The organism is Ideonella alba (genome assembly GCF_018069875.1).
GTDB lineage: Bacteria > Pseudomonadota > Gammaproteobacteria > Burkholderiales > Burkholderiaceae_C > Ideonella > Ideonella alba.
In genome coordinates this window covers 109,144-219,298 of sequence record NZ_JAGQDF010000004.1, presented here as the reverse complement: position 1 = coordinate 219,298, position 110,155 = coordinate 109,144, and the positions used below count along the sequence as shown (strand labels likewise).

Genomic DNA, 110,155 nt, shown 5'->3' with positions numbered 1-110,155 from the left:
TCGGCGCGCTGCGCGCGAAGATCGCCGCCGGCCAGGCCGGTGTGATCGCCGAGATCAAGAAGGCCAGCCCCAGCAAGGGCGTGATGCGCGACCCCTTCGAGCCCGCCGACATCGCCGCCAGCTATGCCGCCCACGGCGCCGCCTGCCTGAGCGTGCTGACCGATGTGCAGTTCTTCCAGGGCAGCGCCGACTACCTGCGCGCCGCCCGCGTCGCCTGCGCGCTGCCGGTGCTGCGCAAGGACTTCATGGTCGATGACTACCAGGTGGTCGAGGCCCGCGCGATGGGTGCCGACTGCATCCTGCTGATCGCCGCCTGCCTGGACGACGCCCAGATGGCCGACCTGGAAGCCACCGCCCACGGCCTGGGCATGGCGGTACTGGTGGAGGTGCACGACGGCGCCGAACTGGACCGCGCACTGCGCCTGCGCACGCCGCTGGTGGGCATCAACAACCGCAACCTGCGCACCTTCGACGTGACCCTGGACACCACGCTGGGCCTGCTGCCGCGCGTGCCGGCCGACCGCCTGCTGGTGACCGAGTCGGGCATCCTGGGCCAGGCCGATGTGCAGCGCATGCGCGCCGCCCACGTGCACGCCTTCCTGGTCGGCGAGGCCTTCATGCGCCAGCCCGACCCGGGCGTGGCCCTGGCCACGCTGTTCGCGTGAGCGACTTGTTCGGCGGCGCCGGCTTGCGGCTGGAACAGCCGCTGGAGGCGCTGATTGCGGAAGTGGGCACTGACTGGCGAAGCGTTGTCGAGGCCTGGGTGGGCACGTCCGCCGGCCGCGGCCTGATCGCCCACGTCGACGCCCGCCGCACCGCCGGCGCGCTGATCTACCCCGCCCAGCCCTTCCGGGCGCTGGCGCTGACGCCGCTGGACGCGGTGCGGGCGGTGATCCTGGGCCAGGACCCGTACCACGGGCTGGGCCAGGCCGAAGGTCTGGCCTTCTCGGTGCCGCCGGGCCAGAAGATCCCGCCGAGCCTGCGCAACATCCACGCCGAGCTGCAGCGTGATCTGGGCCTGGTGCCGCCGCGCCACGGCCACCTGGGCGACTGGGCACGGCGCGGCGTGCTGCTGCTCAACACCAGCCTGACGGTCGAGGACGGCCAGCCGGCCAGTCATGCGAAGAAGGGCTGGGAGGCGCTGACCGATGCGCTGATCGAGGCGGTCGCCCGCCAGCCGCGCCGCATCGCCTTCCTGCTGTGGGGGGCACATGCGCAAGCCAAGGCGCCGCTGATCGAGGCCGCCGCGCCGGGCCGCCACCTGCTGCTGCAGGCCAACCACCCGTCGCCGCTGTCGGCCCGCCGCCCGCCGCTGCCCTTCCTGGGCTGCGGCCACTTCGGCGCCTGCCGCCAGGCGGGCATCGACGTCGACTGGCGGCTGGGCTGATCGCGCTGGCGCGCCGATTTGCGCACTGCACGAAAAAGCTGCTAAACTCTTGGGCTCGCTCCGGAGGGGTGCCCGAGTGGCTAAAGGGGGCAGACTGTAAATCTGTTGGCTTACGCCTACGCTGGTTCGAATCCAGCCTCCTCCACCAGAGCGAACCTGTCATGAGAGCACCAGCCGCAAGGCTGGTGCGGTGAGTGCGCCGGCCGCAAGGCTGGCGACAAGTTGCGAATGAGTGAACGAGTCCCGAGCGGGAGTAGTTCAATGGTAGAACCTTAGCCTTCCAAGCTAATGACGCGGGTTCGATTCCCGTCTCCCGCTCCAGTGAAGGACAGGGTTCGTTGGTGTGTGTCGAGTGAGTCGACACAGGCCTGAGGGGTGCCCCGGCAGCCCTCAATCCTGTGTCGATGCCCATGTGGCTCAGTGGTAGAGCACTCCCTTGGTAAGGGAGAGGTCGCGCGTTCGATCCGCGCCATGGGCACCACCTCTTTCTCGTTTTCATTGTTCTCGAACGCCCTCAGGGGCACCAGGAGCGCAAGATGGCAAAAGGCAAGTTTGAACGGACCAAGCCGCACGTGAACGTGGGCACGATTGGTCACGTGGACCATGGCAAGACGACGCTGACGGCGGCGATCACGACGATCCTGGCCAAGAAGTTCGGTGGCGAGGCCAAGGCCTACGACCAGATCGATGCGGCGCCGGAAGAGAAGGCACGCGGCATCACGATCAACACCGCGCACGTCGAGTACGAGACGGCCAACCGCCACTACGCGCACGTCGACTGCCCGGGCCACGCCGACTATGTGAAGAACATGATCACCGGCGCCGCCCAGATGGACGGCGCGATCCTGGTGTGCTCGGCCGCTGACGGCCCGATGCCCCAGACCCGCGAGCACATCCTGCTGGCGCGTCAGGTGGGCGTGCCCTACATCATCGTCTTCCTGAACAAGTGCGACATGGTCGACGACGCCGAGCTGCTCGAGCTGGTCGAGATGGAAGTGCGCGAGCTGCTCAGCAAGTACGACTTCCCCGGCGACGACACCCCGATCATCAAGGGCTCGGCCAAGCTGGCGATCGAAGGCGACACCGGTGACCTGGGCGAGCAGGCGATCTTCCGCCTGGCCGACGCGCTGGACAGCTACATCCCGACGCCCGAGCGCGCCGTGGACGGCACCTTCCTGATGCCGGTGGAAGACGTGTTCTCGATCTCGGGCCGCGGCACCGTGGTGACCGGTCGCGTCGAGCGCGGCATCATCAAGGTCGGCGAGGAAATCGAGATCGTCGGTATCAAGCCGACCCAGAAGACCACCTGCACCGGCGTGGAAATGTTCCGCAAGCTGCTGGACCAGGGCCAGGCGGGCGACAACGTGGGCATCCTGCTGCGCGGAACCAAGCGCGAGGAAGTCGAGCGCGGCCAGGTGCTGTGCAAGCCCGGCTCGATCAAGCCGCACACCCACTTCACCGCTGAGGTCTATGTCCTGAGCAAGGAAGAGGGCGGCCGCCACACCCCGTTCTTCAACAACTATCGCCCGCAGTTCTACTTCCGCACGACGGACGTGACCGGCGCGGTGGAGCTGCCGAAGGACAAGGAAATGGTCATGCCGGGCGACAACGTCAGCATCACCGTCAAGCTGATCGCCCCGATCGCGATGGAAGAAGGCCTGCGCTTCGCCATCCGTGAAGGCGGCCGCACCGTCGGCGCCGGCGTCGTGGCCAAGATCATCGAGTAAACCTTCCCGAAAAGGCCGCAGGGGTATAGCTCAATTGGCAGAGCGTCGGTCTCCAAAACCGAAGGTTGTAGGTTCGATTCCTACTGCCCCTGCCAACTGAACACGCTGCGCAGAACAGCGTGCCCGGTTGGTGGCTCCGCAAGGAGCCCAGCAGCCCGAAGCAGGCAGCCCGCAGGCCACCAGAGCCCGGCGGGCTTTCCTGCTGTTGGGCCGTCAGTCTCCTGACGGGCCGACAGACCACCCAAGCAGACCATGTCCACCTCTCCTCAAGTCGAAACTGTCTCCACCGGCGCTGACAAGGCCAAGCTGGCCGCAGCGGCGGTGCTGCTGATCGGCTCGGTCGCGGCCTTCTACCTGCTGAACCAGCAGAGCATGTGGCTGCGCGTGGTGGCCCTGCTGGTGGGCGTGGCCCTGGCGGTGGTCGTGTTCTTCACGTCCGAGAACGGCAAGCAGCTGATCGGCTTCGGCCGCGAGTCGGTGCGCGAGGTCAAGAAGGTCGTCTGGCCCACCCGCAAGGAAGCCGGCCAGATGACGCTGTACGTGTTCGCCTTCGTCGTCGTGATGGCCCTGTTCCTGTGGCTGACCGACAAGACGCTGGAGTGGGTGCTGTACGACCTGATCCTGGGCTGGAAGCGCTGAACGCGCACCCGGTCATCCAACAAGAGGCATCCGAATGAGCGAATCCGTCGCCCCCGACACCACCGCCAACGCACCGGCCAACGGCATGCGCTGGTACGTGGTGCATGCCTATTCGGGCATGGAGAAGGCCGTCGAGCGCAACATCCGCGAGCGCATCGAGCGCGCCGGCATGCAGGCCAAGTTCGGCCGCATCCTGGTGCCGACCGAGGAAGTGGTCGAGCTGAAGAACGGCAAGAAGTCGGTCACCGAGCGCCGCTTCTTCCCCGGCTACGTGCTGGTCGAGATGCTGATGGACGACGAGTCCTGGCACCTGGTCAAGCACACCAGCAAGGTCACCGGCTTCGTCGGCGGCGCGCGCAACCGCCCGGCCCCGATCTCCGAGGCCGAGGTGATGAAGATCGTCAACCAGATGCAGGAAGGCGTCGAGAAGCCGCGGCCCAAGGTCGAGTGGCAGGTCGGCGAGCTGGTCCGCGTCAAGGAAGGCCCGTTCACCGACTTCAACGGCGCCGTCGAGGAAGTCAACTACGAGAAGTCCAAGGTCCGCGTCTCGGTCACGATCTTCGGTCGTGCCACGCCAGTGGAGCTGGACTTCTCCCAGGTCGAAAAGGTCTGACGACCTGAGTCGTCAGACCTGTCGAGTCCGCCCCGCAGGGCGGGCTCAAAAGGTCAAGGCAGTCAGCAGCGTTCCCGACCCGGCGCCGCTGATGAAGTTCGAAACGGGTCGTGGACGAGGAGCCGAGGGGCTGATGCCCCGAAGCGTCTGAACTCGAAAAGGAGCCATTCATGGCAAAGAAGATCGTCGGCTTCATCAAGCTGCAGATCCCGGCCGGCAAGGCCAACCCCTCTCCGCCGGTCGGTCCGGCGCTGGGCCAGCGCGGCCTGAACATCATGGAGTTCTGCAAGGCGTTCAACGCCCAGACCCAGGGCATGGAGCCCGGTCTGATGCTGCCCGTGGTGATCACCGCCTTCGCTGACAAGTCCTTCACCTTCGTGCTGAAGTCGCCCCCGGCGACGGTGCTGATCAAGAAGGCGATCAAGCTGGACAAGGGCTCGGACAAGCCGCACCTGAACAAGGTGGGCAAGATCACCCGCGCCCAGCTGGAAGAGATCGCCAAGATGAAGCAGAAGGACCTGACGGCGGCCGACATGGACGCCGCGGTGAAGACGATTGCCGGTTCCGCCCGCTCGATGGGCGTGATCGTGGAGGGCGTGTGACATGGCAAAGCTGACCAAGAAGGCCAAGGCCCTGCAGGGCAAGGTCGACAGCCTGAAGCTGTACACCATCAATGACGCGCTGAGCCTGGTCAAGAGCTGCGCCACCGCCAAGTTCGATGAGTCGATCGACGTGGCCGTGCAGCTGGGCATCGACGCCAAGAAGTCGGACCAGGTCGTGCGTGGCGCCGTCGTGCTGCCCAACGGCACCGGCAAGACCAAGCGCGTGGCCGTGTTCGCCCAGGGCGCCAAGGCCGAGGAAGCCAAGGCCGCCGGCGCCGACGTGGTCGGCATGGAAGACCTGGCCGAGCGCGTCAAGGCGGGTGACATGCCCTTCGACGTGGTGATCGCCTCGCCCGACACGATGCGCATCGTCGGTACCCTGGGTCAGATCCTGGGCCCGCGCGGCCTGATGCCGAACCCGAAGGTCGGCACCGTGACCCCGGACGTCGCCACGGCGGTGAAGAACGCCAAGGCCGGTCAGGTCCAGTTCCGCGTCGACAAGGCCGGCATCATCCACGGCACGATCGGCCGTCGCTCGTTCGACGACGACAAGCTGGTGGGCAACCTGGCCGCGCTGCTGGAAGCCCTGAACAAGGCCAAGCCGGCCTCGTCCAAGGGTGTCTACCTGCGCAAGCTGGCCGTGTCCTCGACGATGGGCGTGGGTGCTCGCGTCGACATCAGCTCGGTGGCGATCAACACCGCCGCTGCCTGATCGAGGCATTGAATCCGGCCGGGCGGCCGTCTTGACGCCCGGTTGGTCATTGGTGGGCCGTGCCAGGAGCTTGCTCCGGGCGCGGGCCATCCAAGACCGCTGGTGACGGCACGCAGGTGCCGTCTTAATCGAACCCGAGGGTCCGCCCGAGGGGTCCACCAGCGCAGATGGCGTCCCCGCCGTGACGAAGGAAGTGAACCGTGATGGGCACCTCACTCGAAGCGGCAAGGTCGCTGAAACCCCGGTGCACCGGAGTCGCCCGTCAGGGTGGCGAAGGTGCGTGATGTGAGGAGTAGACCTTGAGTCTCAACCGCAACGAGAAGGCGGCCGTGATCGAGGAAGTGGCAGCGCAAGCCGCCAAGTCCCAGACCCTGGCGCTGGCCGAGTACCGTGGCCTCACCGTGGAAGCCCTGAACAAGCTGCGCGTCGATGCGCGTGCCAAGGGTGTGTATCTTCACGTGCTGAAGAACACCCTGGCCCGTCGCGCTGTCGCCGGCACCCCGTTCGAGGTGGCCGCGGAGAGCATGGCCGGTCCGCTGATCTACGGCTTTTCGGAAGATGCCGTCGCCGCGGCCAAAGTCATCGCCGACTTTGCCAAGGGCAACGACAAGCTGGTCATCAAGGCTGGTGCCTACGCTGGCAAGGCCCTGGACGCCGACGGCGTCAAGGCCCTGGCGTCGATCCCCAGCAAGGAAGTCCTGCTGGCCCAGATCGCTGGCCTGCTGATGTCGCCCGTGCAACGCATGGCCGGCGTCCTGGCTGCCCTGTCCGAGAAGCGTGGTGGCGGCGCTGAAGCGCCTGCCGAGGCCCCTGCGGCCTGATCCCGCTGCCTGTACCCATTCACTGATTCACTGATTTCAAGGAAACCATCATGGCTTTCGACAAAGACGCCTTCCTGACCGCCCTGGACAGCATGTCCGTCATGGAACTCAACGACCTGGTCAAGGCGATTGAAGAGAAGTTCGGCGTGTCCGCCGCCGCCATGGCCGCCCCGGCCGCCGGCGGTGCCGCTGGCGCTGGCGCCCCGGCCGCTGAAGAGAAGACCGAGTTCAACGTCGTGCTGACCGAAGCCGGCGCCAACAAGGTCTCGGTCATCAAGGCCGTGCGCGAACTGACCGGCCTGGGCCTGAAGGAAGCCAAGGACCTGGTCGACGGCGCCCCGAAGAACGTCAAGGAAGGCATTGCCAAGGCCGACGCCGAAGCCGCCGTCAAGAAGCTGGTGGAAGCCGGCGCCAAGGCCGAGCTGAAGTAATTCAGCCCCCTGGCCAGGAGGCTGGGAGCCCGCCAAGGGCTCCCGGCCTTTTGCGCTTACAGGGCGCACCGCGGCGGCCCCGGTCGCGGCGGTGCAAAACCCTGTTGAGAGCAGCTGGAAAATTCCCGAGTGATAATCGTGGGTTTTCCAAGTGTTCTCTGATCCGACTGCAGAGAACGGGTTTGGTCGGACTCCGGTGCAATGCCGGGGTTGTCCGCCAGCGGTTGGTAGTGGCCAACCACCAAGCTTTCAGGTCTCCCCGTGAGGGGATGAGCCTGGCCAGCCAGTCGCCGACGCAGCCCGTGCTACCGGCCGGCACGCGCTGTCGATACGGAGTCTTCCATGGCGCAAGCAACCCCCTACAGCTACACCGAGCGCAAGCGTATCCGCAAGAGCTTCGGCAAGCGCGAGAGCGTTCTCAACGTCCCCTACCTGCTGACGATGCAGCGGGAGTCCTACGTCGCCTTCCTGCAGAAGGACACCCCGCCGCAGCAGCGCAAGCCCGAAGGCTTGCAGGCCGCCTTCCTGTCCGCGTTCCCGATCGTGTCGCACAACGGGTTCGTGGAGATGAAGTTCATCGAATTCAACATCGCCAAGCCCACGTTCGACGTGCGCGAGTGCCAGCAGCGCGGCCTGACCTTTGCCGCCGCGGTGCGCGCCAAGCTGCAGATGATCATCTATGACCGCGAGGCGCATCCTGCCAAGGTGGTCAAGGAGATCAAGGAGCAGGAGGTCTACATGGGCGAGGTGCCCCTGATGACCGACTACGGCTCGTTCATCGTCAACGGCACCGAACGCGTCATCGTCAGCCAGCTGCACCGCTCGCCCGGCGTGTTCTTCGAGCACGACAAGGGCAAGACCCACAGCTCGGGCAAGCTGCTGTTCAGCGCCCGCATCATTCCCTACCGCGGCTCCTGGCTGGACTTCGAGTTCGACCCGAAGGACATCCTGTACTTCCGCGTCGACCGTCGCCGCAAGATGCCGGTCACGATCCTGCTCAAGGCCATCGGCCTGAACCCCGAGCAGATCCTGGCGCACTTCTTCAAGAACGACACCTTCCGCCTGATGGATGCGGGCGCGCAGATGGAGTTCGTGCCCGAGCGCCTGAAGGGCGAGGTGGCCCGCTTCGACATCACCGACAAGACCGGTGCGGTCATCGTCGAGAAGGACAAGCGCATCACCGCGCGCCACGTGCGCCAGCTCGAGCAGGGCGGCACCACCTTCATCTCGGTGCCGGAAGACTTCCTGGTGGGCCGCATCGTGGCCCGCAACATGGTCGACCCGGACACCGGCGAGATCATCGCCAAGGCCAACGACGAGCTGACCGAGTCGCTGCTCAAGAAGCTGCGCGCCGCCGGCATCAAGGACATCCAGTGCCTGTTCACCAATGAACTGGACCAGGGTGCCTACATCAGCCAGACCCTGGGTCTGGACGAGACCGCCGACCAGCTGGCCGCCCGCGTCGCGATCTACCGCATGATGCGCCCCGGCGAGCCGCCGACCGAGGACGCCGTCGAGGCCCTGTTCCAGCGCCTGTTCTACAGCGCCGACACGTATGACCTGTCGCGCGTGGGCCGCATGAAGTTCAACGCCCGCGTGGGCCGCGACGCCCCCGAAGGCCCGATGACGCTGTCCAACGAGGACATCCTGGACGTCGTCAAGATCCTGGTCGAACTGCGCAACGGCCGCGGCGAGGTCGATGACATCGACCACCTGGGCAACCGCCGCGTGCGCTGCGTGGGCGAACTGGCCGAGAACCAGTACCGCTCGGGCCTGGCCCGCATCGAGAAGGCCGTCAAGGAGCGTCTGGGCCAGGCCGAGACCGAGGCCCTGATGCCGCACGACCTGATCAACTCCAAGCCGATCTCCGCGGCGCTCAAGGAGTTCTTCGGAGCGTCGCAGCTGTCGCAGTTCATGGACCAGACCAACCCGCTGTCCGAGATCACGCACAAGCGTCGCGTCTCGGCCCTGGGCCCGGGCGGTCTGACCCGCGAGCGCGCCGGCTTCGAGGTGCGCGACGTGCACCCCACGCACTACGGCCGCGTCTGCCCGATCGAAACGCCGGAAGGCCCGAACATCGGCCTGATCAACTCGCTCGCGCTGTACGCCCAGCTCAACGAGTACGGCTTCCTCGAGACGCCGTACCGCCGCGTGGTCGACAGCAAGGTGACCGACCAGATCGACTACCTGTCGGCCATCGAGGAAGGCAAGTACGTCATCGCCCAGGCGAACGCCTCGCTGGGCGCCGACGGCACGCTGACCGACGAGCTGGTCTCGGCCCGTGAGAACGGCGAATCGGTGCTGACCTCGCCCGAGCGCATCCAGTACATGGACGTGGCGCCGACGCAGATCGTCTCGGTGGCGGCCTCGCTGGTGCCCTTCCTGGAGCACGACGACGCGAACCGCGCGCTGATGGGCGCCAACATGCAGCGCCAGGCCGTGCCGGTGCTGCGCCCCGAGAAGGCCCTGGTGGGCACCGGTGTCGAGCGCGTCGCCGCGGTCGACTCGGGCACCGTGGTCACGGCGCGCCGCGGCGGTGTGGTCGACTATGTCGACACCAACCGCGTGGTGATCCGCGTCAATGACGCGGAAGCCGTGGCGGGTGAAGTCGGCGTCGACATCTACAACCTGATCAAGTACCAGCGCTCGAACCAGAACACCAACATCCACCAGCGCGCCATCGTGCGCCGCGGTGACAAGGTGGCGGCGGGCGACGTGGTGGCCGACGGCGCGTCGACCGACCTGGGTGAACTGGCCCTGGGCCAGAACATGCTGGTCGCGTTCATGCCCTGGAACGGCTACAACTTCGAGGACTCGATCCTGATCAGCGAGCGCGTCGTCGCCGAAGACCGCTACACCTCGATCCACATCGAGGAACTGGTGGTCATGGCCCGCGACACCAAGCTGGGCGCCGAGGAAATCACCCGCGACATTCCCAACCTGTCCGAGCAGCAACTGGCGCGCCTGGACGAGTCGGGCATCGTCTACATCGGCGCCGAGGTCAACCCCGGCGACGTGCTGGTGGGCAAGGTCACCCCCAAGGGCGAGACCACGCTGACCCCGGAAGAGAAGCTGCTGCGCGCGATCTTCGGCGAGAAGGCCTCCGACGTGAAGGACACCTCGCTGCGCGTCGACCAGGGCACGCAGGGCACCGTCATCGACGTGCAGGTCTTCACCCGTGAAGGCATCCAGCGCGACAAGCGCGCCCAGCAGATCATCGACGATGAACTCAAGCGCTTCCGCCTGGACCTGAACGACCAGCTGCGCATCGTCGAGGCCGACGCCTTCGACCGGATCGAGAAGCTGCTGGTCGGCAGCGTGGCCAATGGCGGCCCGCAGCGCCTGGCCAAGGGCGCGTCGATCACCAAGGAGTACCTGGCCGGCATCGACAAGTACCACTGGTTCGACGTCCGTCCGGCCGAGGAGACCCTGGCCAACCAGCTCGAGTCGATCAAGAACTCGCTCGAGCAGACCCGCCACGGCTTCGACCTCGCCTTCGAGGAAAAGCGCAAGAAGCTGACCCAGGGCGACGAGCTGCCCGCCGGCGTGCTGAAGATGGTCAAGGTCTACCTGGCCGTCAAGCGCCGCCTGCAGCCTGGCGACAAGATGGCCGGCCGCCACGGCAACAAGGGTGTGGTGTCCAAGATCGTGCCGGTCGAGGACATGCCCTACATGGCCGACGGCACCCCCGCCGACATCGTTCTGAACCCGCTGGGCGTGCCCTCGCGGATGAACGTCGGCCAGGTGCTGGAAGTGCACCTGGGCTGGGCCGGCAAGGGCATCGGCCAGCGCATCGGCGACATGCTGCAGCGCGAGGCCGCGGTGGCCGAGCTGCGCCAGTTCATGGACGAGCTCTACAACCAGTCGGGCGGCAAGTCCGAGAACCTGGGCGAGTTCACCGACGCCGAGGTCATCGAGATGGCCCAGGAACTCAGCAAGGGTGTGCCCTTCGCGACGCCGGTCTTCGACGGCGCCAAGGAAGAGGAAATCCGCGCCATGCTGAAGCTGGCCTACCCGGAAGACATCGCCACCCGCAAGGGCCTGACCGACACCCGCACCCAGGCATGGCTGCATGACGGCCGCACCGGCGAGCGCTTCGAACGCCCGACCACCGTGGGGTACATGCACGTGCTGAAGCTGCACCACCTGGTCGACGACAAGATGCACGCCCGCTCCACCGGCCCGTACAGCCTGGTCACCCAGCAGCCGCTGGGCGGCAAGGCGCAGTTCGGCGGCCAGCGCTTCGGCGAAATGGAAGTCTGGGCGCTGGAAGCCTACGGCGCCGCCTACGTGCTGCAGGAAATGCTGACCGTCAAGTCGGACGACGTGAACGGCCGCACCAAGGTGTACGAGAACATCGTCAAGGGCGAGCACGCGATCGATGCCGGCATGCCGGAATCGTTCAACGTGCTGGTGAAGGAAATCCGCTCGCTGGGTATCGACATCGAGCTGGAGAAGAACTGATCGCCTGGGCGGCAGGCCCCGCGCCTGCCGCTGCAGTCATCCGTCCCCTTTTCCATCTCGATACCACATTAGGAGTTAAGCCATGAAAGGCTTGCTGGACCTCTTCAAGCAGTTCACCCCGGATGAACACTTCGACGCGATCAAGATCGGGCTGGCTTCGCCCGAGAAGATCCGTTCGTGGTCGTTCGGCGAGGTGAAGAAGCCCGAGACCATCAACTACCGCACCTTCAAGCCGGAGCGTGACGGCCTGTTCTGCGCCAAGATCTTCGGCCCGATCAAGGACTACGAGTGCCTGTGCGGCAAGTACAAGCGCCTGAAGCACCGCGGCGTGATCTGCGAGAAGTGCGGCGTTGAAGTCACCCAGACCAAGGTGCGCCGCGAGCGCATGGGCCACATCGACCTGGCCGCGCCCTGCGCCCACATCTGGTTCCTGAAGTCGCTGCCGTCGCGTCTGGGCCTGGTGCTCGACATGACGCTGCGCGACATCGAGCGCGTGCTGTACTTCGAAGCCTACGTCGTCGTCGACCCCGGCATGACCTCGCTGAAGAAGTTCAGCATCATGAGCGAGGACGAATACGAGGCCAAGCGTGCCGATCCCGCCTTCGGCGATGACTTCGAGGCCCTGATGGGCGCCGAGGGCATCCAGAAGCTGCTCGCCGAGATGGACCTCGACGTCGAGATCGACAAGCTGCGCAACGACATGACCGGCAGCGAGCTGAAGGTCAAGAAGAACTCCAAGCGCCTGAAGGTGATGGAGGCCTTCAAGAAGTCGGGCATCAAGCCGCACTGGATGGTGATGGACGTGCTGCCGGTGCTGCCGCCGGACCTGCGTCCGCTGGTGCCCCTGGATGGCGGCCGCTTCGCCACCTCGGACCTGAACGACCTCTACCGTCGCGTCATCAACCGCAACAACCGCCTGGCCCGTCTGCTCGAGCTCAAGGCCCCCGAGATCATCGTGCGCAACGAAAAGCGCATGCTGCAGGAGGCCGTCGATTCGCTGCTGGACAACGGCCGTCGCGGCAAGGCCATGACCGGCGCGAACAAGCGCGCGCTGAAGTCGCTGGCCGACATGATCAAGGGCAAGAGCGGCCGCTTCCGCCAGAACCTGCTGGGCAAGCGCGTCGACTACTCGGGCCGCTCGGTCATCACCGTGGGTCCGACGCTCAAGCTGCACCAGTGCGGCCTGCCCAAACTGATGGCGCTGGAGCTGTTCAAGCCCTTCATCTTCAGCCGGCTGGAGGCGATGGGCATCGCCACCACCATCAAGGCGGCGAAGAAGGAAGTGGAATCGGGCACGCCGGTGGTATGGGACATCCTTGAGGAAGTCATCAAGGAACACCCGGTCATGCTCAACCGCGCCCCGACGCTGCACCGCCTGGGCATCCAGGCCTTCGAGCCGGTGCTGATCGAGGGCAAGGCGATCCAGCTGCACCCGCTGGTCTGCGCGGCCTTCAACGCCGACTTCGACGGTGACCAGATGGCCGTCCACGTGCCGCTGTCGATCGAAGCGCAGATGGAAGCCCGCGCCCTGATGCTGGCCTCGAACAACGTGCTCTTCCCGGCCTCGGGCGAGCCGTCGATCGTGCCCTCGCAGGACGTGGTGCTGGGCCTGTACTACGCCACCCGCGAGCGCATCAACGGCAAGGGCGAAGGCATGGTCTTCTCCGACACCGTCGAGCTGCAGCGCGCGCTGGACAACGGTGCGGTCGAGATCACCTCGAAGATCTCGGTGCGCCTGGTCGAGTGGACCAAGGACGCCGATGGCGAGTTCCAGCCCGAGACCAAGCTGGTCGACACCACCGTCGGCCGTGCGCTGCTCTCCGAGATCCTGCCCAAGGGCCTGCCGTTCGCCAACATCAACAAGGCGCTCAAGAAGAAGGAAATCTCGCGCCTGATCAACGTTTCCTTCCGCAAGTGCGGCCTGAAGGAGACCGTGGTCTTCGCTGACAAGCTGCTGCAGTCGGGCTTCCGCCTGGCCACGCGCGCCGGCATCTCGATCGCCATCGACGACATGCTGGTGCCGCCGCAGAAGGCCGGCCTGATCGAGCGTGCCGAGAAGGAGGTCAAGGAGATCGAGCAGCAGTACGTCTCGGGCCTGGTCACCGCCGGTGAGCGCTACAACAAGGTCGTGGACATCTGGGGCAAGACCGGCGACGAGGTCGGCAAGGTCATGATGTCGCAGCTGTCCAAGCAGAAGGTCATCGACCGTCACGGCAAGGAAGTCGACCAGGAGTCGTTCAACTCGATCTACATGATGGCCGACTCGGGCGCGCGGGGTTCCGCCGCCCAGATCCGCCAGCTGGCCGGCATGCGGGGCCTGATGGCCAAGCCGGACGGCTCGATCATCGAGACGCCGATCACCGCGAACTTCCGCGAAGGCCTGAACGTTCTGCAGTACTTCATCTCCACCCACGGCGCCCGCAAGGGCCTGGCGGACACGGCGCTGAAGACCGCGAACTCCGGCTACCTGACCCGCCGCCTGGTGGACGTCACGCAGGATCTGGTGGTGGTCGAGGACGACTGCGGCACCGAGCACGGCTTCGCCATGCGCGCGCTGGTCGAGGGCGGTGAAGTCATCGAGTCGCTGCGCGACCGCATCCTGGGCCGCGTCACCGCGGTCGAGGTGACCCACCCCGAGACCCAGGAGATCCTGATCCCCGCCGGCACCATGCTGGACGAGGACAACCTGGACGTCATCGAGTCGGCCGGCGTCGACGAGGTCAAGGTCCGCACCCCGCTGACCTGCGGCACGCGCTTCGGCCTGTGCGCCAAGTGCTACGGCCGCGACCTGGGCCGCGGTGGCCTGGTGAACACCGGCGAAGCGGTGGGCGTGATCGCCGCGCAGTCGATCGGCGAGCCGGGCACGCAGCTGACGATGCGAACCTTCCACATCGGTGGTGCGGCGTCGCGTGCGGCGGTGGCCTCCAGCGTGGATGCCAAGTCGGACGGCTTCATCGGCTTCAACGCCACGATGCGCTACGTGACCAACGGCAAGGGCGAACTGGTGGTGATCTCGCGTTCCGGCGAGATCATCATCTCCGACCAGCACGGCCGCGAGCGCGAGCGCCACAAGGTGCCGTACGGCGCCACGCTGAACGTCAAGGCCGACCAGCAGATCAAGGCCGGCACCGTGCTGGCCAACTGGGACCCGCTGACCCGCCCGATCATCACCGAGTTCGCCGGCAAGGCGCGCTTCGAGAACGTCGAGGAAGGCGTCACCGTCGCCAAGCAGGTGGACGAGGTCACCGGCCTGTCGACGCTGGTGGTGATCGACCCGAAGCGCCGCGGCGCGGCCAAGGTCGTGCGTCCGCAGGTCAAGCTGCTCGACGCCGCCGGCCAGGAAGTCAAGATCCCCGGCACCGACCACTCGGTGACGATCGGCTTCCAGGTGGGCGCGCTGATCCAGATCCGCGACGGCCAGGACCTGGCGCCGGGTGAAGTGCTGGCGCGCATCCCGGTCGAAGGCCAGAAGACCCGTGACATCACCGGCGGTCTGCCGCGGGTGGCCGAGCTCTTCGAAGCCCGCTCGCCCAAGGACAAGGGCACGCTGGCCGAGATCACCGGCACGGTGTCCTTCGGCAAGGAGACCAAGGGCAAGGTGCGCCTGCAGATCACCGACCCGGACGGCAAGGTGTTCGAGGAGCTGGTGCCCAAGGAGAAGAACATCCTGGTGCACGAAGGCCAGGTGGTCAACCGCGGCGAGCTGATCGTCGACGGCGCGGCGGATCCGCAGGACATCCTGCGCCTGCTGGGCGTCGAGGAGCTGGCGCGCTACATCGTCGACGAGGTGCAGGACGTCTACCGTCTGCAGGGCGTGAAGATCAACGACAAGCACATCGAGGTGATCGTTCGCCAGATGCTGCGCCGCGTGCAGATCGTCAACCCGGGCGACTCGACCTACATCGCCGGCGAACAGGTGGAGCGCTCCGAGCTGCTCAACACCAACGAGAAGCTGCGCGCCGAGGACAAGCTGCCGGCCACCTACCAGGACGTGCTGCTGGGCATCACCAAGGCCTCGCTGTCGACCGACTCGTTCATCTCCGCGGCCTCCTTCCAGGAGACCACCCGCGTGCTGACCGAGGCGGCGATCATGGGCAAGCGCGACTCGCTGCGCGGCCTGAAGGAAAACGTCATCGTCGGCCGCCTGATCCCGGCCGGCACTGGCATGGCCTTCCACCAGGCCCGCAAGGCCAAGGAAGAGATGGACGAGACCGAGCGTCGCGCCATCGCGCTGCAGGAGGCCGAGGAACTGGCCGCCACGCAGCTGGCCGCGCTGGATGACGCGGGCGACGCACCGGCCGGCGAATAAGCCGCGGCGGCTGCCACCCCAGGAAGGGCGACCGAGAGGTCGCCCTTTTTTCGTTCAGCCGGCCGGTCGCCAGTCGTCCGGATGGACGATCTGCAGGCCGTGCAGCGCCAGCGCGCGGCGGCGCAGCTTCAGTACCGCCTTGTCGCGGCTGACCAGCCAGCGCGCGCCGCAGGCCAGCGCGAAGTCGATGAACTTCTGGTCGTCGCGGTCGGTGCAGCGCAGGCTCGGCAGCGGCGCCGGGGCGGGCAGCTCACCGGGCAGGGCCCGCACGTCCACCTGCGCCAGCACCGGCTGGCCCGACGGGGCCGCGGCCGGCAGCCGACCCCGGGCCAGCACGTGGGCCAGTTCGTCGCGCAGCGGCGCGGCGATCCGCCAGCGCCAGGCGCCGGCCTGCCGCCAGGCCTCCCAGGCGGTGCATCGCGGGTCGGCGAAGTGCAGCCAGTCGAGGATGCTCTGGGTGTCCAGCACGGCATCCAGGCTCTCTGAGCGAGAGTAGGTGTTCACATTGATGGCTCGCTGGGGTCGGGCGCCCAGGCGGCTTGCGTGCCGTGCCGGGGTCGACCTATAATGTTCGGCTTTTCGGCACATTCTGCCGCGCTTGGCGCTGCCTGGACAACCCGGTGGCGCCGTTGCCGTTTTGCGGCGCGCTGCGCAGGGCCCCAGGGCATTCGCCTGCGGGGCGACACCAGGGCCCGCAAGGCGCTGGACGCCAGCCGGAAGGAATTTTTCGTCGTAACTTCAAACGGGAACAAGTTACCCATGCCCACCATCAACCAGCTCGTGCGCCAAGGCCGTCAGGTCGAGGTCACGAAGTCCAAGTCGCCTGCGATGCAGAACTGCCCGCAGCGCCGCGGGGTTTGCACCCGCGTCTACACCACGACCCCGAAGAAGCCGAACTCGGCGCTGCGGAAGGTCGCCAAGGTGCGCCTGACCAACGGTTTCGAGGTCATCTCGTACATCGGCGGTGAAGGCCACAACCTGCAGGAACACAGCGTCGTGCTCGTGCGCGGCGGCCGTGTGAAGGATCTGCCGGGTGTGCGCTACCACATCGTGCGTGGCTCGCTGGACCTGCAAGGCGTCAAGGATCGCAAGCAGGCCCGCTCCAAGTACGGCGCCAAGCGTCCCAAGAAGGCCTGATCGGCCGTCTGACCCGTTCGTGTCACACCGGCCTGCCAGGCTGCTGATGTGATCCCAGTTGCGGCCCCACCCCGATACGGTGCGGTCGAGTAAGTGAAGGGCCCGAAACGCCTCGTGCAAGCGTGGTCCCTCCAGGTGAGCAGGTGGCTGCCACCCACTGAAGATGAAGGAAGAGTGAAATGCCTCGTCGTCGCGAAGTCCCCAAGCGCGAGATCCTGCCCGATCCGAAGTTCGGCTCGGTCGATCTGTCCAAGTTCATGAACGTCATCATGGAGTCCGGCAAGAAGGCCGTGGCTGAGCGCATCATCTATGGCGCCCTCGAGCAAGTCGAGAAGAAGGCCGCCAAGGATCCGCTGGAAGTGTTCATGACCGCGCTGAACAACGTGAAGCCCATGGTCGAAGTCAAGAGCCGCCGCGTCGGTGGTGCGAACTACCAAGTTCCCGTGGAAGTTCGTCCCATCCGCCGCATGGCCCTGGCGATGCGCTGGCTCAAGGAGTCGGCCCGCAAGCGTGGTGAGAAGTCGATGGCTGCCCGCCTGGCCAACGAGCTGCTGGAGGCCTCGGAAGGCCGCGGCGGCGCGATGAAGAAGCGCGACGAAGTGCACCGCATGGCCGAAGCCAACAAGGCCTTCTCGCACTTCCGCTTCTAAACCACCGTTCTTTGGCCGCTCAGGGTTAACGCTGACCCGGGCGGCCCTCGCCATTTCTGGCATTTGGAGTGACACATGGCTCGTCAGACCCCCATTGAGCGCTACCGCAACATCGGTATCTCCGCTCACATCGACGCCGGCAAGACCACCACCACCGAGCGCATCCTGTATTACACCGGTGTGAACCACAAGATCGGTGAAGTGCACGACGGTGCCGCGACCATGGACTGGATGGAGCAGGAGCAGGAGCGTGGCATCACGATCACCTCCGCCGCGACCACCTGCTTCTGGAAGGGCATGGACCTGAACTATCCGGAGCACCGCTTCAACATCATCGACACCCCGGGCCACGTCGACTTCACCATCGAGGTGGAGCGTTCGATGCGCGTGCTCGACGGCGCCTGCATGGTGTACTGCGCGGTGGGTGGCGTGCAGCCGCAGTCGGAAACCGTCTGGCGCCAGGCCAACAAGTACAAGGTGCCCCGCCTCGCGTTCGTCAACAAGATGGACCGCACCGGCGCCAACTTCTTCAAGGTCGTCGACCAGATGAAGACCCGCCTGAAGGCCAACCCCGTGCCCGTGGTGATCCCCATCGGCGCCGAGGAAAACTTCAAGGGCGTGGTCGACCTCATCAAGATGAAGGCGATCTTCTGGGATGAGGCCTCGCAGGGCATGAAGTTCTCGTACGAGGACATCCCCGCCGAGCTGGCCGAGCAGGCCAAGGAATGGCGCGAGAAGATGGTCGAGGCGGCTGCCGAAGCCACCGAAGAGCTGATGAACAAGTACCTCGAGACGGGCGACCTGACCGAGGAAGAGATCAAGGGCGCGATCCGTCAACGCACCATCGCCACCGAGATCCAGCCGATGCTGTGCGGCACCGCCTTCAAGAACAAGGGTGTGCAGCGCATGCTCGACGCGGTGATCGACTTCCTGCCTTCCCCGGTGGACATTCCCCCGGTCGGCGGCACCGACGAGGACGACCAGCCGGTCACCCGCAATGCCGACGACAAGGAGAAGTTCTCCGCGCTGGCCTTCAAGCTGATGACCGACCCGTTCGTCGGCCAGCTGACCTTCGTTCGCGTGTACTCGGGCGTGCTGACCTCCGGCTCGACCGTCTACAACCCGATCAAGGGCAAGAAGGAGCGCATCGGCCGGATCCTGCAGATGCACGCCAACCAGCGTGAGGAAATCAAGGAAATCCTGGCCGGTGACATCGCCGCCTGCGTGGGCCTGAAGGAAGTGACCACGGGCGAGACCCTGTGCGATCCGGATGCCGTGATCACGCTGGAAAAGATGGTCTTCCCCGAGCCGGTGATCTCGCAGGCCGTGGAACCGAAGACCAAGGCCGACCAGGAAAAGATGGGCATCGCGCTGGGCCGTCTGGCTGCCGAAGACCCCTCGTTCCGCGTCCGCACCGACGAGGAATCGGGCCAGACCATCATCTCGGGCATGGGCGAGCTGCACCTGGAAATCATCGTCGACCGCATGAAGCGCGAGTTCGGCGTGGAAGCCAACGTGGGCAAGCCGCAGGTCGCGTACCGCGAGACCATCCGCAAGTCGGCCACCGACGTCGAAGGCAAGTTCGTCCGCCAGTCGGGCGGCAAGGGCCAGTACGGTCACGTGGTGTTCACGATCGATCCTCAGGAAGCCGGCAAGGGCTTCGAGTTCGTCGACGCGATCAAGGGTGGCGTGGTGCCGCGCGAGTTCATCCCGGCGGTTGAGAAGGGCGTCATCGACACCCTGCCCAACGGCGTGCTGGCGGGCTTCCCGGTGGTCGACGTCAAGGTCACGCTGACCTTCGGCTCGTACCACGAAGTGGACTCGAACGAAAACGCGTTCAAGATGGCCGCGTCGATGGGCTTCAAGGAAGCCATGCGCCGCGCCAGCCCGGTGATCCTGGAGCCGATGATGGCCGTGGAAGTCGAGACCCCGGAAGACTACGCCGGCTCGGTGATGGGCGACCTGTCGTCCCGCCGCGGCATGGTCCAGGGCATGGACGACATGGTCGGCGGCGGCAAGATCATCAAGGCCGAGGTCCCGCTGTCCGAGATGTTCGGCTACTCGACCACGCTGCGCTCGATGTCGCAAGGCCGTGCCACGTACACGATGGAGTTCAAGCACTACAGCGAAGCTCCGAAGAACGTGGCCGACGCGATCATCACCGCGCGCTCGAAGTAACACCCACCCCCGGAGCGGCTGCCGCCGCTCCCCCTCAAGGGGGCGCAACCAGCGGCCCGGCAAAGCCGGTTCCGCGGTTGCCGCTGGATGGGTTGGGTCTCCTTTCAGGTCTTCAGCACCCCTCACGACGGGGTTGGCCTGCTGCCCGTGGCGGCCAGTGCTGGAGACGTTAAACCGACACGGGCGCTGCTCTTTACCTGGAGATCTGAGAAATGGCAAAAGGCAAGTTTGAACGGACCAAGCCGCACGTGAACGTGGGCACGATTGGTCACGTGGACCATGGCAAGACGACGCTGACGGCGGCGATCACGACGATCCTGGCCAAGAAGTTCGGTGGCGAGGCCAAGGCCTACGACCAGATCGATGCGGCGCCGGAAGAGAAGGCACGCGGCATCACGATCAACACCGCGCACGTCGAGTACGAGACGGCCAACCGCCACTACGCGCACGTCGACTGCCCGGGCCACGCCGACTATGTGAAGAACATGATCACCGGCGCCGCCCAGATGGACGGCGCGATCCTGGTGTGCTCGGCCGCTGACGGCCCGATGCCCCAGACCCGCGAGCACATCCTGCTGGCGCGTCAGGTGGGCGTGCCCTACATCATCGTCTTCCTGAACAAGTGCGACATGGTCGACGACGCCGAGCTGCTCGAGCTGGTCGAGATGGAAGTGCGCGAGCTGCTCAGCAAGTACGACTTCCCCGGCGACGACACCCCGATCATCAAGGGCTCGGCCAAGCTGGCGATCGAAGGCGACACCGGTGACCTGGGCGAGCAGGCGATCTTCCGCCTGGCCGACGCGCTGGACAGCTACATCCCGACGCCCGAGCGCGCCGTGGACGGCACCTTCCTGATGCCGGTGGAAGACGTGTTCTCGATCTCGGGCCGCGGCACCGTGGTGACCGGTCGCGTCGAGCGCGGCATCATCAAGGTCGGCGAGGAAATCGAGATCGTCGGTATCAAGCCGACCCAGAAGACCACCTGCACCGGCGTGGAAATGTTCCGCAAGCTGCTGGACCAGGGCCAGGCGGGCGACAACGTGGGCATCCTGCTGCGCGGAACCAAGCGCGAGGAAGTCGAGCGCGGCCAGGTGCTGTGCAAGCCCGGCTCGATCAAGCCGCACACCCACTTCACCGCTGAGGTCTATGTCCTGAGCAAGGAAGAGGGCGGCCGCCACACCCCGTTCTTCAACAACTATCGCCCGCAGTTCTACTTCCGCACGACGGACGTGACCGGCGCGGTGGAGCTGCCGAAGGACAAGGAAATGGTCATGCCGGGCGACAACGTCAGCATCACCGTCAAGCTGATCGCCCCGATCGCGATGGAAGAAGGCCTGCGCTTCGCCATCCGTGAAGGCGGCCGCACCGTCGGCGCCGGCGTCGTGGCCAAGATCATTGAATAAGGGGCGGACCATGTCCAAGCAAAAGATCCGCATCCGCCTCAAGGCCTTCGACTACAAGCTGATCGACCAATCGGCTCTGGAAATCGTCGACACCGCCAAGCGCACCGGCGCGATCGTCAAGGGCCCGGTGCCCCTGCCGACCCGCATGCAGCGTTTCGACATCCTGCGCTCGCCGCACGTCAACAAGACCAGCCGCGACCAGTTCGAGATCCGCACGCACCAGCGCCTGATGGACATCGTCGACCCGACCGACAAGACCGTCGATGCCCTGATGAAGCTCGACCTGCCGGCCGGTGTGGACGTGGAGATCAAGCTCCAGTGAGCCGCTGACCGGCGCCGGGCGCCCGCAGGCCTACTTGCGGGTTAGTCCGGGGCTGGTTATACTCGCCAGCTTTTGCGAAAGGCGGCCATTCGTGGTCGCCTTCGCGTCATCACTTTTCAGAACTGCGGTGCCGACAGGCGGCGTTGGAGTGAAGAGTCAGATGACACCGTCAGCCCGGCCAATCGTTGTCGGGGATGTGAAAACCCAGCTCCTTCAGTGGAGCGGAGAAGAACCATGAGTCTGAGCAACCGTCTCGGTTTGCTGGGCCGCAAGGTGGGCATGATGCGCGTGTTCACGGACGATGGCGACGCCATCCCCGTGACCGTGCTGGATGTGTCCAACAACCGCGTCACCCAGGTCAAGACCGTCGAGACCGACGGCTACAGCGCCCTCCAAGTGGCGTTCGGCACGCGCAAGGCATCGCGCGTGACCAAGCCGGAAGCCGGCCACCTCGCCAAGGCGGGTGTCGAAGCCGGTGAAGTCCTGAAGGAATTCCGCGTCGACGCCACCGTGGCCGCCGAATACAAGGCCGGTGCCACCGTGCCCGTCACGCTGTTCGCCGCCGGCCAGAAGGTCGACGTGCAGGGCACCTCGATCGGCAAGGGCTACGCCGGCACGATCAAGCGCCACAACTTCGGTTCGCAGCGCGCCTCGCACGGCAACAGCCGTTCGCACAATGTCCCGGGCTCCATCTCGATGGCGCAGGATCCGGGCCGTGTGTTCCCGGGCAAGAAGATGACCGGCCACATGGGCGACGAGACCGTCACCACCCAGAACCTGGACATCGTCCGCATCGATGAAGCCCGCCAGCTGCTGCTGGTGCGTGGCGCGGTGCCGGGCGCCAAGAACGGCTTCGTGACCGTGCGTCCCGCCGTCAAGGTCAAGGTCAAGAAGGGAGCCAACTGATGCAACTCGAGCTCCTGAACGAACAAGGGCAGGCCACCTCCAAGGTGGACGCGCCTGACACCGTGTTCGCCCGCGACTACAACGAAGCCCTGGTCCACCAGGTCGTGGTCGCCTACCAGGCGAACGCCCGTCAAGGCACCCGCAAGCAGCTGACCCGTCGCGAGGTTCACCACTCGACGAAGAAGCCGTTCCGTCAGAAGGGCACCGGCCGCGCTCGCGCCGGTATGACCTCGTCGCCGCTGTGGCGCGGGGGTGGTCGGATCTTCCCGAACACGCCGGACGAGAACTTCTCGCAGAAGGTCAACAAGAAGATGTACCGCGCCGCGATGGCCACCATCTTCTCGCAGCTGGCCCGTGACGGCCGCATCGCGGTGGTCGATTCGCTGACCATCGAGGCGCCCAAGACCAAGCTGCTGGCCTCCAAGTTCAAGGCCATGGGCCTGGACTCGGTGATGGTCATTTCCGACAACGTGGACGACAACCTGGCGCTGGCCTCGCGCAACCTGGCCAACGTGCTGGTGGTCGAGCCGCGCTACGCCGATCCGCTGTCGCTGGTCTTCTACAAGAAGGTGCTGGTGACCAAGGGCGCGATCGAACAGCTCAAGGAGATGTTCGCATGAGCACCAAGTTCAACGAGGGCCGTCTGGCCCAGGTGCTGGTCGCCCCGGTGATCTCCGAGAAGGCCACCTCGGTGGGCGAGAAGCACAACCAGGTGATGTTCAAGGTCCTGCGCGACGCCACCAAGCCCGAGATCAAGGCCGCAGTCGAACTGCTGTTCAAGGTCGAGGTCGAGGCGGTGAACGTCGTCAACGTCAAGGGCAAGGTCAAGCGCTTCGGTCGCTCGATCGGCCGTCGCGACCACGTCAAGAAGGCGTATGTCTCGCTGAAGGCCGGCCAGGAGCTCAACTTCTCCGGGGAGGCCGCGTAAATCATGGCAGTCGTCAAAGTCAAACCGACCTCGCCGGGCCGCCGCGCCGTCGTCAAGGTCGTTCACAAGCACCTGCACAAGGGCGCTCCTGAAGCGTCGCTGCTGGAGCCGCAGAAGCAGAAGTCGGGCCGCAACAACAACGGCCACATCACGATGCGCCACAAGGGTGGTGGTCACAAGCACCACTACCGCGTCGTCGACTTCAAGCGCAACAAGGACGGCATTCCGGCCAAGGTCGAGCGCATCGAGTACGACCCGAACCGCACCGCCCACATCGCGCTGGTCTGCTACGCCGATGGCGAGCGCCGCTACATCATCGCCCCGCGCGGTCTGGAAGTCGGTGCCACCATCCTGAGCGGTGCCGAGGCCCCGATCAAGGCTGGCAACACGCTGCCGATCCGCAACATCCCCGTGGGCTCGACCATCCACTGCGTCGAGATGCTGCCGGGCAAGGGCGCGCAGATCTGCCGCTCGGCCGGCACCTCGGTGACGCTGATGGCCCGCGAAGGCACCTACGCTCAGGTCCGCCTGCGCTCGGGTGAAGTGCGCAAGATCCACATCGACTGCCGCGCCACCATCGGTGAGGTCAGCAACGAAGAGCACAACCTGCGCCAGTACGGCAAGGCCGGTGCGATCCGTTGGCAGGGCATCCGCCCGACCGTGCGTGGTACCGCGATGAACCCGGTCGACCACCCGCACGGTGGTGGCGAAGGCCGCACCGGCGAAGGCCAGGTGCCGGTGTCGCCGTGGAACACCCTGACGAAGGGCTACCGCACTCGCAACAACAAGCGCACGCAGACCTTCATCGTCTCGCGTCGCAAGAAGTAAGGGCTGGACCATGGCACGTTCACTCAAGAAGGGTCCGTTCGTGGACCATCACCTGGTGGCCAAGGTCGACAAGGCCGTGACCACCAAGGACAAGAAGCCGATCAAGACCTGGTCGCGTCGCTCGACCATCCTGCCCGACTTCATCGGCCTGACCATTGCCGTGCACAACGGCAAGCAGCACGTTCCGGTGTATGTGACCGACCAGATGGTCGGCCACAAGCTGGGCGAGTTCGCGCTGACCCGCACGTTCAAGGGTCACCCCGCGGACAAGAAGGCCAAGAAGTAAAGGAACACGACGATGGAAACCAAAGCAATCGTCCGTGGCGTCCGCCTCTCCGTTGACAAGGGCCGCCTGGTGGCGGACATGGTCCGCGGCAAGAAGGTGGATCAAGCCCTGAACATCCTGACCTTCACCCAGAAGAAGGCCGCCGGCATCGTCAAGAAGGCGCTGGAAAGCGCCATCGCCAACGCCGAGCACAACGACGGCGCTGACATCGACGACCTGAAGGTCACCTCGATCTATGTCGAGCAGGGCGCCACGCTCAAGCGTTTCGCCGCGCGCGCCAAGGGTCGCGGCAACCGCATCAGCAAGCCGACCTGCCACATCTACGTGACCGTGGGGAACTGAGGAAGACCATGGGACAGAAAATCCACCCGACCGGCTTCCGCCTGCCCGTCACCCGTGCCTGGGCGTCGCGCTGGTACGCGAACAGCCGCAACTTCGCCGGCATGCTGGCCGAAGACCTGGATGTGCGCGAGTACCTCAAGGCCAAGCTGAAGAACGCCGCCGTCTCGCGCATCCTGATCGAGCGTCCTGCCAAGAACGCCCGCATCACGATCTACTCCGCCCGTCCGGGCGTGGTGATCGGCAAGAAGGGCGAGGACATCGAGAACCTGAAGGCCGAACTGACCAAGCGTCTGGGCGTGCCGGTGGCCGTGAACATCGAGGAAGTGCGCAAGCCTGAAGTCGATGCTCAGCTGATCGCCGACTCGATCACCCAGCAGCTGGAAAAGCGCATCATGTTTCGCCGCGCCATGAAGCGCGCGATGCAGAACGCGATGCGCCTGGGCGCCCAGGGCATCAAGATCATGTCCGCCGGCCGCCTGAACGGCATCGAAATCGCCCGTACCGAGTGGTACCGCGAAGGCCGCGTGCCCCTTCACACCCTGAAGGCCGACATCGACTATGGCTTCTCCGAAGCCAAGACGACCTACGGCGTGATCGGTGTGAAGGTGTGGGTCTACCGCGGTGACCGCCTGGCCAACGGCGAGGCGCCCACCATCAACACCCCGGCCGGTGCCGAGGACGACCGCCGCCCGCGCCGCAACGCCCGCCCGGGCGCCCCGGCCGGCCGTGGCCGCCCCGGTGACCGTGCTCCGCGCGCTGCCGCTGGCGACAAGCCGGCCGAGGCTGGCGCCGGTGCCGCCGCCACCCCCGGCGTGAAGCGCGTGCGCAAGACGCCCGCCGCCGGTGAAGGCAAAGGAGAATAAGCATGCTGCAACCCGCACGTCGCAAGTACCGCAAGGAGCAGAAGGGCCGTAACACTGGCGTCGCCACCCGTGGCGCCAGCGTGTCCTTCGGCGACTTTGGTCTGAAGGCCACCGAGCGTGGCCGCATCACCGCGCGCCAGATCGAGGCGGCACGTCGTGCCATCTCGCGTCACATCAAGCGCGGTGGCCGCATCTTCATCCGCATCTTCCCGGACAAGCCGATCTCGCAGAAGCCTGCCGAGGTCCGCATGGGTAACGGCAAGGGCAACCCGGAGTACTACGTGGCCGAGATCGTGCCCGGCAAGGTGCTCTACGAAGTCAACGGCGTCCCCGAGGCGCTGGCCCGTGAAGCCTTCACGCTGGCTGCCGCCAAGCTGCCGCTGCGCTGCACCTTCGTGGCGCGCCAGATCGGCGCCTGAGAAAAGGACAGCACATGAAAGCATCTGAACTGCGTACCAAGGACGTGGCCGCGCTCGAGAAGGAAGTCTCCGACCTCCTGAAGGCGCACTTCGGTCTGCGCATGCAAAAGGGCACGCAACAGCTGGGCAACACCGCCCAGCTGGGCAATGTCCGCCGTGACATCGCCCGTGCCAAGACCATCCTGGCCGAGAAGAAGAAGGGAGCCGCGAAGTGAGCGAAGCCCAAGCCACCACCAAGGTCCAGCGCACCCTGATCGGTCGCGTGGTCAGCGACAAGCGCGCCAAGACGGTCACCGTCCTGGTCGAACGTCGCGTCAAGCACCCGCTGTACGGCAAGATCGTCGGCGAGTCGCGCAAGTACCACGCGCATGACGAGAACGGCGAGTACAAGATGGGTGACACCGTCGAGATCTCCGAGTCGCGTCCGCTGTCCAAGACCAAGAACTGGGTCGTGACCCGCCTGGTCGAGAAGGCCCGCCTGGTCTGATCACCTGACCGTCCCGCAGGTGGGGTCTTCGCGGCCCCGCGCGTGACCGAAGCCGCTGCGCTGGAAGAATCCGGCCCAGCGGCTTTCTTCATTTCCCGGGCCTGGCCGTTCCCACAACAAGAAGGAGAGCTCCCCATGATCCAGGTTGGCGACAAGCTGCCCGGCGGCACGCTGTACGAGTTCATCGAGGTCGAGGGCAATGGCTGCAGCCTGGGCCCCAACGCCTTCGACATCGAGAAGGCCACCGCCGGCAAGACCATCGCGCTGTTCGCGCTGCCTGGCGCCTACACGCCCACCTGCTCGGCCAAGCATGTGCCCGGCTACGTGGAGCTGCACGACCAGCTCAAGGCGGCCGGTGTCGACGAGATCTGGTGCGTGTCGGTCAATGACGCTTTCGTGATGGGCGCCTGGGGCCGCGACCAGAAGACCGGCGGCAAGGTCCGCATGATGGCAGACGGCTCGGCCGATTTCGCCCGCGCCACCGGCCTGACGCTGGACCTCAGCGCCCGCGGCCTGGGTCTGCGCAGCAACCGCTACTCGGCCCTGGTCGTCGACGGCGTGGTGCGCACGCTCAATGTGGAAGGCCCTGGCCAGTTCGAGGTCAGCGACGCCGCCACCCTGCTGAAGCAGGCGCAGCAGCTGGCCCGCTGAAAAATCTCGCCCGGGGCTGTTGACACGGCCTCGGGAAAGCCAGCATAATAGACAGCTTCGCCGCAATGGCGTGGCCTTGCCGTTGTCGACTTCAAGCTCGACAAGGACGCAAGGGCGCGACGTGGCGGTTTTCTGCCCAATCGGTCGAGGGCGCCTTCGCAAGAGGTGCCCGGAGCCAGACGGGCCCAATACTGACCGCGACAGCCTACGCCAAGGGGGTGTGGGCGCCGCGGGAGCAAGTTGGGGACATTGACATGATCCAAATGCAATCGCGGCTCGACGTCGCGGACAACACGGGCGCGAAGTCCGTCATGTGCATCAAGGTGCTGGGCGGCTCCAAGCGTCGCTACGCCGGTATCGGCGACATCATCAAGGTGAGCATCAAGGAAGCTGCTCCCCGTGGCCGCGTCAAGAAGGGCGAGGTCTACAGCGCCGTCGTCGTGCGCACCGCCAAGGGTGTGCGCCGCCAGGATGGCTCGCTCGTCAAGTTCGACGGCAACGCCGCCGTCCTGCTGAACAACAAGCTGGAGCCGATCGGCACCCGCATCTTCGGCCCGGTGACGCGCGAACTGCGCTCCGAGCGCTTCATGAAGATCGTGTCGCTGGCGCCCGAGGTGCTGTAAGCGCTTCGCACCCACAAGAGGAAACGCGATGAACAAGATTCGCAAGGGCGACCAGGTCGTGGTCCTGACCGGCCGTGACAAGGGCAAGCGCGGCACCGTGTCGCTGCGCGTTGACGCCGACCATGTGGTCGTCGAGGGCGTCAACATGGTCAAGAAGCACGTCAAGCCGAACCCGCTCAAGGGCACCACCGGTGGCGTGATCGACAAGACCATGCCGATCCATCAATCCAACGTGGCGATCTGGAATGCCGCCGCCGGCAAGGCCGATCGCGTGGGCATCAAGACCCTGGCCGATGGCAAGCGCGTGCGCGTCTTCAAGTCCAGCGGCGAAGAGATCAAGGCTTAAGGCGGGGTATCCAGCATGAGTCAACAGCAACAAGCCGCCGTCATCGCCCGACTGCAGGCCTTCTACCAGGAAAAAGTCGTCCCCGACATGATGGCCAAGTTCGGCTACAAGTCGGTGATGGAAGTGCCGCGTCTGACCAAGATCACGCTCAACATGGGTGTGGGCGAGGCCGTGGCCGACAAGAAGGTCATGGACAACGCCGTCGGCGACCTGACCAAGATCGCCGGCCAGAAGCCCGTGGTCACCAAGAGCCGCAAGGCCATCGCGGGTTTCAAGATCCGTGACGGCGTGCCCATCGGCTGCATGGTCACCCTGCGCGGTGCCCGCATGTACGAATTCCTGGACCGCTTCGTCACCGTGGCCCTGCCGCGCGTGCGCGACTTCCGCGGCATCTCGGGTCGTTCGTTCGATGGCCGTGGCAACTACAACATCGGCGTCAAGGAACAGATCATCTTCCCGGAAATCGAGTACGACAAGATCGACGCGATCCGTGGCATGAACATCTCCTTCACGACCACCGCGAAGACCGACGACGAGTGCAAGGCGCTCCTCGCCGCCTTCCGCTTCCCGTTCAAGAACTGAGGTGACACGTGGCTAAGGTTTCCCTGATCCAGCGCGAAGAAAAGCGCGCCAAGCTTGTCGCCAAGTACGCGAAGAAGTACGCCGAGCTGAAGGCCATCATCGACAACGCCAAGAAGTCCGAGGAAGAGCGCTACGCCGCGCGCCTCGAGCTGCAGAAGCTGCCCCGCAACGCCAACCCGACCCGCCAGCGCGCCCGCTGCGAGCTGACCGGTCGTCCTCGCGGCACGTTCCGCAAGTTCGGTCTGGCCCGCTCCAAGATCCGCGATCTCGCCTTCAAGGGCGACATCCCCGGCGTGATCAAGGCCAGCTGGTAATCAAGGCGAGAAGGAGATAACACCATGAGCATGAGTGATCCCATCGCCGACATGCTGACCCGCATTCGCAATGCCCAGGCGGTCGAGAAGGCGTCGGTGACGATGCCCGCCTCGAAGCTGAAGGTGGCGATTGCCCAGGTCCTGAAGGATGAAGGCTACATCGACGCTTTCGCTGTCAAGAGCGAGAGCGGCAAGAGCGAGCTCGAGATCGGCCTGAAGTACTACGCCGGCCGTCCCGTGATCGAGCGCATCGAGCGCGTGAGCCGCCCCGGCCTGCGCATCTACCGTGGCCGCGATGCCATCCCCCAGGTCATGAACGGCCTGGGCGTGGCGATCGTCACGACCCCCAAGGGCGTGATGACCGATCGCAAGGCGCGCGCTGCCGGCGTCGGCGGCGAAGTGCTGTGCTACGTGGCCTAAGGGAGGAGTCGAGCAATGTCCCGCGTTGGAAAAATGCCGATCACCGTCCCGCAAGGCGTGGACGTCAAGATCGCTGCTGACCAGATCACCATCAAGGGCGCCCAGGGCACCCTGGTGCGCGCCGGCAACGGCCTGGTCACCGTGAAGCAGGAAGGCGCCGTGCTGTCGGTCGCTCCGGCCAACGATTCGGCCGAAGCGAACGCCATGAGCGGCACCATGCGTGCGCTGCTGGCCAACATGGTCAACGGCGTCAGCAAGGGCTTCGAGAAGAAGCTGAACCTGGTCGGCGTGGGCTTCCGTGCCCAGGCCCAGGGCCAGAAGCTGAACCTGCAGATCGGTTTCTCGCATCCGGTCGTCAAGGAAATGCCCGCCGGCATCACCGTGACCACCGCGACGCCCACCGAAATCGTCATCAAGGGTGCTGACCGCCAGGTGGTGGGCCAGCTCGCCGCCGAAGTGCGCGCCATCCGGCCGCCCGAGCCCTACAAGGGCAAGGGCATCCGCTATGCCGACGAGCGCGTGGTCATCAAAGAGACCAAGAAGAAGTAAGGAGCGACACCATGCTGAACAAGAAAGAGCAGCGCCTGCGTCGTTCGCGCCAGACCCGCGAGCGCATCGCCACGCAGGGCGTCGCGCGCCTGACCGTCTTCCGCTCGAATCTGCACATCTACGCCTCGGTCATCTCCGGCTGCGGCAGCAAGGTCCTGGCCTCGGCCTCGACCGCCGAGAAGGACGTGCGCACCGAACTGTCGGGCAAAGGTGGCAACACCGAAGCCGCGGCCCTGGTGGGCAAGCGCATCGCCGAGAAGGCCAAGGCCGCTGGCGTCGACAAGGTGGCTTTCGACCGTGCGGGCTTCGCCTACCACGGCCGTGTCAAGGCCCTGGCCGAAGCCGCTCGCGAAGCCGGCCTGCAGTTCTGATCTGCGCGAAAAGGAAACCTGAAAATGGCAAAGTTCACTCCCCGCGCCCAGACTGAAGGCAATGACGACGGCCTGAAGGAAAAGATGATCGCGGTCAACCGCGTCACCAAGGTCGTCAAGGGTGGTCGCACGCTGAGCTTCGCGGCGCTGACCGTGGTCGGCGACGGCGACGGCCGCGTCGGCATGGGCAAGGGCAAGGCCAAGGAAGTGCCGGTGTCGGTGCAGAAGGCCATGGATTCGGCCCGCCGCAACATGGTCAAGGTGCCGCTGAAGAACGGCACGATCCACCATGTGGTCAAGGGTCACCACGGTGCCGCCCGCGTGCTGATGATGCCCGCGCCGGCCGGTACCGGCATCATCGCCGGCGGCCCGATGCGCGCCGTCTTCGAAGTGCTGGGCATCACCGACATCGTCGCCAAGAGCCACGGCACCTCGAACGCCTACAACATGGTCCGTGCCACGCTCGACGCGCTGAAGAACGTGTCGACCCCGGCCGAGATCGCTGCCAAGCGCGGCAAGTCGGTTGAAGAGATCTTCAACTGATCAGCCCAGCAGGAGCCAACATGACTGACGCCAAGAAGACCCTCACGGTCAAGCTGGTCAAGAGCCCGATCGGCTGCAAGGAATCCCACCGCGCCACCGTGCGTGGCCTGGGCCTGGGCAAGCTCAACAGCCAGCGCACCCTGGAAGACACCCCGGCGGTTCGCGGCATGATCAACAAGATTTCCTACCTGGTCCAGGTGCTGTAAGCACCGCGCCTGATCGACAGGAAAAGCACCATGCAACTCAACACCATCCAGCCGGCCACCGGTTCCAAGCATGCCAAGCGCCGCGTCGGCCGTGGCATCGGCTCGGGCCTGGGCAAGACCGCCGGCCGTGGCCACAAGGGCCAGAAGTCCCGTGCGGGCGGCTACCACAAGGTCGGCTTCGAAGGCGGCCAGATGCCGCTGCAGCGTCGTCTGCCCAAGCGCGGCTTCAAGTCGGCCTCGCTGAAGTACAACGCCGAAATCACGCTCTCCGAGCTGCAAGCCCTGGGCGCTGCCGAGGTCGACGTGTCGACCCTGAAGGCGGCCGGCCTGGTGCCCCAGCTGGCGAAGAACGTCAAGGTCATCAAGTCGGGCGAGCTGAGCGCCAAGGTGTCCCTCAAGGGCATCGGTGCCACCGCCGGCGCGAAGGCCGCGATCGAAGCCGCCGGCGGCACGCTGGGCTGATCGGCACGCGCTGAAGGACACCCACGCTCGTGGCAACCTCTCCGACTCAGCTGGCCAAGACAGGCAAGTTCGGCGACCTCAATCGCCGGCTGGTCTTCCTCTTGCTGGCGCTGGTGGTGTACCGCATCGGGGCGCATATCCCCGTGCCGGGCATCAACCCGCAGCAGCTGCAGGCCCTCTTCGAGGGTCAGCAGGGCGGCATCCTGAACCTGTTCAACATGTTCTCGGGTGGCGCGATGTCGCGCTTCGCGGTCTTCGCGCTGGGGATCACGCCGTACATCTCGGCGTCGATCATCATGCAGCTGATGACCTACGTGGTGCCCAGCCTCGAGGCCCTGAAGAAGGAAGGCGAGTCCGGCCGTCGCAAGATCACCCAGTACACCCGCTACGGCACGCTGGGCCTGGCGATCTTTCAGTCGCTGGGCATCGCCTTGGCGCTGGAAGGCTCGGCCGGTCTGGTGCTGAACCCGGGCTTCGGCTTCCGCATGACCGCGGTGGTCAGCCTGGTAGCTGGCACGATGTTCCTGATGTGGCTGGGTGAGCAGATCACCGAGCGCGGTCTGGGCAACGGCATCTCGATCCTGATCTTCTCGGGCATCGCGGCCGGTCTGCCCAACGCCATCGGCGGCCTGTTCGAGCTGGTGCGCACCGGCGCGATGAGCATCATCGTGGCGCTGTTCGTGATCGCCCTGGTCGGCATCGTGACCTATGTGGTGGTGTTCGTCGAGCGGGGTCAGCGCAAGATCCTGGTCAACTACGCCAAGCGCCAGGTCGGCAACAAGGTGTATGGCGGCCAGTCCTCGCACCTGCCGCTGAAGCTGAACATGTCGGGCGTGATCCCGCCGATCTTCGCCTCGTCGATCATCCTGCTGCCCGCCACGGTGGTCGGCTGGTTCGCCACCGGCGACGACATGCGCTGGCTGAAGGACATCTCGGGCACGCTGCAGCCGGGTCAGCCGATCTACGTGATGCTGTACGCCGCGATGATCGTGTTCTTCTGCTTCTTCTACACGGCGCTGGTGTTCAACAGCCGCGAGACCGCCGACAACCTGAAGAAGAGCGGTGCGTTCATCCCGGGCATCCGGCCGGGCGAGCAGACTGCGCGCCACATCGACAAGATCCTGGCCCGCCTGACGCTGGCCGGTGCCGTGTACATCACGCTGGTCTGCCTGCTGCCGGAATTCCTGCAGCTCAAGTACAGCGTTCCGTTCTACTTCGGTGGCACGAGCCTGCTGATCATCGTGGTCGTCACGATGGACTTCTGGGCCCAGGTGCAGTCGTACGTGATGAGTCATCAGTACGAGTCGCTGCTGAAGAAGGCCAATTTCAAGGCGAGCTGAAGAGCCAGAGGTCCGCAACACAGCCCGTCAACGCATTTCCATGGCGAAAGACGACGTCATCCAGATGCAGGGGGAGATCCTCGAGAACCTGCCCAACGCCACCTTCCGCGTGAAGCTGGACAATGGGCACGTGGTCCTCGGACACATCTCCGGCAAGATGCGCATGCACTACATCCGCATCCTCCCCGGCGACAAGGTGACAGTCGAGCTGACGCCCTACGATTTGAGTCGCGCTCGGATCGTTTTCCGCGCAAAGTAAACGTTCAAGAGCGCTTGAACCCGTCAAGGAGAAGACGATGAAAGTCTCGGCATCGGTCAAGAAGATGTGCCGCAACTGCAAGATCATCCGGCGCAACGGCATCGTGCGCGTGATCTGCACCGACCCGCGTCACAAGCAGCGCCAGGGCTGATCCCCGGCGGCTGAGGAATCCAAGGAAGCACCATGGCACGTATTGCTGGTATCAACATTCCGCCGCAGAAGCACGCGGAAATCGGCCTGACCTACATCTTCGGTATCGGCCGCACGACCGCGCAGAAGATCTGCGAAGCGGTGGGCATCCCCTTCTCCAAGAAGATCAAGGACCTGACCGACGGCGACCTGGAGAAGATCCGGGAAGAGGTGGGCAAGCTGACCATCGAGGGCGACCTGCGTCGCGAGACCTCGATGAACATCAAGCGCCTGATGGACCTGGGCTGCTACCGCGGCTTCCGTCACCGCCGCGGCCTGCCGATGCGCGGCCAGCGCACCCGCACCAATGCCCGTACCCGCAAGGGCCCGCGCAAGGGTGCCGCCGCGCTGAAGAAGTAAGCCCTCCGTAGGAAGACCAAGACATGGCCAAGTCCCCTGCCAACAACGCGGCCCGCCGCGTGAGCAAGAAGATCCGCAAGAACGTCGCGGATGGCATCGCTCACGTGCACGCCTCGTTCAACAACACCATCATCACCATCACCGACCGCCAGGGCGGCGCCCTGTCGTGGGCCTCGTCGGGTGGCCAGGGCTTCAAGGGTTCGCGCAAGTCGACCCCGTTCGCTGCCCAGGTCGCTGCCGAGAACGCCGGCCGTGCCGCGCAGGAACAGGGCATCAAGAACCTGGACGTGCGCATCAAGGGCCCGGGCCCCGGTCGCGAGTCGTCGGTGCGTGCCCTGGCTTCGCTGGGCATCCGCATCAACTCGATCTCCGACGTCACGCCGGTTCCGCACAACGGCTGCCGTCCGCAGAAGCGCCGCCGCATCTAAGGCGCGCTGCAGGCCCCGGTTCGCCGCGGGCCTGCTACAATGAAGAGTTTTCCCGCATGCCGGCGATGGCGTTAGCCATGCGTCGGCCATTTTGACTCCAAGCCCACCGTCTGTCGCCCCGCGGGCCCCGTGCCCCGGCCACAGACTCGCGCATCGTCACGGCTCACCGCCGTGGCTCGGATGCGTCAGACCGACCAACGAAGGACAACACCGTGGCACGTTACCTCGGCCCCAAGGCCAAACTCTCCCGCCGTGAAGGCACCGACCTGTTCCTGAAGAGCGCCCGCCGCGCCATCAGCGACAAGGCCAAGTTCGAATCCAAGCCGGGCCAGCATGGCCGCACCTCCGGCGCCCGCACCTCCGACTTCGGTCTGCAGCTGCGCGAGAAGCAGAAGGTCAAGCGCATGTACGGCGTGCTCGAGCGCCAATTCCGCCGCTACTTCGCCGAAGCCGATCGCCGCAAGGGCTCGACCGGCGTGAACCTGCTGCAGCTGCTGGAATCGCGTCTGGACAACGTCGTCTACCGCATGGGCTTCGGCTCGACCCGCGCGGAAGCCCGCCAGCTGGTCTCGCACAAGGCCCTGACGGTCAACGGCATCGTCGTCAACATCCCGTCGTACCAGGTCAAGGCCGGTGACGTGATCGCCGTGCGCGAAAAGGCCAAGAAGCAGCTGCGCATCGCCGACTCGCTGAAGCTGGCCGAGTCGATCGGCCTGCCGGCCTGGGTGTCGGTGGACGCCACCAAGCTCGAGGGCACCTTCAAGAAGGCCCCCGACCGCGACGAATTCGGCGCCGAGATCAACGAGTCGCTGATCGTCGAACTGTATTCGCGCTGATGAATACCGGCCGCGGCGCGCCGTCCCGTTGCGGGGCAGCGCGTGGCGGCCACTGCCGCTGCGGTATGCCGGTTCCGCAGCGGTCGACATCGCTTCCGGCGTGGTCCGCCAGCCTTATCGGTGTAACGAGCCGAGGGTATTGAGAGGAACAGGACTTACATGCAAACCAATCTGCTGAAACCCAAAGCCATCGTTGCGGAGCCGCTGGGCGGCCACCGCGCCAAGGTCACGCTCGAGCCCTTCGAGCGCGGCTACGGTCACACGCTGGGCAACGCGCTGCGTCGCGTGCTGCTGTCGTCGATGGTGGGTTACGCACCGACCGAGGTCACCATCGCCGGCGTGCTCCACGAGTACTCCACGATCGACGGTGTCGCCGAGGACGTGGTGCACATCATGCTGAACCTCAAGGGCGTGGTCTTCCGTCTGCTCAACCGCGACGAAGTCACCCTGGTCCTGCGCAAGGAGGGCGAAGGCCCGGTCACCGCCAACGACATCCAGACGCCGCACGACGTCGAGATCGTCAACAAGAACCACGTCATCGCCAACCTGGCCCAGGGTGGCAAGCTCGACATGCAGATCAAGGTCGAGAAGGGCCGCGGCTACGTGCCGGGCAACCTGCGCCGCTTCGGCGACGAGCCGACCAAGTCGATCGGCCGCATCGTGCTGGACGCCTCCTTCTCGCCGGTCAAGCGCGTGAGCTACGCGGTCGAGAACGCCCGCGTCGAGCAGCGCACCGACCTCGACAAGCTGGTCATGGAGATCGAGACCAACGGCGCGATCTCGCCCGAGGAAGCCATCCGCGCCTCGGCCAAGATCCTGGTCGAGCAGCTGGCGGTCTTCGCCCAGCTGGATGCCGGCGCCGAGTTCGGCAGCCCGATCGCCACCGGTGACAAGCCGGCCGGCCCGATCGACCCGATCCTGCTGCGTCCGGTCGACGAGCTCGAGCTGACCGTGCGCTCGGCCAACTGCCTGAAGGCCGAGAACATCTACTACATCGGCGACCTGATCCAGCGCACCGAGACCGAGCTGCTCAAGACCCCGAACCTGGGCCGCAAGTCGCTCAACGAGATCAAGGAAGTGCTCGCCTCGCGCGGCCTGACCCTGGGCTCGCGCCTCGAGCACTGGCCGCCCCAGGGCCTGGACAAGCGCTGATCCATTGAACCCGCCGGCCGCTCCACCCGGGGCGCCGGCACAACACCACCAGCCTTCGGGCTGACGTGCACACCCCGGTACCTTGTCCGGCCGGGGTTCCATAACGAAAGGAAAGCACCATGCGCCACCGTAACGGCCTTCGCAAGCTGAACCGCACCTCCGAGCACCGCGCCGCGATGCTGCGCAACATGTCGGTCTCGCTGCTCACCCACGAAGCCATCAAGACCACCCTGCCCAAGGCCAAGGAACTGCGCCGCGTCGTCGAGCCGCTGATCACCCTGGCCAAGATCGACAGCGTGGCCAACCGCCGCCTGGCCTTCGCCCGCCTGCGCGACCGTGACGTCGTCACCAAGCTGTTCAACGACCTGGGCAAGCGCTACAACGCCCGTCCGGGCGGCTACACCCGCATCCTGAAGATGGGCTTCCGCGTCGGCGACAACGCGCCGATGGCCTTCGTCGAGCTGGTGGATCGCCCCGAAGTGGCCGAGGCCCCCGCCGAGGCCGCTGCCGAGTAATCCACGGCTGCCCCCGCGAACAAGGCCCGCCCCGTGCGGGCCTTTTTTCATGGGCCGGGAACCACCCGCCCCGAGCGCCCCTCAGAATCCGGACCATGCGCCTGTTCCGCCTCTTCACGCTGCTGCTGATCGCCCTGGGCGCGCTGCTGTCCGCTCGCGCGGCCGACTTCCTCGAGCCCGACCAGGCCTTCAAGCTGTCGGCCCAGGCCGCCGGACCCGATGCGGTGCAGCTGCGCTTCGACATCGCCGACGGCTACTACCTCTACCGCGAGCGCTTCAAGTTCGTCGCCGCCGATGGCGCCACGCTGGGCGAGCCCGAGCTGCCCAAGGGCAAGGTCAAGTTCGACGAGACCTTCCAGAAGGAGGTCGAGACCTACCGCGGCGCACTGACGGTGCGCCTGCCGGTGCGCGCAGCCAGCGGCCCCTTCGTGCTCGAGGTCACCTCCCAGGGCTGCGCCGACGCCGGCCTGTGCTACCCGCCCGATACCCGTCGCCTGCAGGTCTCACTGACCGGGTTCGGTGGCGATGGCAGCGCGCGCCTGCTGACCGACGAGGCCAGCGCCACGCCCGCAGCCAGCCCCGGCAGCCTGCTGGCCGGTGCCGCCACGCCACCGCCCCAGGCCACAGCGCCCGAGGCCCAGGGCGACACCGCGCGCATCGAGCGCGTGCTGCGCGACGGCAACTGGTGGACGACGGTGGGCGCCTTCTTCGTGATGGGCCTGCTGCTGGCCTTCACGCCCTGCGTGCTGCCGATGCTGCCCATCCTGTCGTCGGTGATCGCGGGCCAGGGGCAGGTCTCGCGCGGCCGCAGCTTCGGCCTGGCCGTGGCCTACTCGCTGGGCATGGCGATGGTCTACACCGCGCTGGGCGTGGCCGCCGGCCTGGCCGGCGAGGGCCTGGCCGCGGCGCTGCAAAAACCCTGGGTGCTGGCCAGCTTCGCCGCGCTGCTGGTGGCTTTCTCGCTGGCGATGTTCGACGTCTACGAGCTGCGCCTGCCCAGTGCGCTGCACAACCACCTGCACGGCGTGTCGGCGCAGCTGCCGGGCGGGCGCTTCGTCGGCGTGTTCCTGATGGGCGGCCTGTCGGCGCTGATCGTCAGCCCCTGTGTCAGCGCGCCACTGGCCGGGGCGCTGGTCTTCCTGAGCCAGAGCCGCGACGTGGTGCTGGCCGGCAGCGCGCTGTTTGCGCTGGCCTGCGGCATGAGCGTGCCGCTGCTGGCGCTGGGCGCCTCGGCGGGCGCCTGGCTGCCGCGCTCGGGTGCCTGGATGCACGCGGTCAAGCACTTCTTCGGCCTGCTGCTGCTGGCCACCGCGCTGTACATCGTGCAGCCGGTGCTGCCGGCCTGGGCGGTGCTGGCTGGCTGGGGCGCGCTACTGCTGGTCACCGGCTTCATGCTGCGCCCCTTCGACAACCATCCGCACAGCCACGCGCCGCGCGTGTGGGTGCAGCGTGCGGCCGGCATCGCGGCCTTGACGCTCGGCGTCTCGCAGCTGGTGGGGGCCGCTTCGGGCGGCCGTGATCCGCTGCAGCCGCTGGGCCACTTCACCGGCGGCGGCGCCGTCGCGGCCAGCACGCTGCCCTGGCAGCCGGTGCGCAGCGTGGCCGAACTCGACGCCGCGCTGGCCAGCGCCGGCCGGCCGGTGATGCTGGACTTCTATGCCGACTGGTGCGTCAGCTGCAAGGAGATGGAGCGCTTCACCTTCACCGATGCCGCGGTGCGCCAGCGCCTGGCCGGCGCGCTGCTGCTGAAGGCCGACGTCACCGCCAACAGCGCCGACGACCGCGCGCTGCTCAAGCGCTTCAACCTGTTCGGCCCGCCCGGCACCATCTTCTTCGACGCCCAGGGCCGCGAGATGAACGGCCTGCGCGTTGTCGGCTTCGAGGATGCGTCGCGTTTCAACGTCACGCTGCAGCGCGCCGGTCTCTGATCGCTTTTTGGCGCGCACCTGGACTGATCGCCACTTTCCGTGCTACACTGCTAGCTTCAGTCGCGGGGTGGAGCAGTCTGGTAGCTCGTTGGGCTCATAACCCAAAGGTCGCAGGTTCAAATCCTGCCCCCGCAACCACTGAACCCATGAATGAAGCCCGCCCCAAGCGGGCTTTGTCGTTTCTGGGCGCGGACCCGCCCGCGCCGCGCAGGTTCCGCCGTCCAGGGCGCCCATCCGGCGATTCATCGGGAGATTCCCGCGTTTGGTCGGCCGCCCGCCGCCAGCGCGCCCGACATGCGGCAGCATGCGCGCCATGCTGAACATCCGCGACCTCACCCACGTCTACCCCAACGGCACACGCGCGCTCGATGGGGTCTCGCTCGACATCCCGGCCGGCATGTTCGGCCTGCTCGGGCCCAACGGCGCCGGCAAGAGCAGCCTGATGCGCTGCCTGGCCACGCTGCAGATTCCCAGCCAGGGTCAGATCCGCTTCGGCGACATCGATGTGCTGGCCCGGCCCGAGGCGCTGCGCGCCACGCTGGGCTACCTGCCGCAGGATTTCGGCGTCTACCCGCGCGTGTCGGCCGAGGACCTGCTGGACCACCTGGCGGTGCTCAAGGGCGTGGCCGGCCGCGGTGAGCGGCGCGACACGGTCGAGTCGCTGCTGCGCCAGGTCAACCTGTGGGAGGCGCGCAAGAAGGCCGTGGCCGGCTACTCAGGGGGCATGCGCCAGCGCTTCGGCATTGCGCAGGCGCTGATCGGCCAGCCGCGGCTGATCATCGTCGACGAGCCCACCGCCGGCCTCGACCCCGAGGAGCGCAACCGCTTCAACAACCTGCTGGCCGAGATCGGCGAGCAGGTGGTGGTGATCCTGTCCACCCACATCGTTGACGACGTCACCGACCTGTGCCCGCGCACCGCCATCCTGGTGGGCGGGCGCATCGTCGAGAGCGGCACGCCGTCGGCGCTGATCGCGTCGCTGGCCGGCCGCATCTGGCAGGCCGACATCGACAAGGCCGAGCTGCCGGCGGCGCGTGAGCGCCACGCGGTGATCGCCACCCGGCTGCGCGCCGGGCGCACCGTGATCCGCGCGCTGGCCGAGCCGGGCGCGGGCGCGCCGGGCCCCGGCTTCGCGCCCGCCGAGCCCACGCTGGAAGACGTCTACTTCGCCACGCTGCACCGCCACCGCGCCAGCGTTGCCGCTGCCGCCGCGCAAGGAGCCTGAGATGGGCGGCTCCTTCTTCAGCGCGGTGGCGCGCTTCGAGTGGCGCTACCAGCTGCGCAGCCCGGTGCTCTGGGTCGGCTTCGCGCTGTTCTTCCTGCTGGCCTTCGGCGCCACCACGGTGGACCAGATCCAGATCGGCAGCAAGGGCAACGTCAACCTGAACTCGCCCTTCGCGATCGTGCAGACGCTGGCGGTGATGAGCCTGTTCGCGATCTTCGTGGTCGTGGCCATGGTGGCCGGCACGGTGCTGCGCGACGACGAGACCGGCTTCGCCCCCATCCTGCGCAGCACCCGGCTGGGCAAGGGCGCCTACCTGGGCGGTCGCTTCAGCGGCGCGCTGGCCGCGGCGCTGCTGGTGCTGGCCGCGGTGCCGCTGGGCATCGGCGTGGGCGCGCTGATGCCCTGGCTGGACCCCGAGAAGGTCGGCCCCTTCCGCCCGGGCGACTACCTCTGGGCGCTGTTCGTCTTCGCGCTGCCCACGCTGGTGATCATCGGCAGCGCCTTCTTCGCGCTGGCCACCAGCACCCGCTCGATGATGTGGTCCTATGTGGGGGCGGTGGCGCTGCTGGTGCTGTACTTCGTCTCGCGCGGGCTGCTGCGCAACATGGAGCGCGATGTGGTCTCGGCGCTGTCCGATCCCTTCGGCCTGTCGGCACTGAGCATCGCCACCAAGTACTGGACCGCGGCCGACCGCAACACGCGCCTGCCCGAGCTGTCGGGCCTGTTCCTGGCCAACCGGCTGCTCTGGCTGGGCCTGGGCAGCGCGCTGTTCGCCTGGACGGCCTGGCGCTTCCGCTTCGAGCAGCGCGCGGCCAAGGTCGCCGCGGTGGCGCCTGAAGCGCCCACCGCCACGCCAGCGGCCCCGCCGCGGTCCCTGCCGCCGCCACGCGCCGACGCCGCCACCCGCCGCGCCCAGTTCCTGGCCCTGGCGCGCTTCGACATGGCCTTCGTGTTCCGCAGCCCGGCCTTCTTCGTGCTGCTGTTCATCGGCGTGCTCAACGCCGGCGGTGGCGCTTGGTTCAGCAACGAGTGGTACGGCAGCGGCAGCTACCCGGTGACACGGCTGATGGTGGAAGCGCTGCAGGGCGCGTTCACGCTGATGCCCATCATCATCGCGATCTATTACGGCGGCGAGCTGGTCTGGCGCGACCGCGAGCGCCGCATGCACGAGATCGTCGACGCCACCGCCGCACCTGGCTGGGCCCACCTGCTGCCCAAGATCGCCGCGATCGCGCTGGTGCTGCTGGCCACCTCGCTGGTGGCCGCGCTGACCGGCATGGCGGTGCAACTGGCCAAGGGCTTCACGCAGCTGCAGCCGCTGTCCTACCTGTGGTGGTTCGTGCTGCCCACGGTGCTGCTGTCGCTGCAGCTGGCGGTGCTGTCGGTGTTCGTGCAGGTGCTGGTGCCGCAGAAGTACATCGGCTGGGGGCTGATGCTGCTGCAGGTGGTGGCGGCCATCGCGCTGGCCTCGGCCGGCTTCGAGCACAACCTCTACAACTACAGCGGCACGCCGCCGGTGCCCTTGTCGGACATGGGCGGCATGTCGCGCTTCTGGATCGGCATGGTCTGGTACCAGCTGTACTGGAGCGCCTGCGCATTGCTGCTGGCGGTGGGGGCCTACGCCTTCTGGCAGCGTGGCGCCGGCAGCACGCTGCGCCAGCGCTGGCCGCAGGCGCGCGCGCGCCTGCGCGGGCCGGCCGGCTGGCTGGGCACGGCCGCCGCGCTGGCCTGGGTGGGCCTGGGCGGCTGGATCTTCTGGAACACCAACATCCTCAACCGCTACCAGCCGCTGCCCGAGCAGGAGCGGATCCTGGCCGAGGCCGAGCGCGCCATGCTGCCGCTGGAGAAGCTGCCCCAGCCACGCATCACCGCGGTCACGCTGGACGTGCAGCTCTACCCGCGTGAGGCGCGCGCCGTCACCACTGGCCGCTACCGCCTCGAGAACCGCAGCGGCGGCCCGATCGCCGAGCTGATCGTCGCCTGGGCGCCGCGGCTGGTGATCGACCGCCTGGACATCCCCGGCGCCACCGTCAGCGCCGACCATCCGGACTGGGGCTTCCGGCGCTACCGCCTGGACACGCCGATGCAGCCGGGCGAGGTGCGCGAGCTGGGCTTTGCCACCACGCTGCAGGAGCGCGGCTTCGTCAATGGCGCGCCACTGACGCGCATCGTCGAGAACGGCAGCTTCGTCGACAACGGTGACATCGCGCCGGGCCTGGGCGTCTCGCGCGAGGGCTTCCTGAAGGACCGCGCCAAGCGCCGCAAGCAGGGCCTGCCGGCCGACCTGCGGCCCCCCACGCTGGAGGACGACTCGGCCCGCGCCTTCAACGGCCTGCGCGGCGACAGCGACTGGGTGCAGGCCGAGATCACGGTGGGCACCGACGCCGACCAGACCCCGATCGCCCCCGGCTACACCGTCAGCGATGTGACGAAGGACGGCCGCCGCACCGTGCGCTTCAGGACCGACGCGCCGATCAACCATTTCTTCAGCATCCAGTCGGCGCGCTACGCGGTGAAGACCGACCGGCTGGGCCCGATCGAGCTGGCCGTCTACCACCACCCGGGGCACGACTACAACGTGCCGCGCATGCTGGCGGCGATGAAGGCCTCGCTGCAGCTGTTCGGCCAGCAGTTCTCGCCCTACCAGTTCCGCCAGGCGCGCATCCTGGAGTTCCCCAGCTACGCCAACTTCGCGCAGAGCTTTGCCAACACCATTCCGTACAGCGAGAACATCGGCTTCCTGACCCGGCTGGACGACCCCGACAAGATCGACGTGGTGACCTACGTCACCGCGCACGAGATCGCCCACCAGTGGTGGGGACACCAGCTCTCGCCCAGCCCGCAGCAGGGCAACACGCTGCTGGTGGAGAGCTTCGCGCAGTACTCGGCACTGCTGGTGATGGAGCAGCTCTACGGCCCTGAGCAGATGCGCCGCTTCCTGAAGTACGAGCTCGACCGCTACCTGCGCTCGCGCGGCGGCGAGGTGGTCGAGGAGATGCCGCTGGCCCGGGTGGAGAACCAGCCCTACATCCACTACCAGAAGGGCTCGCTGGCGATGTGGTGGGCCAAGGAGGCGCTGGGCGTGGAGGTGGTCAACCGCACGCTGGCCAAGCTGCTGCAGCAGTACGCCTTCCAGCCCGCGCCCTACGCCAACAGCACCGACTTCCTGCGCCTGCTGCGCGCCGAGGCCGGCCTGGGCAACGCCGCCCACCAGGCCCTGATCACCGACCTCTTCGAGAAGATCACGCTGCTCGACCTGAAGGCCCGCGACGCCAGCGCCACCCGCCGCCCCGACGGCCGCTGGGACGTGCGCTTCACGGTGGAGGCGCGCAAGCTGTATGCCGACGGCAAGGGCGTCGAGACCGAGGCACCGCTGGACGAGGCCTGCGACATCGGCGCCTTCACCGTCGAGCCCGGCAAGACCGGCTACACCGCCCAGTCGGTGCTGGCGATGCAGCGCCAGCGCCTGACCAGCGGCAGCCAGCAGATCACGCTGACGGTGGCCAGCAAGCCGGCCTACGTGGGGGTCGATCCGTACAACAAGCGCATCGACCGCAACTCGGAGGACAACCTCAGCGCGGTGAAGGAGTAGGCCCGAGCAGGCGCAAGGACACCGGCGTGCCGGCCGCGGCCGACGGCGCCAGCCAGAGGTCGAACCAGCCGGGCTCCACGCGCGCGCGGCCCTGGGCATCGCGGTGCGCCAGGTCGTGGCGGCTCAGCGTGAAGGCCACGCTGGCGGCCTCGCCGGCGGCCAGCTCCACCGCCTGCACGCCGCGCAGTTCGCGCACCGGCCGCACCGGGCTGGCCACGCGCTGGTGGATGTAGAGCTGCACCACCTCGCGCATCGCGCGCGGCCCCAGGTTGCGCACCTGCACACGCACCTGGCAACGGCCGTCCCAGGCCAGGGTGTCGGTGTCCAGGCTCAGCGCCTCGTAGACGATCTCGCCGTAGCCCAGGCCGTGGCCGAAGGGGTAGAGCGCCTCGTTCGTCACCTCCAGGTAGCGCGACCTGAAGCGCGTCTCGTCGGCACGTTCCTGCGGCCGGCCGGTGTTGCGGTGGTTGTAGAAGTAGGGTTGCTGGCCCGAGGCCTGCGGAAAGCTCACCGGCAGGCGGCCTGAGGGCGCCTGCTGGCCCAGCAGCAGGTCGGCCAGCGCGTGGCCGGACTGCTGGCCCAGGTACCAGCCGGCCAGGATCGCGGGGGCCGCGCGCACCGCGCCGCTCAGGGCCAGCGCACGGCCATGCTGCAGCACCACCACCATCGGCGTGCCGGTGGCGGCCACCGCCTCGGCCAGTGCCTGCTGCACCGGCGGCAGACCGATGTCGGTGCGCGAGGCCGACTCGCCCGACAGCGCGTCGCTCTCGCCCACCGACAGGATCACCACGTCGGCCGCACGCGCCGCGGCCACGGCGGCCGCGATGCCACCGTCCAGCGCTGTCTCGATGCCGCAGCCCGGCACCACCTGCAGCGCGGCCGGGTCGGCCAGTGCGGCGCGCAGGCCGTCTTCCAGGCTCACACCCTGCGCCGGCTCGTTCCACAGGGCCCAGGGCCCCATCAGGTGCACACGGTCCTGCGCGAAGGGCCCGATCAGCGCGATGCGCTGTCCCTGCGCCGGCAGCGGCAGCAGACGCCCCTCGTTCTTCAGCAGCACCACCGAGCGGCGCGCCGCTTCGCGCGCCAGCGCCACCGTCTGCGGGCGGCGCAGCGCGCTGCGCTCGCGCGTAGGGTCGAGCGAGCGGTAGGGCCGCTCGAACAGACCCAGCGCCTGCTTCACCCGCAGCACCCGCCGCACCGAGCGGTCCAGCACCGCCATCGGCACCGCACCCTCGCGCACCAGCGCCGGCAGGTGGCGGTTGTAGAGCGCGCTGGCCATCGACATGTCGCAGCCGGCCAGGATGGCGCGCCGCGCCGCATCCTTGTCGTCGGCTGCCAGGCCATGGGTCACCAGTTCGACATCGGACGCGAAGTCCGACACCACCAGGCCACCGAAGCCCCACTGCTGGCGCAGCACCCCGGTCAGCAGGCCGTGGTGGGCGGTGGCGGGGATGCCGTTCAGGTCGTGGAAGGCCGTCATCACCGCCAGCGCGCCCGCCTCCAGGCCGGCGCGAAACGGCGGCAGGTGCACGTCATGCAGCGTGGCGTCGGACAGCTCCACGCTGTTGTAGTCCATGCCGCCGGCCACGGCGCCATAACCGGCGAAGTGCTTGACGGTGGCCAGCAGACTGTCGTCGTCGCGCAGCGAGCGGCCCTGGAAACCGCGCACCCGCGCCGCGGCCAGCTGCTGTCCCCACCAGGTGTCCTCGCCGGCGCCCTCGACGACGCGGCCCCAGCGCTGGTCGCGCGCCACGTCCACCATCGGCGCGAAGGTCCAGTGGATGCCCACGGCCGTGGCCTCTTCGGCGGCGGCGCGGGCGGTGCGCTCGGCCAGTGCGGTGTCGAAGGCCGCGGCCTCGCCCAACGGCACCGGGAAGACGGTGCGCAGGCCATGGATCACATCGGCCGCGAACAGCAGCGGAATGCCCAGCCGCGAGCGTTCCACCGCGATGCGTTGCAGCGCCCACCCGCTGGCCACGCCGATGCCGTTGAACAGGCCACCGACGCGCCCGGCGGCGATCTCGGCGCCGATGTCGGCCATCGCCCGCTCGACCTGCGCCGGGTTCGCGTTGACCGCATCCTCGCGCGCGTCGTCGAAGAACAGGCTCAGCTGGCCGGCTTTCTCCTCCAGCGTCATGCGGCGCAGCAGGCGCTCGATCGCGGCGTCGTCCTTCGCGGTGGGCCGCGCCGCGGCACTGCGCGCCGCCAGCAGCGCGGCCGCGGCCTGGAGAAAGCGGCGGCGCAGCGGCAGACGGGGTGGGCTCATGGGGACACGGCAGGCAGCAAAGGGGCGCGCCGACTGTAGCCCGCGCCCCCGCGGGCCCGGACCCGGGTCTGCCCCGACAATCCGGGCCGATGGATCGACGACTTCCCCTCGATGGCCGCGCCAGCGGCCTGATGCTGCTGCTGTGCCTGACCTGGGGCCTGCAGCAGATCTCGCTGAAGGCCGCGGCGCCGCTGGTCAGCCCGGCCACGATGATCGGCCTGCGCTCGGGCATCGCGCTGGGGCTGATCATGGCCCTGGGCGGCGGCTGGGCCGCGTGGCGGCAATCGGGCCTGACGCGCTGGCGCCCCGGGGTGCTGGCCGGCGCGCTGTTCGCCATCGAATACCTGATGGTGGCGCAGGCGCTGAAACTCACGCACGCCTCGCACGTGGTGGTGCTGCTCTACACCTCGCCGATCTTCGCGGCGGTGGGCCTGCACTGGCGGCTGCCGGCCGAGCGCCTGGTGCGGCGCCAGTGGCTGGGCATCGGCCTGGCCTTCGTGGGCATCGCGCTGGCCTTCCTGGGCCGCGCGCCGCAGGGTGCGATGCCCGAGGCCCCGGCGGTGCTGCTGGGCGACCTGCTGGCCCTGCTGGCCGGTGCCTCGTGGGGCGCGACGACGGTGTGCATCCGCTGCTCCAGCCTGTCCTCCGCCCCGCCGGCCGAGACCCTGATGTGGCAGCTGGGCCTGGCCTGTGCGCTGCTGTTGCCGGCGGCGCTGTTGCTGGGCGAGGCGCACTTCACGCCGGTGCCGCTGGCCTGGGCCCACCTGGCCTTCCAGAGCCTGGTGGTGTCCAGCGCCAGCTTCCTGGTCTGGTTCTGGCTGCTGCGCCACTACCAAGCGGCGCCGCTGGGCGCGTTCAGCTTTCTCACGCCGGTCTTTGGCGTGGTGCTGGGCCTCTTTCTGCTGGGCGAGCCGATCGAGGCGCGCTTCCTGGCCGGCAGCGTGCTGGTGCTGGGTGGCGTGTGGCTGGCCAGTCGGCGCTGATCGGCAGGACGCTCAGATCCGCGGCGTGATGCGGATCTGCGCCAGCGGCTTGAGCGCGCCGCTTTCCAGCGACAGGCCGCTGTCCGGGCCCAGCTGGGCCAGCTGGTTCAGCACGGCCATGAACTCGCCGGCCAGCGCGCGCTGCGGCGCGTCGTAGCGCAGGTCCTTCAGCAGCGGGGTCCACTCGCCCGAGGCCAGTGACGGCGCCAGCGCCGCGCTGCCCGGCTGCACCGTGCCCAGGAAGGTGCCCAGGCGCACCTGCTCGTGGTTGTGCCAGCCGGCGCCGCCCTCGGCACCGGCCGGGTGGAAGCGGTCGATCAGGCGCGCCGCGGCCATCGCGCCGGCGCCGGAGAGCGCCTCGATGTTCTTCGACGGCATGTCCAGGTTCAGACCGCCCTCGTCGGGGCGCTGGCTGATCTGCACGATGCGGTCGCGAAAGCCCGGATAGGGGAACTGGATCTCGTCGCGCCAGTTCTGCATGGTGTCGACAATCGAGGCCAGGAAGCCGACCAGCCCGCCCAGCGGCGCGGCATCGTTGGGCGCGTTCCAGAAGCGCTGGCTGCCGCCGCGGTTGTCCACCGGCAGGTAGACCCGCCCGCCCTCGTTGCCCGGCACCTGGTCATGGATCGGGTAGTCGGGGTGGGCGGTCTTGAGGTTGACCGCAAAGGTGGGGTGGCCGGGCAGCAGCGCGTCGAACAGGTGCAGCGGCATGTTGCTGCCGATGCCGCCGTCCGAGAACCAGATGCGCTTGGCCTGCAGCGGGTGGGCGGCGCGCTGCTCGGGCGTGGCGGCGGCGTCGATCGCCTGGCGGCACTGCGCATTGGTCTTCAGGCTCCAGTCGATCGCGTACAGCGGCACCGCCGAGAGCAGCACCGGAAAGCTCAGGCTCATGCGCACGGCCACCACCACCGGCCAGTCGGCGCGCCGTGGCAGCGGGCGCAGCGGCCGGCCCTCGGGGCCCAGCACGCGGCTGCCTTCGCGCAGTGGCTCGCTGCCATCGCCTTCGGGGTGGGCGCGCAGCGCCTCGTCCAGCGCCTGCATCACCGACGGCGGAAACAGCCGCGCCCACTCCACCGGGTCGTAGAAGAAGCGCGGTGTGCCGGGGCGCAGCGGAATGCCATAGACCATCTGCTGGCTCACCGCGCTGGTCATCACCTCGAGGTTGATGTCGCGCGGCAGCTCGGGGTCGTCATGGCCCCAGAGTTCACCGAAGCGCAGCGGCGGCCCGTCGGGCGCCTTGCCGGCCAGGGTGTTGAAGTAGCCGGTGAGCCAGTCGGTCAGCGCCGGCTGGTCCGGCGGCGTGTGTGCGTCGCCCTGGCCGCTGCACAGGCCGTAGCCATTGGCATGCAGCCCGGCCAGCAGGCCGCGGCCGAAGCGCCAGGTCACCAGCGCCACCACCGGCAGCATCCACAGCAGCGCCACCAGCCACACGGCCAGGCCGTGGCCCAGCGCGGCCGGCCAGTCGGTGGCAGGCGCCAGCAAGCGCAGGAAGACCGCCAGCGCGCCCACCGCCAGCGCGGCCACGCCGGCCGCGCGCAGTGCATGACCGTGCAGCAGCGCGCGACTGGCCAGCGCGGCCGCCAGAGCACAAATGGCCATGGCCGTGGCACCGCCGGTGGCCATCGCGGCGGTGGGCAGTGCCGGCGCCACCGCCAGCAGCAGCGGCCACAGCAGCACGCTGCCCAGGGCCAGCGCCAGCAGCGCCAGACCCGCCTGCATCTTCACCAGACTCCACAGCACCGCGCGGGCGGCGTCGCGCGGGCCGGCGTTGAGCGCGCCCACCATCACCGCGAAATGCCGGCGCAGCGCCGGCGCCGGCCGGAACAGCGTGAACAGCCGCGTGCGGCCCTCGGGCGTGATGGGCTCGCCCAGCTGCTGCGGCAGCTCGCCCAGGCGCTCGAAGGCCTGCGCATGGCCGTGGCGGCGGCCGTACTCCGCGGCGGCGCAGGCGCCGGCGGCAATCGCCCCGGCCGAGGTGCCGCCGATGTTCTTGAAGCGGTAGCGCGTGGCCAGCTCGGCCACCAGCCGCGGGTAGACCACGCCGCTGGTGATGCCGCCCTTCATCACGAGGTCGCAGTGCTCGTCCATCGCCGTCTCCCTGTGGTCTGACGGTGGATTCTGCGCGCCGCATGCGGCGCCCACATCCCCAGACTGTCAGGTCGGCATCGCCGGTCCTGGAAAACGCCGCCACTCGGGCAGGCGGGCGGCAGGCAGCAGCTCCTGCACCGCGCGCGTGGCCTGGTCGATCGCGCTGTGCGCATAGGCGTAGGCGCCAGCGTCGCTGTTGGCAATCGCCACCCGGCCCCAGCCGCGGCGCGCGGTCTCGCAGGGCAGCGGGCCGCGCGGCCAGTACGCGTCCCAGGGCCGCATGTACTCGTAGGCATAGCCGTGGGCCCAGCGGTTGACGGTGATGGCCTCGATGTCGCGCCCGCTGTCAAAGCCATGCGCGCCCAGTGCCTCGTCCAGCAGTGTGCGCACCTGACCCTCGATGAAGCTGAAGTCCCAGGCCAGCAGCTGCTTGCGGCCGGCTGCCGCCTGTTCGCGCGCCGACCCACCGCCGCCCGGCACCACCACCTTGCCCAGGTGCAGCAGGATCGGCTCATCCGGCGACGCGGGCGGGCGCTGACGGCCCAGCGCCACCGGAAAGTCCAGCGCCACATCGCCCCAGAAGCCATCGACCACGCGGATGCCCGACACCCCCGCGGCCTGGAACGCGCGCCAGTTCGACAGCAGCACATTGGTGTAGAGCAGCGGCACCTTGACCTGGTCGTCCAGCGCGCGGCGCTGGGCCGCCGGCAGCTCGTCGGTCAGCCGCGCGATCACGCGGTGCCAGCAGGCCAGCAGCACCTGGCGCGCCCGCACGCTGCGCAGCCGGCCCTGCGGGTCCAGGTAGCGCAGCTCCACGCGTTGCGCCGGGCCGGGCGGACCCCGGTGGCGCAGGCCCACCACGGTGTGGCGCAGGCCGATGCGCACCGGCTGGCCAGGCTCGTCCAGGCGCTCGCTCAGCAGCGGTGCATCAACCAGACCGTCCATGCCCTCGGCGCCGGGCAGCGCGGCGGGCAACAGCGCGCGCAACAGCGCCCGCACCACACCGGCATTGCCGTCGGGGAAGTGGTGGATGTAGTCGTCGGTGCTGAGCCTGAGCTGCCGGCCGCTGGGCGAGTTGGCGGCAAACGGCCGCTCGCCCAGGTCCAGCGACTGGAAGCCCGGCAGGCCGGCGGCCCAGGCGTCCAGCGCCGTGGTGGCGTCGATGCCCACGCCGAAGTAACCCTGCGTCGACACCTGGAACCAGCGCAGCGTCTCGTCGTCGGCGCCCCAGCCGCGGCGCAGGAACTGCGCGTAGGTCTGCCTCGCCAGCACGCCGGCACGTGCGGCCCGGGTGCGCAGGCCGGGCAGCGGATCGTGGCTCGAGGCCTCATCGAACAAGCGCGCCAGCACCCGCTGCGCGGTGGCGCCCAGCGGCGTGCGCGCCAGCCAGGCGGCCGGCGCTTCGTTCGCTGCGCGCAGCACGGTGCGCGCCTGGCCCCAGTCGGCGCGGCCGAAATGCACCGCATGACCGGTCAGCCCGTGGCGCTGGTGCCAGCGGTGGTCGAAGGCGCTGTTGAAGCGCTGCAGATCAATGCCCACGCCGCGCAGCAGCGCATGCACCGCAGGCGAGAACAGCGAGGGCGAGTCCAGCGACTGCGAGCCGCCGTAGCCGATCAGCGTGGCGCCGCTGCGGCTGGTGAAGCTGTTGCGGCGCGCATGACCGCCCAGCTCGCTGGCGGCCTCCAGCACGCGGATCGTCACCGGCCGCCCCGCGTGCTCGCGGAACCACCAGGCGCCCGCCAGGCCGCTGATGCCCGCGCCCACCACCAGCAGGTCGGGCTCGTCCTCGTCGCGCAGCGCGGCCTGGTCGTCCCATCGGTTGGGCTGGTCGCGCCAGGCGTGGGCGGTGGCGTTGTCGGCGTCGGTCTGGCCGGCCAGACCCTGGGCCTGGGCAGCACCGCCCAGCGCCGCCAGGGCAGCACCATGAACCAGATCGCGGCGGGTGATGGGGTGGGCGCCGTCCATGACAATGCACAGTCCGTGTTGGAAACCAGCCTGCATGCTGCCCGAGACCGTGCCACCGCCCCATCCCTTGTCCGATCCGTCGCCGCTGCTGGCGCGGCTGGACCAGGTGCTGGCCGATCGCGCCGCCTCGCCGTCGGCGCCGGGTTTCGCACTGTCCTGGCTGCAGCACGGCCGTGTGCTGCGCCGCCGCGTTCAGGGCTGCGCGCACCTGGAGTGGGACGCCCCGCTGACCGAACACACCCGCTGCTACCTGGCCTCCGAGGCCAAGCCCTGGGTCTCGGCGCTGGTCCTGCAGGCCGTGGCCGACGGCCAGCTGGACCTGATGGACGACCTGCGCGCCCACTTGCCCGCGCTGGCCGAGATGGACCATCCCATCCGTATCGGCCATGCGCTGCGCCACACCACCGGCCTGCCCGACTACCTGTCGCTGTGGCAGGCGCAACTGGCCCACCACGAGAACGATCTGGTGGATCAGGCGCAGGCACTGGCACTGATCGCCCGCAGCGGCGGCCTGCACTTCACGCCGGGCGAGCGCCACGAGTACAGCAACAGCAACTACGTGCTGTTGGCCGAGCGGCTGCAGCAGCTCAGCGGGCTCAGTCTGGCCGAGCTGGCGCAGCAGCGCTTCTTCGGCCCCTGGGGCATGCGCGACACCGGCTTCGAGCGCGATCCATGGCGCGTGCTGCCGCGCCGTGCGCGCAGCTATGCCCGCGACCCCGCCGGCGCCTGGCGCGACCAGCCAGTGCCGCTGGCCAGTTGGGGCGACGGCGGCCTGTGGTCCACACTGGCCGATCTGGAGCGCGCCGAGGCCGCCTGGCTGGCCGACTGGCAGGCGCGCGGCCCGCACAGCCTGCTGGCGCGCGCCATGGCCGACGACACCCGCTTTGCGCCACCCGGCCAGAGCTACCGCTTCGGCGTGGAGGTGCTGCCGCGAGGCGGACACGAGGTGGTCTTCCACGGTGGCGCCTACGCCGGCTTTCGCGCGCTGTGCCTGCGCCGCCCCGCCACCGGCGAGGCCCTGCTGGTGCTGAGTAACCGCGACGAGGATGCCGACACCTCGGCGCCCGACTGGATGAACCTGCTCTGGCCCTGAGCGCCGGAGCCCCGACAACTCACCTTGGAGCCGCGCATGCTGCCCTATCCCACCGCCGCCCGCGTCGATGCCATCGACCCCTTCCACGCGATGGCGCTGTTCCGCCGCGCCGACGCGCTGGCCGCCGAAGGCCGGCCGATCATCCAGATGAGCGTGGGCGAGCCCGACTTCACCGCGCCGCCCGCAGTGGTCGAGGCGCTGAACCGGGCGGTGGCCGAGGGCCGCACGCGCTACACCTCGTACAGCGGCATCACGCCGCTGCGCGAGGCCATCTCGGCGCACTACCGCCGCGTGCACGGCCTGGACGTGCCGGCCAGCCGCATCCTGGTCACCGCCGGTGCCTCGGGCGCGTTGCAGCTGGCCTGCGCGCTGCTGGTGGGCGTGGGCGACGAGGTGCTGATGCCCGACCCCACCTACCCCTGCAACCGCCACTTCGTCAGCGCCTTCGACGGCACGACACGGCTGATCCCCGCCGGTCCCGGGCAGCGCTTCCAACTCGATGGCGACGACGTGCGCGCCCACTGGGGCCCGCGCACCCGCGGCGTGATGCTGGCCTCGCCCTCCAACCCCACCGGCACCACCATCGCGCCCGAGGCGCTGCAGCGCGTGCTGGACGCGGTGCGCGAGCGGCGCGGTTTTCTGGTGTTTGACGAGATCTACAACCAGCTCACCTACGGCGGCCCCACGCCCAGGAGCGCGCTGGCGCTGGGCGACGACGTCATCGTCATCAACAGCTTCAGCAAGTACTTCTGCATGACCGGCTGGCGCCTGGGCTGGCTGGTGCTGCCCGAGGCGCTGGTGCCGCAGGCCGAGAAGCTGGCGATGAACCTGTTCATCTGCCCGCCGGCCACCGCGCAGTACGCCGCGCTGGGCTGCTTCGAGCCCGAGAGCCTGGCGATCTACGAGCAGCGCCGCCAGGCCTTCGCGCAGCGGCGCGACTACGTGGTGCCGGCGCTGCGCGCGATGGGCTTCGAGATCCCCACCGAGCCCGACGGCGCCTTCTACGTCTACGCCGATGTCTCGCGCTGGGGCCTGAGCGGCGAGGTCTTCGCCAACCGCCTGCTCGACGAGGCCGGCGTCTGCGTCGTGCCCGGCCTGGACTTCGGCGTGCACGAGCGCGACCGCTGGGTGCGTTTCACCTATGCCACCGGGATGGAGCGGCTGCAGGAGGCGATGCGGCGCATCGCCGCCTTCACCTCGGCGCTGCGCTGATCAGAATGCCACCCGCACGCCGGCCGCCACGCTGCGTCCCGGCAGCGGCGACAGCGCGCGCACCGTGGGGATGGCGCTGGCCGAGGTGGCCAGCGTGTTGCCCAGGTTGTTGATGCGGGCGAACACCACCGTGTCGTGGCCGGCCAGGCGGGTGGTCCAGCTGGCGCGCAGGTGGGCCAGGGTCCAGCCGGGGGTGGGCGTGTCGTTGGCGTCCACGCGGTCCTGGCGCGCGGCGTGCTGCACGTCCAGACGCAGGCCCCAGGGGCCGGTCTGCCAGTCGGCCGCCACGGACACGCGCCACGGCGCCAGGCGCGGCAGCGGCTCGCCGGTGTCGCTGCGCTCGCCGCGCACCAGGTCGGCCTGGGCTTCCAGCGTCAGTGTCTGGCCGGCCTGGGACCAGGCCTGCCAGCGGCCTTCAGCCTCCAGGCCGCGCAGTCGGGCGGGCACGCCAGTGAAGGCGTAGACCGGCACCACCTCGCCCTCGTCGGTGGTGAAGTCGGTGCCGGTGGCGGCCAGCGCGATGTAGTTGGCAAAGCGGCTGTGGAACACGCTCAGGCGCGCGCTGTGGGGGCCCTGCTGCCAGGCCAGGCCCAGGTCGAACTGCCGGCCGCTTTCCAGCGCCTGGTTCAGGTTGCCGCGCTCATAAGCCGCGGTGGCGGCGTGCACGCCATCGGCGTACAGCTCGTACGACGTGGGGGCACGCTGCGAGCGCGCCAGGCTGGCGGTGGCCTGCCAGCCGGCACCCAGACCCCAGCTGGCCGCCAGCGAGGCACTCAGCGGGTGAAAGTGCCGCTGCTGCGGCGCGCCAAAGCGCGGCGTGCCACCATTCGCATCGCCGTCGGAATCGACCTGCACCTGCTCGGCGCGCAGGCCGGCACTGACGCTGAGGTCCTTGCCCAGGCTCCAGCGCTGCAGGCCGAACAGCGCCAGCTGCTGCGTCAGTGTGCTGGGCACGAAGGCCTCCTCGCCCAGCGCCGAGAAGCGCGCGCGCTCCCACTGCAGGCCCCAGGCGCCGTCCAGCCGGCCGGCGCCCAGCGCGGTGCTGGCCTGCACCGCCTCGACGCGCGCGTCGCCGCCCTTCGTCGCGAAGGTGGTGCCCACGGCACCGCTGCCTTCCACCTCCTGGTGCTGGTAGTCGGTGAAGGCCGCCTGCGCGCGCACGGTGCTGATCGGGCCCGCCAGCGCGCGCCACTCACCGGCCAGCGCCAGCTTGTCGCGCTTCATGTGGATCGTCACATCGGGCTCGACGACCACGCCATAGTCGTTGCGGTAGGTGTCGATGCTGGCGCCGGCGTAGCCGTCGGCCCAGACCTTGGACAGGCCCAGCGCACCGCCTGTGGCGTCACTGGCCGAGTTGAGCACGCGGGTGCGGCTGTCGCCGTCCACCGTGAAGCGCGGCACCGCCAGGTCACTGGTGCGGCGGGCAAAGGCGTCGGCATGCCAGGCCAGGCCGTCGGCGCCGCCTTCGACCAGGCCTGACAGCGCGCGCTCCTGCGCCGCGCCGCCGCCGCGCAACTCCAGTGCGCCCGACAGCGGTGCCAGCGGCGACTTCGGGATGCGGTTGTCGATCGCATTGACCACGCCGCCCAGCGCGCTGCCGCCGTACAGCAGCGCGGCCGGGCCGCGCAGCACCTCGATGCGCTCGATCACCAGCGGGTCCAGCGGCACCGCATGGTCGAAGCTCAGGCTGGACGCATCCAGCGATGCCCCGGCGTTGCTGAGGATGCGGATGCGGTCGCCGTCCTGGCCGCGGATCACCGGCCGGCTGGCGTTGGGGCCGAAGCCGGTGGCGGCCACGCCGGGCAGGCCGTCCAGCGTCTCGCCCAGCGTGCTGCTGCGGCGCACGGCCAGGGCCTCGTCGCTGAGCACCGACGCCGGGGCGGCCGGGTCGGCCTGGCGCAGCGGGTTGCCGGTGACGACGATTTGTTGGGAGGGGGTGGCGGTGGTGGCGTCTTGGGCCCAGGCGGGCCCGGCCGCGACGCAGGCGGCAGCAATCAGGGTGAGGCGCATGAAGGACTCGAACGTTCGGCCAGCCCGCGAGCGGGCAGGGCCACAGCAATGGCACTGCCCAGGCCTGGCGGCCAGGGCAGCGGATGACGGTGGGAACGTTCAGCCCCGCGGGGGGGCGCGGGCGAGGAAGGCCGACGGGGTGTCGGCCGCGCGGCCTGCCGGGGCGGGCGTGTCAGGTGCCGCCGCTGGCAGCGGCGGCGATGCCAGCGCCAAGGGCGCGGCGGCCAGCGGTGTGGCCTGGGCCAGGTGGTCCAGCAGCTCGCAGGCCAGATCGCCGGCGCTGTGGCCCCAGTGCCCGTGGTGGCCGTTCGCGCCGTGGGCCGCGAAGTGAGCGGCCGAGGAGGCCGCTGTGCCAGCAGTCTGCTGCACCCCCGGCAGCGCATGCGCAATGCCGTGCCACAGGCCGATGCCCTGCAGACCCAGCAACGCCCCCAGCGCCAGCGCGGCGAGGCGCTGGTGCCACAGGCGGGTCCAGGACAGTCGGGTCATCGGCCGGAAGTGTGCCTGATCCGCGCGGAGGGTGCTGCGCTCAGCGGGCCGCGATCACGCCGCAGGCGATGCGCGCACCCGAGTTGCCTGTGGGCTGGGTGGTGTAGTCGTCGGGCATTGCGTGGACGATCACGCTGCGGCCGATGATGCTGGCGGGCCCGGCGGCGATGGTCGGGCCGTCCAGGTGGAAGTGCACGTCGGCCACGCCATTGGCATCGGCCTTCAGCGCCGGCATGTCACCGGCGTGGTGCGCCGCGCCCTGCGGGCCATGCGGCTGGCCGGTGGGGTTGAAGTGGCCCCCGGCGCTGGTGCCATCGGGCGCCGAGCAGTCGCCCTTCTCATGCAGGTGGAAGCCGTGCTCGGCATTAGGCTTCAGGCCGGTGATGCGGGCATGGGCCATCAGGTGGCCGCCCATCTCGTGGAACATCACCTGACCGGCGGTGGCGTTGCCGGCGGTGGGGGCCAGCGTGGCCACGGCGGCCGGGCCCGTGTGAGCCGGGCCGTGCATCGCGCAGCCGGGCAGGACAAGGGCTGCGGCAAGCAGGCTCAGGGTAGGCAGGATGGGCAGTCGCACGGTGGTCTCCAGGTGAGGGCTGAAGGCTGACTATAGGCGCCAGGGCGGGCCCGCGACCATCCGGCGGGCCCCTCGGCCCCGGCTGCTCAAGGGCGATCGCTGGGCGGGCACTCGCCCGCACGGGACGGATCCCGCCAGGGGATGACCATCAGATCGCCGCGCAGGTGGCGCACCACGGCCCCCTCGCAGCGGCTCTCCAGCACCTGAACCCGCTCGATGCGCTCGCCCCCACCGAAGGGGTAACGCACCGTGCGTTGCGGCGCCGTGGCCTGGTCCCAGTCACCGGCCAGCGACCGGAGCCCAGCCGTGACCGCCTGCACCAGCAGCTGCGCAGCGGTCTGGCGCAGGGCCTGGCCGTCGTTGTCCGTCCAGCCGGCGGGTACGCGCTCGGCGGCCAGCGGTGCTGCGGTGGCCCGCACCGCCGTGCGCGCCAGGACCTCGTCGGCGGCGGCACGCCGCAGCAGAAGATGGCTCTCCACACTGAGGCTGCGCAGGTCGCGGCTGAAGACATAGACGGGCGCCACCTCCACCTGCCAGGCGGGCTGTGGCGCCGCGCCAAGCAGGGGGGCGACCGCCGCGGACAGTGCGGTCGGTGACAGGGCCTCAAGCGCCGGCGCCAGCGGCTGCAGGGTCTGGTCCGCCTCGGCCAGCGCCTTGTCGCGCTGCGCCGACTTGCTGCTCTCCACCAGGGCGGCGTGGGTCAGCACAGCGGCCAGGAAGCCCGCCAGGCTGGGCGCCGGGTACATCATGGCGCCGCCGCCGGCGGCGCCCTGGTCGACGTTCAGTTCGCCATGGAACTCCAGGCGCTGCAGGTCCTTGGGCAACTGCAGCGTCCACTGGCCGGCAGCGACCGGCCAGCGCGCCGGCGTGGCCGGGTCGGGCGCCGCGGCCGCCGCAGTGGACAGCGTCGCCAGCACACCCACCGACACGCCCGCCAGCACGAGGCGCCAACGCCCCATGAGGAGGCTCGCCATGCTCAGCGCAGCGGGGTCAGCACCGCGTCCTTGGCCAACTCGATCGCCTGGTAGTACGCGTTGGTCAGGTCCGGGTAGGCAGGCGGCTGATCCCAATTGGCCGCCCCTTTGGCCACATCGATCGGCAGGTACCACTCGTACTCGTTGGTCTTCAGGTTGACCAGGTAGGCCGTACCCTTGACGACGGCGCGCGGCGCGTCGGTGGCGATGTAGGCGGCGTAGGGGCGCAGGAAGCCCAGCTGCTTGATCTCGACAACCAGCAGGCGATCGACCTGGTGCTGTGCGGCCAGGCCCCTGAAGTCCCGGCGGGCGCGGTTGGGGACGTCGCCGTCCAGCTTGGGCAGCTCCTCGGGCTGGATGGGGGCGACCAGCGTCACGGCCTGGCCACCACGCTTGCCGATGGCTTCGGTGGCGAGCTTGTGCAGCGCCGCGAGGTCCTCGGCGCCCAGGGTCTGGGCCTGGGTGGTGAGCTTGCTGTTGACGGCCGAGGCCGTGGCGATGCACAGCAGGCAGTCGGCGCCGGGGAAGAAGGTATCGGCCTTGGGCAGCGGCGCCATCACCACGCCGATGCGGGCGTCGGTGGCCTTGATCGCCGCGTCATTGAGCGGCACAGGCAATTGCGGTTTCGAGGCACAAGCAGACAGCAGGGCGGCGACCATCACGGCCGCCGCGGTCATCAAACGCGACATGGAACTCCCTGGAGGTGGGTCAATGGACAAGGCGCTGCTGCGTGTGGCGGCGCCCATGTGTATCCAGACTTTACCAAGCCGCGCCAGCGGCGGCATTGGTGCCCACCCGCAGGCGTCTGCGCGCGCTCAGGCCACTGCCGTCAGCCAATCGCGGGCGCTGGCCCAGAGTGCCGCATCGCCCTGCACCATGCCCGGCGCGCCGCCGGGGCCCCACAGGGGCGGCATCCAGCGCATGCCCATGAACTCGGCGCACAGCGCCAGGCTGTCGAACTGCGGCTGGGCCTTGGCGCGGTGGCCGCTGGTCGAGACGACCCAGAAGCGCTTGCCCGCCATGCGTGCCTTGAAGTCCAGCCCCGGCACGCGCAGCAGGCCGCTCCAGTGGTCCAGCGCCAGCTTCAGCGGCGCGGGGATGCTGAACCAGTAGACCGGGCTGACCGCGACCAGATCGGTGCAGTCCAGCAGGGAATCAGCCAGCGTCTTCAGGCCACCCTCCGGCGGTGGGTACTGGCCCACGGTGTGGCGCTGATCCACAAACGGTGGCAGCGCCAGGTCGGCCAGGCGCAGCCAGGTCTGGCGGGTGCCGGCGGGCAGCGCTTCGGCGGCGTGGCGCGCCAGCGCCTCGGTGTTGCCGATGTGGCCGGCCTCGCGGCTGCTGGCGACCAGGAACAGAAGGTGTCGATCCATCATGCGACGTGGGTGGCGAGGGTGACGGGGCCGCGCGGCGTGGCCAGCGTGGCTTCCAGCGCCGGGCCGGGCAGCGCGGCGCGGGTCAGCGGGCGAAGGCGCAGCACCTGGTGCGCCAGATCGGGCAGGCCGCGCACGGTCAGCGCTGTCAGGTCCAGCCCGCTGGGGGCGATGCGCGTGGCCGGGTGCGGCCCGGTCCACTGGATCAGCGTGGGCACCGCGCCGCCGGCCAGCGGGCGGCCGTCGTCGGCCACCACGATCTTCCAGCTGAGCGTGCCCTCGGGCGTCTCGCGGCTGGCCGACAGGATGGGTCCGGGCTGGAAGTGCGCGTTGATCAGGCCCCAGCGGTGCATGTCGACCATGCTGGAGCGGGCGACGAAACCGACCAGCTCGGGGCCCTGGGCCGCCAGGCGCGCCTGCAGCGCGGCATCGTCCAGACCGAACCAGCGCGCGCGGCCGGGCGCCGGTGCTTCGGGGTCGATCGCGATCAGCTCCAGGTACGTCTGGGGGTACACGCTGCCGGCCAGGCCGAGCAGTGCGTTGTGCGTGCCCATCAGCGCGTGGCGGCCGCCGGGCTGCGGCGTCACGCCCAGCGTGGCCTCGGCCCAGGCGGCGGCCTGCGCCAGCGTGGCGGCGGCGACCACCAGATGGTCGACTTCGGTGTGCTGCATGCGGCGATTGTGCCGCCGGGCCTCACCAGCGCCGGGAGAGTGCCGCGATCTGCGCCGGCCCGGTGCGGCAGCAGCCGCCGATCAGGCGCGCGCCGGCGGCGGCCCAGTCCATCGCCATCTCGTCGAATGGCCGGTGCGCGCACTCGGCCGAGGGCAGCCACTGCTTGGCCTGGGCGTCCCAGGTCTCGCCGGCGTTCGGGTAGGCCAGCAGCGGCTTGGCCGTGCGGGTGCGGGCGCGCGCCAGCAGCTCGGCCACGTGCTGCGGCGCGGTGCAGTTGATGCCCACCGCCACCACGCTGTCGACACCCTGCACCGCGGCCACCGCGTCCTCGATCGTGTCGCCCTCGCAGACGTGGCCGCCGTCGCGCGCGCTGAAGCTGATCCAGCCGCGCGTGCCCACCTCGTCCATCAGCTGCGCCAGCGCGCGCGCTTCGGCGATGCAGGGAATGGTCTCGCAGGCCAGCAGGTCGGCGCCGCTGGCGGCCAGCAGCTGCAGGCGCGGGCGGTGGAAGGCGATCAGCGCGGCCTCGTCCAGGCCGTAGTGGCCGCGGTACTCGGAGCCGTCGGCCAGCACCGCGCCGTAGGGGCCGACGGACGCGGCCACCAGCGGCGCGGGCCGGGCATCGTCGGCGGCCCGCTCGGCCATCGCCTGGTCGCGCGCCTCGGTGGCCAGGCGCACCGACAGGCGCATCAGCGCCGCCGCATCCTTGTGCGACAGCCCGCGCCGCGCGAAGCCCTCGAAGCTGGCCTGGTAGCTGGCGGTGGTGGCCACATCGGCCCCGGCGCGGAAGTAGTCCAGGTGCACCGCGCGGATCAGCTCGGGCTGCTCGATCAGCAGGCGCGCCGACCACAGCGCATCGCGCAGGTCGGCGCCGCGGCGCTCCAGCTCGGTGGCCAGCGCGCCGTCCAGCACCAGGTGGGGCCGGCGTGCCAGCCAGGCGGCGATGGGGTCGGGGCGCAGGGTCATCACTTCGGTCCGAACCAGCGGGTGTGGATCGCATCGTAGCGGCCATCGGCGCGGATCGCCCGCAGGCCGGCGTCCAGGCGTTCGCGCAGCGCGCTGTCGGCCGGGCGCAGCGCAAAGCCGTACTGCTCGGGCACGAAGGCCGGGTCGCTGACCGCGCGGAAGCGCGTGCCGCCGTTGTTCGCCACATAGTGGGCGATGACGCCGTTGTCGGCCACCACCGCGTCCAGGCCGCCGGACTCCAGCTCCTTGAGCGCCAGCGGCGTCGATTCAAAGCGGCGCAGCCTGGCGTTGGTCTTGCCCATCAGCTGGGACGCGGCCTCGTCCCCGGTGGTGCCGGTCTGCACACCCACGCGCAGGGTCTTCAGGTCGGCGAAGTGCGCCACCTTCGAGGCGCTGGGCACGGCGATCAACTGCACCGCGTCGAAGTAGGGCGCGCTGAAGGCCATGGTCTGGCGGCGCTCGTCGGTGATCGTGATCGCCGAGACCAGCACGTCGCGGTCGCCCTGCAGCAGGGTGTTGAACATGCCCTCCCAGGGCGTGTTGACGAAGCGCACGCGCAGGCCGGCGGCCTCGGCGGTGGCACGCAGCACGTCGATGTCGAAGCCGACGATCTGGCCCTTCTCGTCCTGGTACTCGAAGGGCGCGTAGACCGCGTCGGTGCCCACCACCAGCTCGCGCTCGGGTGCCGAAGCGGCCGAGGCGGGGGCCGGTGCGGCCGCGGTGGTGGCGGCCTCGCGCTGGCCGCAGGCGCCCAGCAGGGTGGCCAGGGCCAGGGCGGTGGTGGCGTGCAGCCAGGTGCGGCGCGTGGCAGGGAACAGCAGGGTCATGGGGGTCCTTGGGGTGAACGTTCAATCGGTGGCGCGCAGCGCCTGGTCCAGGTCGGCGATCAGGTCGGCCGGGTCTTCCAGGCCCACGCTCAGGCGGAACACGCCGTCGCCGGCAAAGCGGCGGTAGTCGGCCAGCGCGGCGCCCTGCAGCGGGTAGCTGCTGGCCAGCATCTCGTCGGTGCCCAGCCAGACCACCAGGCTGCGCTGGTGGCCCAGCGAGAAGGCGTAGTGCGCCACGCGCAGATGGCGCGCCAGGCGCCGGGCCACCTGCGGGCCGGGTGCGTGGACCTGGAAGGTGAGCACCGCGCCGAATCCCGGCATCTGGCGCTGCGCCAGCGCATGCTGCGGGTGGTCGGGCAGGCCGGGCCAGGTGACGGTGCGCACGGCCGGGTGGGTCTGCAGACAGCGCGCGATCTGGCCGGCCGACTCGGCGGCGCGGCGCAGCCGCACGTCCAGCGTGTCGATGCCGCGCAGGATCAGCCAGGCGTTGTGCGCCGACAGCGTGGCGCCCAGGTACACGCCGGCCCGCGCCCGCAGCCGGGCGATCAGCGCGCGTGGCCCGATCACCGCGCCGCCCAGCGCGTCGCCATGGCCGTTGATGAACTTGGTCAGTGAGTGCAGCACCAGGTCGGCACCGTGGGCCAGCGGACGGCTGAAGACCGGCGTGGCGAGGGTGGAGTCCACCGACAGCAGCGCCCCGTGCGCATGCGCGATGTCGGCCAGCGCGCGCAGGTCGGTCAGGCGCAGCAGCGGGTTGCAGGGCGTCTCGGCATGGACCAGCCGCGTCGTGGGCCGCATCGCGGCGCGCACGGCGTCCAGGTCCGACAGGTTGACGGCGCTGACCGCCACGCCAAAGTCGGGCAGCAGCGTGCGCACCAGCTCCTGCGCGCCGGCATAGCAGACGTCGCTGAGCAGCACATGGTCGCCCGCGCGCAGCAGGCCGAAACAGACGGCGGCCACCGCAGCCACGCCGGTGGCGGTGGCCAGCGCGTCCTCGGCGCCTTCCAGCGCGGCCAGGCGCTGCTCCAGCTGGCGCACCGTGGGGTTGCCCCAGCGGGCGTAGAGGTAGGGCAGCTGGGCCAGATCGTCCACACCCTGGGCCGAGAAGGCGGCCTCGCCCGGCGTGAACAGGTGGTTGACCGACATCGCGATGCCCGGCTGGATCGCGCCGGTGGCGGCGTCGGGCTGCAGGTGGGCGTGCAGCGCGGTGGTGGCCAGGCCCCAGGCGGGGTCGGCGGCGGGTCGGTCGGACATCGCGGCAGTGTCGGCGGCGCGTGCGCGGCGCGGCCGCAAAGCGAGGCCCACCCATGCGGTCTGGCCGCAGCAGGCCACCCGCGGACGCAGCTAGACTGCGCGCCGATGAGCCTGCCCGAGCTGGACGACTTCGACCGCCACCTGCTGACCCGCGTGCAGGCCGATGCGCACTGCAAGGCCGAGGCGCTGGCGGCCGAGATCGGCCTGTCGGCGTCGGCGGTTCAGCGGCGCCTGAAGCGGCTGCGCGAGCGCGGCGTGATCCAGGCCGAGGTGGCGGTGCTCGACCCCGCGGTGATGGGCCGCGGCCTGACGCTGATCGCCGGCCTGACGATTGGCCGCGACAACTACGCCGCGTTGCCGCGGCTGAAGGCCTGGCTGGCCGCCGAGCCGGCGGTGCAGCAGGCCTGGTACGTGACCGGCGAGGCCGACCTGGTGGCCGTGGTGCTGGCGTCCGACATGCCCACCTACGACGCGCTGTGCGCCCGCCTGATGGCCGAGGTGCCGCAGATCAGCCGCATCACCACCCAGGTGGTGATCGAGCCGCTCAAGCGCAGCTTGGCGCTGCCGATTGCCTGAGGGACGTCAGAGGCTGACCGTGCCGCTGATGCACGGCGCCACATCGCCGCCGATCCACACCGTGTCGCCGTCCTGTGCCACGTGCACGCGGCCGGCGCGGCCCAGCGCCAGGCCCTGCGAGGCCACGTAGCGCGCCGGCGCGCGGCCGCTGCCGATCAGCCACTGCGCCAGGCCGGCGTTGAGGCTGCCAGTGACCGGGTCCTCGGGCACGCCCAGGCCGGGCACGAAGGCCCGCACCTCGAAGGCGCATTCGGCACCCGCCGGGTAGGCGCCCACCACGCCCAGCTTCAGGCCGCGCATCGCGGCGAAGTCGGGTTGCAGGCGCAGCACGGCATCCGCGTCGGCCAGTTGCGCGGCGATCCAGCCGGGGCCGTTGTCGACCCACTCGACGGCGAGCAACTCGTCCATCCGCACGCGCAGGGCATCGGCCACCTGGGCGCAGGTGTCGACATCGGCCGGGCCGCTGCGCCGCAGCGGCGGCGCCGCAAACGCCAGCCGCGCGCCGTCGCGCCGCACGCGCACCAGGCCCACGCCGCATTCCTGCACCACCATCCCCGGGCGCTTGGCATCGCCACCGGCGGCCAGCCAGGCGTGGGCGCTGCCCAGCGTGGGGTGGCCGGCAAAGGGCAGCTCGCCGCCGGGGGTGAAGATGCGCACGCGGTAGTCGGCCTCGGCCTGGGTGGGCGCGAGCAGGAAGGTGGTTTCGCTCAGGTTGGTCCAGCGCGCGAAGGCGGCCATCTGCGCGTCGCTCAGGCCGTCGGCGTCGTGCACCACGGCCAGCGGGTTGCCGCGCAGCGGCACCGCGGTGAACACATCCAGCTGCGTGAAGCGGTGGATCACGGCGTGTCCTCCTGCAGTTCCTCGTTCAGGTGGCGGCGGATCACGCCGCCCAGCAGCGCCACCGCCTGACGGATCTCCTCGGGCCCCAGCGTGACGAAGGACAGGCGGATCGTGCGGCGGTCGGGCGCATGGGCGTAGAAGGCCTCGCCCGGCACATAGGCCACACCGGCATGGACTGCGCTGTCGAGCATGGCCATCGCGTGACAGCCGGCGGGCAGGCGCACCCAGAAGAACATGCCACCCTGCGGCGCGCTCCACTCGCTGCCGGCGGGCAGGTGCTCGGTGAGCGCGGCGGCCATGGCGTCGCGCTGGGCGCGGTAGCGGGCGCGGATGGTGGGGATGTGCTGGTCCAGGAAGCCGTCCTTGATCACCTGGTGCACCACGCGCTGGTTGAAGCCCGGCGTGTGCAGGTCGGCCGCCTGCTTGGCCTGCAGCAGCTTGGGGTGCAGCGCGGGCGGCGCCACCACATAGCCCAGGCGCAGACCCGGCGCCAGCACCTTGGAGAACGAGCCCAGGTAGACCGTGCCCTCGGCCCAGCGCGCGGCCAGCGGGCGCGCGGGCGGCGCGTCGAACCACAGGTCGCCGTAGGGGTTGTCTTCCACCAGCGGCACGCGCGCGGCCTGCGCCGCGGCCACCACCGCCTGACGGCGCGCCTCGGGCATCACCCGGCCCGAGGGGTTCTGGAAGTTGGGCAGCACGTAGAGGAAGCGACAGCCGGGTGCGTCGTGGCGCAGCGCCTCGATCGCGCCGGGCAGCGGGCCCTCGTGGTCGCTGGCCACGCTGGCGAAGATCGGCTCGAAAGGCGCAAAGGCCTGCAGCGCGCCCAGGTAGGTGGGCGTTTCCACCGCCACCGGCGCGCCGGCATCCACCAGCACCTTGGCCACCAGGTCCAGGCCCTGCTGCGAGCCGGTGGTGATCAGCACCTGCGCCGCGTTCACCTGCTGGCCTTGCGCGTTCAGCGTGGCCGCCACCCACTCGCGCAACGGGCCGTAGCCCTCGCTGGCGGCGTACTGCAGCGCTTCCTTCGGTGTGTCGGTCAGCACCTGGGCGCAGGCCTCGCGCATCGCCTCGATGGGAAAGGTCTCGGCCGAGGGCAGGCCGCCGGCCAGCGACAGCACGCCGGGCTGCTCGGTGACCTTGAGGATCTCGCGGATGATCGACGGGTTCAGGCGGTCGGCGCGGCGCGCCAGGGTCCAGATCGAGTTCATGCGGTCTCCTCTTGCAGCATCCAGTCCACCGCGGCCTGCGCATGCAGCGCGGTGGTGTCGAACAGGGGCACGGGCCAGCCGGGCACCGCCGGGTCCACCAGCAGCGAGATCTCGGTGCAGCCCAGGATCACGGCGTCGCAGCCGGACTCGGCCAGCGCACCGATGATGCGCGCGAACGTGGCGCGTGACGAGTCGTGCTGCACGCCGCGGCACAGCTCGTCGAAGATGATGCGGTGCACCTCGGCGCGGTCAGCTTCGGCCGGCACGGCCACGTCGATGCCGTAGCCCTCATTCAGGTGGCGCGCCAGGAAGCCGTCTTCCATCGTGAAGCGCGTGCCCAGCAGGCCGGCGCGGCGCACGCCCGCGGCGCGCAGCGCCTGGCCGGTGGCATCGCCAATGTGCAGCAGCGGCAGGCCGCTTTCGCGCACCACGGTGTCGGCCACCTTGTGCATGGTGTTGGTGGCGATCAGCAGCGCCTGCGCGCCCGCCGCGCGCAGCCCGGCGCCGGTGCGGCCCAGCAGCTCGCCCGCCTGCTGCCAGGCGCCGGCGCGCTGCAGCGCGGCCACCTCGGCAAAGTCCACGCTGGCCAGGCGCAGCGGCGCGCTGTGCAGCCCGCCGCGGCGCGCGGCCACGCCCTGGTTCATCAGGCGGTAGTACACCGCGGTCGATTCCCAGCTCATGCCGCCCAGCAGCCCCATCGTCCTCATCTCATCTCCCCACGGGCATGCGCTTGCCCACGAACACCACGGCGATCACCGCCACTGAAAACCCCAGCGTCGAGGGCTTGAGCGCCTCGCCCAGCACCGGCACCGCCAGCAGCAGCGACAGGAAGGGCTGGATCAGCTGCACCTGGCTCACCCGCAGCGCGCCACCCAGCGCCAGCCCGCGGTACCAGGCGAAGAAGCCCAACCACATCGAGAACAGCGTGACATAGGCGAAGGCGCCCCAGGACGCCGCCTGCACGCTGGCGAAGCTGGCCGGCGCGCTCCAGGCCGCGGCCGGCAGCGTCAGCGGCAGGCTCATCACCAGCACCCAGCTGATCACCTGCTCGGCCGGCATCTGCGCGGTCAGGCGTGCGCCCGCCACATAGCCGCCCGAGGCACACAGCATCGCCATCAGCAGCCAGCCGTCCGCCGCCACCAACGCGCCGCCGCCCTCAAAGGCGGCAAAGGCCAGCACCAGCGCGCAGCCCAGCACCGCACAGACCCAGAAGCCCAGCGACGCGCGCTGGCGCAGCGCCAGCGCGGCGATGGCCGCGGTGGCCAGCGGCAGCAGACCGGTGATGACGGCCGCATGCATCGACGGCACCTGCCGCAGCGCCAGCGCCAGCCCCAGCGGAAAGCCCAGCACCGTGCCCAGCGCGCTCACGCCCAGCAGGCCCCACTGTGCGCCGCGCGGCCGCGCCGCGCCCACTGCCCACAGGTAGACCACGCTCAGCAGCCCCGCGCCGGCCGCGCGGCCCGCGGTGACAAAGGCCGGCGGCAGCTGCGGCGCCTCCAGCGGGCCCACGGCCAGCCGCGTCATCGGCAGCGTCATCGCAAAGATCAGCACGCCCAGCGCGCCGATCATCAACCCCTTGTTGGCCGAGTTCATGCCGTCCTCGCCATCCACACAGCGGTGGCCAGCAGCAGCAGCGCCATCGTGCGGTTGAACCACAGCAGCCGCGCGCCGCGGGCCAGCCAGCCGCGCAGCAGGCCGCCCAGCAGCGCGTAGCTGGCGTTGCTGGCGAAGGCATAGGCCGCCATCACCGGCAGCACCACCGCCAGCCGGGCCCAGAAGCCTTCGGCCGCGCCGGGCGCCACCCAGCCGGCCACCACCATCAGCGCCGCCATCCAGGCCTTGATGTTGACGAACTGCAGCGCCACGCCCTGCCAGAAACCCACCTGCAGCCGCGCCGCGTCGGCCTCGCCCAGCTCTCCGCTGCGCCACAGCTTCCCCGCCAGCCACAGCAGATAGCCCAGCCCGGCCACGGTGATGGCGCCGCGCAGCGCCGGCCAGGCCTGGATCAGCGCGCCCAGGCCCAGCGCGCAGGCCAGCAGCATCAGGCACCAGCCCACCGGCACCGCCAGGCAGAAGCGCAGCGCCGCCGGCAGCCCGCGGTTCACCGCCAGCGCGGCCGACAGCATGGTGTTGGGCCCCGGCGTGAAGGCCATGGCCGTGACCACGCCCAGCAGGGCGATGAAGTCGGTCCAGGGCAGCGCGTCCATGCTGGACAGTGTAGGCAGCCTACCAATACAGTACCAGTACAGTTGTCCAGCGCACCCGCATGATCTGTATCGGTCGGCCGATCGCTACAGCGCGGGTTCTCCCTGATTCATCATGGCCGCCCGCGAGTTCGATCCCACCACCGCCCCGCCGCCCGCCAGCCCCGGCACCCTGGCCCGCCACGCCGGCCAGACCCTGGCCGAGCAGCTGGCCGCGCAGTTCACCGAGCGCATCCGCCAGCGCCTGCTGGCGCCTGGCGCGCGCCTGCCGTCGGTGCGTGAATGCGCGCGCCGCCACGGCGTCAGCCCGCACACCGTGGTGGCCGCCTATGACCAGCTGCTGGCCCAGGGCCTGGTGGAAGCGCGCCGCCAGCGCGGCTTCTTCGTGCGCGACGCCCAGCACCGCCCCGCCACACCCAGCAGCGCCCCCGCGCTGACGCCGCCGGTGGATGCCACCGCACTGATCCGCGGCATGTTCGCGGGTGCGGGCGACCGCCCTGCGCCCGGCCTGGGCACCCTGCCGCCCGACTGGCTGGACCTGCCGCTGCTGACCAGCACGCTGCGCCGCGTGCTGACCCAGGCCGACCCGGTGGCCGCGCTGCAGTACGGCCACCCGTCCGGTGATCCGCGACTGCGCCACGCGCTGGCGGTGCGCCTGGCCGACTTCGGCGTGCGCGCCGAGCCGCGCCAGATCATCACCGCCACCGGCGCCACGCATGCGCTGGACCTGATCTCGCGCACCCTGCTGCGCCCGGGCGACGCGGTGCTGGTGGATGAGCCCGCCTGGGCGGTGGAATACGCCCGCCTGACGCAGCTGGGCGTGCGGCTGCTGCCGGTGCCGCGCACACCCGACGGCCCCGACCTGGCGGTGATGGCCGCGCTGGTGCAGGCCCACCAGCCGCGCCTGTACGTGACCGTGTCGGTGCTGCACAACCCCACCGGCGGCTCGCTCAGCCTGGGCACCGCCCACCAGGTGCTGAAGCTGGCCGAGGCGCACGACTTCTGGGTGGTGGAAGACGACACCTACGCCCACCTGGCGCCGCCGCACCTGCCGCGCATGGCGGCGCTGGACGGCCTGCAGCGCACGCTCTATGTCTCAGGCTTCTCGAAGATCCTGTCGCCCGGCTGGCGCGTGGGTTTCCTGGCCGCACCGCAGACGCTGGTGGAGCGCCTGGTCGACACCAAGCTGCTGTCCACCCTCACCACGCCCGCGCTGCTGGAGCAGGCCATGGCGCTGTGCCTGGAGCAGGGCGCGCTGCGCCGCCATGCCGAGCGCGTGGTGCAGCGCCTGGACGGCGCCCGCCTGCGCACCGTGCAACTGGCCGAAGCCCACGGCTGCCGCTTCGTCACGCCACCCGCCGGCCTGTTCGGCTGGGTGGACACCGGCACCGACACCGAAGCCCTGGCCCAGGCCATGCACGACGACGGCTGGCTGCTCGCCCCCGGCCACCTGTTCCATGCCCGGCGGCAGCCGACCACGCTGATGCGCATCAACTTCGCGACCAGCCAGGATGCGGGGTTCTGGCGGGCGTATGCGAGGGTGCGGCAGCGGCGCTGATCAGCCGCCGCGGCGCAGACGGTAGGCGAGCTGGGCGCGGCTCAGGCCCAGCTGGCGCGCGGCGGCGCTGAGGTTGCCCTCGCAGCGCGCCACCGCCTCGGCCAAAAGCTGCCGCTCCACCGCCGCCAGGTCGATCGCGTCGGCCTGCGGTCCGGCGACGCGCTCGAACAGGCTGGCGGCCGGCTCGGCCGGCGCGGCCTCGGCCAGCGCGCCATGGGCGCCCAGCGACAGCAGCGTGCCCTCGCCCAGCTGCTCCTTGCGCAGCAGGTGCGGCAGGTCGATGACGCCGCCCTCGTCGGCACTGATCACGCCGCGCTCCACCATGTTCTGCAGCTCGCGGATGTTGCCCGGAAAGGCGTAACCCATCAGCGCGCGCACGGCGCGCGGCGCATAGCCGGCCAGCCGCCGGCCGTGCCGCTGCGCGTAGACATGCAGGAAATGGCTCAGCAGCAGCGGGATGTCCTCGCGCCGCTCGCGCAGCGGCGGCAGGTGGATCGGGTAGACCTCCAGCCGGTAGAACAGGTCCTCGCGGAAACGCCCGGCCTGCACCTCGGCGCGCAGGTCCACGTTGGTGGCCGCGACCACCCGCACATCCACCGGGATCGCGCGGGTGCCGCCCACGCGCTCGATCTCGCCCTGCTGCAGCGCCCGCAGCAGCTTGCCCTGGCTGACCAGGCTGAGCGTGCCGATCTCGTCGAGGAACAGCGTGCCGCCATCGGCGCGCTCGAAGCGCCCGGGGCGCGAGGCGCTGGCACCGGTGAACGCACCGCGGTCGACCCCGAACAGCTCCGACTCCACCAGCGCCTCGGGGATGGCGGCGCAGTTGATCGCCACGAAGGGCCGCTCGCGCCGCGGGCTGATGCGGTGCAGCGTCGAGGCGAACATCTCCTTGCCCACGCCGGACTCGCCGGTGAACAGCACCGTGGCCCGGGTGGGTGCCACCCGGCTGAGCATGTGGCAGGCGGCCTTGAAGGCCGAGGACACGCCCACCATCCCGTCGCCGCTGCCATCGGCCAGCGCGGTCGAACCCAGCACCGCGCGCGGCGCGCTGCCGTGCGAGCGGGTGGCCAGGAAGTCCTGCGCATTCAGGTAGCGCAGGTCCTCGCTCACATCGCCCCAGGCCTGCGCGGTCTTGCCGATCACGCGGCACAGCGAGGCGCCCATCGAGCGGCACTCGACCTCGCGGAACACCACCAGGCAGCCCATCATGCCGGTGACATAGCCCATTGCGTAGCCCAGCTGCATCCAGCAGGCCGGCTCGGTGCCCACGCCGTAGGCGCTGATGTGCTCGTCGTCCTCGGTCGAGTGGTGCCAGATGAACTCGCCGTGGTAGTGGCCGCGTTCGGGGTCGATCTCGAACTCCACGGGCTCGACCTTCACCACACCCTCCAGCGCGTGCAGGCGCGTGCCGGCCATGAACACGCTGGTCAGGTCGCCGTCGGGCCAGCGCTCGCGCACCAGCTGCGCGTCGCGCTCGCCCGACTGGTAGCCGGTGCGCGTGAGCAGCCCGCGCGCGCGCTCCAACCCCAGCGTGTCGATCAGCTCGCGCCGCAGCGTGCCCAGCGAGCGGGTGTGCATCAGCACCATGCGCTGGTCGTTCAGCCAGATCCGGCCGTCGCCGGGCGAGAAGAACAGGCACTCGGTGATGTCCGACAGCTGCGGCCGGTCCTGCACGGCGGCCGCGTCGCCGCGCCGCATCAGGGCGCCGGTGCGGCGCGAGACCTCGGCCAGGGACACGCGGGACGACGGGGGCTTGGGCATGCGGATTTCAGCAGGCAAAGGGCGCCAGTGTGGGCTTGACCTGATCAATACATCAAGCCCTGATCAGGGTTAATCCTGATCGCCGGATGTGCCGCGGAGCCCCGCCTGGGGGGCCGGGAAAGTCCGGAGTTCACCTCGGAAGCGCCGACACCCTGGCGCCCCCGCGCGGCGGCCAGGCATGCCGCAGGGCCTGCGGTTTGCAAAGCAGCACGGGCCGGTTGCCCGGCTGCATCCCCTTCCACCATCCAGGAGACCCGACCATGGGAGCCCCCGAGACCCTCAGCCTGTTCGACGCTGCCCCGGCCAGTGGCCACGTTTTCGACCGCGGCCAATGGCGCCCCGCGCGCGGCGGTGCACGCGCCGTGCACGAGCCCGCCACCGGCGCGGTCCTGACGCACGCCGGCATCGCCAATGCCGAGGACATGAACGAGGCGATCGGCCATGCCCACGCCGCCCAGCGCGACTGGGTCGCCACCGGGGCGCGTGAACGCGCCGCGGTGCTGCTGCGCGCGGCGCAGTGGCTGCAGGCGCACTTCGACGAGCTGGCCCTGCTGATCGCCCGCGAGACCGGCGGCATCGTGCCCAAGGGCCAGCACGAGGTGAAGGAGGCGATCCAGATCTGCCAGATCGCCGCCGGCCTGCCGATGCAGGCCCAGGGCCAGGTGCTGCCCTCGGTGCCGGGGCGGCTGTCGATCGCCCGGCGCGTGCCGCACGGCGTGGTGGGCGTGATCTCGCCGTTCAACTTCCCGCTGATCCTGGGCATCCGCTCGGTGGCCCCGGCGCTGGCGCTGGGCAACGCGGTGGTGCTCAAGCCTGATCCGCGCACCCCGCTGTCCGGCGGCGTGATCATGGCCGAGGCGTTCAAACACGCCGGGCTGCCCGACGGCCTGCTGCAGGTGCTGCCGGGCGACGCCGAGGCCGGCGAGGCCCTGGTGACGGACCCGCGCGTGCCGATGATCGCCTTCACCGGCTCGCCCGCGGTGGGGCGGCGCATCGGCGAGCTGGCCGGCCGGCACCTGAAGAAGGTCTCGCTGGAGCTGGGCGGGGCCAACAACCTGATCATCCTGGACGACGCCGACCTGGACGCCGCGGCCAGTGCCGCCGCCTTCGGGGCCTGGTTCCACCAGGGCCAGATCTGCATGGCCAGCAACCGCGTGCTGGTGCACGAGGCGGTGGCCGCCGGCATTCGCGAGCGCCTGGTGGGCAAGGCCCGGCACCTGCCGGTGGGCGACGGCGCCAGCGGCCAGGTGGCCCTGGGCCCGATGATCGACGCCCGCCAGCTGCAGCGCTTCGACAGCGTGGTGAAGGACAGCGTGGCGCAGGGCGCGACGCTGGAGGCCGGCGGCACCCACGAGGGCCTGTGCTACCGCCCGACCGTGCTGTCGGGCGTCCAGCCGGGCATGCGCGCCTTCGACGAGGAGCCCTTCGGCCCGGTGGTCAACCTGGTCAGCTTCGCCAGCGACGAGGAGGCCGTGGCCCTGGCCAACACCAGCCAGGGCGGCCTGGCGGCCGCGGTGATCGGCCGCGACGTGGCGCGGGCCATGGCGATTGGCGAGCAGCTCAACGCCGGCATGGTCCACATCAACGACCAGACGGTCAACGACGAGTGCACCAACCCCTTCGGCGGTCCAGGCCTGGGCGGCAACGGCAGCGCCGTGGGCGGCCCGGCGGACATTGACGAGTACACGCGCTGGCAGTGGCTCACCCTCAAGGCCGCACCGCCGGCCTTCCCCTTCTGACGATCAACCAGGAACACCCCATGAATCTGCAAGGCAAGACCCTCGTGGTCACCGGCTGCTGCTCGGGCATCGGCGCCGATGTCGCGAAACTGGCCCGCCAGGGCGGCGCGCGCGTCATCGGCCTGGACCGCCACGACCCGACGCTGACGCTGGACGGCTTTGTCAAGGTGGATCTGGGCGACCCGGCGGCCATCGACGCCGCCGTGGCCCAGCTGCCCGCGCACATCGACGCGCTGGCCAACATCGCCGGCGTGCCGGGCACCGCGCCGGCCGAGCTGGTCGCCCGCGTCAACTACCTGGGCCTGCGCCACCTGACGCAGGCGGTGCTGCCACGCATGGGCGAGGGCGGCTCGGTGGTCAACATCTCGTCCATCCTGGGCGCGGAGTGGCCGGCGCGGCTGGAACTGCACCGCGCGCTGGGCGCCACCCAGAGCTTTGCCGAAGGCGCGCACTGGCTGCGCGACCACCCGGTGGCGCAGGAGAGCTGCTACCAGTACTTCAAGGAGGCGTTGATCGTCTGGACCATCACGCAGTCGCAGAAGATCTTCCTCGAGCGCGGCGTGCGCATGAACTGCGTGGCGCCCGGCCCGGTGTTCACGCCCATCCTGGGCGACTTCGTGCAGATGCTGGGCCAGGAGCGCGTGCAGCAGGACGCCCACCGCATGAAGCGGCCGGCCTTCAGCGACGAGGTGGCGCCGGTGATCGCCTTCCTGTGCAGCGATGCCTCGCGCTGGGTCAGCGGCATCAACCTGCCGGTCGACGGCGGCCTCGCGTCGACCTACCTCTGATCCCACCCTGAGGATTCCGCCCGCCGCACCTTGCGGCGAGGCGGAGCCATGACCACGGAGACACACATGTTCAATGACATCCGACGCCTGGGCGTCGCCGCGCTGCTGTTCGCCACCGCGATCACCGCCCACGCCGAGCTGACCGTCGGCGTCAGCTTGTCGCTCACCGGCCCGCTGTCCTCGCTGGGCCTGCCGCAGAAGGCCTCGCTGGCGCTGTGGCCCGAGCGCATCGCCGGCGAGCCGGTCAGGCTGATCGTGCTCGACGACGCCTCCGATCCGGCGGCAGCGGTGCGCAACGCGCGCCGCTTCGTCACCGAGAACAAGGCCGACGTGATCCTGGGCTCCTCGGGCGTGCCCGGGGTGTTCTCGATCGCCACCGTGGCCGCCGAGTCGAAGACCGTGCAACTGGCCTTCGCCCCGGCGCCGCGGCCCGGCGGTGCCGACGACTGGACCTTTCCGCTGCCGCAGCCAGTGCCGCTGATGTCGCAGGCGCTGGCCGCCCGCATGGTGGCCGACAAGGTCAGGCGCGTGGCCTTCCTGGGCTGGGGCGAGGGCTACGGCGAGATGTGGCTGCAGGCCTTCACCGCCTCGGCCCGCCAGGCCGGGCTGGAGATCGTGGCCACCGAGCGCTTCGCGCCCACCGACACGGCGATCACCGCGCAGGCCCTGAAGGTGGTGGCCGCCCAGCCCGACGCCGTGCTGCTGGTGGCGGCGGGCTCGGCCGGTGCGATGCCGCAGATCAACCTGAAGGAGCGAGGCTGGCGAGGGCCGATCTACCACACGCACGGCTCGGGATCGCTCGACCTGGTGCGCGTGGGCGGCCAGGCCATGGACGGCGCGGTGCTGCCCGCCGGCCCGGTGCTGGTGGCCGAGCAACTCGACCCGGCCAGCCCGTTCCGCCCGGTGGCGATGGACTACGTGACCCGCTTCGAGAAGCTGCACGGCCCCGGCTCGCGCACGCAGTTCGGCGCCCATGCCTTCGACGCGCTGAAGGTGCTCGAACGCATCGTGCCGGTGGCCGCGCGGCGCGCTCAACCCGGCACGCCCGCGTTTCGCCAGGCCCTGCGTGACGCGCTGGAGAGCGAGAAGGAGATCGCCGTCTCGCACGGCGTCCTGAACTACACGCCCAGCGACCACCTCGGCTTCGACCGGCGCGGTGTGGTGATGCTGCGCATCGAGCAGGGCCGCTTCAAGCTGGAGGCCGGTGCACCGGCGAAGCCCTGAGCGGCCACCGGCCCGTCCGGCGAACCCAGTGAAAGAACGCCATGAACGATTTCCATGTGAACCTGGATGGCCTGAAGATCCGCTGCCGCGATGCCGGCGGCACGGGGCCCGCCGTGCTGCTGCTGCACGGCGTGGGCGGCTCGTTGGAGCTCTGGTCGGCGCAGTTCGCGGTGGCCCACCAGGATCTGCGCCTGCTGGCGGTGGACCTGCCCGGCCACGGCCTGTCCGACTTCAGCGCGCAGGCCGACTCGCCGCCGCGTTTCGCGCAGACCCTGTGGGCGCTGCTGGACGCGCTGGCCATCCACCAGGTCCACCTGGTGGGCAACTCCCTGGGCGGCGCCATCTGTCTGCAGATGCACCTGAGCCAGCCGGCACGCGTGCGCAGCATGCTGCTGGCGGCCAGCGCCAACCTGGGAACGGCCGCGCCGCTGCCGTTCAGGCTGATGACGCTGCCCGGCCTGGGCGAACTGATGGCGCGACCCGGTGAGACGGCGGTGACCCAGCAGGTCCAGGCCATCTTCGGGCCGGACTTCGTGGTCACGCCGGAACTGCGCGCACTCATCCGCCGCAACGTGATGCGCGCCGGCGCCCAGCGCGCCTTCCTGGACTGCGTGCGGCAGATGACCGGCCTGCGTGGCCAGCGTGTCGCCCTGATCGAGCAGGCCCAGGCCTCGCTGGCCATGAGCCGCGTGCCGACGCTGCTGCTGCACGGGCGCCAGGACGCCGTCATCCCGGTGGCGCATTCGCAGGACAGCTGCGCGCGCCATGCCCACCTGCAGCTGGACGTGATCGACCGCTGCGGTCACACGCCGCAGCTGGAGCAGCCCGAGCACTTCAACGCGCAGATGGGCGCGCTCATTCGACAAGGCTGCCTGAGCGAAGGGGCCTGAGCATCAGGCGCGCCCCGGGGGGCCGGGCCCGGCGCGCCGCCACGCCGAGCGTTCGCTGCACTCCGGCGCTGGTGGTGCGGGCTTGCAGCTGCTTCGGGCCGAGGCCCGCATAGGGAGCGCCCCACAGCGGCCTGCGGCCGCTGTGGGGCGATCACTGCCAACCGGAATCGCACTGCGTACGACCCGAGTCCGCCTGAAGCAGCCAACGGCGGATCAGGCGATCCGCCGTCGACCTGGGCCCCAGGCGCTCACGCCGCCGCGCTGGCCTTGCGCAGGACCGCGTACAGCTGGTCCTTCAGGTGCAGCTTCTCCTTCTTCAGCGCCTCGATCTCCTCATGCGTGCCCGGCTCGATGTGGGCTTCCATGTTCTTGATCTTCTGGTCCAGCGCGTTGTGCTGGTCGAACAGGTGCTGGAAGTGGTGGTCGGTGGTCTTGAGCTGGCTGATCAGGTCGCGGTACTCGGGAAACATGCAGGGCTCTCCTGGGTGTTCGAAGGGGGTCTGTCTTTGGCCCACCGCTGAAGGGGGCCGCCTGAAAACCACTCTACGCCGATGCCCGCGCGCGGCAAACCGCAGCGCTTAACCCAGATCAAGCGCCCGCTGCTTTGGCGGCCAGCGCGGCGCGCAGTTTCTTCAGACGTTCCTTGGGGTCCTCGCCGCTGCCGGCCTCGGAGAGCTTCATCTCGGCGATGAAGCGGCTGGGCACGCCTTGCACGGTGTCGCGGCCCTTCTTGCGCCGGCGCAGGGTGCTGACCACCAGCGTGCGCTGGGCGCGGGTGATGCCCACGTACATCAGGCGGCGCTCTTCTTCCAGGCGCTCGGGCGTCATGTCCTCGCCGTCGCTCTTGAAGGGCAGGATGCCTTCGTTCACGCCGGCCAGCATCACGTGCGGCCACTCCAGGCCCTTGCTGGCGTGCAGCGTGGTGAGGGTGACCTGGTCGGTCTCCTCGCCGCGCTCGGCCAGGCTGAGGATCACGCTGATCGTCTGCGCCACGTCCAGCACGCTCTGCTTCTCCGTCTCTTCGACGATGCCGCCCTCGTTGCGGATCTCGCCGCCGCAGCGCCGCGACACCCAGTCGACAAAGTCGATCACGTTGTTCCAGCGCGCCGCGGCCACCTTCTCGGAGTCCTCGTTGTCGTAGAGGTGCTGCTCATAGCCGATGTCGGTCAGCCAGCCCATCAGCAGCGCGCGGGCATCGTCATGGCCCACGGTGGTGCGGGCCTTGTATTCCAGCTCGTTCACGGCGCGGCCGAACTCATGCAGCGTGGCAATCGCCTTGGCGCCCAGCGCCGCGGCCAGGCTCTCGGCGAACAGGGCCTCGAACATGCTGACCTTCCACTGCGCCGAGAACTCGCCCAGCTTGCCCAGCGTGGTGTGGCCGATGCCGCGCTTGGGCGTGGTGGCGGCGCGCAGGAAGGCGGGGTCGTCGTCCTGGTTCACCAGCAGGCGCAGCCAGGCGCACAGGTCCTTGATCTCGGCCTTGTCGAAGAAGCTCTGGCCGCCGCTGACCTTGTAGGGAATCTGCGCCGCGCGCAGCTTGTGCTCCAGCACCTTGGACTGGAAGTTGGTGCGGTAGAGGATGGCGAAGTGGGCGAAGTCGGTGCCACCGCTGGCGCCCTGCGCGCGCAGGCCCTGGATGAAGGCCACGGCGCGCTCGGCCTCGTGCTCCTCGCCGTCGCACTCGATCACGCGCACCGGCTCGCCGTCGCCCAGGTCGGACCACAGCTTCTTCTCGAACAGCTTGGGGTTGCCGGCGATCACCGCGTTGGCGGCGCGCAGGATGGCACCGGTGGAGCGGTAGTTCTGCTCCAGCGGGATGACCTTGAGGTCGGGGAAGTCCTCGGGCAGGCGCTTGAGGTTTTCGATGGTGGCGCCGCGCCAGCCGTAGATGCTCTGGTCATCGTCGCCCACCGCGGTGAAGGGCACGCGGGCCGGGCTGTCGGCCGGGCCCACCAGGGCCTTGAGCAGCTCGTACTGCACGGCGTTGGTGTCCTGGTACTCGTCCACCAGCACATGGCCGAAGGCCTTCTGCCATTTGCTGCGGGCCTCCTCGCGCGTGGTCAGCAGCTTCAGCGGCAGGCCGATCAGGTCGTCGAAGTCCACCGCCTGGTAGGCGATCAGGCGCTCTTCGTACAGGCGCATCACCTTGGCGGCCAGCAGCTCTTCGTCATTACTGGCGGCGGCGAGTGCGGTGGTGCTGTTCAGGCCCTGGTTCTTCCACAGGCTAATGGTCCACTGCCACTGCCGGGCGATCTTGTTGTCGCTGCAGCTGCCGGCGTCGCGCAGCACGCCCAGCACGTCGTCGGCGTCCAGGATGCTGAACTGCGGCTTCAGGCCCAGCAGGCCGCCGTCCTCGCGCAGCAGGCGCACGCCCAGTGAGTGGAAGGTGCTGATCACCAGGTCCTTGGCGGCGCGCGGGCCCACCAGCGCGCGGGCGCGCTCGCGCATTTCCAGCGCGGCCTTGTTGGTGAAGGTGATGGCGGCGATGCGCCGCGCCGGCACATCGGCCTGCAAAAGGCGAGCAATCTTGTGGGTAATCACCCGGGTTTTCCCTGAGCCTGCGCCGGCCAGCACCAGGCACGGACCGGCCAGGTGATGCACCGCGGCCATCTGGGCGGCGTTCAGCGTGGCGGCGGGCGAGGAAGGGGCGGACATGCAGGCCTGTACGAGGGAAAAAGCGGGCCGCGGATCATAGCCAAGCCCACCCCGTACGGCGCGTCGAAGCTTGTCGCAACGCAACATTCAACACTGTCACCGCTGTGTCCGAGGTGTTTCGCGGTGCAACAAGCAGGTCAGTCGGCGGTCAGCATCGGCTCCCACACTGCGGCCCGAACAGGAGCCCCTGCGCCCCTGCCGATTCACCAACATAAGGAGTGAGACCCATGACGGATCCTGTCGTGGCCCGCATCCAGGCCAACCCGAAATACCGGGAACTCAAGAGCAAGCGCAACAGCTTCGGCTGGATGCTCGCCATCCTGATGCTGGTCGTGTATTACGGCTACATCGCGCTGATCGCGTTCAACAAGCCCTTCCTGGCGCAGCCGCTGGGTTCGGGCGTGACCACGCTGGGCATTCCGCTGGGCATGGGCGTGATCGTCTTCACCATCGTGATCACCGGCATCTACGTGCGCCGGGCCAACAGCGAGTTTGACGCGCTGACCAAGCAGATCCTCGAAGAGGAGGTGAAGTGATGCGCGCCCTCAAGCAACTCGCCGCTGTCGGCGCGCTGGCCGCTGTGGCCGGCACCGCGCTGGCCGCCGGTGGTGACCTGGGTCAGACGACCAAGCAGGCCACCAACTGGACCGCCATCGTGATGTTCGGCATCTTCGTGGCCGCCACGCTGTGGATCACCAAGTGGGCCGCCGCCAAGACCCGCTCCGCCGCCGACTTCTACACCGCCGGCGGTGGCATCACCGGCTTCCAGAACGGCCTGGCGATCGCCGGCGACTACATGTCGGCCGCGTCCTTCCTGGGCATTTCCGCCGCGGTGATGGCCTCGGGCTATGACGGTCTGATCTACTCCATCGGCTTCCTGGTCGGCTGGCCGGTCATCACCTTCCTGATGGCCGAGCGCCTGCGCAACCTGGGCAAGTTCACCTTCGCCGACGTGGCCGGCTACCGCTTCAAGCAGACCCCGATCCGCGCCTTCGCGGCCTCGGGCACGCTGGTCGTCGTGGCCTTCTACCTGATCGCGCAGATGGTGGGCGCGGGCTCGCTGATCAAGCTGCTGTTCGGCCTGGACTACTGGGTCGCGGTGGTGCTGGTCGGTGGCCTGATGATGATCTACGTGCTCTTCGGTGGCATGACCGCCACCACCTGGGTGCAGATCATCAAGGCCATCATGCTGCTGTGCGGCGTGACCTTCATGGCCTTCATGGTGATGTCGCAGTTCGGCTTCTCGCCGGAAGCGCTGTTCGCCAAGGGCGTGGAAGTGAAGACCGCGATCGCCGCCGCCGGCAAGAGCGCCGACATCGCCAAGTTCGCTGCGGCGGCCTCGGCGGCGTCGTCGCCAGAAGCGGCTGCCAGCGCGGCTGCCGCGCTGGCCAAGGCCGAAGCCATCGACCCCGCCAAGGTGGGCCTGTCGATCATGGGCCCGGGCGGCTTCATCAAGGACCCGATCTCGGCCATCAGCTTCGGCATGGCGCTGATGTTCGGTACCGCTGGCCTGCCGCACATCCTGATGCGCTTCTTCACGGTGCCTGACGCCAAGGAAGCCCGCAAGAGCGTGTTCTGGGCGACCACCTGGATCGGCTACTTCTACGTGCTGATCTTCATCATCGGCTTCGGCGCGATCACCCTGGTGCTGACCAATCCCGAGTACGCGGATGTGGCCAAGGGCACGATCAAGGCCGGCGGCGCCAACATGGCGGCCGTGCTGGTGGCCAAGGTGGTGGGCGGCGACGTGTTCTTCGGCTTCATCTCGGCGGTGGCCTTCGCGACCATCCTGGCGGTGGTGGCCGGCCTGACGCTGTCGGGTGCCTCGGCGGTCTCGCACGACCTGTACGCCACGGTGTTCAAGGCCGGCAAGGCCGACAGCGCGGCCGAGCTGCGTGTCTCGCGCATCACCACGCTGGCGCTGGGCGTCGTCGCGGTGGTCCTGGGCATCGCCTTCGAGAAGCAGAACATCGCCTTCATGGTGGCGCTGGCCTTCGCGATCGCCGCGTCGGCCAACTTCCCGGTGCTCTTCCTGAGCATGCTGTGGAAGGGCTGCACCACCAAGGGCGCGGTGATCGGTGGCTTCCTGGGCCTGATCTCGTCGGTCGGCCTGACGGTCGTCTCGCCCGCGGTGTGGGAAGCCACGCTGGGCTACCCGAAGGGCTCGGCCTGGTTCCAGTACAGCTCGCCCGCGCTGTTCTCGATGACCATCGGCTTCGTCGGCGTCTGGCTGTTCTCCATCCTGGACAACAGCGACCAGGCCAAGAAGGAGCGTGCCGACTTCGAAGCGCAGCAGGTGCGCTCGGAAACCGGCCTGGGTGCTTCCGGCGCCTCGGGCCACTGACCGACCCGGCAGGGGCGGGCTGCGGCCCGCTCCCCGACACGACAAGCCGGGCCCTTGCCCGGCTTCTTTCATGGAGCCGACTGTGATGAACGAGCCGTCGTCTGACACTGTCGCCGCGCCCACCACCGCGCCGGCCTTGTGGAACCCGCAGGCCGCCGCGTTGTGGAGCCTGCTGTTCTCGCCGGTCTTCGGCGCCTGGCTGCATGCGCTGAACTGGCGCGCGCTGGGCGATGCCGGCCGGCAGCGGCGCTCGGCCCGCTGGATGCTGGTGGGCCTGGCGATCGGCGTGTTCTACGTGGTGGTGCAACTGGCCTGGCAGGACGAGGTGATCGCCGGGCGCGTGAGCTCGGCCACCGGCCTGGCCTACCTGCTGGCCTGGTACCTGGGGCCGGGCCTGGAGCAGATCCGCCTGGTGCGCCAGCGCCACGGCGAGGCCTATGTCCGCCGCGCCTGGGGCCGGGTGCTGCTGATCGCGGTGGGCGTGTCCTTCGCCTACTTCGTGCTGGCTGGCGTGGTCGGGCTGCTGGCTGGCGTGGCGGGCATGGCCGGCGGCTGAGCCGGGCCGTACAGCCGCGAGGGCGTCAGCGTGTCCAGGTGCACCAGCAGGTCGGTGCCCCAGGCCAGCGGCCAGCCCACATCGGCGGCGGCCAGCTGCTCGGGCGCGACGCCGTCACCGAAAGCCAAGCGCCGCCACGGCTCCTGACGGAACGCCAGCGCCCAGCGCTCGCCGGGCAGCTCGCGCAGGTCGACCCAGAAGCTGTGCAGGCCGGTGCTGGCCAGCGCATGGCCCAGCGCGCCCGGGCCAGCGGTGATGCGCCAGACCTTGAACGCGCCGCGCAGGTCCACGCTGCCGTCGGCGGCCACGCCGTGGGCATGGAAGCTGGCGTGGCGGAAGCTGAAGTTCAGCGCCACATAGCCGTCGGCGCCCAGCCGGTCGCGCAGCACCCGGCCCACGGTGGGCGCGGCGGGCGAGAACATGTCGTAGCCGTTGGCGGCCACATGCGTGTCGTGGGCCCACAGCGCGGCGCGCTCGTTGCCGCGGCGCGCGCGCAGCAGGCGCTCGGCCATCGCGCTGTCGCGCCGCGAAAAGGCCTCGGGCGGCAGGTCCACCGGCGCGCCGGCGGTGCCCACATCGAACTCGAAGGTCTGCAGCGCCATGCGCAGCGACCAGGCGGCCTCCTGCGCCTCCTGGGCATCGGGCTGGCCGCGCAGCGCGTCTTCCAGTGAGGCGGCGGCGGCGCTCCAGCGCTGCCACTGCGCGCGCCGCGCCTGAGGGAACAGCACCGACACATGGGGCACGCGCTCGACCAGCAGCTCGGCCAGCGGTGCTTCCAGCGTGGCGGCGCGGGCTGCGTCCAGGCGGCGCAGCGCCTGCATTGCCGCCTGCGCGTCGCGGCCCGGGTCCTGCACGTCGATGCCCACCAGGCGCACGCCGGGCGCGTGCTCGCGGTTCCAGTCGCGCAGCCACAGCAGCAGCGCGCCCAGGGCCTCGCAGCGGTAGACGCTGAAGATGCCCGAGTCGCGCAGCGCGGCGGCCACGTCGGTCTCGGTGCTGTCGGGGTCGATGAAGCGCTGCAGGCGCAGGCCGACCGCGCGGTTGGCTTCCAGCGCGATCAGCCGCAGGCCGTGGCGCTCGACCAGCAGGCGCAGCAACTGTGCCTTCAGCGCCATGTCCTCCTGGCTGCCATGGGTGATCTCGCCCAGGCCGATGACCTCGGCCTCGGCCAGGCGGGCGGCCAGCGGCGCCAGGTCGGGGGCCGCGCCGGCGATCGGGTGGGCGGCGCGGCGGATCCAGGACACCGCCTGGCGGCCGTCGTCTAGACGGCGTTCGTCGATCGGCGCCAGGAAGCGGTCCAGCACCACCGCCTGGGCCGGCGCCAGACCGGGCCGGGCGGCCAGCAGCACGCCCAGCAGCAGGGCGCAGGAATGGCGACGTGCGCTCATGGCGCGCACTGTAGCCCGCGCCCGGTCTCTCCCCGATCCTGATGATTTCCTGATGTGCGCCGGCGCAACATCGGCCCGTCCTCCCACCGAAAGACCGCCGAATGATTGCCCGCTCCTTCCTGCCGCTGCCGCTGGGCAGCCTGACCACCACGCCCCGGCTGGTGCGGCCGCTGCGCCAGGCCCGCGTTGACGACCCCGCCCGCGCCTTCATGTCCGATCTGCTGACCGGCCCCTGCCTCACCGCCGACCACCTGGACGGCATCGACGCCACGCTGGCGCTGCTGCACGCCGCCCGGGTGCAGATGGCCTGGGTCAGCGGCATCGACGGCGAGCTGGTTGGCTACGTCACCCGCGACGATCTGCTGGGCGAGCGCCCGCTGCAGGCGGCGATGGCCGACGGCGTGCCGCACCAGGACCTGCGCCTGGAGCGGCTGATGACGCCGCTGTCGCAGTGGCAGGTCATTGATGCCCGGCAACTGGACAGCGCGCGCGTGGGCGACATCGTCGCCACGATGCACGCGCAGAGCCTGCGCTACCTGCCGGTGGTGCGCCGCAACGGCGACGGCGAGGTGCTGGTCGGCCTGTTCTCGGCGCGCCTGCTGGAGCAGGCCCTGGGCACGACGATCGCGCCCGACCTGCACGCCCGCAACGTGGCCGAGCTGGGCCGGCAGCTGGCCGCCTGAGGCCCGACGCCCCCGGCGCGTGCTCAGGGCGCCTGCAGCAGCGCCTTGAGCTTCAGGAAGGCCAGTGCCGCCATGATCGCGTCGTTCACCGCGTCGTGCGCGTGGCGCGTGGGCAGGTCCAGGTCGGCCATCATCGTCGCCAGGCGCAGGTCGATGCTGGCGCCGTGCTGGTAGGGCGGCAGCGTGCGCTGCTTCCAGTCGTAGTAGAGCGCCGAGATCTCGACCTGCGGCTGCGGCAGCCGCACGCCCAGCATCGGGAACAGCGCGCGGTTGATCAGCGCCGCGTCGAACTCCAGGTAATAGCCCACCAGCGGCCGCGGGCCGATGAAGCGCAGCAGCCGGTGCATGGCTTCGTCGATGTCCAGGCCGCCGGCCACGTCCTGTTCGCGCAGGCCGTGCACCTTGATCGCCTCGGCCGAGACCGCCTTGCTGGGCTTGACCAGCAGCTGCAGCTTCTCGCTGGTCATCACCCGGTTGCCGACGATGCGCACCGCACCGATCGAGATGATCTCGTCCTTGTTCGGGTTCAGCCCGGTGGTCTCGCAGTCCACCGACACCCACTCGTCGGGCGGCGGCTCGTCATACAGGAAGCGAAAGCGCTGGTCGCCCAGGTGATAGAGCATCCACTCGCGCTTGAGCTTCAGCCACGGCAAATTCCAGATCGTCGGCGTTTGCGGAAGCGCCTTGCTTGGTGCAGAACTCATGGAACCAGAGTGGCAATGCAGAGATGACCAAGCCGCTGGCGCGGATCCGGCTTCGCCGGTCCGCTGCCAGAGCCCCCTTGGGGGGCAGCGACCGGCAGGGAGCGTGGGGGCACCATGTCTGTCAGACCATATCGAGGCGGAAGCGCTGGTGCAGCATGGTGCGGAAGCGCTTGACCACGCCCAGCGCGTCCTTCAGCAGGTCGCGGTCCAGGCTGCTGAGCTGGTTCAGCGGGATGCCGCCGGCGCGCTCGCCGCGCTCCAGCGCGTCCAGGCCGGTCTTGAGCTTCAGGCCCATGAAGAAGTGCAGGCTGTCGACCAGGCTGGTGGCCAGGTCGGGCGGCAGGCGGCTGTCGGCGGCCAGCGCCTCGATGCGCGCCACGGTGCCGGTGGCCGGGATGCGGTGGGCCAGCGCCAGTGCGCGCACGCCGTGCACCAGCGGGAAGGTGCCGGCCTTCTTCAGGTCGAGCTGCTGGCCCTCGTCGCCCAGCGCCAGCAGACGGTTCCACCAGCCTTGGCCGGACTCGAAGGCGTTGATCGCGGCGGCGAAGCGGGCCATCAGCGCGTCGTTGTCGGTGACCAGCTTGAAGACCTCGGCGCGCACGTCCTCCAGCAGGTGGGCGTCGCCGCAGACCGCATGGGCGTCGATGAAGATGGCCAGCGCCATCAGGCTCTCGGGCGTGGGCATCACCAGCCAGCGGCGCACCGTCTGCGCGAACTCGGCCGCCGGGTGGCGCCATTCCGGGTTGCTGAGCATGATGCGGCCCGGACATTCGGGGTAGCCGAAGTCGGTCAGGGCATCTGAGAAGCGCTGGCAGATGTCCGCCAGGTCCGCAGGCGGCGCGTAGCCGTCGCGCAGGATCAGCGCGTTGTCCTGGTCGGTCTTCAGCAGCTGCTCGCCGCGGCCCTCGCTGCCCATCACGAACAGGCAGCTGTTGTCGACCAGCTCCTCCGGCGCGATCAGACGCCAGGCGCGCTCGAACAATTGCGCGTTGAGCTCCTGCACCACCCGCGCCACCAGCGCCACCGGCGTGCCGCCGCGGTAGAGCAGGCTGATCAGGCCGTTGATCTGGCCGGCGGCGGTCTTCAGGCCGTCCAGGTCGGTGGCTTCCAGGATCTGCCGCGTGATCAGGTAGCTGTGGTTGGACAGGAAACTCAGCAGGTCGAGCTGGTCGAGCGTGCCCAGGATGGTCTCGCTTCCCGATTCGGTGCGCGTGGCCACCACCACGCGGCGCACCTTGTGGCGGATCATTACCGCCTGGGCGTCGAACAGGTAGTCATCGGGTGACACGCTGACCAGCTTGAAGGTGGCCAGCTCGCGCACTGGCAGTTGGTCCAGCGGCGTGCCGTGCAGGATGGCGCGCTGCAGGCCGGTGGTGGTGAAGATGCCCAGGCGCGGCGGGTCGCTCAGCGTGTCGCGCACCAGCACGTGGTCGGTGCGGCTGTCGCTGAAGACGCGCACCACCGAGACGATGTCGGTGCCGGCGTCCACCGTCTGCACCGGCCGCACGCTGGCCTGGCCGACGCGGGCCATGCTGAGCGACTGCATCTCGTGCTGGCTGCCGCGCGCCGACAGCGCTGAGAGCTTCTTCGACAGGTCGGCGAACAGCAGCGCGCCGAAGGTGGCGTTGCGCGAGATCAGTTCGGCCACCGCCTGGCGCGCCAGCTGGTAGGCCAGCACCTCTTCCGCAGCCACGAAGCGGCTGGAGACCTTGCCGGCCACCAGCGCGCGGCCGTCAAAGCTGTCCTCGGGGCCGTAGCGGCCGACGAGCTCGTCGCCGTCGCGCTGCTCGACCGTGCCCTTGATCACGATGAACAGGTGGGTGGGCGCGGTGGCCGGGTCCAGCACCGTGTCGCCGGCGCGGAAGTAGGCGATGTCCAGGTGGTCACGCACGAGCTGCCGCTCGTCGTTGCCGAGGCAGTCGAAGGGCGAGATGCCGAAGTTGAAGGCGTTGGGCACAGGCGGCGGCGCGGCGGTGGCGGAGCCTTGATTGTGGTCAGCCCTGGCTGACACCAGCCTGTTGCAGCGCAAGGCGGCGTGCCGCCAGGCCGCTTGCGCCGTTCAGTGACAGATGCACGGCCACCTCAACCCAATGGCCGATGCGGCGCGCTGCCCGGCTTGGTAGGCTGCCTGCACCTCAACCCACCCCTGTTGTTCCATGTCCCTGCGCCACTGGCTGTCTGCCGCCGCCCTCGTCCTGTCTGCCCTGCCGGCGTCGGCAGCGGTCAACTGCCCCTCGCTGGCCACCGGCGACTACCGGGTGATCAATTTCCGCGAATCCGACCCCAACTGGCGCCACCACGTGCTGCACCTGGACGGCGACACGCTGACGGTGACGCTGTGGAACGGCGAAACCGCGACGCTCACCCCGCAGGCCGAGAGCTGCGCCTACATGACGCCCGACATGGAGCCGATGATGGTGTCGCGCAGTGGCGTGTTCATCATCCGCAGCCCGCTGGGCATGACCATCGGTCTGCCCGAGATGACGCTGCCGCGCAAGGCCCTTGCCGGCACCTACAACATGATCGGCGCCAGCATGGGCGACGACGGCCTGTTCCACACCGACAGCGGTCAGGTGCAGGTCGACAGCAAGGGCCAGCTGCGCCTGTCCACCTGCGGCGACGGCGGCATCGGGGCCTGCGGCGCCCCGGGCAGCGTGTTCGGCCAGCTGGTGGCCAACCCCGACGGCGGCTACGACCTGCAATTCACCGACGGCGGTGTCGACCGCGTCTTCACCTTCAAGAACAAGAACGGCGCGGTGCACGTGGTGGCCAGCCTGAACCAGCTGCATGTGCTGACCCCCGCGGTGGCGCGCTCGCTGCCGGCGGTGGGCAGCCGCGATGCCAACTGGAGCTTCTCGCAGTCGGCCGACGGCCAGCTCAGCGGGGTCAATTTCGAGCACCGCCGCGTGCTGTCGGCCGACGCCGCCACCCAGAGCTTCGTGCGCCGCGCCAACGAGAACTGCGTCAAGCAGACCATGCTCGTCAACCTGGGCCACGACGGCGTGGTCGGGCGCGCTGCAGGCAGTGGCAAGAACTGCTCGGGCCAGACCGTGAACTTCAATGCGGTCGCCGGCCTGCCCACCGGCCTGGGCCTGACGGTCTTCGGCTGGGAAAGCAGCGACCCGACGATGCCGCGCTACTTCGGCCTGGCGGTCGAGCAGCCCTGACGTCCCCCAGTGCTCACAGCCGCCGGTGCGCCAGCGCCGGCAGCTGCTGGCGCACACGCGTCTGAACAGCCGGGTCGGCCTCGGCGGCCACCACCGCCTCGCCCTCGTCCTGGCAGGCCAGCACCTGGCCCCAGGGGTCGATGAGCTGGCTGTGGCCCCAGGTGCGGCGACCGTTCTCGTGCCGGCCGCCCTGCGCGGGGGCCAGCACGAAGCACTGGTTTTCGACCGCGCGGGCGCGCAGCAGCAGGTCCCAGTGCGCCTGGCCGGTGGTGTGGGTGAAGGCCGCCGGCACCACCAGCAGGTCGCAGGGCGGCTGCATCAGCGCGCGGTACAGCTCGGGAAAGCGCAGGTCGTAGCAGACCGACAGGCCGATGCGCCAGCCCTCGGCCTCGAAGGCCACGGGGGTGTCCCCGGCCTCCAGCACGCGGGCTTCGTCGTAGCGCTCGCCGCCGTTGTCGAAGGCGAACAGGTGGATCTTGTCGTAGCGCGCCACGCGCTCGCCGGTCGGGTTCCAGGCGCAGCAGGCGTTGCGCACGCGGCCCGGCGTGGCCGCCTTGATCGGCAGCGTGCCACCGATGATCCACATCCCATGGCGGCGCGCCTGTGCCGCCAGGAAGTCCTGGATCGGACCGGCGCCGTCGTCCTCGGCGATGGCCAGCTTGTCCTCGTCGCGCCGGCCCATCAGGCAGAAGTACTCGGGCAGCGCGGCCAAGCGCACGCCCTGGGCGGCGGCCTGGGCCAGCAGCCGCCCGGCGGTGTCGAGGTTGCGGTCCACGTCGGGCGTGGAGACGGTCTGCAGCGCGGCGATCTTCATGACCGCAAGCATAGTCCTCAGCGCTGGGCGGTCGGGCCCGGGGCGGATGCGGCCGCCGCGCGCTCGATGGCCTCGACCTGCGGCTGGTCCCAGCTGCCGCGCACCCGGAACTCGCGCGTGCCGGCCTGCTGCAGCGGCTCGCGCAGCAGGTACTGGGCGATGAAGGTGCCCAGCGCGATCGCGGGGTTCACCGCCGCATAGGCCAGCGACGCGGCGCCGGCGTTGAGTTCGGGCACCACCAGCATGTGCAGGTCCTGGGTCTCGCGCCGCATGTCGGCGCTGCCCTCCACCAGCACCGCGGCCTGCAGGCCGCGCAGGCGCAGGTTGCTGGTGCGCGCCACGCCGTCGGCCAGGCGGATGTCGCCGCTGATGTCGTCGAAAGAGAAGCCCTCCTGGAAGATGTCGCGGAAGTCCAGGGTCAGCCGGCGCGGCAGCGACTGCAGGCTGAGGATGCCCAGCAGCCGGCCGGCGCCGGGCTCCACCTTCAGGATCTGGCCCTCGCCCAGCGCCAGCTTGAGCTCGCCGCTGAGCATCGCGCCGGGCGGCTCCATCGGGCCGCCGGGCCAGCCCAGGCGGCCGCTGATCTCGCCCTTGCCGCCCTTGAGCACGCGGCCCAGTCCCCATTGCTCGAGCAGCGCGCCGCTGTCGGCCAGCTGCAGCGTCAGGTCCAGCCGGGTGCCGGGCTGGGGCTGGGCGCTCCAGCGGCCCTGGGCCTGCAGCCGGGCCTCGGGCCGCTGGATCAGCAGGCGGTTGATCGGCCACTCGCGCGCGTCGGCGGCGGTGGCGGGACTGTCGAGCTCCAGGCGGCCCAGGCGCTTGCCCTTCCAGTCGAGTTCGTTCACCACCACGTCCAGGGCTGGCAGGCCGCCGGCGCTGCGCGCAGGCTCGGGGGCGGGGCCGGGTCGGGCCTCGGCCACGGGGCTGTCGGGCACCGACAGGCGTGTCAGCCGGGCGACGATCTGGCCACCCGGCAGCGCGGCCGTGCCGGCCCGCCATTCCAGCTGGCCCTGGGCCTGGTCGGACTGCAGGCGCGCCTGCCACAGGCCGTCGGCCGGGCGGCGGCTGCCCGACAGCTGCACCTGGCTGAGCGGCAGCGCCGCGTTGTGCAGCGCCTGCGCGCTGGCGCGCAGCTCGGTGGGCAGCAGCGCGGCGGCGGACCCGCCCACGCCCGCATCGCTCCCCTGGCCGCGGGCCCAGGCCCACCATTCGTCCAGGTCCACCCGGCCCAGCTTCAGGCTGGCCAGCACGCCGGCGGCGGGCAGGGCTGGCGCCGCTTCGCCGATGCCCAGGCTGCCGCGCAGCACGCGCGGGCTGTCGCCCACCCCCTCGCGCTGGTACTCGGCGTGCAGCACCGGGCCCAGGTCGACGCGCAGGGTCTCGCGCGGCGGGCCGCCGCGGTTGTCCAGCGGGCTCAGCTGCACGCGCAGCGGCCAGCTCTCGGCGGCCGGCTTGCGCAGCGGCGCCGGCAGCTCGATCGCCAGGCCGCTGAGCGGGCTGGTGAACAGCGCCTCGGTGCGCTCGCCGACGAAGCCCAGCTGCAGCTGGTAGGGCGTGCTGCCGCTGGCCAGCTGGCCCAGGCGGGCCAGCGCACCCAGCTCGCTGGCCTGGCGCAGGCCCTCGGCGCTGGCCTGGCCCTGCACCTTTACCTGCACGCGGCCGTCGGGCTGGCTGCTGGCCTCGAAGCGGGCCTCGCCGCCCAGCGCCTGGGCCTGGCCGCCGCTGACCGAGAAGCCGCTGTCGCTGAACTCGATGCGCGCGCGCGCCTGGCGCAGCAGCGGCAGGTCGCGCCGCAAGCGCACATCGTTGCCGCCCAGCACCACGCTGCCCTGGACGGTGGCGCGGCTGGCGTCGTCCAGCGGGATGTCCAGCGCCAGCTTCAGGTCGGCGGCGCCGCTGCCCACCGCCTGGCCCAGCGCGCCGCGGGTCCAGCCGGCCACGGGCGAGGCGTCGACGAAGCGCAGCGCATCGGTCAGCGGCCCGCGGCCGGCGCCTTCGATGCGCAGGCGCGGGTGCTCGATCAGGTCGTCGATGCGGCCATTGACATCGTGCAGCGCCACGCCCCACAGCCGGGCCTTGGCGCGGCGGATGGCCATCGAGCCGCGGTCGAAGACCAGCTCGCCCGCGACATCGGTGAAGGCCGGCCAGCCGGGGCCCGGGCCGACCAGCGCGGCCGGCGCGTAGTCCAGCACCGCCCGCTCGACCTGGGCGGCGACGTGGAAATCGCCGTCGCTGCGGCCGGCGAAGGGGAAGTCCCACAGGTCGCCGCGCACGCGGAAGCTGGCGCGCGGCACCACGCCCTCGCGCACCGCCGCCTCGACATAGCGCCGCGCCGACGCCGCCACGCCCAGCGGCAGGTAGCGCGCCACCGCGGCGGCGCGCGCCTGCATCAGCTGGCCGCTCAGCTCCAGCGTGCCCGGGTAGCGCTGGCCGCGGCCGGGCGCGCCGGCGGCACCGTCGCCGGTGCGCCAGCGCAGCTGCAGGTCGCCGCGCGCGTCGGCATTGGCGAAGCGGCCGTCCTGGACGCGCAGCTCGATCTGCGGCGGACCGCCCTGGCGCCGCGGCTGCACGCTCCAGACCAGCCGGGCGTCGAACTCGTCCAGCGCCAGCACCGGGTCCTCGAAGACGCCGGGCAGCAGCAGCGCGCCCTGGCGCAGGCTCAGCTGGGCCTGGCCGCCGCGCTCGTCGGCGTCCAGCTCCAGGCCCACACCGCGCCAGCCGGGGCGGCCGACGCCACCGGCCTCGGGCGAGGCGCGCGAGGCGATCGCCAGGTCCTGCAGCCGGGCCTTGACGCGGTAGTGCTCGGGCTGCTGCAGCGGGCCGCTCCAGCGCGCCTGCAGGCCCAGCACCTGGCCGCGCGGCTCCAGCTCGGCCAGGGTCTGCCGCCAGGCGGGGGCCAGCGGCAGGTGCTCGGCCAGCGTGGCCAGCGCGCCCAGGTCGAGCCGGTCGCCCTCGATCTCGCCGGCGCCGGGGGTGTCCAGGTCCAGGCTGGACAGCTCGGGCTGACCGACCTGGGGCCGCCAGTGCACGGCCAGGCGGCTGCGCGGCCAGTGCAGGCCGTCGGCGGTGTCGAAGCGCAGGCCGTCGACCGCCAGGCGCCAGCCGTCGTCGCGGCGGTCGAGCTGCAGCCGGGTCTCCAGCCGGGCCAGCGCCAGCGGCGCCCGGGCGGACTGCAGCGGGAACGAGGTGGCGCCCAGCGCCACGTCCAGCGTGGTGTGCTGCCACTGGCCCTGGCGCGCCTCCAGCCAGACGCGCCAGTGGCCCGAGCCGCCCTGCAGCGCCAGCGGCACGCGCAGGTCGGCCAGCACCACCGCGCCCTCGATCCGCGGCCCCTGGGCGTAGAGCGTGCCGCTCCAGCGCTTCCAGTCGCCGGCGCGGGCCAGCAGCGGCTGCTGGAAGCGCCCGCGCAGGCTGATCTGCTCGCCCCAGTGCGCCGGGGGCAGGGCGTCGATGCGCCACTGGTGCTCGCGCAGGCCATTGCGCAGCACCGCGCTGAGCTGCTCCAGCGCCAGCGGCGGGGTGCCGCGCTGCTCGTCGATCAGCAGCAGGCGGCCGCGCTGGATGACCACCTCGGGCTGCTCGAACAGCCAGTCGGCGGCCGCCTCGCCCTGCAGCGAGGGGGCGTCGTCCAGACCCTGGCCGGCCACGTGCCAGCGGCCCTGGGCGTCGCGCCGCACCACGGCCTCCGGCCCGTCCAGGTGCAGCTGGCTCAGGCGCAGCTGCCAGGTCAGCAGCGAGCCGGGCGACACCGCGGCCACCACCCGCGGCAGGCGCAGCGCGCGCTGGCCGCGGTCGTCCTGCAGCTCCACCTCGCGCAGCTCCAGCACCGGCACCCAGCTGTTGGACACCACCTGCAGCGCGCCGATGCGCACCGGCAGCCCCAGCGCCCGGCTGGCGGCCTGCTCGATCTGCGGCCGCCAGTCGCCGATGCGCGGCAATATCCCCCAGTGCAGAGTCAGCCACGCCAGCAGCAGCACGCTCCACAGCGCCAGCACGGCGTACAGTAGGACGCGCAGGCCACGGCCAAACCACCGCTTCCAGGCGGGGGCGCTGACATGCACACCAGAAGGCGACGGGACGGAGGGGGACGCTGACATCAACTCACCAGACCACTTCCAACCGCCCGGCGTACGCTGCCCAGACGCCCGGCGGACGCGCTGGCCTGCTCGTTTCAATCTAGCACAGACCCCATGACCGCCCGATGGGTTCCTTACAAGCTGTGACCCCCTTGCCGACGGCCGCCGCCGACCACAGCCGCTTCGTCCAGCGGGTGCGCCGCCGCTACGACACCGAACGGGCGCTGCTGCCGCCCGGCGTGCCCGATGTCGCCACCATCACCGCGCTGGTGCGGCGCCTGCAGGCCGATGGCCGGCCGCTGGCCTCGGCGCTGCGCGTGGCGCGCCAGCTGGTGATCGAGCGGCTGGTGGTGCTGGATGTGGAGCAGGCCGTGCCGCTGGACGACGTGGTGCTGCCGATGACCCATCTGGCCGAGGCCACGCTGGAGCTGGCCCTGGCCCAGGCACGGCTGGAGATGGACGAGCGCCACGGCGCGCCACTGGACGAGCAGGGCCGGGTGATCGACTTCTGGATCATCGGCATGGGCAAGCTGGGCGCGCGCGAGCTGAATGTCTCGTCCGACATCGACCTGATCTACGTGTATGAGGACGAAGGCGAGACCACCGGCCCGCTGAAGATCACCGCCCACGAGTACTTCGCGGGCGTCGCCAAGAAGCTCTACGCGCTGATCGGCGACGTCACCGAGGACGGCTTCGTCTTCCGCGTGGACCTGGCGCTGCGCCCCAATGGCAACTCCGGCCCGCCGGTGGTCAGCCTGGCGATGCTGGAGGAGTACTTCCTGGTGCAAGGGCGCGAGTGGGAGCGCTTTGCCTGGCTCAAGAGCCGCGTGGTGGCGCCGCGCGCCAGCGTGGCCAGCGGCCGCGCGCTGCCGCTGCGCCAGCTGGTCACGCCCTTCGTCTACCGGCGCTACCTGGACTACGGCGTCTTCGAGGGCCTGCGCCAGCTGCACCGCAAGATCCGCGACGAGGCCCAGCGCCGCGCCGCCGGCCGGCCCGAACGGGCCAACGACGTGAAGCTCTCGCGCGGCGGCATCCGCGAGATCGAGTTCATCGTCCAGCTGCTGCAGGTGGCGCGCGGCGGCCAGTTCCCCGAGATCCGCACCCGCTCCACCCGCAGCGCGCTGGCCCGGCTGGTGGCCGGTGGCCTGATGAAGGCCGACACCGCCGCCGCGCTGACCGAGGCCTACGTCTTCCTTCGCCGCGTCGAGCACCGCATCCAGTACCTCGACGACCAGCAGACCCACCTGCTGCCCACCGCCGACGCCGACCTGGGCTGGATCGCCGCCGGCATGCAGCTGCAGTGCAACGCCGACGCCTGCGAGCTGCTGGACCAGCTGGGCCAGGTGCGCGAGCTGGTGGCCACCGAGTTCGACGCGCTGCTCCACGATGGCCGCTCGCCCGATGCGCCGCGCCCCGGCGGCGGCGGCTGCCGCAGCTGCGGCGCGCCGCTGCCGATCGACAGCGAGCAGCTGCTGGAGAAACTGCCGCCGGCGCTGGCCGAGCGCGTGCAGGGCTTCGCCCGTGGTCCCAAGGTGCAGGCGATGCGCGACGAAGGCCGGCTGCGCCTGGGCGTGCTGGTGCGCCGCGCCGCGCAGTACGTGGCCGACGAGGGCTGCAGCCTGGACGCGGCGCTGCGCTTCGTCGACTGGCTCGAGCCACTGCTGCGCCGCGAAAGCTACCTGGCGCTGCTGCAGGAGCGCACCGAGGTGCACAAGCGCCTGCTGCGCCTGCTGGGCCTGGCGCGCTGGCCGATGCGCTTCCTGATGCGCCACCCGGGCGTGATCGACGAGCTGGCCGACGAGCGGCAGATCGCCGAGCGCTTCGAGCGCGACAGCTTCGTCGCCGACCTGGACGCCCGCCACGCCGCCTGGGTGCGCGCCGGCGAGGCCGACGAGGGCGAACTGCTGGATACGCTGCGCCGCGCCCACCACGCCGAGGTCTTCCGCACGCTGGTGCGCGACGTCGAGCAACGCATCACGGTGGAGCAGGTGGCCGATGACCTGTCGGCGCTGGCCGACGCGGTGCTCGACACCTCGGCCCGCTGGGCCTGGGCCCACCTGCGCCAGCGCCACCGCGAGACGCCGCAGTTCGCGGTCATCGCCTACGGCAAGCTCGGCGGGCTGGAGCTGGGCTATGGCAGCGACCTGGACCTGGTCTTCCTGTACGACGACGCCGACGAGGCCGACCCTGATCAGGCGCAGATGGTCTACGCCGCCTTCGTGCGCAAGCTGATCACCTGGCTCACACTGCAGACCGCGGCCGGCGAGCTGTTCGACATCGACACCGCGCTGCGCCCCAACGGCAACTCGGGCCTGCTGGTGACCTCGATCACCTCGTTCGAGAACTACCAGATCGGCCGCGGCAGCAATGCTGCCTGGACCTGGGAGCACCAGGCCATCACGCGGGCGCGCTTCGTCACCGGCCCGGCGGCGCTGGCCGAGCGCTTCGAGGCCACGCGGCGCGCGGTGATCGCCTCCGAGCGCGACAACAGCGCGCTGCGCCAGGAGGTGGTGACGATGCGCGAGAAGGTGCGCTCAGCCCACCCGGTGGCCGAGGGCCGCTTCGACGTCAAGCACAGCGACGGCGGCATGATGGACGCCGAGTTCGCGGTGCAGTACCTGGTGCTGCACCACGGCGCGGGCCAGCCCAGCCTGCTGGACAACGCCGGCAACATCGCGCTGCTGCAGCGCGCCGAGGCCGCCGGCCTGCTGCCCGCCGGCGTGGGCGTGGCGGCCGCCGATGCCTACCGCGAGCTGCGCCGCGCCCAGCACCGCGCCCGCCTGGACGAGCGGCCCACGCACTTCGATCCCACCGAACTGGCGCCGCAGCGCGCCGCGATCCAGGCGCTGTGGCAGGCCGTGTTCGGCGGGCCGGCGTGAACCGCTGGGCCTGGCCCGGCGTGGCCCTGGCGCTGGCCCTGCTGGCCGGCGCGCTGTGGGGGGCCGACCGTGCCCGCTGGGACTGGCAGCCGGCGCTGGCCGCGGCCCAGCCCTGGCGCGCCTTCACGGCGGCGGGCGTGCACTGGAGCCCGATGCACCTGGCGATGAACCTGGGCGCCACCGCGCTGCTGGCCTGGCTGGGCTGGCGCGCCGGGGCCGGCCCGCGCGAAGCCCTGGCCTGGGCGCTGGCCTGGCCGCTGACCCAGCTGGGGCTGCTGATGCAACCCACGCTGCTGCATTTCGGCGGCCTGTCGGGGGTGCTGCATGCCGGCGTGGCGGTGCTGATCTGGCGCCTGGTGCGCCACAGCCACCCGCGCGAGCGCGCGATCGGCCTGGCGCTGGCCGCCGGCCTGCTGCTCAAGCTGGCGCTGGAAGCGCCCTGGCGCGGCGCGACGCGGGCGGTCGAGGGTTGGGATTTTGCGCTGGCGCCCGGCGCGCATGCCAGTGGCGCACTGGCCGGCGCCGTGGCGGCGCTGCTGATCTGTGGATGGACACGACATGACTGACCGGCGCACCCAGCTGGACGCGTTCGCGGTGGTCTGCCTGGTGGGCTGCGCGGCGCTGTGGGGCTTGAACCAGGTGGCCAGCAAGGTGGCGGTGCGCGACATCCCGCCGCTGCTGCAGGCCGGTCTGCGCTCGGCCGGTGCGGCGCTGCTGCTGTGGGCCTGGGCGCGGCGCCAGCGCATCAGCCTGAACCCCTTCGACGGCACGCTGCGCGGCGGACTGCTGGCCGGGGTGTTGTTCGCCGCCGAGTTCGGCTGCATCTTCGTCGGGCTGCAGTACACCACCGCGTCGCGCATGGCGGTGTTCATCTACCTCTCGCCCTTCGTGGTGGCGCTGGGCATGCCGCTGGTGGCGCCGGCCGAACGCCTGCGCGGCGCGCAGCTGGCGGGGCTGGTGGCCGCCTTTGCCGGCGTGGTGTGGGCCTTTGCCGAGGGCTTCAGCGCCCCGGCCGCCGGGCCGCAGCAGTGGTGGGGCGACGCGCTGGGCGTGCTGGCCGCGCTGCTGTGGGGCAGCACCACGCTGGCGATCCGCGCCAGCCGCCTGTCCACCGCGCCGCCCGAGAAGACGCTGATGTACCAGCTGGCCGTCTCGGCCGTGCTGCTGCTGGCCGCCAGCACGGTGGCCGGCGAGGCCTGGCCACGCGCCGCGGCGCCCACCGCCTGGGGCCTGCTGGCCTTCCAGATCGTCATCGTCACCTTCGCCAGCTACCTGCTGTGGTTCTGGCTGGTGCGCCACTACCAGGCCACCCAGGTCACCGCCTTCACGCTGCTGACGCCGATCTTCGGCCTGCTCTTCGGCGCCTGGCTGCTGGCCGAGCCCTTGACCGCGCGGCTGCTGGTGGCGGTGGCGGCGGTGTCCACCGGCATCTGGCTGGTCAGCCGGCCGCGTCGCTGAGCTGCGCCGGCGCCGGGTTTGCCCTGTCACGCGGGCGGCAGGCGGGGGCCGGACAGCGCCCTAGACTGCGCGCTTCACTGCAAGGAGACCCCGATGATCACGCTGTGCGGCATGGCCCTGTCCAACTACTACAACAAGGTCAAGCTGGTGCTGCTGGAAAAGCGCATCGCCTTCGACGAGGAGTTCGTCGGCACCGGCTCGCGCGAGGCGGCGGTGCTGGCGGCCTCGCCGCTGGCCAAGATCCCCTACATCCGCACCGAGCACGGCACGCTGTGCGAGAGCGAGGTCATCGTCCAGTACCTGGAGGACAGCTACCCGCAGGTGCCGCTGCTGCCGCGCGATGCCTGGGAGCGCGCCAAGGTGCGTGAGCTGACCACCTTCGTCGACCTGCACCTGGAGCTGGTGGTGCGCGAGCTGTACCCGCAGGCCTTCTTCGGCGGCACCGTCAGCGAGGAGGTGCAGGCCAGCGTGCGCAAGCGCCTGACGCGCCACATCGCCGGTTTCGCCCAGCTGGCGAAGTTCAGCCCCTTCGTGGCCGGCGAGCAGTTCACCACCGCCGACTGTGCGGCCTACGTCAGCCTGCCGCTGGTGGGCATGGCCACCAAGGCGGTGCTGGGTGAGGACCTGCTGGTGGCCGCTGGGATCGATTGGAAGGGCTACGTGAAGTCGCTGGCCGACCGGCCCAGCGTGCAGCGCGTCAACGCCGACCGCAAGGCCTGCCAGGACGCACAGCTGGCGGCGATGCGCGCGCGCTGAGCCCGGACGCAGCTTTACACGCCATCACACACGGGCGCGGAACTTTTTTCAGCGCCCCTTGTCAGACACCGCGTGGGTTGGGTTGTGGCGCTCCCCGGAGCGCCCTCCCCGGTCTCGGGTCGTGGGGCCCGGGACCGTCTTCTTGGAGCCGCGCGGCCTCTCCCTCCGGGGAGATGAACGCCTGGGGTGCACTCTCCTCCTCCCTCTCGTTGGTGCCCCGGGTCGCTGCGCGGCTCATTTCTTTTTCAGGCCGCCGCCCACCGGCCCTCAACGTCCGAAGCGCTGACCCTCGCTGAGCGAGTCGGCCTGGAAGCGGCCTGAGCGGTCGACCAGCCAGACCTCGGTCCAGGTGTGACCATGCACCTGGCCGGGCACCGGCAGGCGCTCCAGCCGCCGGATCAGCCCCACCACCCACGGCCCCACCTCCTTGGCAGCCGCCGGCTCGCGCACCAGGCGCACCGCGCGGATCCGGCCGTCGTCGTCGATGTCGGTCTCGGTGATCGCGATCGCGTGCATCAGCGCCGGCAACTGGCCCTTGAAGACATGCGTCGGGAAGGCCTCGTAGACCATCCGCGCGGCGTCGCGCCGGTAACTGCGCTCGTCCGAGGCCCCGGACACCGGGGCGTCGGCGCGCGGCAGCGGCAGCGGCACATGGTTGAACTGGGCCCAGGCCGCGCCAGTGGACGCAAGCGGGACCAGGACGAGTGCGGCGCGGCAGACGGCGCGACGCAGGCAGGGCAGGGCGGCGGTCTTCATGCCCTGCTTTGTCGGCCAAAACCCGGCCGACCTGATGGAACCGGATGCAACAGGCGTGACGAAGCCGCCCGGAGCTGTCAGCGCATGTAGCCCTTGCGCCGGAAGTAGTACAGCGGCGCCGCCACCGAGGCCGCCATCAGCGCCAGCGCGAAGGGGTAGCCCCAGGGCTGGGCCAGCTCGGGCATGTGCTGGAAGTTCATGCCGTAGATGCTGGCGATCAGCGTGGGCGGCAGCAGCGCCACGCTGGCCACCGAGAAGATCTTGATGATCTTGTTCTGGTTGATGTTGATGAAGCCGACCGTGGCGTCCATCAGGAAGTTGATCTTGTCGAACAGGAAGGCGGTGTGGCTGTCGAGCGAGTCGATGTCGCGCAGGATCTGCCGCGCCTCCTCGAACTGTTCGGCGTTGAGCATGCGGCTGCGCATCATGAAGCTCACCGCGCGGCGGGTGTCCATCACGTTGCGGCGGATGCGGCCGTTCAGGTCCTCTTCCTTGGCGATCGCGGCCAGCGCCTCGCCGGCGGCGCGGTCGTCCACGTCCTGCTTGAGCACCCGCGCCGAGACCGACTCCAGCGCGTCGTAGATGCCTTCGAGCGCGTCGGCCGAGTACTCGGCGTCGGCGTCGTAGAGCTTGAGCAGCACGTCCTTGGCGTCCTCGATCAGCGCCGGGTTGCGCCGGGCGCGCAGGCGCAGCAGGCGGAACACCGGCAGGTCCTCCTCGTGCACCGAGAACAGGATGCCGTTGAACAGGATGAAGGCCACCCGCACGTTGCGCGGCGTGACGTCGTCGTCGATCAGGAAGTCCGAGCGGATGTGCAGCTCGCCGTTGTCCTCCTCGTAGAAACGGGCGGACTCTTCCAGGTCGTCGTCGACGATGTTGTTGGGGATCTGCAGGCCGAAGCGGCCGGCGATCCAGCCGATCTCCTCGGCGGTGGGGGCTTCCAGGTCGACCCACACCGGCTGGACCTGGGCCAGGTCGGCGGCGGAGTCGATCTCTTCCTGCAGCAGGCGGCCGCTGAGGCGGCCTTTATCCAGCGTGAAGACGTTGAGCATGGGGCATCCAGCTGTCACGGGGCTGCAGCAGGCAGCCCGGGTGCGGTTCGGGGCGGGGGAAGACCGTCCGGGTCCGCACGGGCGCTGGGCCCTCTAGCCTGGGTGCTAGGCGGAGCGGACGGTCACCGAGGGTGCGGTGTGTCCAAGCGCGTGGCTCCGGTCATCAAGATGCGCTGATTATGGTGCAAGTTCAGGCGCCCTCGGCGCCCAGCAGGCGTTCGATCGTCTCGATCAGCTGCAGCGGGCTGAAGGGCTTGATCAGGTACTCGTCGGCGCCGGCCTGCTCGCCGGCCTCGCGGTCCTTCTGCTGGCCGCGGGCGGTCAGCAGCACCACCTTGGAGCCGGCCATCTCGGGGTCGCTCTTGATGCGCTGGCAGACCTGCAGGCCGTCGATCTCGCCGGGCATCATCACGTCGAGCAGCAGGATGTCGGGCTTGATCGCCTGGGCCATGCGCAGGCCGAAGGAGCCGTCCGCCGCTTCGTGGATCTCGTAGTTCTCGAACTCGAGCGTCATGCGGATGAGTTTGCGGATGTCCGCCTGGTCCTCGACGATCAGCACTCGTTTCATCGCTCGTCTCCAATGGGGGCGCCGGTGCGGCGGCGGGCGCGTTCCTGCAGGGCCGCCAGGTCCTGGGCGAAGCGCGCGGCCTGCAGCTGCGCGCTGGATGCATCGGCGTGGAAGGGCGCGCCGGTGGGCAGCTCGACGATCAGGTCGCGGGTGTCATCGTCCTGCTCGATGCGCAGCTCGCCGCCGTGGGCCCGGGCGATGGCCTCGGCCAGGTCACGCGCCGGGCCGTCGTGGTCGGTGGTGAAGGCCCGCGTGCCCAGCAGCACGATCTGGGTGTGTGAGCCGACAGGACGGTGTTCCATCTCGATCGGACAGCCCGGGGCATTGACCATGGCCGATTCTATGCACTCGCTCAGCAGGCGCCGCAGCCAGCGGCCACTGCCGTAGAGCGCACCCAGCGCGCGCGGGTCGGCGTGCGGCCGGAACTGCGCCTGCACGCCCAGCAGCGCGGCCATCGGCGCCTGTTCCTGCCAGGCCTGCTGCAGCAGCGGCCAGGGCTCCAGGCGCTCGGTGGGCAAGGGTTGCAGTTCCTGCCGCAGGCGCAGCAGATCGGCGCGGGCGGTCAGCACCCGCAGGCCGGCGTCCAGCGCGGCGAGCTGCCGGGCCTGCCGCTGGGCGTCGGGGGTCAGCCGGGCCAGCTGCAGCTGGTGACGCAGCGAACCCAGCTGGCGGCCGAGGTCGGTGGCGTCCGCGTCCGCGGTGGGCAGGTCAAGAGTGGCGGTCATGGCGGGCGGCTGGCGTGGGCACGGCACCGGGTGGCAAACACGTCCCGGCCCCTGGCCTATCGGCCGCCGGCGCACCGACTTGAGGGCCTGCCGGGCAGGGCGCGCAGCGACAGTCCGATGCGGTGACAACTGACCAGTCTACCCGCCACTTTCGCGCGCCACCATCCTTGTCAAAGGCCCCCCCGGGGAGCACACTGGGTCGGACGCGGCGGCCTCATCCGCCGGCCGCGGGCCGCAGCCCCCGGGGCTGCGAAGCGCAACCTCCCGAGAAAGGACGCCCCGATGAATCTGACGATCAGCGGCCATCACCTTGAAGTGACCCCTGCGCTGCGTGAGTATGTGCTCACTAAGCTAGAGCGCGTCACGCGGCATTTCGACCAGGTGGTGGATGTGAGCGTGTTGCTCACGGTCGAGAAGAACAAGGAGAAGGAACGACGCCAGAAGGCCGAGGTCACTCTCCACGTCAAGGGCAGGGACATCTTCGTCGAGCAGTCGCACGAGGACCTCTACGCCGCGATCGACCAGCTGATGGACAAGCTCGACCGCCAGGTGGGTCGCCACAAGGACCGCATCCAGGACCACCACCACGCCTCGCCCAAGCGCCAGGAAGTGCCGGCGCCGTGACACCTGCCACGGCCTGAGTGGCTGAACAAGGAAGGCGGCCTGCGGGCCGCCTTGTCTTTTCCGGCGAATATCGGCAGGATGTTGCTGCAACGCAGCATCACCGGGTCAACCCAGCGCGCCGAGGGGCCGTTCAAGTTCCCATCATGAAGCGTCGATTCTTATAATCCGCAGCCTTTTGTCCGCCCACCGGCGCATGCGTCCGGTGCCCACGAACGCCTCCGACACCCGCCGCCATGAACCGCCTCGCCGCCATCCTGCCCGTTGCCAATGTGGCCGTGGGTGTGGACGCCACCAGCAAGAAGCGCGTGTTCGAGCACGCGGGCCTGCTGTTCGAGAACCAGCACGCGATCGCCCGCGCCACGGTGACCGACAACCTGTTCGCCCGCGAACGCCTGGGCTCCACCGGCCTGGGTCATGGCGTGGCGGTGCCGCATGGCCGCATCAAGGGCCTGAAGAATCCGCTGGCGGCGGTGCTGCGCGTGCAGCAGCCGATCGCCTTCGACGCCCCCGACGACGAGCCGGTCAGCCTGCTGATCTTCCTGCTGGTCCCCGAGGCGGCCACGCAGCGTCACCTGGAGATCCTCTCCGAGATCGCCGAGCTGCTGTCCGACCGCGACCTGCGCGAGAAGCTCAAGGCCGAGGCCGACCCGGCCGAGGTGCACCGCCTGATCGCCGGCTGGGAGCCGCTGAAGTCGGTCGCCTGACCCGGCAGCGCTCCGCGTGAAGCCGATCTCCATCAGCGCCGAGGCGCTCTTCGAGGAGCACCAGCCGGCGCTGAAATGGGAGTGGATCGCCGGCCACGCCCACCCGGAGCGCCGCTTCGATGAAGCCGCGGTGCGCGATGCGCGCTCGGCCGCCGACCTGGTCGGCTACCTGAACTACATCCACCCCTACCGGGTGCAGCTGGTCGGCCGCCGTGAGGTGGCCTACCTGTCTGAATCGGCGGCGGCGCCCGAGGTGCAGGAGCGCCGCATCCAGCGCATCGTCACGCTGGAGCCGCCGGTGATCATCGTCGCCGACGGCGAGCGCGCCCCCGACCGCCTGGTCGCGATGTGCGACCGCGCCGAGATCCCGCTGTTCACCACCCAGCATTCCGCCGGCCACGTGATCGACGTGGTGCGCGCCTACCTGAGCCAGCTGATGGCCGAGCGCACCACGCGCCACGGGGTCTTCATGGACATCCTGGGCGTGGGTGTGCTGCTGACCGGTGAATCGGGCCTGGGCAAGAGCGAACTGGGCCTGGAGCTGATCTCGCGCGGCCACGGCCTGGTGGCCGATGACGCCGTCGACATCTACCGCGTGGCGCAGAACACCCTGGAAGGCCGCTGCCCCGAGCTGCTGCTGAACCTGCTGGAAGTGCGCGGCATCGGCCTGCTCGACATCAAGGCCATCTTCGGCGAGACCGCGGTGCGCCGCAAGATGCGCGTCAAGCTGATCGTCCACCTGGTCCGCAAGGAAACCATGGACCGCGAGTTCGAGCGCCTGCCCTACGAACCCCTCTATGAAGAGGTGCTGGGCGTGCCGGTGCGCAAGGTGGTGATCGCGGTGGACGCCGGCCGCAACCTGGCGGTGCTGGTGGAGGCGGCGGTGCGCAACACCATCCTGCAGCTGCGCGGGATCGACACCTACCAGGAGTTCATTGCCCGCCACCAGGCGGCAATGGAGCAGAACCGGGATTCTTGACCGGGCGGTGCTCGCAGTGTTCGCGGGTGCACACGGCGTACAGCGACAGCGCGTGCTCCTGCAACTGGAAGCCGTTGCGCGCGGCGATGTCGCGCTGACGCGCCTCGATCTCGGGGTCGAAGAACTCCTCCACCCGGCCGCAGGTCATGCACACCAGATGGTCGTGGTGCTGGCCCTCGTTGAGCTCGAACACCGACTTGCCCGACTCGAAATGGCTGCGCGCCAGGATGCCCGCCTGCTCGAACTGCATCAGCACCCGGTAGACCGTGGCCAGGCCGATGTCGGACCCTTCGGCCAGCAGGGCCTTGAAGACGTCCTCGGCCGTCATGTGCCGCAGCGTCGAGGTCTGGAAGACTTCGAGGATGCGGATGCGCGGCAGCGTGGCCTTCAGGCCGCTGCTCTTGAGTTCGTCGGCGTGCGTCATGGCAGGGTGTGGAGCCGGGTGCGCACCCCGGTCGGGGGCGCACCGCTAGAATCACCCGATCATAGCCATCTCGGCGGCCACCGCGCAGCGGCGGCCCTGCGAAACCCTGCGACACGCGTCGCCTGCTCCGTCCTGCCGCATGCCGATCACCCACCTTCCCCGCGCCGCCGCCCGCCGCCTTCCCGTCCTGGCGCTCGTGCTGACGGCCACGCTGGCGAGCAGCGGCTGCGCCGTCGTCGACCAGTCCATGCACGCCGTGGCCGGTCTGCTGACGCCCTACCGCGCCGACATCCTGCAGGGCAACGTCGTCACGCGTGAACAGGCCCAGAACCTGAAGCCGGGCCTGAGCCGCGACCAGGTCCGCCAGCTGCTGGGCGCGCCGCTGCTGGCCGACCCCTTCCATGCGGACCGCTGGGACTACGTCTTCATGATCCGCCGCCAGGGCGTCGAGCCGCAGCGCCGCAACCTGGTGGTCTGGTTCGAGGGCGAGCGGGTCAGCAAGGTCGAAGGCGCCGACATGCCCAGCGAGTACGAATTCGTCGCCGCCATGTCCAAGGCGCCGCCCTCCGAAGGCAACCGCAAGCTGGCCCTGAACGACGACGAGCGCGCGGCCCTGCCGCCGCCGGCGCCGCGCGCGGCCGCGTCGTCCGTCTTCGCGCCGCAGGGCGCGGTGCGCAGCTACCCGCCGCTGGAGCCGCAATGACCGCGCCGCTGCGGGTGGCGGTGGCCGGCGCCTCCGGCCGCATGGGCCGCATGCTGATCGAGGCGGTGCAGGCCGCCGACGACTGCGTGCTGGCCGGCGCGCTGGACATGCCCGGCAGCCCGGCGCTGGGCCACGATGCTGCCGCCTGGCTGGGCCAGACCAGTGGCGTGCTGATCACGGCCGACCTGGACCAGGGCCTGGCCGACGCTGAGGTGCTGATCGACTTCACCCGCCCCGAAGGCACGCTGGCCCACCTGGCCGTCTGCCGCCGCCTGGGTGTGAAGCTGGTGATCGGCACCACCGGCTTCACGGAATCGCAGAAGGCCGAGATCGTCGCTGGCGCGCAGCACACCGCGGTGGTGATGGCGCCCAACATGAGCGTCGGCGTCAACGTCGTGATGCGCCTGCTGGACATGGCCGCGCGCGCGCTGAACCAGGGCTACGACATCGAGGTCATCGAGGCCCACCACCGCCACAAGGTCGACGCCCCCAGCGGCACCGCGCTGGCGATGGGCGAGGTGGTGGCCGCGGCGCTGGGCCGCGACCTGAAGGACTGCGCGGTCTACGGCCGCGAGGGCCACACCGGCGCGCGCGACCCGTCCACCATCGGCTTTGCCACGGTGCGCGGTGGCGACATCGTCGGCGACCACACCGTGCTGTTCGCCGGCATCGGCGAGCGCATCGAGATCAGCCACAAGTCCTCCAGCCGCGTCGGCTATGCCCAGGGCAGCCTGCGCGCGGCGCGCTTCCTGCGCGCCCACGCCAGCGGCCTGTTCGGCATGAACGAGGTGCTGGGTCTCTGATGGACGGCCTGGCCGGTTTCTGGGCGCAGAGCGACGCCATCGGGCGGACGGTGGCGGCGCTGCTGCTGCTGATGTCCATCGGCGCCTGGGTGGTCATCCTCTGGAAGGTCTGGGTGCTGCGCCGCGCCCGCCGTGGCCTGGTCGAGGGCATCGCTGCCTTCTGGGAGGCGCCGGACCTGGCCCAGGCGAGTGCGCGCGCCGCCGCGCTCGACCCTGAGGGCCTGCTGCGCCCGCTGATCGACGCTGCCGCCGCCAGCGCGCCGGCCGGCACGCTGCAGGACCGCGCCCAGCCGGGCGACCAGCTGACGCGCCGGCTGCGCGACGCACTGCACCGCGCGCTGGCCCACCTGCAGACCGGCCAGGTCTTTCTCGCCTCGGTGGGTTCCACCGCGCCCTTCATCGGCCTCTTTGGCACCGTCTGGGGCATCTACCACGCGCTGCTGGGCCTGGGCACCGGCGGCGCGATCAGCATCGAGCGCATCGCCGGCCCGGTCGGCGAGGCCCTGGTGATGACCGCCGCTGGCCTGGCGGTGGCGATTCCCGCGGTGCTGGCCTACAACCTGTTCGGCAAGTGGGTCGGCGCCTGCGAGGCCGAACTCGAAGGCTTCGCGCATGACCTGCGCGGGCTGGCCTTGGCGTCATGAGCTTCGGCCGGCTCGAGCGCACCTCGGCGCCCGCGCCGATGAGCGACATCAACATGACGCCGCTGATCGACGTCATGCTGGTGCTGCTGGTGATCTTCATGGTCACCGCGCCGCTGATGGCCAGCAGCCTGCGCCTGGACCTGCCGGCCACCGAGGGCGCCACGCCCAGCGACGCACCGCAGACGCTGATCGTGGCCCTCGACGCCGAGGGCCGGCTGTTCATCGCCGAGGAGCGCAGTGACCTTGCTGCGCTGGCCCAGCGCGCCGAGCGCACCGCCCGCGAGCATCCCCGCACCGAGGTGCAGCTGCGCGCCGACGCCCGCGTGCCCTACGGCCAGGTGGCCGAGGTGCTGGGCGTGCTGCAGACCGCCGGTCTGAGCCACATCGCCTTCGTCGCCCAGCCCAAGCCGGCGCCGAAGTAGGCGTGGCCTGGCGGCGTGCCCCGGTGCTGAGCCCGAGAGCTGAGCCCGGGGGCGACGGCGCCTCCTACAATCCGGGGATGAACGACAAGTACGCCCCCGCAGAGGTCGAGCGCGCCGCCCAGGCCCACTGGAACGCGGCCGATGCCTATCGCGTCACCGAGGACGCTTCCAAGGCCAAGTTCTATGCCTGCTCCATGCTGCCGTATCCCAGCGGCAAGCTGCACATGGGGCATGTGCGCAACTACACCATCAACGACATGCTCGCCCGCCAGCTGCGGATGAAGGGCATGAACGTGCTGATGCCCATGGGCTGGGACGCCTTTGGCCTGCCGGCCGAGAACGCGGCGATGAAGAACAAGGTGCCGCCGGCCGCCTGGACCTATTCCAACATCGCCCACATGAAGGGCCAGATGCAGGCCATGGGCCTGGCAATCGACTGGTCGCGCGAGGTGGCCACCTGTGATCCGGCCTACTACAAGTGGAACCAGTGGCTGTTCCTGAAGATGCTGGAGAAGGGCATTGCGGTGCGCCGCACCCAGGTCGTCAACTGGGACCCGGTGGACCAGACCGTGCTGGCCAACGAGCAGGTCATCGACGGCCGCGGCTGGCGCTCCGGCGCGCTGGTCGAGAAGCGCGAAATCCCCGGCTACTACCTGAACATCGTGCAGTACGCCGAAGAGCTGCTGTCGGCGGTGGCCAACCCCGAGGACCCGAACTACCTGTCGGGCTGGCCCGAGCGCGTGCGCCTGATGCAGGAGAACTGGATCGGCAAGAGCGCCGGCGTGCGCTTCGCGTTCCCGCACCAGATCCGCGGCGTCGACGGCGCGCTGATCCAGGATGGCCGGCTCTACGTGTTCACCACCCGCGCCGACACCATCATGGGCGTCACCTTCTGCGCGGTGGCGCCCGAGCACCCGCTGGCGGCGCATGCCGCCGCCGGCAACCCGGCCGTGGCCACCTTCATCGCCGAGTGCGCACAAGGTGGCACCACCGAGGCCGAACTCGCCACGCAGGAAAAGAAGGGCGTGCCCACCGGACTGACGGTCACCCACCCGCTGACCGGCGCCGAGGTGCCGGTCTGGGTGGGCAACTATGTGCTGATGAGCTACGGCGACGGTGCGGTGATGGGTGTGCCGGCGCACGATGAGCGCGACTTTGCCTTTGCGCTGAAGTACGGCATCGAGATCCGCCAGGTGATCGCCGCCGACGGCGAGACCTTCAGCGCCGCCGCCTGGGCCGACTGGTACGGTGACAAGCAGCGCGCGGTGTGCGTCAATTCCGGCGAGCTCGACGGCCTGTCGCACAAGGCGGCCGTCGACCGGGTCGCCGAGCTGCTGGCCGCGAAGGGCCTGGGCGAGAAGAAGACCACCTGGCGCCTGCGCGACTGGGGCATCAGCCGCCAGCGCTACTGGGGCACGCCGATCCCCATCATCCACTGCGAATCCTGTGGCGCCGTGCCGGTGCCCGAGAAAGACCTGCCGGTGGTGCTGCCCGAGGACCTGATCCCCGACGGCAGCGGCAACCCGCTGAACAAGTGCGAGGGCTTCCTGAACGTCGCCTGCCCTTGCTGCGGGAAACCGGCGCGGCGCGAGACGGACACGATGGACACCTTCATCGATTCGTCCTGGTACTACATGCGCTACTGCGACCCCACCAACGCCGACGCGATGGTGGCCGGCGGCACGCAGTACTGGATGGCCAATGGGGGCATGGACCAGTACATCGGCGGCATCGAGCACGCGATCCTGCACCTGCTGTACGCGCGCTTCTGGACCAAGGTGATGCGCGACATCGGCCTGGTCACCGTGGCCGAGCCCTTCAAGCGCCTGCTGACCCAGGGCATGGTGCTCAACCACATCTACAGCCGCCGCACCGAACAGGGCGGCATCGAGTACTTCTGGCCGCACGAGGTGGAGAACGTCTTCGACGCCAGCGGCAAGGCGGTGGTGGGCGCCAGGCTCAAGGCCGACGGCTCGCCGGTGGACTACGGCGGCATCGGCACGATGTCCAAGTCGAAGAACAACGGCGTCGACCCGCAGGAGCTGATCGACCGCTATGGCGCCGACACCGCGCGCCTGTTCGTGATGTTCGCCAGCCCGCCCGAGCAGACGCTGGAGTGGAACGACGCCGGTGTCGAGGGCGCGCACCGCTTCCTCAAGCGCGTCTGGGCCTTCGGCGCGAAGAACGCCGAGGCGCTGAAGGCCGCGGCCGATGGCGGCGCCGGGTTGCGCGCCGATGCGAAGGCGCTGCGCCGCGAGGTGCACCTGGTGCTCAAGCAGGTCAGCTACGACTACGAGCGCATGCAGTACAACACCGTCGTCTCCGGGGCGATGAAGCTGCTCAATGCGCTGGAAGCCTACAAGAGCGACGGCTCCGAGGGCGACGCGGCGGTGCTGCGCGAAGGCCTGTCGGTGCTGCTGCGCGCGCTCTACCCCGCCTGCCCGCACATCACCCACGCGCTGTGGGTGGAGCTGGGCTACGCGGCGCGCCTGGGCGATCTGCTCGATGCCCCCTGGCCGCAGGTCGACGAGACCGCGCTGGTGCAGGACGAGATCGAGCTGGTGCTGCAGATCGCCGGCAAGATGCGCGGTGCGGTGAAGGTACCGGCTGACGCCGACAAGGCGGCCATCGAGGCCGCGGCGCTGGCCAGCCCCGAGTTCGCCAAATTCAGCGAAGGCAAGCCGGCGAAGAAGGTCGTCGTCGTGCCGGGCCGTCTGGTCAACATCGTCGTCTGATGCAGCGCCGCGCCGGCCTGGTCCTGCTGGGCGCCAGCCTGCTGGCCGGCTGCGGCTTTGCGCTGCGCCAGCCCACCGAGGTGCCGTACGAGCGCATCGCGCTGGCGGGCTTCAAACCGCGCTCGCCGATGGCCGAGGCGCTGCGCCGTGAGCTGCCGGCCCGGGTGCGCATCGTCGAAGCCGCTGCGCAGGCCCAGGTGCAGGTGGTGGCCGACGAGGACGTGCTGCACCGCACCGTCGTGGCGTCCACCGCGGTGGGGCAGGTGCGCGAGTTCCGCCTTCGGGTGCGGCTGCGCTTTCACTTCGCGCGGCCGGACGGCGAGGCCCTGAGCGGCGTGACCGAGCTTGAGCAGATGCGCGACCTCAGCTATTCCGAGACCGCCGCGCTGGGCAAGGAGGTCGAGGAGGCCGAGCTGCTGCGCGAGATGCGCGCCGACATCGCCCGCCAGGTGGTGCGGCGCCTGGCGGCGCTGGGCCAGACCGGGCGCTGAATGCAGATCCGCGCCGACCAGCTGGCCACCGCGCTGCAGCGCCAGGGCCTCAAGCCGATCTACACGATCCACGGCGACGAGCCGCTGCTGGCCCAGGAAGCGGCCGACCTGCTGCGCGCCCGGGCGCGCGAGGAGGGCTATGCCGACCGCCAGGTCTTCGTCGTCAGCGGCGCCCACTTCGACTGGAGCAGCGTGCTGGGGGCGGCGCAGTCGATGGGCCTGTTCGCTGATCGCCAGCTGATCGAGATCCGCATCCCGTCCGGCAAGCCGGGCAAGGACGGTGGCGGCGCGCTGCAGCAGTACTGCGAGCAACTGGGCGAGGGCGTGCTGACCCTGGTGCACCTGCCGCGGCTGGATAAGCAGCAGCAGTCCAGCGCCTGGTTCTCGGCGCTGGACGGCGCCGGTGCCACCGTGCGCGTCGACCCGATCGAGCGTCACCAGCTGCCGGCCTGGATCGGCCGCCGCCTGGCCGCCCAGGGCCAGCCGGTGCCGCCGGGCGAGGAGGGCGAGCGCGCGCTGGCCTTCTTCGCCGACCGGGTCGAGGGCAACCTGCTGGCGGCCCACCAGGAACTGCAGAAGCTGGCCCTGCTGCACCCGCCGGGCGAGCTGGGCTTGGCGCAGATCGAGGCCGCGGTGCTGGACGTGGCACGCTACGACGCGCGCCAGTTCGTCGCCGCGGTACTGGGCGGCCAGGTGGGCCGGGCGCTGCGCATGCTCGACACCCTGAAGGCCGAGGGCGAGGCGCCGGTGCTGGTGCACTGGACCCTGGCCGAGGAACTGCGCGCGCTGCAGCGGGCACGCACCGCGCTCGACAGTGGCAAGCCGATGCCGGTGGCGCTGCGCGAGGCGCGGGTCTGGGGCGAGCGCGAGCGGCAGTTCGAGCGCCTGCTGCCGTTACTCGGGCGTGACTCGCTGGCCGCCCTGGTGACCGCCGCCAGCCAGTGTGACGGCCTGGTCAAGGGCCTGCGCCACCCCGGCTGGCCCACCGATCCCTGGGACGCCTTGCGCCGTTTGGCCTTGTCGGCATTGGAGATTTCGGCCCGTGGCGGGCGCCAGGGCGCGTCACCCGGCCGCCTGGCGCTGCATCTGTCCACCCCCTAAAGCGGGATACCCCTGGCCCTTGCATCGGCCAGGGGCGACGACAGAATGGGGTCGTCCGGTTGTTCGCGTCCGGCGACCCGATCCCTCCCCCATGCCCCACCCCGAACGACGTCAGCCGAAGCGCCTGCTGAACCGGTCCGTCCACCGCTCGCCTGCGGCGGCCCGGCCGGCCGTGGCGTCCGTCGCCGCCCGCGGCGCGGTGTCGCTGCGCCTGCTGCTGATGGTTGCGCTGGTGGCGGCGCTGCTGCTGCCGGTGGTGGTGCTGAGCTGGCTGGCGCCGCGACCGGCGGCCTCGCTGGAGCTGCTGCCGGTGCTGGCCTGGCAGGTGGGTGCGGTGCTGCTGGTGCTGACCGCGGTCTGGATGCTGGGCGTGCTGCGCCCGCTGATGCGCCTGCGGGCCGCCGCGATCGGCCTGGCCGACATGCGCGGCGAGGGCGTGCAGGTCTGCCGCCCCGGCTGGCGCCCGCTGGGCAGCGAGCTCGACCAGATCACCCGGCTGCTGCAGCAGGCCCAGGGCCGCATGGCCGGGCTGCTGGGCGAGCTGGAGGAGCGTCACCGCGAGATGCACCGCATGGCGATGTACGACGCCCTCACCGGCCTGCCCAACCGCCGGATGCTGCGCGAAATGTTCGACCGCGCGGCTGCCCAGGCGCGGCGCCAGAACCGCCCCATGGCGGTGCTGTTCATCGACCTGGACCACTTCAAGGAAGTCAACGACCGCCACGGCCACCCGGCCGGGGATGAGCTGCTGCAGACCATCGCCCGGCGCCTGCAGGACACGCTGCGCCGTGCCGATCTGATCGGCCGCTTGGCCGGCGACGAGTTCGTCGCGCTGCTGCAGGACGCCAGCGACCCGCAGCACCTGGCGCACACCACGCTGCGGGTGATCCACGCGGTGGAGCAGCCGGTGCCCCTGGACGGTGGCCGCATTCAGGGCGAGGTCTCGGCCAGCGTGGGCGTGGCCCGCTTCCCGGCCGACGGCGACGATTTCGACCAGCTGCTCGACCACGCCGACCAGGCGATGTACCAGGCCAAGATGCTGGGCCGGGGCCGCTTCGCGCTGTTCCA

At 70.0% G+C, this 110,155-nt stretch carries 109 protein-coding genes and 5 tRNA genes (2 of these 114 running past the window's edge); 82 read left to right on the top strand and 32 right to left on the bottom strand.

Annotation, left to right across the window (positions count from 1 at the left end; genetic code table 11):
• The 15 genes from trpC to rpoC form a co-directional block, all read left to right on the top strand.
• Positions 1-665: the 3' portion of an indole-3-glycerol phosphate synthase TrpC gene (gene trpC / locus KAK07_RS08470; RefSeq protein ID WP_210860195.1), read on the top strand. It extends 124 nt beyond the left edge of the window; only the last 665 of its 789 coding nucleotides appear in the window; its start codon lies beyond the left edge, outside the window; the stop codon is at positions 663-665.
• A 5-nt stretch (positions 666-670) separates the two neighbouring features.
• A complete protein-coding gene (locus KAK07_RS08465; protein WP_375141221.1) occupies positions 671-1,387 on the top strand; it encodes a uracil-DNA glycosylase in 717 nt (238 codons plus the stop codon).
• Positions 1,388-1,449: 62 nt separating this feature from the next.
• Positions 1,450-1,535 (top strand) — tRNA-Tyr (locus KAK07_RS08460).
• Between the two features lie 99 nt (positions 1,536-1,634).
• Positions 1,635-1,708, top strand: a tRNA-Gly gene (locus KAK07_RS08455).
• Positions 1,709-1,793: 85 nt separating this feature from the next.
• Positions 1,794-1,868, top strand: a tRNA-Thr gene (locus KAK07_RS08450).
• Positions 1,869-1,923: 55 nt separating this feature from the next.
• Entirely contained in the window at positions 1,924-3,114 is a 1,191-nt protein-coding gene (tuf, locus tag KAK07_RS08445) for an elongation factor Tu (protein WP_210860184.1), read from the top strand.
• A gap of 19 nt (positions 3,115-3,133) precedes the next feature.
• A tRNA-Trp gene (locus KAK07_RS08440) sits at positions 3,134-3,209 on the top strand.
• Positions 3,210-3,366: 157 nt separating this feature from the next.
• Entirely contained in the window at positions 3,367-3,753 is a 387-nt protein-coding gene (secE, locus tag KAK07_RS08435; RefSeq protein ID WP_210852885.1) for a preprotein translocase subunit SecE, read from the top strand.
• A gap of 34 nt (positions 3,754-3,787) precedes the next feature.
• The gene (gene nusG, locus KAK07_RS08430; protein WP_210852884.1) at positions 3,788-4,366 is read left to right on the top strand and encodes a transcription termination/antitermination protein NusG; all 579 of its coding nucleotides are present in this window, start codon (positions 3,788-3,790) and stop codon (positions 4,364-4,366) included.
• 170 nt (positions 4,367-4,536) lie between these two features.
• Entirely contained in the window at positions 4,537-4,968 is a 432-nt protein-coding gene (gene rplK / locus KAK07_RS08425) for a 50S ribosomal protein L11 (protein ID WP_210852883.1), read from the top strand.
• A 1-nt stretch (position 4,969) separates the two neighbouring features.
• Entirely contained in the window at positions 4,970-5,680 is a 711-nt protein-coding gene (gene rplA / locus KAK07_RS08420; protein ID WP_210860192.1) for a 50S ribosomal protein L1, read from the top strand.
• A gap of 299 nt (positions 5,681-5,979) precedes the next feature.
• A complete protein-coding gene (gene rplJ, locus KAK07_RS08415) occupies positions 5,980-6,501 on the top strand; it encodes a 50S ribosomal protein L10 (RefSeq protein ID WP_210852880.1) in 522 nt (173 codons plus the stop codon).
• A gap of 50 nt (positions 6,502-6,551) precedes the next feature.
• Positions 6,552-6,932: a 50S ribosomal protein L7/L12 gene (gene rplL, locus KAK07_RS08410; RefSeq protein WP_210860190.1), complete on the top strand. Its 381-nt coding sequence runs from the start codon at positions 6,552-6,554 to the stop codon at positions 6,930-6,932.
• A gap of 342 nt (positions 6,933-7,274) precedes the next feature.
• Entirely contained in the window at positions 7,275-11,396 is a 4,122-nt protein-coding gene (gene rpoB / locus KAK07_RS08405) for a DNA-directed RNA polymerase subunit beta (RefSeq protein WP_210860188.1), read from the top strand.
• Positions 11,397-11,478: 82 nt separating this feature from the next.
• Positions 11,479-15,705 carry a DNA-directed RNA polymerase subunit beta' gene (rpoC, locus tag KAK07_RS08400; protein WP_210852874.1) on the top strand — a complete coding sequence of 1,409 codons (4,227 nt, stop codon included), beginning with the start codon at positions 11,479-11,481 and terminating at the stop codon, positions 15,703-15,705.
• Between the two features lie 54 nt (positions 15,706-15,759).
• Here the strand turns inward: rpoC and KAK07_RS08395 are convergent, their stop codons facing one another.
• Entirely contained in the window at positions 15,760-16,209 is a 450-nt protein-coding gene (locus KAK07_RS08395; protein WP_210860186.1) for a PIN domain-containing protein, read from the bottom strand.
• Positions 16,210-16,464: 255 nt separating this feature from the next.
• Between KAK07_RS08395 and rpsL the strand changes: the two genes are divergently transcribed.
• The 38 genes from rpsL to KAK07_RS08205 all read left to right on the top strand — a co-directional run bounded on the left by rpsL (position 16,465) and on the right by KAK07_RS08205 (position 43,345).
• Positions 16,465-16,842 (top strand): 30S ribosomal protein S12, encoded by a 378-nt coding sequence (gene rpsL / locus KAK07_RS08390; RefSeq protein ID WP_210852871.1) that lies wholly within the window; start codon positions 16,465-16,467, stop codon positions 16,840-16,842.
• 179 nt (positions 16,843-17,021) lie between these two features.
• A complete protein-coding gene (gene rpsG / locus KAK07_RS08385; RefSeq protein ID WP_210801699.1) occupies positions 17,022-17,492 on the top strand; it encodes a 30S ribosomal protein S7 in 471 nt (156 codons plus the stop codon).
• 75 nt (positions 17,493-17,567) lie between these two features.
• A complete protein-coding gene (gene fusA, locus KAK07_RS08380; RefSeq protein WP_210852869.1) occupies positions 17,568-19,670 on the top strand; it encodes an elongation factor G in 2,103 nt (700 codons plus the stop codon).
• Positions 19,671-19,882: 212 nt separating this feature from the next.
• Complete coding sequence (tuf, locus tag KAK07_RS08375) at positions 19,883-21,073, top strand: elongation factor Tu (RefSeq protein WP_210860184.1); 1,191 nt, start codon at positions 19,883-19,885, stop codon at positions 21,071-21,073.
• Positions 21,074-21,083: 10 nt separating this feature from the next.
• Positions 21,084-21,395: a 30S ribosomal protein S10 gene (rpsJ, locus tag KAK07_RS08370; protein WP_210801696.1), complete on the top strand. Its 312-nt coding sequence runs from the start codon at positions 21,084-21,086 to the stop codon at positions 21,393-21,395.
• 234 nt (positions 21,396-21,629) lie between these two features.
• A complete protein-coding gene (gene rplC / locus KAK07_RS08365; RefSeq protein ID WP_210852849.1) occupies positions 21,630-22,301 on the top strand; it encodes a 50S ribosomal protein L3 in 672 nt (223 codons plus the stop codon).
• Positions 22,301-22,921, top strand: a complete 621-nt coding sequence (gene rplD, locus KAK07_RS08360; RefSeq protein WP_210852847.1) for a 50S ribosomal protein L4 — start codon at positions 22,301-22,303, stop codon at positions 22,919-22,921. The genes rplC and rplD overlap by 1 nt, the downstream gene beginning before the upstream one ends.
• Entirely contained in the window at positions 22,918-23,229 is a 312-nt protein-coding gene (rplW, locus tag KAK07_RS08355) for a 50S ribosomal protein L23 (protein WP_210801693.1), read from the top strand. The genes rplD and rplW overlap by 4 nt, the downstream gene beginning before the upstream one ends.
• Before the next feature lie 3 nt (positions 23,230-23,232).
• Complete coding sequence (gene rplB / locus KAK07_RS08350) at positions 23,233-24,057, top strand: 50S ribosomal protein L2 (RefSeq protein ID WP_210801692.1); 825 nt, start codon at positions 23,233-23,235, stop codon at positions 24,055-24,057.
• A 10-nt stretch (positions 24,058-24,067) separates the two neighbouring features.
• Positions 24,068-24,343, top strand: a complete 276-nt coding sequence (gene rpsS, locus KAK07_RS08345) for a 30S ribosomal protein S19 (protein WP_210801691.1) — start codon at positions 24,068-24,070, stop codon at positions 24,341-24,343.
• Between the two features lie 12 nt (positions 24,344-24,355).
• Positions 24,356-24,685 (top strand): 50S ribosomal protein L22, encoded by a 330-nt coding sequence (rplV, locus tag KAK07_RS08340; protein WP_210852845.1) that lies wholly within the window; start codon positions 24,356-24,358, stop codon positions 24,683-24,685.
• Between the two features lie 8 nt (positions 24,686-24,693).
• Complete coding sequence (rpsC, locus tag KAK07_RS08335; protein ID WP_210801689.1) at positions 24,694-25,548, top strand: 30S ribosomal protein S3; 855 nt, start codon at positions 24,694-24,696, stop codon at positions 25,546-25,548.
• Between the two features lie 2 nt (positions 25,549-25,550).
• Positions 25,551-25,967, top strand: a complete 417-nt coding sequence (gene rplP / locus KAK07_RS08330; protein WP_210852843.1) for a 50S ribosomal protein L16 — start codon at positions 25,551-25,553, stop codon at positions 25,965-25,967.
• A gap of 14 nt (positions 25,968-25,981) precedes the next feature.
• On the top strand, positions 25,982-26,182 hold the full coding sequence (gene rpmC, locus KAK07_RS08325) for a 50S ribosomal protein L29 (RefSeq protein ID WP_210801687.1): 201 nt from the start codon (positions 25,982-25,984) through the stop codon (positions 26,180-26,182).
• Entirely contained in the window at positions 26,179-26,454 is a 276-nt protein-coding gene (gene rpsQ, locus KAK07_RS08320) for a 30S ribosomal protein S17 (RefSeq protein WP_210801686.1), read from the top strand. The genes rpmC and rpsQ overlap by 4 nt, the downstream gene beginning before the upstream one ends.
• Positions 26,455-26,589: 135 nt before the next feature.
• Positions 26,590-27,105, top strand: coding sequence for a peroxiredoxin (locus KAK07_RS08315; RefSeq protein WP_210852841.1), 516 nt, complete (start codon positions 26,590-26,592; stop codon positions 27,103-27,105).
• Between the two features lie 254 nt (positions 27,106-27,359).
• A complete protein-coding gene (gene rplN, locus KAK07_RS08310) occupies positions 27,360-27,728 on the top strand; it encodes a 50S ribosomal protein L14 (protein WP_119156770.1) in 369 nt (122 codons plus the stop codon).
• Positions 27,729-27,756: 28 nt separating this feature from the next.
• Entirely contained in the window at positions 27,757-28,074 is a 318-nt protein-coding gene (rplX, locus tag KAK07_RS08305; protein ID WP_210852839.1) for a 50S ribosomal protein L24, read from the top strand.
• Positions 28,075-28,116: 42 nt separating this feature from the next.
• Complete coding sequence (gene rplE, locus KAK07_RS08300) at positions 28,117-28,656, top strand: 50S ribosomal protein L5 (RefSeq protein ID WP_210801722.1); 540 nt, start codon at positions 28,117-28,119, stop codon at positions 28,654-28,656.
• 8 nt (positions 28,657-28,664) lie between these two features.
• On the top strand, positions 28,665-28,970 hold the full coding sequence (gene rpsN / locus KAK07_RS08295; protein ID WP_210801683.1) for a 30S ribosomal protein S14: 306 nt from the start codon (positions 28,665-28,667) through the stop codon (positions 28,968-28,970).
• A 24-nt stretch (positions 28,971-28,994) separates the two neighbouring features.
• On the top strand, positions 28,995-29,390 hold the full coding sequence (gene rpsH / locus KAK07_RS08290; RefSeq protein ID WP_210852837.1) for a 30S ribosomal protein S8: 396 nt from the start codon (positions 28,995-28,997) through the stop codon (positions 29,388-29,390).
• Positions 29,391-29,405: 15 nt separating this feature from the next.
• On the top strand, positions 29,406-29,939 hold the full coding sequence (rplF, locus tag KAK07_RS08285) for a 50S ribosomal protein L6 (RefSeq protein ID WP_210852835.1): 534 nt from the start codon (positions 29,406-29,408) through the stop codon (positions 29,937-29,939).
• An 11-nt stretch (positions 29,940-29,950) separates the two neighbouring features.
• Positions 29,951-30,310 carry a 50S ribosomal protein L18 gene (gene rplR, locus KAK07_RS08280; protein ID WP_210852833.1) on the top strand — a complete coding sequence of 120 codons (360 nt, stop codon included), beginning with the start codon at positions 29,951-29,953 and terminating at the stop codon, positions 30,308-30,310.
• Between the two features lie 24 nt (positions 30,311-30,334).
• On the top strand, positions 30,335-30,853 hold the full coding sequence (rpsE, locus tag KAK07_RS08275) for a 30S ribosomal protein S5 (RefSeq protein ID WP_210852831.1): 519 nt from the start codon (positions 30,335-30,337) through the stop codon (positions 30,851-30,853).
• Positions 30,854-30,873: 20 nt separating this feature from the next.
• Positions 30,874-31,059 (top strand): 50S ribosomal protein L30, encoded by a 186-nt coding sequence (gene rpmD / locus KAK07_RS08270; RefSeq protein WP_210801678.1) that lies wholly within the window; start codon positions 30,874-30,876, stop codon positions 31,057-31,059.
• Positions 31,060-31,089: 30 nt separating this feature from the next.
• The gene (gene rplO, locus KAK07_RS08265) at positions 31,090-31,521 is read left to right on the top strand and encodes a 50S ribosomal protein L15 (RefSeq protein WP_210860182.1); all 432 of its coding nucleotides are present in this window, start codon (positions 31,090-31,092) and stop codon (positions 31,519-31,521) included.
• Between the two features lie 29 nt (positions 31,522-31,550).
• Positions 31,551-32,861, top strand: a complete 1,311-nt coding sequence (gene secY / locus KAK07_RS08260; RefSeq protein ID WP_210852828.1) for a preprotein translocase subunit SecY — start codon at positions 31,551-31,553, stop codon at positions 32,859-32,861.
• A 40-nt stretch (positions 32,862-32,901) separates the two neighbouring features.
• On the top strand, positions 32,902-33,120 hold the full coding sequence (infA, locus tag KAK07_RS08255; RefSeq protein WP_210801675.1) for a translation initiation factor IF-1: 219 nt from the start codon (positions 32,902-32,904) through the stop codon (positions 33,118-33,120).
• Positions 33,121-33,157: 37 nt separating this feature from the next.
• Positions 33,158-33,271 carry a 50S ribosomal protein L36 gene (rpmJ, locus tag KAK07_RS08250; protein ID WP_210852826.1) on the top strand — a complete coding sequence of 38 codons (114 nt, stop codon included), beginning with the start codon at positions 33,158-33,160 and terminating at the stop codon, positions 33,269-33,271.
• 32 nt (positions 33,272-33,303) lie between these two features.
• Positions 33,304-33,669 (top strand): 30S ribosomal protein S13, encoded by a 366-nt coding sequence (gene rpsM / locus KAK07_RS08245; protein WP_210801673.1) that lies wholly within the window; start codon positions 33,304-33,306, stop codon positions 33,667-33,669.
• A 23-nt stretch (positions 33,670-33,692) separates the two neighbouring features.
• Positions 33,693-34,097 carry a 30S ribosomal protein S11 gene (gene rpsK / locus KAK07_RS08240; RefSeq protein WP_210852824.1) on the top strand — a complete coding sequence of 135 codons (405 nt, stop codon included), beginning with the start codon at positions 33,693-33,695 and terminating at the stop codon, positions 34,095-34,097.
• Between the two features lie 212 nt (positions 34,098-34,309).
• Positions 34,310-34,933, top strand: a complete 624-nt coding sequence (rpsD, locus tag KAK07_RS08235; protein ID WP_210801671.1) for a 30S ribosomal protein S4 — start codon at positions 34,310-34,312, stop codon at positions 34,931-34,933.
• A gap of 159 nt (positions 34,934-35,092) precedes the next feature.
• Positions 35,093-36,085 (top strand): DNA-directed RNA polymerase subunit alpha, encoded by a 993-nt coding sequence (locus KAK07_RS08230; RefSeq protein WP_210852822.1) that lies wholly within the window; start codon positions 35,093-35,095, stop codon positions 36,083-36,085.
• A 119-nt stretch (positions 36,086-36,204) separates the two neighbouring features.
• The gene (gene rplQ, locus KAK07_RS08225) at positions 36,205-36,600 is read left to right on the top strand and encodes a 50S ribosomal protein L17 (RefSeq protein ID WP_210860180.1); all 396 of its coding nucleotides are present in this window, start codon (positions 36,205-36,207) and stop codon (positions 36,598-36,600) included.
• Between the two features lie 95 nt (positions 36,601-36,695).
• A complete protein-coding gene (gene dsbD / locus KAK07_RS08220) occupies positions 36,696-38,528 on the top strand; it encodes a protein-disulfide reductase DsbD (RefSeq protein WP_210860178.1) in 1,833 nt (610 codons plus the stop codon).
• 61 nt (positions 38,529-38,589) lie between these two features.
• A tRNA-Met gene (locus tag KAK07_RS08215) sits at positions 38,590-38,666 on the top strand.
• Positions 38,667-38,841: 175 nt separating this feature from the next.
• On the top strand, positions 38,842-39,753 hold the full coding sequence (locus KAK07_RS08210) for an ABC transporter ATP-binding protein (protein ID WP_210852803.1): 912 nt from the start codon (positions 38,842-38,844) through the stop codon (positions 39,751-39,753).
• Between the two features lies 1 nt (position 39,754).
• Positions 39,755-43,345, top strand: a complete 3,591-nt coding sequence (locus KAK07_RS08205; protein ID WP_210860176.1) for an ABC transporter permease/M1 family aminopeptidase — start codon at positions 39,755-39,757, stop codon at positions 43,343-43,345.
• Here the strand turns inward: KAK07_RS08205 and KAK07_RS08200 are convergent.
• Complete coding sequence (locus KAK07_RS08200; protein WP_210860175.1) at positions 43,326-45,611, bottom strand: glycoside hydrolase family 3 N-terminal domain-containing protein; 2,286 nt, start codon at positions 45,609-45,611, stop codon at positions 43,326-43,328. The genes KAK07_RS08205 and KAK07_RS08200 overlap by 20 nt on opposite strands.
• An 89-nt stretch (positions 45,612-45,700) precedes the next feature.
• Between KAK07_RS08200 and KAK07_RS08195 the strand changes: the two genes are divergently transcribed.
• Positions 45,701-46,594, top strand: a complete 894-nt coding sequence (locus KAK07_RS08195; RefSeq protein WP_210860173.1) for a DMT family transporter — start codon at positions 45,701-45,703, stop codon at positions 46,592-46,594.
• A 12-nt stretch (positions 46,595-46,606) separates the two neighbouring features.
• On the opposite strand, the gene KAK07_RS08190 is transcribed toward KAK07_RS08195, so the two are convergent.
• Together KAK07_RS08190 and KAK07_RS08185 are read right to left on the bottom strand one after the other, a co-directional pair.
• On the bottom strand, positions 46,607-48,682 hold the full coding sequence (locus KAK07_RS08190; RefSeq protein ID WP_210860171.1) for a patatin-like phospholipase family protein: 2,076 nt from the start codon (positions 48,680-48,682) through the stop codon (positions 46,607-46,609).
• 66 nt (positions 48,683-48,748) lie between these two features.
• Positions 48,749-50,647 carry an NAD(P)-binding protein gene (locus KAK07_RS08185; RefSeq protein WP_210860169.1) on the bottom strand — a complete coding sequence of 633 codons (1,899 nt, stop codon included), beginning with the start codon at positions 50,645-50,647 and terminating at the stop codon, positions 48,749-48,751.
• Positions 50,648-50,681: 34 nt separating this feature from the next.
• Here KAK07_RS08185 and KAK07_RS08180 point away from each other — a divergent pair, with 34 nt between their 5' ends.
• Both KAK07_RS08180 and KAK07_RS08175 read left to right on the top strand, forming a co-directional pair.
• Positions 50,682-51,740, top strand: a complete 1,059-nt coding sequence (locus tag KAK07_RS08180) for a serine hydrolase domain-containing protein (RefSeq protein ID WP_210860167.1) — start codon at positions 50,682-50,684, stop codon at positions 51,738-51,740.
• 36 nt (positions 51,741-51,776) lie between these two features.
• Positions 51,777-52,952: a pyridoxal phosphate-dependent aminotransferase gene (locus KAK07_RS08175; RefSeq protein WP_210860165.1), complete on the top strand. Its 1,176-nt coding sequence runs from the start codon at positions 51,777-51,779 to the stop codon at positions 52,950-52,952.
• On the opposite strand, the gene KAK07_RS08170 is transcribed toward KAK07_RS08175, so the two are convergent.
• The 10 genes from KAK07_RS08170 to KAK07_RS08125 all read right to left on the bottom strand — a co-directional run bounded on the left by KAK07_RS08170 (position 52,953) and on the right by KAK07_RS08125 (position 62,091).
• Entirely contained in the window at positions 52,953-54,962 is a 2,010-nt protein-coding gene (locus KAK07_RS08170; RefSeq protein ID WP_247664288.1) for a TonB-dependent receptor, read from the bottom strand.
• 99 nt (positions 54,963-55,061) lie between these two features.
• Positions 55,062-55,451 carry a hypothetical protein gene (locus KAK07_RS08165; protein WP_210860163.1) on the bottom strand — a complete coding sequence of 130 codons (390 nt, stop codon included), beginning with the start codon at positions 55,449-55,451 and terminating at the stop codon, positions 55,062-55,064.
• A gap of 40 nt (positions 55,452-55,491) precedes the next feature.
• Positions 55,492-56,025, bottom strand: coding sequence for a superoxide dismutase family protein (locus tag KAK07_RS08160; RefSeq protein WP_210860162.1), 534 nt, complete (start codon positions 56,023-56,025; stop codon positions 55,492-55,494).
• An 86-nt stretch (positions 56,026-56,111) separates the two neighbouring features.
• Entirely contained in the window at positions 56,112-56,984 is an 873-nt protein-coding gene (locus KAK07_RS08155) for a hypothetical protein (RefSeq protein ID WP_210860160.1), read from the bottom strand.
• Positions 56,985-57,001: 17 nt separating this feature from the next.
• A complete protein-coding gene (locus KAK07_RS08150; RefSeq protein WP_210860158.1) occupies positions 57,002-57,688 on the bottom strand; it encodes a hypothetical protein in 687 nt (228 codons plus the stop codon).
• Between the two features lie 126 nt (positions 57,689-57,814).
• Positions 57,815-58,372: a flavodoxin family protein gene (locus KAK07_RS08145; protein WP_247664287.1), complete on the bottom strand. Its 558-nt coding sequence runs from the start codon at positions 58,370-58,372 to the stop codon at positions 57,815-57,817.
• Positions 58,372-59,043 carry a VOC family protein gene (locus tag KAK07_RS08140; RefSeq protein ID WP_210860153.1) on the bottom strand — a complete coding sequence of 224 codons (672 nt, stop codon included), beginning with the start codon at positions 59,041-59,043 and terminating at the stop codon, positions 58,372-58,374. The genes KAK07_RS08145 and KAK07_RS08140 overlap by 1 nt, the downstream gene beginning before the upstream one ends.
• Positions 59,044-59,065: 22 nt before the next feature.
• Complete coding sequence (gene mmuM / locus KAK07_RS08135; protein WP_210860151.1) at positions 59,066-60,010, bottom strand: homocysteine S-methyltransferase; 945 nt, start codon at positions 60,008-60,010, stop codon at positions 59,066-59,068.
• Positions 60,010-60,837 (bottom strand): basic amino acid ABC transporter substrate-binding protein, encoded by an 828-nt coding sequence (locus KAK07_RS08130; protein ID WP_210860150.1) that lies wholly within the window; start codon positions 60,835-60,837, stop codon positions 60,010-60,012. The genes mmuM and KAK07_RS08130 overlap by 1 nt, the downstream gene beginning before the upstream one ends.
• A 21-nt stretch (positions 60,838-60,858) precedes the next feature.
• Positions 60,859-62,091 (bottom strand): trans-sulfuration enzyme family protein, encoded by a 1,233-nt coding sequence (locus tag KAK07_RS08125; protein WP_210860148.1) that lies wholly within the window; start codon positions 62,089-62,091, stop codon positions 60,859-60,861.
• Between the two features lie 105 nt (positions 62,092-62,196).
• On the opposite strand from KAK07_RS08125, the gene KAK07_RS08120 reads away from it, so the two are divergent.
• The gene (locus KAK07_RS08120) at positions 62,197-62,667 is read left to right on the top strand and encodes an Lrp/AsnC family transcriptional regulator (protein WP_210860146.1); all 471 of its coding nucleotides are present in this window, start codon (positions 62,197-62,199) and stop codon (positions 62,665-62,667) included.
• Positions 62,668-62,673: 6 nt separating this feature from the next.
• Here the strand turns inward: KAK07_RS08120 and KAK07_RS08115 are convergent, their stop codons facing one another.
• Genes KAK07_RS08115 through KAK07_RS08095 form a run of 5 tightly spaced genes read right to left on the bottom strand, consistent with a single transcriptional unit; the run spans position 62,674 to position 66,922 of the window.
• Positions 62,674-63,507 (bottom strand): PhzF family protein, encoded by an 834-nt coding sequence (locus KAK07_RS08115; protein WP_210860143.1) that lies wholly within the window; start codon positions 63,505-63,507, stop codon positions 62,674-62,676.
• Positions 63,504-64,715: an aminotransferase-like domain-containing protein gene (locus KAK07_RS08110; protein WP_210860142.1), complete on the bottom strand. Its 1,212-nt coding sequence runs from the start codon at positions 64,713-64,715 to the stop codon at positions 63,504-63,506. The genes KAK07_RS08115 and KAK07_RS08110 overlap by 4 nt, the downstream gene beginning before the upstream one ends.
• A complete protein-coding gene (locus tag KAK07_RS08105; RefSeq protein ID WP_210852767.1) occupies positions 64,712-65,422 on the bottom strand; it encodes an aspartate/glutamate racemase family protein in 711 nt (236 codons plus the stop codon). The genes KAK07_RS08110 and KAK07_RS08105 overlap by 4 nt, the downstream gene beginning before the upstream one ends.
• A gap of 1 nt (position 65,423) precedes the next feature.
• Entirely contained in the window at positions 65,424-66,308 is an 885-nt protein-coding gene (locus tag KAK07_RS08100; RefSeq protein WP_210852765.1) for a DMT family transporter, read from the bottom strand.
• A complete protein-coding gene (locus KAK07_RS08095) occupies positions 66,305-66,922 on the bottom strand; it encodes a LysE family translocator (RefSeq protein WP_375141219.1) in 618 nt (205 codons plus the stop codon). Before KAK07_RS08095 ends, KAK07_RS08100 begins: the two co-directional genes overlap by 4 nt.
• Positions 66,923-67,034: 112 nt before the next feature.
• Here KAK07_RS08095 and KAK07_RS08090 point away from each other — a divergent pair, with 112 nt between their 5' ends.
• On the top strand, positions 67,035-68,477 hold the full coding sequence (locus KAK07_RS08090; protein ID WP_210860140.1) for an aminotransferase-like domain-containing protein: 1,443 nt from the start codon (positions 67,035-67,037) through the stop codon (positions 68,475-68,477).
• Here the strand turns inward: KAK07_RS08090 and KAK07_RS08085 are convergent, their stop codons facing one another.
• A complete protein-coding gene (locus tag KAK07_RS08085) occupies positions 68,478-70,238 on the bottom strand; it encodes a sigma-54-dependent Fis family transcriptional regulator (protein WP_210860138.1) in 1,761 nt (586 codons plus the stop codon).
• A gap of 260 nt (positions 70,239-70,498) precedes the next feature.
• Between KAK07_RS08085 and KAK07_RS08080 the strand changes: the two genes are divergently transcribed.
• From KAK07_RS08080 to KAK07_RS08065, 4 genes are all read left to right on the top strand, one after another.
• A complete protein-coding gene (locus KAK07_RS08080) occupies positions 70,499-71,977 on the top strand; it encodes a benzaldehyde dehydrogenase (protein ID WP_210860136.1) in 1,479 nt (492 codons plus the stop codon).
• Positions 71,978-71,997: 20 nt separating this feature from the next.
• Positions 71,998-72,765, top strand: coding sequence for a coniferyl-alcohol dehydrogenase (locus KAK07_RS08075; protein WP_210860134.1), 768 nt, complete (start codon positions 71,998-72,000; stop codon positions 72,763-72,765).
• A 66-nt stretch (positions 72,766-72,831) separates the two neighbouring features.
• On the top strand, positions 72,832-73,989 hold the full coding sequence (locus KAK07_RS08070) for an ABC transporter substrate-binding protein (RefSeq protein WP_247664286.1): 1,158 nt from the start codon (positions 72,832-72,834) through the stop codon (positions 73,987-73,989).
• Between the two features lie 41 nt (positions 73,990-74,030).
• On the top strand, positions 74,031-74,879 hold the full coding sequence (locus KAK07_RS08065; RefSeq protein WP_210860130.1) for an alpha/beta fold hydrolase: 849 nt from the start codon (positions 74,031-74,033) through the stop codon (positions 74,877-74,879).
• Between the two features lie 248 nt (positions 74,880-75,127).
• Here the strand turns inward: KAK07_RS08065 and KAK07_RS08060 are convergent, their stop codons facing one another.
• On the bottom strand, positions 75,128-75,349 hold the full coding sequence (locus KAK07_RS08060; protein WP_210860128.1) for an HP1242/YdcH family protein: 222 nt from the start codon (positions 75,347-75,349) through the stop codon (positions 75,128-75,130).
• Positions 75,350-75,467: 118 nt separating this feature from the next.
• Positions 75,468-77,534: an ATP-dependent helicase gene (locus KAK07_RS08055; protein ID WP_247664285.1), complete on the bottom strand. Its 2,067-nt coding sequence runs from the start codon at positions 77,532-77,534 to the stop codon at positions 75,468-75,470.
• Between the two features lie 227 nt (positions 77,535-77,761).
• On the opposite strand from KAK07_RS08055, the gene KAK07_RS08050 reads away from it, so the two are divergent.
• The 3 genes from KAK07_RS08050 to KAK07_RS08040 all read left to right on the top strand — a co-directional run bounded on the left by KAK07_RS08050 (position 77,762) and on the right by KAK07_RS08040 (position 80,434).
• The gene (locus KAK07_RS08050; RefSeq protein ID WP_210860126.1) at positions 77,762-78,070 is read left to right on the top strand and encodes a DUF485 domain-containing protein; all 309 of its coding nucleotides are present in this window, start codon (positions 77,762-77,764) and stop codon (positions 78,068-78,070) included.
• On the top strand, positions 78,070-79,878 hold the full coding sequence (locus tag KAK07_RS08045; protein WP_210860124.1) for a cation acetate symporter: 1,809 nt from the start codon (positions 78,070-78,072) through the stop codon (positions 79,876-79,878). The genes KAK07_RS08050 and KAK07_RS08045 overlap by 1 nt, the downstream gene beginning before the upstream one ends.
• 85 nt (positions 79,879-79,963) lie before the next feature.
• Complete coding sequence (locus KAK07_RS08040; protein WP_210860122.1) at positions 79,964-80,434, top strand: hypothetical protein; 471 nt, start codon at positions 79,964-79,966, stop codon at positions 80,432-80,434.
• On the opposite strand, the gene KAK07_RS08035 is transcribed toward KAK07_RS08040, so the two are convergent.
• On the bottom strand, positions 80,371-81,822 hold the full coding sequence (locus KAK07_RS08035; RefSeq protein WP_210860118.1) for an erythromycin esterase family protein: 1,452 nt from the start codon (positions 81,820-81,822) through the stop codon (positions 80,371-80,373). The two genes, KAK07_RS08040 and KAK07_RS08035, sit on opposite strands and share 64 nt — an antisense overlap.
• Positions 81,823-81,923: 101 nt before the next feature.
• Between KAK07_RS08035 and KAK07_RS08030 the strand changes: the two genes are divergently transcribed.
• Positions 81,924-82,505 carry a CBS domain-containing protein gene (locus KAK07_RS08030; RefSeq protein WP_210860116.1) on the top strand — a complete coding sequence of 194 codons (582 nt, stop codon included), beginning with the start codon at positions 81,924-81,926 and terminating at the stop codon, positions 82,503-82,505.
• 23 nt (positions 82,506-82,528) lie between these two features.
• Here KAK07_RS08030 and KAK07_RS08025 read toward each other — a convergent pair whose 3' ends face one another.
• Entirely contained in the window at positions 82,529-83,158 is a 630-nt protein-coding gene (locus KAK07_RS08025; RefSeq protein WP_256441065.1) for a 3'-5' exonuclease, read from the bottom strand.
• 172 nt (positions 83,159-83,330) lie between these two features.
• A complete protein-coding gene (locus tag KAK07_RS08020) occupies positions 83,331-85,166 on the bottom strand; it encodes a DUF294 nucleotidyltransferase-like domain-containing protein (protein ID WP_210860115.1) in 1,836 nt (611 codons plus the stop codon).
• A 199-nt stretch (positions 85,167-85,365) separates the two neighbouring features.
• Between KAK07_RS08020 and KAK07_RS08015 the strand changes: the two genes are divergently transcribed.
• On the top strand, positions 85,366-86,376 hold the full coding sequence (locus KAK07_RS08015) for a hypothetical protein (RefSeq protein ID WP_210860114.1): 1,011 nt from the start codon (positions 85,366-85,368) through the stop codon (positions 86,374-86,376).
• A 13-nt stretch (positions 86,377-86,389) separates the two neighbouring features.
• Here the strand turns inward: KAK07_RS08015 and KAK07_RS08010 are convergent, their stop codons facing one another.
• Together KAK07_RS08010 and KAK07_RS08005 are read right to left on the bottom strand one after the other, a co-directional pair.
• Positions 86,390-87,190 carry a carbon-nitrogen hydrolase family protein gene (locus KAK07_RS08010; protein WP_210860110.1) on the bottom strand — a complete coding sequence of 267 codons (801 nt, stop codon included), beginning with the start codon at positions 87,188-87,190 and terminating at the stop codon, positions 86,390-86,392.
• Between the two features lie 17 nt (positions 87,191-87,207).
• Entirely contained in the window at positions 87,208-91,284 is a 4,077-nt protein-coding gene (locus KAK07_RS08005) for a YhdP family protein (RefSeq protein WP_256441064.1), read from the bottom strand.
• Between the two features lie 104 nt (positions 91,285-91,388).
• Between KAK07_RS08005 and glnE the strand changes: the two genes are divergently transcribed.
• The 4 genes from glnE (at position 91,389) to KAK07_RS07985 (ending at position 96,356) form a co-directional block, all read left to right on the top strand.
• Positions 91,389-94,142, top strand: coding sequence for a bifunctional [glutamate--ammonia ligase]-adenylyl-L-tyrosine phosphorylase/[glutamate--ammonia-ligase] adenylyltransferase (glnE, locus tag KAK07_RS08000; RefSeq protein WP_210852730.1), 2,754 nt, complete (start codon positions 91,389-91,391; stop codon positions 94,140-94,142).
• Positions 94,139-94,708 carry a rhomboid family intramembrane serine protease gene (locus KAK07_RS07995; protein ID WP_210860106.1) on the top strand — a complete coding sequence of 190 codons (570 nt, stop codon included), beginning with the start codon at positions 94,139-94,141 and terminating at the stop codon, positions 94,706-94,708. The genes glnE and KAK07_RS07995 overlap by 4 nt, the downstream gene beginning before the upstream one ends.
• Positions 94,701-95,600 carry a DMT family transporter gene (locus KAK07_RS07990; protein ID WP_210852726.1) on the top strand — a complete coding sequence of 300 codons (900 nt, stop codon included), beginning with the start codon at positions 94,701-94,703 and terminating at the stop codon, positions 95,598-95,600. Before KAK07_RS07995 ends, KAK07_RS07990 begins: the two co-directional genes overlap by 8 nt.
• A 93-nt stretch (positions 95,601-95,693) precedes the next feature.
• Positions 95,694-96,356, top strand: a complete 663-nt coding sequence (locus tag KAK07_RS07985) for a glutathione S-transferase (RefSeq protein ID WP_210860100.1) — start codon at positions 95,694-95,696, stop codon at positions 96,354-96,356.
• Positions 96,357-96,623: 267 nt separating this feature from the next.
• Here the strand turns inward: KAK07_RS07985 and KAK07_RS07980 are convergent, their stop codons facing one another.
• The 4 genes from KAK07_RS07980 to KAK07_RS07965 all read right to left on the bottom strand — a co-directional run bounded on the left by KAK07_RS07980 (position 96,624) and on the right by KAK07_RS07965 (position 99,457).
• Complete coding sequence (locus KAK07_RS07980; protein ID WP_210852723.1) at positions 96,624-97,112, bottom strand: hypothetical protein; 489 nt, start codon at positions 97,110-97,112, stop codon at positions 96,624-96,626.
• A gap of 77 nt (positions 97,113-97,189) precedes the next feature.
• On the bottom strand, positions 97,190-98,164 hold the full coding sequence (corA, locus tag KAK07_RS07975) for a magnesium/cobalt transporter CorA (RefSeq protein WP_210852721.1): 975 nt from the start codon (positions 98,162-98,164) through the stop codon (positions 97,190-97,192).
• Between the two features lie 190 nt (positions 98,165-98,354).
• Positions 98,355-98,732, bottom strand: a complete 378-nt coding sequence (locus KAK07_RS07970) for a response regulator transcription factor (protein ID WP_210860099.1) — start codon at positions 98,730-98,732, stop codon at positions 98,355-98,357.
• Complete coding sequence (locus tag KAK07_RS07965) at positions 98,729-99,457, bottom strand: ATP-binding protein (protein WP_210860098.1); 729 nt, start codon at positions 99,455-99,457, stop codon at positions 98,729-98,731. The genes KAK07_RS07970 and KAK07_RS07965 overlap by 4 nt, the downstream gene beginning before the upstream one ends.
• A 282-nt stretch (positions 99,458-99,739) precedes the next feature.
• On the opposite strand from KAK07_RS07965, the gene hpf reads away from it, so the two are divergent.
• From hpf to hprK, 3 genes are all read left to right on the top strand, one after another.
• Positions 99,740-100,081: a ribosome hibernation-promoting factor, HPF/YfiA family gene (gene hpf, locus KAK07_RS07960; RefSeq protein WP_210852716.1), complete on the top strand. Its 342-nt coding sequence runs from the start codon at positions 99,740-99,742 to the stop codon at positions 100,079-100,081.
• A gap of 233 nt (positions 100,082-100,314) precedes the next feature.
• The gene (locus KAK07_RS07955; protein ID WP_210852714.1) at positions 100,315-100,785 is read left to right on the top strand and encodes a PTS sugar transporter subunit IIA; all 471 of its coding nucleotides are present in this window, start codon (positions 100,315-100,317) and stop codon (positions 100,783-100,785) included.
• Between the two features lie 16 nt (positions 100,786-100,801).
• Entirely contained in the window at positions 100,802-101,764 is a 963-nt protein-coding gene (gene hprK, locus KAK07_RS07950) for an HPr(Ser) kinase/phosphatase (protein ID WP_210852712.1), read from the top strand.
• Here hprK and fur read toward each other — a convergent pair.
• A complete protein-coding gene (fur, locus tag KAK07_RS07945; RefSeq protein WP_210852709.1) occupies positions 101,718-102,188 on the bottom strand; it encodes a ferric iron uptake transcriptional regulator in 471 nt (156 codons plus the stop codon). The two genes, hprK and fur, sit on opposite strands and share 47 nt — an antisense overlap.
• A gap of 139 nt (positions 102,189-102,327) precedes the next feature.
• Between fur and KAK07_RS07940 the strand changes: the two genes are divergently transcribed.
• The 8 genes from KAK07_RS07940 to KAK07_RS25710 all read left to right on the top strand — a co-directional run.
• The gene (locus KAK07_RS07940) at positions 102,328-102,891 is read left to right on the top strand and encodes an outer membrane protein assembly factor BamE (protein ID WP_210860097.1); all 564 of its coding nucleotides are present in this window, start codon (positions 102,328-102,330) and stop codon (positions 102,889-102,891) included.
• Positions 102,888-103,694: a 4-hydroxy-tetrahydrodipicolinate reductase gene (gene dapB / locus KAK07_RS07935; RefSeq protein ID WP_210860096.1), complete on the top strand. Its 807-nt coding sequence runs from the start codon at positions 102,888-102,890 to the stop codon at positions 103,692-103,694. The genes KAK07_RS07940 and dapB overlap by 4 nt, the downstream gene beginning before the upstream one ends.
• Positions 103,694-104,338 carry a MotA/TolQ/ExbB proton channel family protein gene (locus KAK07_RS07930; RefSeq protein ID WP_210860095.1) on the top strand — a complete coding sequence of 215 codons (645 nt, stop codon included), beginning with the start codon at positions 103,694-103,696 and terminating at the stop codon, positions 104,336-104,338. The genes dapB and KAK07_RS07930 overlap by 1 nt, the downstream gene beginning before the upstream one ends.
• Positions 104,335-104,760 (top strand): ExbD/TolR family protein, encoded by a 426-nt coding sequence (locus KAK07_RS07925; RefSeq protein ID WP_210852696.1) that lies wholly within the window; start codon positions 104,335-104,337, stop codon positions 104,758-104,760. Before KAK07_RS07930 ends, KAK07_RS07925 begins: the two co-directional genes overlap by 4 nt.
• A gap of 77 nt (positions 104,761-104,837) precedes the next feature.
• On the top strand, positions 104,838-107,495 hold the full coding sequence (gene leuS / locus KAK07_RS07920; protein WP_210860094.1) for a leucine--tRNA ligase: 2,658 nt from the start codon (positions 104,838-104,840) through the stop codon (positions 107,493-107,495).
• Positions 107,495-107,986, top strand: a complete 492-nt coding sequence (locus tag KAK07_RS07915) for an LPS-assembly lipoprotein LptE (RefSeq protein WP_210852693.1) — start codon at positions 107,495-107,497, stop codon at positions 107,984-107,986. Before leuS ends, KAK07_RS07915 begins: the two co-directional genes overlap by 1 nt.
• Complete coding sequence (gene holA, locus KAK07_RS07910; RefSeq protein WP_210860086.1) at positions 107,987-109,087, top strand: DNA polymerase III subunit delta; 1,101 nt, start codon at positions 107,987-107,989, stop codon at positions 109,085-109,087.
• A gap of 91 nt (positions 109,088-109,178) precedes the next feature.
• On the top strand, positions 109,179-110,155 hold the 5' portion of the coding sequence (locus KAK07_RS25710; RefSeq protein ID WP_210860085.1) for a putative bifunctional diguanylate cyclase/phosphodiesterase. 889 nt of this gene lie beyond the right edge of the window; the window shows 977 of its 1,866 coding nt (coding positions 1-977); its start codon is at positions 109,179-109,181; the stop codon falls past the right edge of the window.

What these genes read in the sequence shown, in the direction of transcription:
- tuf (WP_210860184.1), top strand. Translation starts at nt 1,924, where the DNA reads ATGGCAAAAGGCAAGTTTGAACGGACCAAGCCGCACGTGAACGTGGGC.
- KAK07_RS08165 (WP_210860163.1), bottom strand. Translation starts at nt 55,451, where the DNA reads ATGACCCGACTGTCCTGGACCCGCCTGTGGCACCAGCGCCTCGCCGCG.
- rpsJ (WP_210801696.1), top strand. Translation starts at nt 21,084, where the DNA reads ATGTCCAAGCAAAAGATCCGCATCCGCCTCAAGGCCTTCGACTACAAG.
- infA (WP_210801675.1), top strand. Translation starts at nt 32,902, where the DNA reads ATGGCGAAAGACGACGTCATCCAGATGCAGGGGGAGATCCTCGAGAAC.
- KAK07_RS08175 (WP_210860165.1), top strand. Translation starts at nt 51,777, where the DNA reads ATGCTGCCCTATCCCACCGCCGCCCGCGTCGATGCCATCGACCCCTTC.
- KAK07_RS07925 (WP_210852696.1), top strand. Translation starts at nt 104,335, where the DNA reads ATGAGCTTCGGCCGGCTCGAGCGCACCTCGGCGCCCGCGCCGATGAGC.
- rplQ (WP_210860180.1), top strand. Translation starts at nt 36,205, where the DNA reads ATGCGCCACCGTAACGGCCTTCGCAAGCTGAACCGCACCTCCGAGCAC.
- KAK07_RS08145 (WP_247664287.1), bottom strand. Translation starts at nt 58,372, where the DNA reads ATGGATCGACACCTTCTGTTCCTGGTCGCCAGCAGCCGCGAGGCCGGC.
- rplF (WP_210852835.1), top strand. Translation starts at nt 29,406, where the DNA reads ATGTCCCGCGTTGGAAAAATGCCGATCACCGTCCCGCAAGGCGTGGAC.
- KAK07_RS08075 (WP_210860134.1), top strand. Translation starts at nt 71,998, where the DNA reads ATGAATCTGCAAGGCAAGACCCTCGTGGTCACCGGCTGCTGCTCGGGC.
- rpsH (WP_210852837.1), top strand. Translation starts at nt 28,995, where the DNA reads ATGAGCATGAGTGATCCCATCGCCGACATGCTGACCCGCATTCGCAAT.
- rplR (WP_210852833.1), top strand. Translation starts at nt 29,951, where the DNA reads ATGCTGAACAAGAAAGAGCAGCGCCTGCGTCGTTCGCGCCAGACCCGC.
- KAK07_RS08005 (WP_256441064.1), bottom strand. Translation starts at nt 91,284, where the DNA reads ATGTCAGCGTCCCCCTCCGTCCCGTCGCCTTCTGGTGTGCATGTCAGC.
- KAK07_RS08035 (WP_210860118.1), bottom strand. Translation starts at nt 81,822, where the DNA reads ATGAGCGCACGTCGCCATTCCTGCGCCCTGCTGCTGGGCGTGCTGCTG.
- KAK07_RS08195 (WP_210860173.1), top strand. Translation starts at nt 45,701, where the DNA reads ATGGATCGACGACTTCCCCTCGATGGCCGCGCCAGCGGCCTGATGCTG.
- nusG (WP_210852884.1), top strand. Translation starts at nt 3,788, where the DNA reads ATGAGCGAATCCGTCGCCCCCGACACCACCGCCAACGCACCGGCCAAC.
- KAK07_RS07990 (WP_210852726.1), top strand. Translation starts at nt 94,701, where the DNA reads ATGACTGACCGGCGCACCCAGCTGGACGCGTTCGCGGTGGTCTGCCTG.
- leuS (WP_210860094.1), top strand. Translation starts at nt 104,838, where the DNA reads ATGAACGACAAGTACGCCCCCGCAGAGGTCGAGCGCGCCGCCCAGGCC.
- KAK07_RS08085 (WP_210860138.1), bottom strand. Translation starts at nt 70,238, where the DNA reads ATGCCCAAGCCCCCGTCGTCCCGCGTGTCCCTGGCCGAGGTCTCGCGC.
- secE (WP_210852885.1), top strand. Translation starts at nt 3,367, where the DNA reads ATGTCCACCTCTCCTCAAGTCGAAACTGTCTCCACCGGCGCTGACAAG.
- glnE (WP_210852730.1), top strand. Translation starts at nt 91,389, where the DNA reads ATGGGTTCCTTACAAGCTGTGACCCCCTTGCCGACGGCCGCCGCCGAC.
- rplL (WP_210860190.1), top strand. Translation starts at nt 6,552, where the DNA reads ATGGCTTTCGACAAAGACGCCTTCCTGACCGCCCTGGACAGCATGTCC.
- rplP (WP_210852843.1), top strand. Translation starts at nt 25,551, where the DNA reads ATGCTGCAACCCGCACGTCGCAAGTACCGCAAGGAGCAGAAGGGCCGT.
- corA (WP_210852721.1), bottom strand. Translation starts at nt 98,164, where the DNA reads ATGCTCAACGTCTTCACGCTGGATAAAGGCCGCCTCAGCGGCCGCCTG.
- KAK07_RS07965 (WP_210860098.1), bottom strand. Translation starts at nt 99,457, where the DNA reads ATGACCGCCACTCTTGACCTGCCCACCGCGGACGCGGACGCCACCGAC.
- rplO (WP_210860182.1), top strand. Translation starts at nt 31,090, where the DNA reads ATGCAACTCAACACCATCCAGCCGGCCACCGGTTCCAAGCATGCCAAG.
- rpmJ (WP_210852826.1), top strand. Translation starts at nt 33,158, where the DNA reads ATGAAAGTCTCGGCATCGGTCAAGAAGATGTGCCGCAACTGCAAGATC.
- rpoB (WP_210860188.1), top strand. Translation starts at nt 7,275, where the DNA reads ATGGCGCAAGCAACCCCCTACAGCTACACCGAGCGCAAGCGTATCCGC.
- KAK07_RS08095 (WP_375141219.1), bottom strand. Translation starts at nt 66,922, where the DNA reads ATGGACGCGCTGCCCTGGACCGACTTCATCGCCCTGCTGGGCGTGGTC.
- KAK07_RS08170 (WP_247664288.1), bottom strand. Translation starts at nt 54,962, where the DNA reads ATGCGCCTCACCCTGATTGCTGCCGCCTGCGTCGCGGCCGGGCCCGCC.
- KAK07_RS07940 (WP_210860097.1), top strand. Translation starts at nt 102,328, where the DNA reads ATGCCGATCACCCACCTTCCCCGCGCCGCCGCCCGCCGCCTTCCCGTC.
- rpsE (WP_210852831.1), top strand. Translation starts at nt 30,335, where the DNA reads ATGGCAAAGTTCACTCCCCGCGCCCAGACTGAAGGCAATGACGACGGC.
- rplB (WP_210801692.1), top strand. Translation starts at nt 23,233, where the DNA reads ATGGCAGTCGTCAAAGTCAAACCGACCTCGCCGGGCCGCCGCGCCGTC.
- KAK07_RS08180 (WP_210860167.1), top strand. Translation starts at nt 50,682, where the DNA reads ATGCTGCCCGAGACCGTGCCACCGCCCCATCCCTTGTCCGATCCGTCG.
- tuf (WP_210860184.1), top strand. Translation starts at nt 19,883, where the DNA reads ATGGCAAAAGGCAAGTTTGAACGGACCAAGCCGCACGTGAACGTGGGC.
- KAK07_RS08120 (WP_210860146.1), top strand. Translation starts at nt 62,197, where the DNA reads ATGAGCCTGCCCGAGCTGGACGACTTCGACCGCCACCTGCTGACCCGC.
- rpsS (WP_210801691.1), top strand. Translation starts at nt 24,068, where the DNA reads ATGGCACGTTCACTCAAGAAGGGTCCGTTCGTGGACCATCACCTGGTG.
- holA (WP_210860086.1), top strand. Translation starts at nt 107,987, where the DNA reads ATGCAGATCCGCGCCGACCAGCTGGCCACCGCGCTGCAGCGCCAGGGC.
- fur (WP_210852709.1), bottom strand. Translation starts at nt 102,188, where the DNA reads ATGACGCACGCCGACGAACTCAAGAGCAGCGGCCTGAAGGCCACGCTG.
- rpsC (WP_210801689.1), top strand. Translation starts at nt 24,694, where the DNA reads ATGGGACAGAAAATCCACCCGACCGGCTTCCGCCTGCCCGTCACCCGT.
- KAK07_RS08185 (WP_210860169.1), bottom strand. Translation starts at nt 50,647, where the DNA reads ATGGACGGCGCCCACCCCATCACCCGCCGCGATCTGGTTCATGGTGCT.
- KAK07_RS08080 (WP_210860136.1), top strand. Translation starts at nt 70,499, where the DNA reads ATGGGAGCCCCCGAGACCCTCAGCCTGTTCGACGCTGCCCCGGCCAGT.
- KAK07_RS08070 (WP_247664286.1), top strand. Translation starts at nt 72,832, where the DNA reads ATGTTCAATGACATCCGACGCCTGGGCGTCGCCGCGCTGCTGTTCGCC.
- rplV (WP_210852845.1), top strand. Translation starts at nt 24,356, where the DNA reads ATGGAAACCAAAGCAATCGTCCGTGGCGTCCGCCTCTCCGTTGACAAG.
- KAK07_RS08130 (WP_210860150.1), bottom strand. Translation starts at nt 60,837, where the DNA reads ATGACCCTGCTGTTCCCTGCCACGCGCCGCACCTGGCTGCACGCCACC.
- rplX (WP_210852839.1), top strand. Translation starts at nt 27,757, where the DNA reads ATGAACAAGATTCGCAAGGGCGACCAGGTCGTGGTCCTGACCGGCCGT.
- rplK (WP_210852883.1), top strand. Translation starts at nt 4,537, where the DNA reads ATGGCAAAGAAGATCGTCGGCTTCATCAAGCTGCAGATCCCGGCCGGC.
- KAK07_RS07915 (WP_210852693.1), top strand. Translation starts at nt 107,495, where the DNA reads ATGCAGCGCCGCGCCGGCCTGGTCCTGCTGGGCGCCAGCCTGCTGGCC.
- hpf (WP_210852716.1), top strand. Translation starts at nt 99,740, where the DNA reads ATGAATCTGACGATCAGCGGCCATCACCTTGAAGTGACCCCTGCGCTG.
- KAK07_RS08015 (WP_210860114.1), top strand. Translation starts at nt 85,366, where the DNA reads ATGTCCCTGCGCCACTGGCTGTCTGCCGCCGCCCTCGTCCTGTCTGCC.
- dsbD (WP_210860178.1), top strand. Translation starts at nt 36,696, where the DNA reads ATGCGCCTGTTCCGCCTCTTCACGCTGCTGCTGATCGCCCTGGGCGCG.
- KAK07_RS08190 (WP_210860171.1), bottom strand. Translation starts at nt 48,682, where the DNA reads ATGGACGAGCACTGCGACCTCGTGATGAAGGGCGGCATCACCAGCGGC.
- rpsK (WP_210852824.1), top strand. Translation starts at nt 33,693, where the DNA reads ATGGCCAAGTCCCCTGCCAACAACGCGGCCCGCCGCGTGAGCAAGAAG.
- KAK07_RS07970 (WP_210860099.1), bottom strand. Translation starts at nt 98,732, where the DNA reads ATGAAACGAGTGCTGATCGTCGAGGACCAGGCGGACATCCGCAAACTC.
- rplA (WP_210860192.1), top strand. Translation starts at nt 4,970, where the DNA reads ATGGCAAAGCTGACCAAGAAGGCCAAGGCCCTGCAGGGCAAGGTCGAC.
- KAK07_RS08010 (WP_210860110.1), bottom strand. Translation starts at nt 87,190, where the DNA reads ATGAAGATCGCCGCGCTGCAGACCGTCTCCACGCCCGACGTGGACCGC.
- KAK07_RS07980 (WP_210852723.1), bottom strand. Translation starts at nt 97,112, where the DNA reads ATGAAGACCGCCGCCCTGCCCTGCCTGCGTCGCGCCGTCTGCCGCGCC.
- KAK07_RS08040 (WP_210860122.1), top strand. Translation starts at nt 79,964, where the DNA reads ATGAACGAGCCGTCGTCTGACACTGTCGCCGCGCCCACCACCGCGCCG.
- KAK07_RS08205 (WP_210860176.1), top strand. Translation starts at nt 39,755, where the DNA reads ATGGGCGGCTCCTTCTTCAGCGCGGTGGCGCGCTTCGAGTGGCGCTAC.
- rpsL (WP_210852871.1), top strand. Translation starts at nt 16,465, where the DNA reads ATGCCCACCATCAACCAGCTCGTGCGCCAAGGCCGTCAGGTCGAGGTC.
- KAK07_RS07930 (WP_210860095.1), top strand. Translation starts at nt 103,694, where the DNA reads ATGGACGGCCTGGCCGGTTTCTGGGCGCAGAGCGACGCCATCGGGCGG.
- rplC (WP_210852849.1), top strand. Translation starts at nt 21,630, where the DNA reads ATGAGTCTGAGCAACCGTCTCGGTTTGCTGGGCCGCAAGGTGGGCATG.
- KAK07_RS08060 (WP_210860128.1), bottom strand. Translation starts at nt 75,349, where the DNA reads ATGTTTCCCGAGTACCGCGACCTGATCAGCCAGCTCAAGACCACCGAC.
- rplW (WP_210801693.1), top strand. Translation starts at nt 22,918, where the DNA reads ATGAGCACCAAGTTCAACGAGGGCCGTCTGGCCCAGGTGCTGGTCGCC.
- rpmD (WP_210801678.1), top strand. Translation starts at nt 30,874, where the DNA reads ATGACTGACGCCAAGAAGACCCTCACGGTCAAGCTGGTCAAGAGCCCG.
- rpoC (WP_210852874.1), top strand. Translation starts at nt 11,479, where the DNA reads ATGAAAGGCTTGCTGGACCTCTTCAAGCAGTTCACCCCGGATGAACAC.
- KAK07_RS08045 (WP_210860124.1), top strand. Translation starts at nt 78,070, where the DNA reads ATGCGCGCCCTCAAGCAACTCGCCGCTGTCGGCGCGCTGGCCGCTGTG.
- KAK07_RS07955 (WP_210852714.1), top strand. Translation starts at nt 100,315, where the DNA reads ATGAACCGCCTCGCCGCCATCCTGCCCGTTGCCAATGTGGCCGTGGGT.
- fusA (WP_210852869.1), top strand. Translation starts at nt 17,568, where the DNA reads ATGGCTCGTCAGACCCCCATTGAGCGCTACCGCAACATCGGTATCTCC.
- KAK07_RS08110 (WP_210860142.1), bottom strand. Translation starts at nt 64,715, where the DNA reads ATGAACTCGATCTGGACCCTGGCGCGCCGCGCCGACCGCCTGAACCCG.
- KAK07_RS08065 (WP_210860130.1), top strand. Translation starts at nt 74,031, where the DNA reads ATGAACGATTTCCATGTGAACCTGGATGGCCTGAAGATCCGCTGCCGC.
- KAK07_RS08210 (WP_210852803.1), top strand. Translation starts at nt 38,842, where the DNA reads ATGCTGAACATCCGCGACCTCACCCACGTCTACCCCAACGGCACACGC.
- KAK07_RS08030 (WP_210860116.1), top strand. Translation starts at nt 81,924, where the DNA reads ATGATTGCCCGCTCCTTCCTGCCGCTGCCGCTGGGCAGCCTGACCACC.
- KAK07_RS08090 (WP_210860140.1), top strand. Translation starts at nt 67,035, where the DNA reads ATGGCCGCCCGCGAGTTCGATCCCACCACCGCCCCGCCGCCCGCCAGC.
- rpmC (WP_210801687.1), top strand. Translation starts at nt 25,982, where the DNA reads ATGAAAGCATCTGAACTGCGTACCAAGGACGTGGCCGCGCTCGAGAAG.
- KAK07_RS08105 (WP_210852767.1), bottom strand. Translation starts at nt 65,422, where the DNA reads ATGAGGACGATGGGGCTGCTGGGCGGCATGAGCTGGGAATCGACCGCG.
- KAK07_RS08150 (WP_210860158.1), bottom strand. Translation starts at nt 57,688, where the DNA reads ATGTCGCGTTTGATGACCGCGGCGGCCGTGATGGTCGCCGCCCTGCTG.
- rplD (WP_210852847.1), top strand. Translation starts at nt 22,301, where the DNA reads ATGCAACTCGAGCTCCTGAACGAACAAGGGCAGGCCACCTCCAAGGTG.
- dapB (WP_210860096.1), top strand. Translation starts at nt 102,888, where the DNA reads ATGACCGCGCCGCTGCGGGTGGCGGTGGCCGGCGCCTCCGGCCGCATG.
- rpsG (WP_210801699.1), top strand. Translation starts at nt 17,022, where the DNA reads ATGCCTCGTCGTCGCGAAGTCCCCAAGCGCGAGATCCTGCCCGATCCG.
- KAK07_RS08200 (WP_210860175.1), bottom strand. Translation starts at nt 45,611, where the DNA reads ATGAGCCCACCCCGTCTGCCGCTGCGCCGCCGCTTTCTCCAGGCCGCG.
- KAK07_RS08230 (WP_210852822.1), top strand. Translation starts at nt 35,093, where the DNA reads ATGCAAACCAATCTGCTGAAACCCAAAGCCATCGTTGCGGAGCCGCTG.
- KAK07_RS08050 (WP_210860126.1), top strand. Translation starts at nt 77,762, where the DNA reads ATGACGGATCCTGTCGTGGCCCGCATCCAGGCCAACCCGAAATACCGG.
- KAK07_RS08125 (WP_210860148.1), bottom strand. Translation starts at nt 62,091, where the DNA reads ATGTCCGACCGACCCGCCGCCGACCCCGCCTGGGGCCTGGCCACCACC.
- mmuM (WP_210860151.1), bottom strand. Translation starts at nt 60,010, where the DNA reads ATGACCCTGCGCCCCGACCCCATCGCCGCCTGGCTGGCACGCCGGCCC.
- KAK07_RS08315 (WP_210852841.1), top strand. Translation starts at nt 26,590, where the DNA reads ATGATCCAGGTTGGCGACAAGCTGCCCGGCGGCACGCTGTACGAGTTC.
- rpsM (WP_210801673.1), top strand. Translation starts at nt 33,304, where the DNA reads ATGGCACGTATTGCTGGTATCAACATTCCGCCGCAGAAGCACGCGGAA.
- rplN (WP_119156770.1), top strand. Translation starts at nt 27,360, where the DNA reads ATGATCCAAATGCAATCGCGGCTCGACGTCGCGGACAACACGGGCGCG.
- KAK07_RS08155 (WP_210860160.1), bottom strand. Translation starts at nt 56,984, where the DNA reads ATGGGGCGTTGGCGCCTCGTGCTGGCGGGCGTGTCGGTGGGTGTGCTG.
- KAK07_RS08100 (WP_210852765.1), bottom strand. Translation starts at nt 66,308, where the DNA reads ATGAACTCGGCCAACAAGGGGTTGATGATCGGCGCGCTGGGCGTGCTG.
- KAK07_RS07985 (WP_210860100.1), top strand. Translation starts at nt 95,694, where the DNA reads ATGATCACGCTGTGCGGCATGGCCCTGTCCAACTACTACAACAAGGTC.
- KAK07_RS08055 (WP_247664285.1), bottom strand. Translation starts at nt 77,534, where the DNA reads ATGTCCGCCCCTTCCTCGCCCGCCGCCACGCTGAACGCCGCCCAGATG.
- KAK07_RS08140 (WP_210860153.1), bottom strand. Translation starts at nt 59,043, where the DNA reads ATGCAGCACACCGAAGTCGACCATCTGGTGGTCGCCGCCGCCACGCTG.